Source organism: Bradyrhizobium sp. I71, from assembly GCF_022354745.1.
GTDB lineage: Bacteria > Pseudomonadota > Alphaproteobacteria > Rhizobiales > Xanthobacteraceae > Bradyrhizobium > Bradyrhizobium liaoningense.
The window spans coordinates 1,401,091-1,510,042 of sequence record NZ_CP059398.1 but is presented as its reverse complement, the minus strand read 5'-3'; the positions used below and the strand labels follow the sequence as shown (position 1 = coordinate 1,510,042).

General features: G+C 64.7%; 122 protein-coding genes and 1 pseudogene (2 of these 123 running past the window's edge). 81 read left to right on the top strand and 42 right to left on the bottom strand.

The window, feature by feature from the left end; all coding sequences use genetic code 11:
* The 4 genes from FJV43_RS07550 to FJV43_RS07535 all read left to right on the top strand — a co-directional run.
* Positions 1-639 carry the 3' portion of an ABC transporter substrate-binding protein gene (locus tag FJV43_RS07550; RefSeq protein ID WP_239625829.1) on the top strand. 411 nt of this gene lie to the left of the window's left edge, so 639 of the gene's 1,050 nt are visible here — the last part of the coding sequence; its start codon lies off the left edge, out of view; the stop codon is at positions 637-639.
* Positions 640-795: 156 nt separating this feature from the next.
* A complete protein-coding gene (locus tag FJV43_RS07545; RefSeq protein ID WP_239629349.1) occupies positions 796-1,608 on the top strand; it encodes an ABC transporter permease in 813 nt (270 codons plus the stop codon).
* On the top strand, positions 1,605-2,390 hold the full coding sequence (locus FJV43_RS07540) for an ABC transporter permease (RefSeq protein ID WP_239625827.1): 786 nt from the start codon (positions 1,605-1,607) through the stop codon (positions 2,388-2,390). The genes FJV43_RS07545 and FJV43_RS07540 overlap by 4 nt, the downstream gene beginning before the upstream one ends.
* Before the next feature lie 418 nt (positions 2,391-2,808).
* Positions 2,809-3,180, top strand: a complete 372-nt coding sequence (locus FJV43_RS07535; protein WP_239625825.1) for a hypothetical protein — start codon at positions 2,809-2,811, stop codon at positions 3,178-3,180.
* Between the two features lie 245 nt (positions 3,181-3,425).
* On the opposite strand, the gene FJV43_RS07530 is transcribed toward FJV43_RS07535, so the two are convergent.
* Together FJV43_RS07530 and FJV43_RS07525 are read right to left on the bottom strand one after the other, a co-directional pair.
* The gene (locus FJV43_RS07530) at positions 3,426-3,689 is read right to left on the bottom strand and encodes a (2Fe-2S)-binding protein (RefSeq protein ID WP_239625823.1); all 264 of its coding nucleotides are present in this window, start codon (positions 3,687-3,689) and stop codon (positions 3,426-3,428) included.
* Positions 3,686-4,522 carry a xanthine dehydrogenase gene (locus FJV43_RS07525; protein ID WP_239625821.1) on the bottom strand — a complete coding sequence of 279 codons (837 nt, stop codon included), beginning with the start codon at positions 4,520-4,522 and terminating at the stop codon, positions 3,686-3,688. Before FJV43_RS07525 ends, FJV43_RS07530 begins: the two co-directional genes overlap by 4 nt.
* Before the next feature lie 317 nt (positions 4,523-4,839).
* On the opposite strand from FJV43_RS07525, the gene FJV43_RS07520 reads away from it, so the two are divergent.
* Positions 4,840-5,679, top strand: a complete 840-nt coding sequence (locus FJV43_RS07520) for an SDR family oxidoreductase (protein WP_239625819.1) — start codon at positions 4,840-4,842, stop codon at positions 5,677-5,679.
* Here the strand turns inward: FJV43_RS07520 and FJV43_RS07515 are convergent, their stop codons facing one another.
* Complete coding sequence (locus FJV43_RS07515) at positions 5,680-5,841, bottom strand: hypothetical protein (RefSeq protein WP_239625817.1); 162 nt, start codon at positions 5,839-5,841, stop codon at positions 5,680-5,682.
* A 93-nt stretch (positions 5,842-5,934) separates the two neighbouring features.
* On the opposite strand from FJV43_RS07515, the gene nifA reads away from it, so the two are divergent.
* The 7 genes from nifA to FJV43_RS07480 all read left to right on the top strand — a co-directional run bounded on the left by nifA (position 5,935) and on the right by FJV43_RS07480 (position 13,289).
* Entirely contained in the window at positions 5,935-7,674 is a 1,740-nt protein-coding gene (gene nifA, locus FJV43_RS07510; RefSeq protein WP_239625816.1) for a nif-specific transcriptional activator NifA, read from the top strand.
* A gap of 147 nt (positions 7,675-7,821) precedes the next feature.
* Entirely contained in the window at positions 7,822-8,016 is a 195-nt protein-coding gene (locus tag FJV43_RS07505) for a 4Fe-4S dicluster domain-containing protein (RefSeq protein ID WP_194392691.1), read from the top strand.
* Positions 8,017-8,079: 63 nt separating this feature from the next.
* Entirely contained in the window at positions 8,080-9,576 is a 1,497-nt protein-coding gene (sufB, locus tag FJV43_RS07500) for a Fe-S cluster assembly protein SufB (protein WP_239625814.1), read from the top strand.
* A gap of 34 nt (positions 9,577-9,610) precedes the next feature.
* Positions 9,611-10,369 (top strand): Fe-S cluster assembly ATPase SufC, encoded by a 759-nt coding sequence (gene sufC / locus FJV43_RS07495; protein ID WP_131870817.1) that lies wholly within the window; start codon positions 9,611-9,613, stop codon positions 10,367-10,369.
* Positions 10,370-10,373: 4 nt separating this feature from the next.
* Positions 10,374-11,693 (top strand): Fe-S cluster assembly protein SufD, encoded by a 1,320-nt coding sequence (gene sufD / locus FJV43_RS07490; RefSeq protein ID WP_239625813.1) that lies wholly within the window; start codon positions 10,374-10,376, stop codon positions 11,691-11,693.
* A 4-nt stretch (positions 11,694-11,697) separates the two neighbouring features.
* Positions 11,698-12,939: a cysteine desulfurase gene (locus FJV43_RS07485; RefSeq protein WP_239625811.1), complete on the top strand. Its 1,242-nt coding sequence runs from the start codon at positions 11,698-11,700 to the stop codon at positions 12,937-12,939.
* Positions 12,936-13,289 carry a nitrogen fixation protein NifZ gene (locus FJV43_RS07480; protein WP_239625809.1) on the top strand — a complete coding sequence of 118 codons (354 nt, stop codon included), beginning with the start codon at positions 12,936-12,938 and terminating at the stop codon, positions 13,287-13,289. The genes FJV43_RS07485 and FJV43_RS07480 overlap by 4 nt, the downstream gene beginning before the upstream one ends.
* 13 nt (positions 13,290-13,302) lie before the next feature.
* Here the strand turns inward: FJV43_RS07480 and FJV43_RS07475 are convergent, their stop codons facing one another.
* The gene (locus FJV43_RS07475; RefSeq protein ID WP_239625807.1) at positions 13,303-13,755 is read right to left on the bottom strand and encodes a SufE family protein; all 453 of its coding nucleotides are present in this window, start codon (positions 13,753-13,755) and stop codon (positions 13,303-13,305) included.
* A gap of 354 nt (positions 13,756-14,109) precedes the next feature.
* On the opposite strand from FJV43_RS07475, the gene nifD reads away from it, so the two are divergent.
* The 9 genes from nifD to hspQ all read left to right on the top strand — a co-directional run bounded on the left by nifD (position 14,110) and on the right by hspQ (position 22,182).
* Positions 14,110-15,612, top strand: coding sequence for a nitrogenase molybdenum-iron protein alpha chain (gene nifD, locus FJV43_RS07470; protein WP_239625805.1), 1,503 nt, complete (start codon positions 14,110-14,112; stop codon positions 15,610-15,612).
* A gap of 82 nt (positions 15,613-15,694) precedes the next feature.
* Entirely contained in the window at positions 15,695-17,254 is a 1,560-nt protein-coding gene (nifK, locus tag FJV43_RS07465) for a nitrogenase molybdenum-iron protein subunit beta (RefSeq protein WP_239625803.1), read from the top strand.
* A gap of 116 nt (positions 17,255-17,370) precedes the next feature.
* A complete protein-coding gene (gene nifE / locus FJV43_RS07460; protein ID WP_239625801.1) occupies positions 17,371-19,038 on the top strand; it encodes a nitrogenase iron-molybdenum cofactor biosynthesis protein NifE in 1,668 nt (555 codons plus the stop codon).
* 10 nt (positions 19,039-19,048) lie between these two features.
* Positions 19,049-20,431 carry a nitrogenase iron-molybdenum cofactor biosynthesis protein NifN gene (gene nifN, locus FJV43_RS07455; RefSeq protein WP_239625799.1) on the top strand — a complete coding sequence of 461 codons (1,383 nt, stop codon included), beginning with the start codon at positions 19,049-19,051 and terminating at the stop codon, positions 20,429-20,431.
* Positions 20,432-20,453: 22 nt separating this feature from the next.
* Complete coding sequence (gene nifX / locus FJV43_RS07450) at positions 20,454-20,849, top strand: nitrogen fixation protein NifX (protein ID WP_239625797.1); 396 nt, start codon at positions 20,454-20,456, stop codon at positions 20,847-20,849.
* 11 nt (positions 20,850-20,860) lie between these two features.
* Positions 20,861-21,331, top strand: coding sequence for a NifX-associated nitrogen fixation protein (locus FJV43_RS07445; RefSeq protein WP_239625796.1), 471 nt, complete (start codon positions 20,861-20,863; stop codon positions 21,329-21,331).
* 9 nt (positions 21,332-21,340) lie between these two features.
* Entirely contained in the window at positions 21,341-21,541 is a 201-nt protein-coding gene (locus tag FJV43_RS07440; protein ID WP_239625794.1) for a CCE_0567 family metalloprotein, read from the top strand.
* 15 nt (positions 21,542-21,556) lie between these two features.
* Positions 21,557-21,844 carry a ferredoxin III, nif-specific gene (gene fdxB / locus FJV43_RS07435; protein ID WP_239625792.1) on the top strand — a complete coding sequence of 96 codons (288 nt, stop codon included), beginning with the start codon at positions 21,557-21,559 and terminating at the stop codon, positions 21,842-21,844.
* Positions 21,845-21,864: 20 nt separating this feature from the next.
* Positions 21,865-22,182: a heat shock protein HspQ gene (gene hspQ / locus FJV43_RS07430; protein ID WP_239625790.1), complete on the top strand. Its 318-nt coding sequence runs from the start codon at positions 21,865-21,867 to the stop codon at positions 22,180-22,182.
* A gap of 25 nt (positions 22,183-22,207) precedes the next feature.
* On the opposite strand, the gene FJV43_RS07425 is transcribed toward hspQ, so the two are convergent.
* Complete coding sequence (locus FJV43_RS07425; protein ID WP_239625788.1) at positions 22,208-22,525, bottom strand: hypothetical protein; 318 nt, start codon at positions 22,523-22,525, stop codon at positions 22,208-22,210.
* The gene (locus FJV43_RS07420; protein ID WP_239625787.1) at positions 22,522-22,968 is read right to left on the bottom strand and encodes a hypothetical protein; all 447 of its coding nucleotides are present in this window, start codon (positions 22,966-22,968) and stop codon (positions 22,522-22,524) included. Before FJV43_RS07420 ends, FJV43_RS07425 begins: the two co-directional genes overlap by 4 nt.
* Before the next feature lie 235 nt (positions 22,969-23,203).
* Here FJV43_RS07420 and FJV43_RS07415 point away from each other — a divergent pair, with 235 nt between their 5' ends.
* Positions 23,204-23,608 (top strand): Rieske 2Fe-2S domain-containing protein, encoded by a 405-nt coding sequence (locus FJV43_RS07415; RefSeq protein WP_239625785.1) that lies wholly within the window; start codon positions 23,204-23,206, stop codon positions 23,606-23,608.
* 10 nt (positions 23,609-23,618) lie between these two features.
* Here the strand turns inward: FJV43_RS07415 and FJV43_RS07410 are convergent, their stop codons facing one another.
* Positions 23,619-24,209 carry a hypothetical protein gene (locus tag FJV43_RS07410; protein ID WP_239625783.1) on the bottom strand — a complete coding sequence of 197 codons (591 nt, stop codon included), beginning with the start codon at positions 24,207-24,209 and terminating at the stop codon, positions 23,619-23,621.
* A 337-nt stretch (positions 24,210-24,546) separates the two neighbouring features.
* Between FJV43_RS07410 and FJV43_RS07405 the strand changes: the two genes are divergently transcribed.
* The 20 genes from FJV43_RS07405 to FJV43_RS07310 all read left to right on the top strand — a co-directional run bounded on the left by FJV43_RS07405 (position 24,547) and on the right by FJV43_RS07310 (position 35,300).
* Positions 24,547-24,867, top strand: a complete 321-nt coding sequence (locus tag FJV43_RS07405) for an iron-sulfur cluster assembly accessory protein (protein WP_239625781.1) — start codon at positions 24,547-24,549, stop codon at positions 24,865-24,867.
* Between the two features lie 39 nt (positions 24,868-24,906).
* Positions 24,907-25,200 carry a NifU family protein gene (locus FJV43_RS07400; RefSeq protein WP_239625779.1) on the top strand — a complete coding sequence of 98 codons (294 nt, stop codon included), beginning with the start codon at positions 24,907-24,909 and terminating at the stop codon, positions 25,198-25,200.
* A 13-nt stretch (positions 25,201-25,213) separates the two neighbouring features.
* Positions 25,214-26,410 (top strand): cysteine desulfurase NifS, encoded by a 1,197-nt coding sequence (gene nifS, locus FJV43_RS07395; RefSeq protein WP_239625778.1) that lies wholly within the window; start codon positions 25,214-25,216, stop codon positions 26,408-26,410.
* On the top strand, positions 26,407-26,628 hold the full coding sequence (nifT, locus tag FJV43_RS07390) for a putative nitrogen fixation protein NifT (protein ID WP_061026926.1): 222 nt from the start codon (positions 26,407-26,409) through the stop codon (positions 26,626-26,628). The genes nifS and nifT overlap by 4 nt, the downstream gene beginning before the upstream one ends.
* Positions 26,628-27,494, top strand: coding sequence for an SIR2 family protein (locus FJV43_RS07385; protein ID WP_239625776.1), 867 nt, complete (start codon positions 26,628-26,630; stop codon positions 27,492-27,494). Before nifT ends, FJV43_RS07385 begins: the two co-directional genes overlap by 1 nt.
* 289 nt (positions 27,495-27,783) lie before the next feature.
* A complete protein-coding gene (gene nifB, locus FJV43_RS07380) occupies positions 27,784-29,346 on the top strand; it encodes a nitrogenase cofactor biosynthesis protein NifB (RefSeq protein WP_239625774.1) in 1,563 nt (520 codons plus the stop codon).
* A 10-nt stretch (positions 29,347-29,356) separates the two neighbouring features.
* Positions 29,357-29,581 carry a 4Fe-4S binding protein gene (locus FJV43_RS07375; RefSeq protein WP_025037807.1) on the top strand — a complete coding sequence of 75 codons (225 nt, stop codon included), beginning with the start codon at positions 29,357-29,359 and terminating at the stop codon, positions 29,579-29,581.
* A gap of 14 nt (positions 29,582-29,595) precedes the next feature.
* The gene (locus tag FJV43_RS07370) at positions 29,596-29,904 is read left to right on the top strand and encodes an iron-sulfur cluster assembly accessory protein (protein ID WP_061026928.1); all 309 of its coding nucleotides are present in this window, start codon (positions 29,596-29,598) and stop codon (positions 29,902-29,904) included.
* An 11-nt stretch (positions 29,905-29,915) separates the two neighbouring features.
* Positions 29,916-30,446: a hypothetical protein gene (locus FJV43_RS07365; protein ID WP_239629348.1), complete on the top strand. Its 531-nt coding sequence runs from the start codon at positions 29,916-29,918 to the stop codon at positions 30,444-30,446.
* Positions 30,439-31,212, top strand: a complete 774-nt coding sequence (locus FJV43_RS07360; RefSeq protein WP_239625772.1) for a 4Fe4S-binding leucine-rich repeat protein — start codon at positions 30,439-30,441, stop codon at positions 31,210-31,212. The genes FJV43_RS07365 and FJV43_RS07360 overlap by 8 nt, the downstream gene beginning before the upstream one ends.
* Entirely contained in the window at positions 31,209-31,526 is a 318-nt protein-coding gene (locus tag FJV43_RS07355; RefSeq protein ID WP_131870840.1) for a nitrogen fixation protein NifZ, read from the top strand. The genes FJV43_RS07360 and FJV43_RS07355 overlap by 4 nt, the downstream gene beginning before the upstream one ends.
* Positions 31,526-31,765, top strand: a complete 240-nt coding sequence (locus tag FJV43_RS07350) for a nitrogen fixation protein NifZ (protein WP_061026964.1) — start codon at positions 31,526-31,528, stop codon at positions 31,763-31,765. Before FJV43_RS07355 ends, FJV43_RS07350 begins: the two co-directional genes overlap by 1 nt.
* 10 nt (positions 31,766-31,775) lie before the next feature.
* Positions 31,776-32,135, top strand: coding sequence for a hypothetical protein (locus FJV43_RS07345; RefSeq protein WP_239625770.1), 360 nt, complete (start codon positions 31,776-31,778; stop codon positions 32,133-32,135).
* A gap of 14 nt (positions 32,136-32,149) precedes the next feature.
* Positions 32,150-32,419, top strand: coding sequence for a hypothetical protein (locus tag FJV43_RS07340; protein ID WP_131870842.1), 270 nt, complete (start codon positions 32,150-32,152; stop codon positions 32,417-32,419).
* On the top strand, positions 32,416-33,624 hold the full coding sequence (locus tag FJV43_RS07335) for a DegT/DnrJ/EryC1/StrS family aminotransferase (protein ID WP_239625769.1): 1,209 nt from the start codon (positions 32,416-32,418) through the stop codon (positions 33,622-33,624). Before FJV43_RS07340 ends, FJV43_RS07335 begins: the two co-directional genes overlap by 4 nt.
* Before the next feature lie 33 nt (positions 33,625-33,657).
* Entirely contained in the window at positions 33,658-33,966 is a 309-nt protein-coding gene (locus FJV43_RS07330) for a 2Fe-2S iron-sulfur cluster-binding protein (protein ID WP_061026965.1), read from the top strand.
* A gap of 16 nt (positions 33,967-33,982) precedes the next feature.
* Positions 33,983-34,204, top strand: coding sequence for a hypothetical protein (locus FJV43_RS07325; protein ID WP_061026935.1), 222 nt, complete (start codon positions 33,983-33,985; stop codon positions 34,202-34,204).
* 18 nt (positions 34,205-34,222) lie between these two features.
* The gene (locus tag FJV43_RS07320; RefSeq protein ID WP_239625767.1) at positions 34,223-34,672 is read left to right on the top strand and encodes a Rieske 2Fe-2S domain-containing protein; all 450 of its coding nucleotides are present in this window, start codon (positions 34,223-34,225) and stop codon (positions 34,670-34,672) included.
* An 11-nt stretch (positions 34,673-34,683) separates the two neighbouring features.
* Entirely contained in the window at positions 34,684-34,851 is a 168-nt protein-coding gene (locus FJV43_RS07315) for a hypothetical protein (protein WP_239625765.1), read from the top strand.
* Between the two features lie 20 nt (positions 34,852-34,871).
* A complete protein-coding gene (locus tag FJV43_RS07310) occupies positions 34,872-35,300 on the top strand; it encodes a group II truncated hemoglobin (RefSeq protein ID WP_239625763.1) in 429 nt (142 codons plus the stop codon).
* Positions 35,301-35,312: 12 nt separating this feature from the next.
* Here the strand turns inward: FJV43_RS07310 and FJV43_RS07305 are convergent, their stop codons facing one another.
* The 4 genes from FJV43_RS07305 to FJV43_RS07290 are packed head-to-tail and all read right to left on the bottom strand — an operon-like array spanning position 35,313 to position 37,189.
* Positions 35,313-35,558 (bottom strand): hypothetical protein, encoded by a 246-nt coding sequence (locus FJV43_RS07305; protein WP_239625761.1) that lies wholly within the window; start codon positions 35,556-35,558, stop codon positions 35,313-35,315.
* Between the two features lie 14 nt (positions 35,559-35,572).
* Positions 35,573-36,340, bottom strand: a complete 768-nt coding sequence (locus FJV43_RS07300; protein WP_239625759.1) for a dienelactone hydrolase family protein — start codon at positions 36,338-36,340, stop codon at positions 35,573-35,575.
* A gap of 32 nt (positions 36,341-36,372) precedes the next feature.
* Positions 36,373-36,702 (bottom strand): iron-sulfur cluster assembly protein, encoded by a 330-nt coding sequence (locus tag FJV43_RS07295; protein ID WP_239625757.1) that lies wholly within the window; start codon positions 36,700-36,702, stop codon positions 36,373-36,375.
* A gap of 7 nt (positions 36,703-36,709) precedes the next feature.
* The gene (locus tag FJV43_RS07290; RefSeq protein ID WP_239629346.1) at positions 36,710-37,189 is read right to left on the bottom strand and encodes a hypothetical protein; all 480 of its coding nucleotides are present in this window, start codon (positions 37,187-37,189) and stop codon (positions 36,710-36,712) included.
* Between the two features lie 341 nt (positions 37,190-37,530).
* Between FJV43_RS07290 and FJV43_RS07285 the strand changes: the two genes are divergently transcribed.
* From FJV43_RS07285 to FJV43_RS07275, 3 genes are read left to right on the top strand one after another with little or no spacing between them, the layout of a single operon-like run.
* Positions 37,531-37,764 carry a BolA family transcriptional regulator gene (locus tag FJV43_RS07285; protein ID WP_061026939.1) on the top strand — a complete coding sequence of 78 codons (234 nt, stop codon included), beginning with the start codon at positions 37,531-37,533 and terminating at the stop codon, positions 37,762-37,764.
* 18 nt (positions 37,765-37,782) lie between these two features.
* Positions 37,783-38,118, top strand: coding sequence for a Grx4 family monothiol glutaredoxin (grxD, locus tag FJV43_RS07280; protein WP_239625755.1), 336 nt, complete (start codon positions 37,783-37,785; stop codon positions 38,116-38,118).
* Positions 38,115-38,468 (top strand): (2Fe-2S) ferredoxin domain-containing protein, encoded by a 354-nt coding sequence (locus FJV43_RS07275; protein WP_239625754.1) that lies wholly within the window; start codon positions 38,115-38,117, stop codon positions 38,466-38,468. Before grxD ends, FJV43_RS07275 begins: the two co-directional genes overlap by 4 nt.
* A 3-nt stretch (positions 38,469-38,471) precedes the next feature.
* Here the strand turns inward: FJV43_RS07275 and FJV43_RS07270 are convergent, their stop codons facing one another.
* Both FJV43_RS07270 and FJV43_RS07265 read right to left on the bottom strand, forming a co-directional pair.
* Positions 38,472-38,882 (bottom strand): ArsC/Spx/MgsR family protein, encoded by a 411-nt coding sequence (locus tag FJV43_RS07270; protein ID WP_239625752.1) that lies wholly within the window; start codon positions 38,880-38,882, stop codon positions 38,472-38,474.
* A gap of 10 nt (positions 38,883-38,892) precedes the next feature.
* On the bottom strand, positions 38,893-39,327 hold the full coding sequence (locus FJV43_RS07265; protein ID WP_239625750.1) for a response regulator: 435 nt from the start codon (positions 39,325-39,327) through the stop codon (positions 38,893-38,895).
* 392 nt (positions 39,328-39,719) lie between these two features.
* On the opposite strand from FJV43_RS07265, the gene nifH reads away from it, so the two are divergent.
* The 11 genes from nifH (at position 39,720) to FJV43_RS07210 (ending at position 48,333) form a co-directional block, all read left to right on the top strand.
* Positions 39,720-40,610 (top strand): nitrogenase iron protein, encoded by an 891-nt coding sequence (nifH, locus tag FJV43_RS07260; protein WP_061026969.1) that lies wholly within the window; start codon positions 39,720-39,722, stop codon positions 40,608-40,610.
* 86 nt (positions 40,611-40,696) lie between these two features.
* Positions 40,697-41,389 (top strand): nitrogen fixation protein NifQ, encoded by a 693-nt coding sequence (locus FJV43_RS07255; protein ID WP_239629345.1) that lies wholly within the window; start codon positions 40,697-40,699, stop codon positions 41,387-41,389.
* A 7-nt stretch (positions 41,390-41,396) separates the two neighbouring features.
* Positions 41,397-41,882 (top strand): Fur family transcriptional regulator Irr, encoded by a 486-nt coding sequence (gene irr, locus FJV43_RS07250; protein WP_239625749.1) that lies wholly within the window; start codon positions 41,397-41,399, stop codon positions 41,880-41,882.
* 141 nt (positions 41,883-42,023) lie between these two features.
* Positions 42,024-43,205: a homocitrate synthase gene (gene nifV / locus FJV43_RS07245; protein WP_239625747.1), complete on the top strand. Its 1,182-nt coding sequence runs from the start codon at positions 42,024-42,026 to the stop codon at positions 43,203-43,205.
* A 7-nt stretch (positions 43,206-43,212) separates the two neighbouring features.
* Positions 43,213-43,959: a serine O-acetyltransferase gene (cysE, locus tag FJV43_RS07240; RefSeq protein ID WP_239625746.1), complete on the top strand. Its 747-nt coding sequence runs from the start codon at positions 43,213-43,215 to the stop codon at positions 43,957-43,959.
* A 12-nt stretch (positions 43,960-43,971) separates the two neighbouring features.
* On the top strand, positions 43,972-44,301 hold the full coding sequence (nifW, locus tag FJV43_RS07235; protein WP_239625744.1) for a nitrogenase stabilizing/protective protein NifW: 330 nt from the start codon (positions 43,972-43,974) through the stop codon (positions 44,299-44,301).
* Positions 44,302-44,497: 196 nt separating this feature from the next.
* Positions 44,498-45,340: an electron transfer flavoprotein subunit beta/FixA family protein gene (locus tag FJV43_RS07230; RefSeq protein WP_239625742.1), complete on the top strand. Its 843-nt coding sequence runs from the start codon at positions 44,498-44,500 to the stop codon at positions 45,338-45,340.
* A 19-nt stretch (positions 45,341-45,359) separates the two neighbouring features.
* On the top strand, positions 45,360-46,466 hold the full coding sequence (locus tag FJV43_RS07225; protein WP_239625741.1) for an electron transfer flavoprotein subunit alpha/FixB family protein: 1,107 nt from the start codon (positions 45,360-45,362) through the stop codon (positions 46,464-46,466).
* Between the two features lie 14 nt (positions 46,467-46,480).
* On the top strand, positions 46,481-47,788 hold the full coding sequence (locus FJV43_RS07220) for an FAD-dependent oxidoreductase (protein WP_239625739.1): 1,308 nt from the start codon (positions 46,481-46,483) through the stop codon (positions 47,786-47,788).
* Positions 47,789-47,826: 38 nt separating this feature from the next.
* Positions 47,827-48,123 (top strand): ferredoxin family protein, encoded by a 297-nt coding sequence (locus FJV43_RS07215; RefSeq protein ID WP_239625737.1) that lies wholly within the window; start codon positions 47,827-47,829, stop codon positions 48,121-48,123.
* Between the two features lie 3 nt (positions 48,124-48,126).
* The gene (locus tag FJV43_RS07210; RefSeq protein WP_239625735.1) at positions 48,127-48,333 is read left to right on the top strand and encodes a TOBE domain-containing protein; all 207 of its coding nucleotides are present in this window, start codon (positions 48,127-48,129) and stop codon (positions 48,331-48,333) included.
* On the opposite strand, the gene FJV43_RS07205 is transcribed toward FJV43_RS07210, so the two are convergent.
* From FJV43_RS07205 to modA, 4 genes and pseudogenes are all read right to left on the bottom strand, one after another.
* Positions 48,307-48,915 (bottom strand): DUF2478 domain-containing protein, encoded by a 609-nt coding sequence (locus FJV43_RS07205; protein WP_239629343.1) that lies wholly within the window; start codon positions 48,913-48,915, stop codon positions 48,307-48,309. The genes FJV43_RS07210 and FJV43_RS07205 overlap by 27 nt on opposite strands.
* Positions 48,916-48,975: 60 nt before the next feature.
* Positions 48,976-49,674: pseudogene (gene modC, locus FJV43_RS07200) on the bottom strand (molybdenum ABC transporter ATP-binding protein); the annotation flags it as partial.
* Entirely contained in the window at positions 49,671-50,357 is a 687-nt protein-coding gene (modB, locus tag FJV43_RS07195; protein ID WP_239625733.1) for a molybdate ABC transporter permease subunit, read from the bottom strand. The gene modB and the pseudogene modC, both read right to left, overlap by 4 nt.
* Before the next feature lie 5 nt (positions 50,358-50,362).
* Positions 50,363-51,115, bottom strand: coding sequence for a molybdate ABC transporter substrate-binding protein (gene modA / locus FJV43_RS07190; protein ID WP_239625732.1), 753 nt, complete (start codon positions 51,113-51,115; stop codon positions 50,363-50,365).
* A 233-nt stretch (positions 51,116-51,348) separates the two neighbouring features.
* Here modA and modD point away from each other — a divergent pair, with 233 nt between their 5' ends.
* Positions 51,349-52,266 carry a ModD protein gene (modD, locus tag FJV43_RS07185; protein WP_239625730.1) on the top strand — a complete coding sequence of 306 codons (918 nt, stop codon included), beginning with the start codon at positions 51,349-51,351 and terminating at the stop codon, positions 52,264-52,266.
* Positions 52,267-52,296: 30 nt separating this feature from the next.
* On the opposite strand, the gene FJV43_RS07180 is transcribed toward modD, so the two are convergent.
* Positions 52,297-53,265, bottom strand: a complete 969-nt coding sequence (locus FJV43_RS07180; protein WP_239625728.1) for a DMT family transporter — start codon at positions 53,263-53,265, stop codon at positions 52,297-52,299.
* A gap of 448 nt (positions 53,266-53,713) precedes the next feature.
* Here FJV43_RS07180 and FJV43_RS07175 point away from each other — a divergent pair, with 448 nt between their 5' ends.
* Positions 53,714-54,571: an SDR family oxidoreductase gene (locus tag FJV43_RS07175; protein WP_239625726.1), complete on the top strand. Its 858-nt coding sequence runs from the start codon at positions 53,714-53,716 to the stop codon at positions 54,569-54,571.
* Positions 54,572-54,659: 88 nt separating this feature from the next.
* Here FJV43_RS07175 and FJV43_RS07170 read toward each other — a convergent pair whose 3' ends face one another.
* Entirely contained in the window at positions 54,660-55,175 is a 516-nt protein-coding gene (locus FJV43_RS07170) for a ferritin-like domain-containing protein (RefSeq protein WP_239625724.1), read from the bottom strand.
* An 86-nt stretch (positions 55,176-55,261) separates the two neighbouring features.
* Here FJV43_RS07170 and FJV43_RS07165 point away from each other — a divergent pair, with 86 nt between their 5' ends.
* The 3 genes from FJV43_RS07165 (at position 55,262) to FJV43_RS07155 (ending at position 58,409) form a co-directional block, all read left to right on the top strand.
* Complete coding sequence (locus tag FJV43_RS07165; protein WP_061883519.1) at positions 55,262-55,456, top strand: hypothetical protein; 195 nt, start codon at positions 55,262-55,264, stop codon at positions 55,454-55,456.
* Positions 55,457-55,504: 48 nt separating this feature from the next.
* Entirely contained in the window at positions 55,505-55,774 is a 270-nt protein-coding gene (locus FJV43_RS07160) for a hypothetical protein (protein WP_239625723.1), read from the top strand.
* Between the two features lie 313 nt (positions 55,775-56,087).
* A complete protein-coding gene (locus FJV43_RS07155; RefSeq protein ID WP_239625721.1) occupies positions 56,088-58,409 on the top strand; it encodes a molybdopterin guanine dinucleotide-containing S/N-oxide reductase in 2,322 nt (773 codons plus the stop codon).
* Positions 58,410-58,700: 291 nt separating this feature from the next.
* On the opposite strand, the gene FJV43_RS07150 is transcribed toward FJV43_RS07155, so the two are convergent.
* The 4 genes from FJV43_RS07150 to FJV43_RS07135 form a co-directional block, all read right to left on the bottom strand.
* Positions 58,701-59,678 carry an AraC family transcriptional regulator gene (locus FJV43_RS07150; RefSeq protein ID WP_239625719.1) on the bottom strand — a complete coding sequence of 326 codons (978 nt, stop codon included), beginning with the start codon at positions 59,676-59,678 and terminating at the stop codon, positions 58,701-58,703.
* Between the two features lie 339 nt (positions 59,679-60,017).
* A complete protein-coding gene (locus FJV43_RS07145) occupies positions 60,018-60,974 on the bottom strand; it encodes an alpha/beta hydrolase (RefSeq protein WP_239625717.1) in 957 nt (318 codons plus the stop codon).
* A 131-nt stretch (positions 60,975-61,105) separates the two neighbouring features.
* Positions 61,106-61,813, bottom strand: coding sequence for a hypothetical protein (locus FJV43_RS07140; RefSeq protein ID WP_239625716.1), 708 nt, complete (start codon positions 61,811-61,813; stop codon positions 61,106-61,108).
* 118 nt (positions 61,814-61,931) lie between these two features.
* Positions 61,932-64,775, bottom strand: coding sequence for a winged helix-turn-helix domain-containing protein (locus tag FJV43_RS07135; RefSeq protein ID WP_239625714.1), 2,844 nt, complete (start codon positions 64,773-64,775; stop codon positions 61,932-61,934).
* Between the two features lie 326 nt (positions 64,776-65,101).
* Here FJV43_RS07135 and FJV43_RS07130 point away from each other — a divergent pair, with 326 nt between their 5' ends.
* The 4 genes from FJV43_RS07130 to msrA all read left to right on the top strand — a co-directional run bounded on the left by FJV43_RS07130 (position 65,102) and on the right by msrA (position 67,822).
* A complete protein-coding gene (locus FJV43_RS07130; RefSeq protein WP_239625712.1) occupies positions 65,102-65,770 on the top strand; it encodes a sensor histidine kinase in 669 nt (222 codons plus the stop codon).
* 45 nt (positions 65,771-65,815) lie between these two features.
* Positions 65,816-66,505, top strand: a complete 690-nt coding sequence (locus FJV43_RS07125; RefSeq protein ID WP_239625710.1) for a VOC family protein — start codon at positions 65,816-65,818, stop codon at positions 66,503-66,505.
* Positions 66,506-66,721: 216 nt separating this feature from the next.
* Complete coding sequence (locus FJV43_RS07120) at positions 66,722-67,144, top strand: OsmC family protein (RefSeq protein ID WP_239625708.1); 423 nt, start codon at positions 66,722-66,724, stop codon at positions 67,142-67,144.
* A 162-nt stretch (positions 67,145-67,306) separates the two neighbouring features.
* Positions 67,307-67,822 carry a peptide-methionine (S)-S-oxide reductase MsrA gene (msrA, locus tag FJV43_RS07115; protein ID WP_239625706.1) on the top strand — a complete coding sequence of 172 codons (516 nt, stop codon included), beginning with the start codon at positions 67,307-67,309 and terminating at the stop codon, positions 67,820-67,822.
* A 118-nt stretch (positions 67,823-67,940) separates the two neighbouring features.
* Here msrA and FJV43_RS07110 read toward each other — a convergent pair whose 3' ends face one another.
* The 8 genes from FJV43_RS07110 to FJV43_RS07075 form a co-directional block, all read right to left on the bottom strand.
* Positions 67,941-70,784, bottom strand: a complete 2,844-nt coding sequence (locus FJV43_RS07110) for a winged helix-turn-helix domain-containing protein (protein WP_239625704.1) — start codon at positions 70,782-70,784, stop codon at positions 67,941-67,943.
* Positions 70,785-71,046: 262 nt separating this feature from the next.
* A complete protein-coding gene (locus tag FJV43_RS07105; RefSeq protein ID WP_239625702.1) occupies positions 71,047-72,207 on the bottom strand; it encodes an MFS transporter in 1,161 nt (386 codons plus the stop codon).
* Between the two features lie 1,152 nt (positions 72,208-73,359).
* Complete coding sequence (locus FJV43_RS07100) at positions 73,360-74,592, bottom strand: Zn-dependent hydrolase (RefSeq protein WP_239625700.1); 1,233 nt, start codon at positions 74,590-74,592, stop codon at positions 73,360-73,362.
* The gene (locus FJV43_RS07095) at positions 74,585-75,370 is read right to left on the bottom strand and encodes an ABC transporter ATP-binding protein (RefSeq protein WP_239625698.1); all 786 of its coding nucleotides are present in this window, start codon (positions 75,368-75,370) and stop codon (positions 74,585-74,587) included. The genes FJV43_RS07100 and FJV43_RS07095 overlap by 8 nt, the downstream gene beginning before the upstream one ends.
* Positions 75,367-76,140 (bottom strand): ABC transporter permease, encoded by a 774-nt coding sequence (locus tag FJV43_RS07090; protein ID WP_239625696.1) that lies wholly within the window; start codon positions 76,138-76,140, stop codon positions 75,367-75,369. Before FJV43_RS07090 ends, FJV43_RS07095 begins: the two co-directional genes overlap by 4 nt.
* 71 nt (positions 76,141-76,211) lie before the next feature.
* Positions 76,212-77,156, bottom strand: a complete 945-nt coding sequence (locus FJV43_RS07085; RefSeq protein ID WP_239625695.1) for an ABC transporter substrate-binding protein — start codon at positions 77,154-77,156, stop codon at positions 76,212-76,214.
* A gap of 105 nt (positions 77,157-77,261) precedes the next feature.
* The gene (hutC, locus tag FJV43_RS07080) at positions 77,262-77,990 is read right to left on the bottom strand and encodes a histidine utilization repressor (protein ID WP_239625693.1); all 729 of its coding nucleotides are present in this window, start codon (positions 77,988-77,990) and stop codon (positions 77,262-77,264) included.
* Positions 77,987-79,345 (bottom strand): formimidoylglutamate deiminase, encoded by a 1,359-nt coding sequence (locus FJV43_RS07075; RefSeq protein WP_239625691.1) that lies wholly within the window; start codon positions 79,343-79,345, stop codon positions 77,987-77,989. The genes hutC and FJV43_RS07075 overlap by 4 nt, the downstream gene beginning before the upstream one ends.
* An 82-nt stretch (positions 79,346-79,427) precedes the next feature.
* On the opposite strand from FJV43_RS07075, the gene hutI reads away from it, so the two are divergent.
* The 3 genes from hutI to hutU are packed head-to-tail and all read left to right on the top strand — an operon-like array spanning position 79,428 to position 83,876.
* Positions 79,428-80,642 (top strand): imidazolonepropionase, encoded by a 1,215-nt coding sequence (hutI, locus tag FJV43_RS07070; RefSeq protein WP_239625690.1) that lies wholly within the window; start codon positions 79,428-79,430, stop codon positions 80,640-80,642.
* Positions 80,639-82,198 (top strand): histidine ammonia-lyase, encoded by a 1,560-nt coding sequence (hutH, locus tag FJV43_RS07065; protein WP_239625688.1) that lies wholly within the window; start codon positions 80,639-80,641, stop codon positions 82,196-82,198. Before hutI ends, hutH begins: the two co-directional genes overlap by 4 nt.
* A 10-nt stretch (positions 82,199-82,208) precedes the next feature.
* On the top strand, positions 82,209-83,876 hold the full coding sequence (hutU, locus tag FJV43_RS07060) for a urocanate hydratase (protein ID WP_239625686.1): 1,668 nt from the start codon (positions 82,209-82,211) through the stop codon (positions 83,874-83,876).
* A 39-nt stretch (positions 83,877-83,915) separates the two neighbouring features.
* Here the strand turns inward: hutU and FJV43_RS07055 are convergent, their stop codons facing one another.
* On the bottom strand, positions 83,916-84,551 hold the full coding sequence (locus tag FJV43_RS07055) for a TetR/AcrR family transcriptional regulator (protein ID WP_239625684.1): 636 nt from the start codon (positions 84,549-84,551) through the stop codon (positions 83,916-83,918).
* 252 nt (positions 84,552-84,803) lie between these two features.
* On the opposite strand from FJV43_RS07055, the gene FJV43_RS07050 reads away from it, so the two are divergent.
* Genes FJV43_RS07050 through FJV43_RS07015 form a run of 8 tightly spaced genes read left to right on the top strand, consistent with a single transcriptional unit; the run spans position 84,804 to position 93,164 of the window.
* Positions 84,804-85,664 (top strand): xanthine dehydrogenase family protein subunit M, encoded by an 861-nt coding sequence (locus FJV43_RS07050; protein ID WP_239625682.1) that lies wholly within the window; start codon positions 84,804-84,806, stop codon positions 85,662-85,664.
* Positions 85,661-86,182: a (2Fe-2S)-binding protein gene (locus FJV43_RS07045; RefSeq protein ID WP_239625680.1), complete on the top strand. Its 522-nt coding sequence runs from the start codon at positions 85,661-85,663 to the stop codon at positions 86,180-86,182. The genes FJV43_RS07050 and FJV43_RS07045 overlap by 4 nt, the downstream gene beginning before the upstream one ends.
* Complete coding sequence (locus FJV43_RS07040; RefSeq protein ID WP_239625678.1) at positions 86,179-88,554, top strand: xanthine dehydrogenase family protein molybdopterin-binding subunit; 2,376 nt, start codon at positions 86,179-86,181, stop codon at positions 88,552-88,554. The genes FJV43_RS07045 and FJV43_RS07040 overlap by 4 nt, the downstream gene beginning before the upstream one ends.
* 23 nt (positions 88,555-88,577) lie before the next feature.
* Entirely contained in the window at positions 88,578-89,819 is a 1,242-nt protein-coding gene (locus FJV43_RS07035; protein WP_239625676.1) for an ABC transporter substrate-binding protein, read from the top strand.
* 10 nt (positions 89,820-89,829) lie between these two features.
* The gene (locus FJV43_RS07030; protein WP_239625674.1) at positions 89,830-90,705 is read left to right on the top strand and encodes a branched-chain amino acid ABC transporter permease; all 876 of its coding nucleotides are present in this window, start codon (positions 89,830-89,832) and stop codon (positions 90,703-90,705) included.
* A complete protein-coding gene (locus FJV43_RS07025; RefSeq protein ID WP_194392773.1) occupies positions 90,702-91,700 on the top strand; it encodes a branched-chain amino acid ABC transporter permease in 999 nt (332 codons plus the stop codon). Before FJV43_RS07030 ends, FJV43_RS07025 begins: the two co-directional genes overlap by 4 nt.
* Positions 91,697-92,452, top strand: coding sequence for an ABC transporter ATP-binding protein (locus tag FJV43_RS07020; RefSeq protein ID WP_131870898.1), 756 nt, complete (start codon positions 91,697-91,699; stop codon positions 92,450-92,452). The genes FJV43_RS07025 and FJV43_RS07020 overlap by 4 nt, the downstream gene beginning before the upstream one ends.
* Positions 92,445-93,164: an ABC transporter ATP-binding protein gene (locus FJV43_RS07015; protein WP_239625673.1), complete on the top strand. Its 720-nt coding sequence runs from the start codon at positions 92,445-92,447 to the stop codon at positions 93,162-93,164. The genes FJV43_RS07020 and FJV43_RS07015 overlap by 8 nt, the downstream gene beginning before the upstream one ends.
* Positions 93,165-93,166: 2 nt before the next feature.
* On the opposite strand, the gene FJV43_RS07010 is transcribed toward FJV43_RS07015, so the two are convergent.
* From FJV43_RS07010 to FJV43_RS06995, 4 genes are all read right to left on the bottom strand, one after another.
* Positions 93,167-95,176 carry an EAL domain-containing protein gene (locus FJV43_RS07010; protein WP_239625671.1) on the bottom strand — a complete coding sequence of 670 codons (2,010 nt, stop codon included), beginning with the start codon at positions 95,174-95,176 and terminating at the stop codon, positions 93,167-93,169.
* Positions 95,177-95,542: 366 nt separating this feature from the next.
* Positions 95,543-95,821 (bottom strand): Plug domain-containing protein, encoded by a 279-nt coding sequence (locus FJV43_RS07005; RefSeq protein WP_239625670.1) that lies wholly within the window; start codon positions 95,819-95,821, stop codon positions 95,543-95,545.
* A gap of 63 nt (positions 95,822-95,884) precedes the next feature.
* Positions 95,885-97,015, bottom strand: a complete 1,131-nt coding sequence (locus tag FJV43_RS07000; protein ID WP_239625669.1) for a hypothetical protein — start codon at positions 97,013-97,015, stop codon at positions 95,885-95,887.
* Positions 97,016-97,279: 264 nt separating this feature from the next.
* Positions 97,280-97,561: a hypothetical protein gene (locus tag FJV43_RS06995; protein ID WP_239625667.1), complete on the bottom strand. Its 282-nt coding sequence runs from the start codon at positions 97,559-97,561 to the stop codon at positions 97,280-97,282.
* Positions 97,562-97,728: 167 nt separating this feature from the next.
* Here FJV43_RS06995 and FJV43_RS06990 point away from each other — a divergent pair, with 167 nt between their 5' ends.
* A complete protein-coding gene (locus tag FJV43_RS06990; RefSeq protein WP_239625665.1) occupies positions 97,729-98,538 on the top strand; it encodes a substrate-binding domain-containing protein in 810 nt (269 codons plus the stop codon).
* Here FJV43_RS06990 and FJV43_RS06985 read toward each other — a convergent pair.
* The gene (locus tag FJV43_RS06985) at positions 98,512-99,210 is read right to left on the bottom strand and encodes an ABC transporter permease (protein ID WP_239625663.1); all 699 of its coding nucleotides are present in this window, start codon (positions 99,208-99,210) and stop codon (positions 98,512-98,514) included. The genes FJV43_RS06990 and FJV43_RS06985 overlap by 27 nt on opposite strands.
* Before the next feature lie 476 nt (positions 99,211-99,686).
* On the opposite strand from FJV43_RS06985, the gene FJV43_RS06980 reads away from it, so the two are divergent.
* From FJV43_RS06980 to FJV43_RS06965, 4 genes are all read left to right on the top strand, one after another.
* On the top strand, positions 99,687-100,538 hold the full coding sequence (locus FJV43_RS06980; protein ID WP_239625661.1) for a 3-hydroxybutyryl-CoA dehydrogenase: 852 nt from the start codon (positions 99,687-99,689) through the stop codon (positions 100,536-100,538).
* A gap of 136 nt (positions 100,539-100,674) precedes the next feature.
* The gene (locus tag FJV43_RS06975) at positions 100,675-101,139 is read left to right on the top strand and encodes a group III truncated hemoglobin (RefSeq protein WP_239625659.1); all 465 of its coding nucleotides are present in this window, start codon (positions 100,675-100,677) and stop codon (positions 101,137-101,139) included.
* Positions 101,140-101,377: 238 nt separating this feature from the next.
* Positions 101,378-102,031, top strand: coding sequence for a Rieske 2Fe-2S domain-containing protein (locus tag FJV43_RS06970; protein WP_239625657.1), 654 nt, complete (start codon positions 101,378-101,380; stop codon positions 102,029-102,031).
* 129 nt (positions 102,032-102,160) lie between these two features.
* Positions 102,161-103,885 (top strand): methanol/ethanol family PQQ-dependent dehydrogenase, encoded by a 1,725-nt coding sequence (locus FJV43_RS06965; RefSeq protein WP_239625655.1) that lies wholly within the window; start codon positions 102,161-102,163, stop codon positions 103,883-103,885.
* Positions 103,886-104,200: 315 nt separating this feature from the next.
* Here FJV43_RS06965 and FJV43_RS06960 read toward each other — a convergent pair whose 3' ends face one another.
* The 5 genes from FJV43_RS06960 to FJV43_RS06940 form a co-directional block, all read right to left on the bottom strand.
* Positions 104,201-104,461 (bottom strand): hypothetical protein, encoded by a 261-nt coding sequence (locus FJV43_RS06960; RefSeq protein WP_239625653.1) that lies wholly within the window; start codon positions 104,459-104,461, stop codon positions 104,201-104,203.
* A gap of 54 nt (positions 104,462-104,515) precedes the next feature.
* The gene (locus FJV43_RS06955) at positions 104,516-106,828 is read right to left on the bottom strand and encodes a molybdopterin cofactor-binding domain-containing protein (RefSeq protein ID WP_239625652.1); all 2,313 of its coding nucleotides are present in this window, start codon (positions 106,826-106,828) and stop codon (positions 104,516-104,518) included.
* Position 106,829: 1 nt separating this feature from the next.
* The gene (locus tag FJV43_RS06950) at positions 106,830-107,282 is read right to left on the bottom strand and encodes a (2Fe-2S)-binding protein (protein WP_028177985.1); all 453 of its coding nucleotides are present in this window, start codon (positions 107,280-107,282) and stop codon (positions 106,830-106,832) included.
* Positions 107,283-107,909: 627 nt separating this feature from the next.
* Entirely contained in the window at positions 107,910-108,473 is a 564-nt protein-coding gene (gfa, locus tag FJV43_RS06945) for an S-(hydroxymethyl)glutathione synthase (RefSeq protein WP_239625650.1), read from the bottom strand.
* A gap of 32 nt (positions 108,474-108,505) precedes the next feature.
* A protein-coding gene (locus FJV43_RS06940) for an S-(hydroxymethyl)glutathione dehydrogenase/class III alcohol dehydrogenase (protein ID WP_239625648.1) crosses the window boundary here: on the bottom strand, positions 108,506-108,952 show its 3' end. The gene runs 663 nt beyond the window's last position; only the last 447 of its 1,110 coding nucleotides appear in the window; its start codon lies off the right edge, out of view; its stop codon occupies positions 108,506-108,508.

Genomic DNA, 108,952 nt, shown 5'->3' with positions numbered 1-108,952 from the left:
CAGAAGGCCTTCCCGAAGGACGCGCCGAACAGCTGGGCCGATTTCTGGGACGTCAAGAAATTCCCCGGCCGCCGGGCACTGCGCAACCACCCGATCGCCACGCTCGAGGCGGCGCTGATGGCCGACGGCGTCCCGCCGGACAAGCTCTATCCGCTCGACGTCGACCGTGCCTTCAAGAAGCTCGAGGAGATCAAGCCGCACATCACGGTGTGGTGGACCTCGGGCGCGCAGTCGGCGCAGCTGCTCAACGACGGCGAGGTCGATATCGAGATGGCTTGGAACGGCCGCGTCAGCGCGCTCGCCAAGGAAGGTGCCAAGGTCGCCTTCACCTACAATCAGGGCATCTTGCAGAGCACCTCGCTCTGCATCCTCAAGGGCGCACCGAACCTCGACACGGCCGTGAAGTTCCTCAACGAGGCCGTCGACCCCGTGCACCAGGCCAATCTGCCGCTCCACATCGACTACGGCCCGGGCAATCCCAGGGCATTCGAGACCGGCGTGATCAAGCCGGAGCGCGCCGCACAATTGCCGAGCGAGCCGGCGAATGCAGCCAGGCAGGCGCTGATGTCCTACGCCTGGTGGTCCTCGCCGGCCGGCGAAGCGGCCGAGAAGCGCTGGGCGTCGTTCCTGCAGAAGTAGGACGAGCGGAGAGATGAGCCGGAGGAGCATCGGCATCGATTCTCCTCTCCCTCTCCCGCCTGTGGGAGAGGTGCAGCAACCGAGAGCAGCGAGGCAGCGTTGAAGAGATCAGTGTCCGATCCATCGGAGCAGCATCGGCGCCGCGAGAACGGGCTGATGTTGGCGCTGGTGTCGCCGGCGCTGCTCGTGATCCTGCTCCTGATCGTGCTGCCGGTCGGCTGGCTGGCCTGGCAATCGGTCTATCAGGACGGCTTAACGCTGGAACATTACCGCCGCGTCTTCACCGAGGCCATCTACTGGCGCAGCTTCGCGCTGACCTTCGAGATCAGCCTCGCGGTGACCGTCATCGCGCTGCTGCTCGGCTATCCCGTGGCGTATCTCGCCAACTCCGTGCCGAAGGGATGGAGCATCCTGATCCTGTCGCTGGTCGTGCTGCCGTTCTGGACCAGCGTGCTGGTCCGCTCCTATGCCTGGCTGGCACTGCTGCAGCGGTCCGGCGTGATCAACCAGTTTCTGCGCTATCTCGACGTCATCAGCGAACCGCTCGCGCTGGTCCACAACACGTTCGGCACGGTCGTCGCAACCGTGCACATTCTGCTGCCGTTCATGGTGCTGCCGCTCTACGCCACCATGCAGAAGATCCCCGGCGATCTGATGCAGGCCGGCGCCAGCCTCGGTGCCAGCCCGTCGCTGACCTTCGTGCGGGTCTTCCTGCCGCTGTCGCTGCCAGGTGTGCTTGCGGGCTGCACCATGGTGTTCGTGCTCTGCCTCGGCTTCTACATCACGCCGGAGCTGCTCGGCGGCGGCCGAACGGTGATGGTGTCGATGCTGGTCAGCCGAAATGTCGAGCTCTACAACCAGTTCGGCGCCGCAAGCGCCGTGGCCGTGGTGCTGCTTCTGGGCGTGCTCTTGATCTTCGTGGTCGTCAGCCGCTTCGTCGCGCTCGATCGCATCCTGGGGCAGAAATGACGCGCCTCTCGCCCGTACGGATCGCGCTCTATGTGGTCAGCGCCCTGGTGCTGGTCTATCTGATCCTGCCGGTCCTGATCATCGCGCCGATCTCGTTCTCCAGCGCGCGGTTCCTGACCTTCCCGCCACCCTCGTTCTCGCTGCGCTGGTATCAGCAATATTTCGCCAATCCCGCCTGGATGCAGGCGACGCGGGTGACGCTCACGCTCGCACTTCTGACGGTGCTGATTGCAACGCCGCTCGGCGTCGCCGCCGCCTATGCCATCAGCCAGTCGAAGCTGCGCATCATGCGCATCATCCATCTGGCGCTGCTGCTGCCGCTGGTGGTGCCGATCATCATCATCGCGGTCGGAATCTTCTTCGTATACGCCAGGGTCGGCCTCGTGGCGACCATGCCGGGCCTGGTGCTGGCGAACGTGATGCTGGGCCTGCCCTACGTCGTCATCTCGGTTCTGGCTGGCCTGCAGAGCTTCGATCCGGCGCAGGAGATGGTGGCGCGCAGCCTGGGCATGAACCGGCTGCGCAGCTTCTTCGCGGTGACCTTGCCGCAGATCAAGTCCAGCGTGATCACCGGCGGCATCTTCGCCTTCATTTCGGCGATGGACGAGACCATCGTCGCCTTGTTCATCTCGGGTGGCCAGTACCAGCCGCTGACCAAGCGGATGTTCACCGCGCTGCGCGACGAGATCGACCCGACCATTGCAGCGATCTCGACGCTGATGACGGCGGCGTCGTTCATGCTGGTGCTGCTGGCGAGCGCGCGGCAGCGGAGGAATTCCTGAGGCGCTCCGCGTTCGAGGGGCGCAGTTATTGATCGCGACGATGGGAAACAACATCCTGCTACTGAACGAGAATCGACCCACTCAATTGATGGAGCGCGCAGCGCCGCGATCTCTGAGCACACGCTGGCATTGATCTGGATCAACGCAAGCTCTTGACCGGCGTGGCTTCCTTGCGTTTACCGAACATGCCGGAGAACCTTTGCATGTACCAGATTGCGTCGCGCGTCTTTGCTCTTGCTGCCACTGGCTTCGCGACACAGGTCACGGCGACCGCCCAAACCGCACCGCCGCGGCACTTTCCGCTGCAAGAGACTGTCGTGTTGCGACAGGACCTATTCGATCGTACCGATCCGAACGATATGTTCGACTGGCCGAGCCCGCCCGCGCAGCCAGGGCGGCATTGGGAGCGGAGACAGACATGAATGCGGCCATATTTTCGCTTGCGCTGCTGGCGAGCTCGTCCTTGGTAGAGGTTTCGGATAAAGTTCCGGAGCTGAAAGTCGAAGCTTTGTGCAAGGCGACGTCCGAGACGGACAAGGCGATGGCATTGGCACTGCCGCAGAGCTTTTCCGACTGCATGCGCGACGAGACCTCGGCGCAGCAGCAGCTCGGCGAGATCTGGGCAGCGACGAAGCTCGCCGTCCGCGACGTATGCGAGGGCGAAGCGACAAGCGGCGGGAGCCAGAGCTACGTCGATCTCCTCACCTGCATCCAGATGACAGGCGTTGCACCTGCGACAACGGCGACGCCCGCGCTCAGAGGCGCGAGCAAGAACCGAAGCAAACAATAGGAAGCCATGCCTGGCACGCGTAGCCGGATTGGTTCTGTCCAGCCAATCGCTCTGGATCGATGCTTTCAACCTTGGTGGAGTTCACCACACGGCTTGGCGATTCAGCTCGACAACGCGACGATCTGGCAGTGCGACATTCCGCCGGCTCCGCCGCCTCCACGCCGGCGGCGAGGGCATAGAGTCATCGTCGTCGCATCCTCATCGCATCGCGCGTTAGTAGTCAGGCGCCTGTTGCGCGTACCTGATCACGGTGCCGGGCGGCTGCTCAGCGAACGCAGCCGGGCTTCCGCCAGACCAGGAGGGGGATCGCCGATCAGAGCGCTCCCGTGTACGCAGCGCGGCGGCTGTTCCTCAAGGATCCGCCGCACGGATTGGGAGCATCGTCCGCACCTGACGGTGCAGCCCAGGCAGTCATAGACCTGCGCGGCCGAAAAGAGCTCGTCGTCGGTCGAGCCGACCGCACCCCTGATGTCGTGATCGCTGATGATGTTGCAGGAGCAGACGATCATGCCGGATTCCGTTGCGTGATGCGATGTGTGGTGTGGAGCTTGATGGCGGCGGTTGTTGCATTGGCAATGGCGCGCCCGCGCTGATCCGTTCCGGTCCATTGGGCGTGCCGCCCGCGCGGATCGATCTCCAGCAGCTTGACGCCGGCCGGCACTTCGCTGCCGTCGCGGGCGATGCCGCGCAGGATTCCGTCGCGTGGCGCGAGCACGGGGACGCCGGAGAGATGGCCGAGCACGAGATCCCGGTAGACGCGGGTGCCGATCTCGACCGGCGTGTGCCAACGTCCTGCGAACGGCGAATAGACGAAGCGTTCCGCGCCGACATCACCCAGTGAACTCGCAACGCCATCGGCGGCGTCGGTCCAGCGTGCATCGGTGACAAGCCCGATCTTGCCGGGTCGGGTCTCCACCGCGATGTCGCAATTGGAGTTCGACGAGAAGCCGGGACCCAGACCGATGGCGAGCCGGGCGAGTCGCCTGAGGTCGGGCGTGATCCGGCGCTTCTGCAGACGCGCATCGATCAGAAGGTCAATGTGGCGGACCGGAAGCAGATCAAGCAGGCCGAGCCATGTGACCAGGATTTGTGCCGGCCGACGGAGCGCCTGATGGACCTGCACGCCGTCGTCGACGCGCTCGGCGATAATGTCCTCGAGCTGCACGGTGTCCGTGAAGAGCGCGTCATGAAAGGCCATCTTGCGCCGGATCACCGGCGGATCCGGATCGTGTGACATCACGACGCAATATCCGGCGCGCACGAGTTGGATGCCGATCGCGGATGCGATCTCATTGGTGCCGAGGATGACGGCAAAGAGTCGATGGTGGTTCGGCTGGGACATTTGAAACCACGTTTGCGGAGGAAGCACAGCAAGATGTGATCAGGTTTGGAACAAGGAGAGCAAGAGCCGGGCCATTTGGAATGATTGAAAAACAGCTCTCAACCGCTGGCCAGCACTCGGGAAGGAGGTTTGCGCCGTGACGGCGCCACTTGGTTCGAAAGCGCACGCGTGCATGTCGCAAATCCGGCAGCGTGTCGCGAAGCCGACATTCAGCCGCGAAAATCGCAGCGATCCAGCGGCGGAGCGTGGCCCAAATCCTGCAAAGTTGCTCCCGTTGTCATTGTCTGGCGTCCGTCCGGACGCCGTGAGGAGTTGACATGACGCTCGGTCTTTTGGATCGCGATGGTGCCCCTTCGGGTACATCGGCACCCGATGTCGCACTGTGTCCGTTTCACGGCGACAAGTCGCGGGCACAACATGGCGAGCGCAAAACGCTGGTTCTGACCGGCGCGTCCCGCGGCATCGGCCATGCGACGGGAAAGCTGTTTTCGGAGGCCGGCTGGCGGATCATCACCTGCTCCCGGCAACCGTTCGACGGTGAACGGTGCCCCTGGGATTCAGGGATGGACAACCATGTGCAGGTGGAACTGAGCGATCATCGCGCGCTGCCGCGGGCGGTCGCCGGGATCAAGGAGCGGCTCAACGGCGGGCCGCTGAATGCACTGATCAACAATGCCGGCATTTCGCCCAAGGCGGACGATGGCACACGGCTGAACTCGCTGACGACGCCGGTCGAGACCTGGATGAGCGTGTTCCACGTCAACCTGCTCGCGCCGGTCCTGTTTGCGCAGGGCCTCGTCGACGAGCTGAAGCTGGCTGCAGGCGCGATCGTCAATGTCACCTCGATCGTCGGCTCCCGGGTGCATCCGTTTGCCGGCACCGCCTATGCGACGTCGAAGGCTGCGCTTGCGTGCCTGACCCGCGAGATGGCGCACGACTATGCGCCGTTCGGAATTCGCGTGAACGCGATCGCTCCCGGCGAAATCAAGACCGATATCCTGTCGCCGGAGACCGAGGCCCAACTTGCGCCGATCATTCCGATGCATCGCGTCGGCACGCCGGACGAGGTCGCGAAGGTGATCTTCTTCCTCTGCTCGGAGGCGGCCAGCTACGTCACAGGTGCGGAAGTACCGATCAACGGAGGGCAGCACGTGTAATCAGGCGGCAGCGGCCCGCCACGGAAAAAGTTTCGCGGATTTGCGCTGGATCAATGCGGAGATCTCGATCTCGAGCGTGTCGCGCATCGCGATAGTAAATTCCGTGAAACGGATGACAAAGCGTGCAAGTACGACGGAATCTTTTTGCAGCAATGCCGACAAGTTGAGCGCGACTCTCGACACGACATGAATGAGAATAAGACAAATTCCAGAGAACGCGGCCGGGAGGATCTAACAGGCAACGGAGATTCCGTCATGCTGAATGCTGCTCCCTCGCTTGAACGACACCGGGCCGATCAGACGGCACCGATCGTACCGATCAGTGAGATCGCGCTGACCGGCATCTTCGAGATCTCAAAGATACTGACGGCACCGACGCGGCTTGAGACGACGCTTGCGAACGTCGTCAATCTCCTGCAATCCTTCCTCCAGATGCGCCATGGAGTGGTCGCGCTGCTCGCGGACGACGGCATCCCCGATCTCACGGTCGGGGCCGGATGGAGCGAAGGCAGTGACGAACGCTATCGCGGGCGGTTGCCGCAGAAGGCCGTTGATCAGATCGTCGCGACCGCGATGCCGCTGGTCGCAGAAAACATTGCCACCCATCCCGCCTTCAGCCCGGCGGACGTGAACACCCTCGGCGCCTCGGAGACGATCCGCGTATCGTTCATTGGCGTCCCGATCCGTAGCGATGCCAAGGTCGTGGGCACCCTGACGGTCGACAGGGTTTGGGACGAGCGATCGATGTACCGGCTCGATTCCGACGTGCGTCTGCTGACGATGGTCGCCAATCTCGTCGGCCAGACCGTGAAGCTGCATCGGATCGTCGCGCAGGATCGCGAACGGCTGATGCATGAGAGCTACCGCCTTCAGAAGGAACTATCCGAGCTCAAGCCTGCGCGCGATCGCCGCAAGGTTCACGTCGAAGGCATCATCGGCGACAGTCCGGCGCTGCGCGGGCTGCTGGAGAAGATCGCGGTCGTGGCCAAGTCGAACTCGACCGTCCTGCTGCGGGGTGAATCCGGCACTGGCAAGGAGCTGATCGCGAAGGCGATTCACGAGCTCTCGCCGCGGGCCAAACGTCCGTTCGTCAAGATCAACTGCGCGGCTCTGCCGGAATCGGTGCTGGAGTCCGAGCTATTCGGCCATGAGAAGGGCGCCTTCACCGGCGCGCTCAATTCACGGAAGGGCAGGTTCGAGCTGGCCGACAAGGGCACCCTGTTCCTGGACGAGATCGGCGAGATATCCGCCTCGTTCCAGGCCAAGCTCTTGCGCGTGCTCCAGGAGCAGGAGTTCGAGCGCGTCGGCGGCAACCAGACGCTCAAGGTCGATGTTCGCGTCATCGCCGCGACCAACCGCAACCTGGAGGAAGCCGTCGCGCGCAACGAATTTCGCGCCGACCTCTATTACCGGATCAGCGTGGTTCCGATGATGCTGCCGCCCCTGCGCGAGCGGCGCAGCGATATTCCGTTGCTGGCCAACGAATTCCTGAAGAACTTCAACACCGAGAATGGCCGCGCGCTGTCCTTCGATCGGCATGCGATCGAGGTTCTGATGAGCTGCGGCTTTCCGGGCAACGTGCGGGAGCTGGAGAATTGCGTGCAGCGTACGGCGACGCTGGCGCCAGGCCCGGAGATCGTCAGGAACGACTTCGCGTGCTGTCACAGCCAGTGCCTGTCGGCCATGTTGTGGAACGGTGCATCCGAGGGCGTGCCGCAGCGCTCGTTGCCCATCGTCCCGCTCTCGGTCCTTCCGGCCTCCGCTGCGCGCGAGAGGGGCGCCGGCCCCCCTCCGTCGGCCGTTGAGCCGCTGGCGCCAGCGGCGAGCGCTTCCAGCCTGTCGTCGACCGGGAGCGTGGCGGAGCGTGAGAGCGTCATCGCGGCCATGGAGAAGTCGGGTTGGGTCCAGGCCAAGGCCGCGCGCCTGCTCGGCCTGACGCCGCGGCAGATCGGCTACGCGCTGAAGAAGCACGGCATCGAGGTCAAGCGGCTCTGACGGCGACTGTCGCAGATGCGACATGCTGTCGGGGCCACGACAACCGGCTTCGCACAAGATTACGCTTGAATTTCAGACCCTTCAGGGTTGGCACGGCGCTTGAAAGAAGGTGTCCGACGGCATCGTCTGCTCAAGGAGTCGGAACACATGTCTTACAAGATTGTCGCCTCGCAATGCACGGTTTGCGGCGCATGTGAGTTCGAATGCCCGAACGCGGCGATCAGCCTCAAGCGCGACATGTATGTCATCGATCCCAAGAAGTGCACGGAGTGCGAAGGGAGTTTCGACACGCCGCAATGCGCGGCCGTCTGTCCGGTGCCCGACACCTGTATTCCGGCCTGAGGCACCTCCATGGCGCGGTCGAGGCTGGCGGACTGGAAATCTCATTCGCGGACGGAGCGGTAGATGGCGGCGGTTCAGGAAACCATCGAACAGGTTCGCGGCATCGACGTCGACCAGTATCGTTATGGGTTTGAGACCCTGATCGAGTCCGACAAGGCCCCCAAGGGTCTGTCGGAAGAAACCGTCAAGTTCATCTCCGAGAAGAAGAACGAGCCCGCCTGGATGCTGCACTGGCGGCTGGAAGCCTATCGGCGCTGGCTGACCATGACGGAGCCGACCTGGGCCCGCGTCGACTATCCCAGGATCGACTTCCAGGACCTTTATTATTACGCGGCGCCGAAGCCGAAGAAGACGATCTCCTCGCTCGACGAGATCGATCCGGAGATCCTGAAGACCTACGAGAAGCTCGGCATCCCCTTGCGGGAAGTCGCCATGCTCGAGGGCGTCGAGCCCAAGCCCGGCGAAGAGGATCCGGCTCGCCGCAAGATCGCGGTCGACGCGGTGTTCGATTCGGTCTCGGTCGCAACCACGTTCAAGGCCGAGCTGAAGAAGGCCGGCGTGATCTTCATGCCGATCTCGGAGGCGATCCGCGAGCACCCCGAGCTGGTGCAGAAGTATCTGGGCTCGGTGGTGCCGACCTCGGACAATTTCTACGCGACGCTGAACTCGGCGGTGTTCTCCGACGGCTCGTTCGTCTACGTGCCGCCGGGTGTGCGCTGCCCGATGGAGCTGTCGACCTATTTCCGCATCAACGAGCGCAACACCGGCCAGTTCGAGCGCACGCTGATCATCGCCGACAAGGGCGCCTACGTCTCCTATCTCGAAGGCTGCACCGCGCCGCAGCGCGACGAGAACCAGCTGCACGCCGCCGTGGTCGAGCTCGTCGCCCATGACGACGCCGAGATCAAATATTCGACGGTGCAGAACTGGTATCCGGGCAATTCGGAAGGCAAGGGCGGCATCTACAATTTCGTCACCAAGCGTGGCGACTGCCGCGGCAACAATTCCAAGATCTCCTGGACCCAGGTCGAGACCGGGTCTGCGATCACCTGGAAATATCCGAGCTGCATCCTTCGCGGCGACAATTCCCGCGGCGAGTTCTACTCGATCGCGATCTCGAACGGCTATCAGCAGGTCGATAGCGGCACCAAGATGATCCATCTCGGCAAGAACACGACGAGCCGGATCATCTCCAAGGGCATCGCCGCCGGCAGGTCGCAGAACACCTATCGCGGCCTCGTCACGGCGCACCGCAAGGCGCTAGGGGCGCGCAACTTCACGGCCTGCGATTCGCTCTTGATCGGCGACAAATGCGGCGCGCACACCGTGCCGTACATCGAGGCCAAGAACTCGTCGGCGACGTTCGAGCACGAGGCGACCACGTCGAAGATCTCCGAGGACGTGCTGTTCTACTGCATCCAGCGCGGGCTCAGCCAGGAGGAGGCGGTCGGCCTCGTCGTCAACGGCTTCGTCAAGGACGTGCTGCAGCAGCTGCCGATGGAGTTCGCCGTGGAAGCGCAGAAGCTGATCTCGATCTCGCTCGAAGGGAGCGTCGGATGACTGTCTTTGGACCTACCAGGCAAGGAGAAGTGTGATGACGGCGCTCCTCGATATCCGCGGGCTCAAGGCCGAGATCGACGGCCGCCAGATTCTCAACGGGCTCGACCTCGCCGTGAACAAGGGCGAGATCCACGCCATCATGGGTCCGAACGGCGCCGGCAAGTCGACGCTGTCCTATGTGCTGTCGGGCAAGCCGGGCTACGAGATCACCGGCGGCGAGGTGTTCTTCAACGGCGAGGATCTCCTTGCCATGGACCCGGACGAGCGGGCGGCAAAAGGGCTGTTCCTGGCCTTCCAATACCCGCTCGAAATTCCCGGTGTCGCAACACTGACGTTCCTGCGGACGGCGCTCAATGCCCAGCGCAAGAAGCGTGGCGAAGAGGAATTGTCCTCGCCCGACGTGCTGAAGCGGGTGCGCGAGCTCGCCAAGCAGCTCAGCATCGACCCTGAGATGCTGAAGCGGCCGCTCAATGTCGGTTTCTCCGGCGGCGAGAAGAAGCGTAACGAGACGCTTCAGATGGCGCTGCTGGAGCCCAAACTGTGCGTGCTGGACGAGACCGATTCCGGCCTCGACATCGACGCGCTGCGCATCGTCGCCGACGGCGTCAATCGCCTGCGTGCGGCCGATCGCGGCATGATCGTGATCACGCACTATCAGCGGTTGCTCGACTACATCGTGCCCGACGTCGTGCATGTTCTGGCCGCAGGCCGCATCGTCAAGACCGGCGGCAAGGATCTCGCGCTCGAACTGGAGGCGACGGGCTACGCGCAGTATCAGAGCGAGGCGGCGTGATCCCATGAATGCCGAGGTCCGTTCCGTCAAGACCGCTGCCGAGATCGGATTCGCCGATCTGTTCGCGGCCGTGCGCGAGAGTCTGCCCGGCGGGGACAAGATCGGGGCGGTCCGGCGCGATGCCTTCGACCGCTTCGCGGCGCAAGGCCTGCCGCATTCCCGCACCGAGGCCTGGAGGTATACTGATCTGCGGCGCCTGCTGCGTGATGCCAAGCCGCTGGCTCCGCGCTCCGATGCGGCAGCCAGGAGTGTCGCTCGCGAGGCGGGTGCGGTTTTCGCTGGCCTCGGCCTCCGGCGACTGCTGATCGTCGACGGCGCCTTCGCGCCCGAACTCTCCGATCTCGCCGGGCTCGAACCCGGCGTCGTCGTTCGCGCGACGGTCGAGGCGCTGGGAGCGGACGAAATGGTTCTGCCGCTCGATATGGCCGGAGGCGATCCGGTCGCCGCGCTCAACACCGCACTCGCCGCCGACGGTGTCGTGATCACGGTCGCCCCGGGTGTCGTCGTGGAGCGGCCGATCCATCTCGTCTTCGTGACCACGGGCGGTACGCCCGCCGCGACGTTCACGCGGTCGCGGCTGGAGCTCGGCAGCGGTGCGGTCCTCACGCTCGTCGAGACCCATGAGGGTCCGGACCAGTCAGACTACCAGATCAATGCGGCCTTGCAGGTGGATGTCGGAGACAGGGCCCGTCTGGACCACGTCAAGATCACCGGCGAAGGCGCAGCTGCGCTGCATATCTCGACGCTCGAGGCCTCGACCGGGGCGGGCGCGAGCTATCGCGATTTCGGCTTCACCATCGGTGGTGCCGTGGTGCGCAATCAGCTTTTTGTGAAGCTGGCGGGCGAGGGTGCCATCGCCGATGTGCATCAGGGAAGCCTTCTGGCCGGCCGCCAACATGCAGACACCACGCTCGTCGTCGACCATGTCGCCGCTGGTTCGCAGAGCCGGGAAGTCTTCAAGGCGGTCGTGGACGATGAGGCTCGGGCCGTGTTCCAGGGCAGGATCACGGTGCAGCCCGGCGCGCAGCAGACCGATGCCAGGATGATGGCGAGGGCGCTGCTCCTGTCTGACGAGGCCGTCGCCAATTGCAAGCCGGAGCTCGAGATTTTCGCCGACGACGTTCAATGCGGACACGGCACCACCACCGGCGCGCTGGACGATCAGTTGAAGTTCTATCTGATGGCGCGCGGTATTCCGGAAAAGGAAGCCGAGGCGCTGCTGATCCAGGCCTTCGTCGGCGAGGTGATCGACGCCGTCGCGCGCGACGATCTGCGTGAGGCATTGACGCAGGTGATGCTCAACTGGCTCGAGGAACGGGAATAGTTCCATGCATCCGGCGGTCGCCAACGGAAGTTACGACGTCAACCGCGTCCGCCAGGACTTTCCAATCCTGTCGACGCAGGTGCATGGCAAGAAGCTGGTCTATCTGGACAATGCGGCCTCGGCCCAGAAGCCGAATGCCGTGCTTGACCGGCTGACGCAGGCCTACACCAGCGAATACGCCAACGTGCACCGTGGCCTGCATTATCTCGCCAATGCCGCCACCGAAGCCTATGAAGGCGCGCGCGATAGGATTGCCCGTTTTCTCAATGCAGAGCGGCGCGAAGAGATTATCTTCACCCGGGGGGCCACGGAGGCGATCAACCTGGTGGCCCAGACGTTCGGTCGCGAAAGGATCGGCGAAGGCGACGAGATCGTACTCTCGATCATGGAGCACCACGCCAATATCGTGCCGTGGCACTTCCTCAGGGAACGGCAGGGTGCCGTGATCAGATGGGCGCCGGTCGACGACGAGGGCAATTTCCTGATCGACGAGTTCGAGAAGCTCTTGAACGCGAAGACCAAGCTGGTTGCAATCACCCAGATGTCGAACGTGCTGGGCAGTGTCGTTCCGGTCAAGGAGGTCGTGCGGCTGGCGCATGCCCGCGGGATTCCCGTCCTGGTCGACGGTTCGCAAGGCGCGGTCCACATGGATGTCGATGTGCGCGACATCGGCTGCGACTTCTACGTCATCACCGGGCACAAGCTGTACGGGCCGACCGGCATCGGCGCGCTCTACGGCAAGTACGAGCATCTGGCGGCCATGCCGCCCTTCAACGGCGGCGGCGAGATGATCCGCGAAGTCTCGTGCGATGGCGTCACCTATGGCGAGCCGCCGCATCGCTTCGAGGCCGGCACGCCGCCGATCGTGCAGGCCATCGGCCTCGGCGCCGCCATCGACTATGTCGAATCGATCGGCAAGGAGCGGATCCGCAGGCACGAGAGGAGCCTGCTGGCCTATGCCGAGGAACGTCTGCGTGGGATCAATTCGCTGCGCATCATCGGAACCGCCGCCGACAAGGGCGCGATCGTGTCGTTCGAGATGAAGAGCGCCCACGCTCACGACCTTGCGACCGTGATCGATCGCTCCGGTGTGGCGGTTCGCGCCGGAACCCATTGCGCGATGCCGCTGCTCGACCGCTTCGGCGTGACCGCCACCTGCCGCGCTTCGTTCGCGCTCTACAACACGTTGGAGGAGGTCGATGCGCTGGCCGCGGCCCTGACCAGGGCCCAGGAGCTGCTCTCATGAGCGAACGGATCGCCACCAGGCCGCGTCCCGTCAAGCCGCGGCCAGTTGCCCGCATCGTCTGCGATGCCTATCGTCGCCGAACGGTGCGGAACATGGAGCGGCGCTTCACCGGCGAGTACTCGGTCGGTGAACCGATCCGCGCCGCGGCACTGATCCGGAACGACGGCATGTATCCGCACAAGGATGTCGGCGAGCCGCTCGTGCACCCCGGCGATGCCGGCATTGTGCGCGAGAGCTGGCGCTTTCTCGGCGAGGTCTACTACACGGTCGAATTCACGGCCCGGTCGGTGTTCGTCATCATGGCGGACCACGAGATGATGCGGATGGGAACCGCGTTCGACGTCGCCTGACGTTCTCCAGGCGTCATACGGCTTCCGCGAGTGCGGCCGTCGCATCTGCACGCGTCCGCGCAACCATCGACCGGAATCCGTTCGAGCGCTGTGGAGTCAGGTGCTCGCCGAGCCCGAGCCGCTCGAACAAGGCGAGGGGATTCTCGCCTGAGATCTCCGCGGCCGGTCGTCCCGACAGAAGCGCGATCAGGATCGCGACCAGGCCGCGGACGATGTGAGCGTCGCTGTCGCCCGCAAAGGTGAGGAACGGCCGCCCGTCGCGGTGCTCGATCGTGGTCGCAAGCCAGACCTGGCTGACGCAGCCCTGCACCTTGTTGGCGTCGGTCCGCTGCTCCTCCGGAAAGGGCGTCAGCATGCGGCCCAGTTCGATGACGTAGCGGTAGCGGTCGTCCCACTCTTCGAGGAGCGAGAAGTTCTCGATGATGTCGCCGATCGGCGTTGGCCGAGAGTTCGTTTCAAGCTGCATGATCGCCTCGATGCATTGGTGAGACGCATCAAGCAAGCCCCATACCGCAGCGCGGATCGACGATTCCCTGCAGGAAAATGCATCGACGAATGCCATCTGGCGACGACACGCATTGTTTTGTTTCGAACAGCCCTTCGCGCACGCACATGTCGACATGATGCGATGTCGGGTTTGCAACAAACGCGAGCGTCGAAGCTATCTGTCTCCAATCGCTTCACTTTTTGTCTTCGGCATGCGCTGGCACACTCGTTGCAAAAGTCCTTGTGCAAGGCGACCTCGCGGAAGAGATCGCGAGAGCGGCGCGCCGGTTGAGGCGTCCGATCGTTCACACAGGGATAACCGAGGGATATTCGCATGAGCCTAGCAACCACAGAGAGCGTCGCCGAGATCAAGGCCCGCAACAAGCAACTGATCGACGAAGTCTTGAAGGTCTATCCGGAGAAGACTGCAAAGCGCCGCGCCAAGCACCTCAATGTGCACGAAGCCGGCAAGTCCGATTGCGGCGTCAAGTCGAACCTGAAGTCCATCCCCGGCGTGATGACCATTCGCGGCTGCGCTTATGCCGGCTCCAAGGGCGTTGTGTGGGGTCCGATCAAGGACATGATCCACATCAGCCACGGCCCGGTCGGCTGCGGGCAGTATTCCTGGGCGGCGCGGCGCAACTATTACATCGGAACGACCGGCATCGACACTTTCGTCACCATGCAGTTCACCTCCGACTTCCAGGAGAAGGACATCGTGTTCGGTGGTGACAAGAAGCTCGCCAAGATCATCGACGAGATCCAGGAGCTGTTTCCGCTCAACCACGGCATCACCATCCAGTCGGAATGCCCGATCGGCCTGATCGGCGACGATATCGAGGCCGTCTCGAAGGTGAAGTCCAAGGAGTATGACGGCAAGACCATCGTCCCGGTGCGCTGCGAAGGCTTCCGCGGCGTCTCGCAATCGCTCGGCCACCACATCGCCAACGACGCGGTGCGGGACTGGATCTTCGACAAGATCTCCCCGGACGCGAAGCCGGCCTTCGAGGCGACGCCCTATGACGTCGCGATCATCGGCGACTACAACATCGGCGGCGACGCCTGGTCCTCGCGCATCCTGCTCGAGGAGATGGGCCTGCGCGTGATCGCGCAATGGTCCGGCGACGGCAGCCTCGCCGAGCTGGAGGCGACGCCCAAGGCGAAGCTCAACGTCCTGCACTGCTACCGCTCGATGAACTACATCTCCCGCCACATGGAGGAGAAGTTCGGCATCCCCTGGTGCGAGTACAACTTCTTCGGTCCCTCCAAGATCGCGGAGTCGCTGCGCAAGATCGCGAGCTTCTTCGACGACAAGATCAAGGAGGGCGCCGAGCGCGTCATCGCAAAGTACCAGCCGCTGATGGACGCGGTGATCGCCAAGTATCGCCCGCGCCTGGAAGGCAAGACGGTGATGCTGTTCGTCGGCGGCCTGCGTCCCCGCCACGTGATCGGCGCCTATGAGGACCTCGGCATGGAGGTGGTCGGCACCGGTTACGAGTTCGGTCACAATGACGACTACCAGCGCACGGCCCAGCACTACGTCAAGGACGGCACGCTGATCTATGACGACGTCACCGGCTACGAGTTCGAGCGCTTCGTCGAGAAGATCCAGCCGGATCTGGTCGGCTCGGGCATCAAGGAGAAGTACGTCTTCCAGAAGATGGGCGTGCCGTTCCGACAGATGCACTCGTGGGATTATTCCGGTCCCTATCACGGCTATGACGGGTTCGCGATCTTCGCGCGCGACATGGACATGGCCATCAACTCTCCGATCTGGAAGAAGACCAAGGCACCCTGGAAGGATGCCCCGCGGCCGAGCCTGATGGCGGCGGAATGACAGAGGCTGACGTCCGGCTCTTCTTCATTCGGGGAAGAGCCGGAGACAGGCGATCGAACACGAATCCAACAAGGGTGCCACGATGACACAGAATGCCGAACACGTGCTCGATCACTTCGAGCTGTTCCGGGGACCGGAATACCAGCAGATGCTGGCCAACAAGAAGGCCCTGTTCGAGAATCCGCACGATCCCGCGGAGGTCGAGCGGATCCGGGAGTGGGCCAAGACGCCAGAATACCGCGAGAAGAACTTCGCCCGCGAAGCGCTGACCGTGAACCCGGCCAAGGCCTGCCAGCCGCTGGGTGCCGTGTTCGTCGCCGTCGGGTTCGAAGGCACGCTACCCTTCGTGCACGGCTCGCAGGGCTGCGTCGCCTATTACCGCAGCCATCTGTCTCGCCACTTCAAGGAGCCGAGCTCCTGCGTTTCCTCGTCGATGACGGAAGATGCGGCTGTGTTCGGCGGCCTGAACAACATGATCGACGGGCTCGCGAACACCTACAACATGTACAAGCCGAAGATGATCGCCGTCTCCACCACCTGCATGGCGGAGGTGATCGGCGACGACCTCAATGCCTTCATCAAGACGGCGAAGGAAAAGGGTTCCGTTCCCAACGAGTACGACGTTCCCTTCGCTCATACGCCGGCCTTCGTCGGCAGCCACGTGACCGGCTACGACAACGCGCTCAAGGGCATCCTGGAGCATTTTTGGGACGGCAAGGCCGGCACCGCGCCGAAGCTGGAGCGCAAGGAGAATGGCAAGATCAACTTCATCGGCGGTTTCGACGGCTACACCGTCGGCAACATCCGCGAGATCAAGCGCATCTTCGAACTGATGGGGATCGAATACACGATACTCGCTGATAACAGCGACGTGTTCGACACGCCGACCGACGGCGAGTTCCGCATGTATGACGGCGGTACCACGCTGGAGGACGCCGCGAACGCGATCCACGCCAAGGCGACTATCTCCATGCAGCAATACTGCACCGAGAAGACGCTCCCCTTCATCGAGGGACATGGTCACGAAGTCGCGGCCTTCAACCATCCCGTCGGCGTCAGTGCCACCGATGAGTTCCTGATGACGCTGTCGCGCATCACGGGCAAGCCGATTGCGAAGGCACTGGAGCAGGAGCGCGGCCGTCTCGTCGATGCCATGGCCGATTCGAGCGCTCATATCCACGGCAAGAAGTTCGCGATCTACGGCGATCCGGACCTCTGCTATGGGCTCGCGGCCTTCCTGCTCGAGCTCGGCGCCGAGCCCACCCATGTGCTCTCGACCAACGGCAACAAGGCTTGGGCGGAAAAGATGCAGGCGCTGTTCGCCAGCTCGCCGTTCGGCAAGAACTGTCATGCCTATCCGGGCAAGGATCTCTGGCACATGCGATCGCTGCTGTTCACCGAGCCGGTCGATTTCCTGATCGGCAACACCTACGGCAAGTATCTGGAGCGCGACACCGGCACGCCGCTGATCCGCATCGGCTTCCCGGTGTTCGATCGTCACCACCACCACCGCTATCCGGTGTGGGGCTATCAGGGCGGCATGAACGTTCTGGTCAAGATCCTCGACAAGATCTTCGACGAGATCGACAAGAACACCAACGTGCCTGCGAAGACCGACTACAGCTTCGACATCATCCGCTGACGTCTATGAGAGCTGCCGCCGCCCGACGGGGCGGCGGCAGACCACCAGTCTAGCCAGAGCGATCGAGACTGCGGGGCACAACGCTCGCGCAGCGGGTCAGGGAATAGGAGAGACGCATGAGCTCGCTGTCGGCCACCATCCAGGACGTCTTCAACGAGCCGGGCTGCGGCAAGAACGCCAACAAGACGGAGGCCGAGCGCAAGAAGGGCTGTACCAAGCAATTGCAGCCGGGAGGGGCCGCAGGCGGCTGCGCCTTCGACGGTGCCAAGATTGCGCTGCAGCCGTTCACCGACGTCGCTCATCTCGTCCACGGCCCGATCGCCTGCGAGGGCAATTCCTGGGACAATCGCGGCAGCGCCTCGTCTGGCTCCGATCTCTGGCGGCGCAGCTTTACCACCGACATGAACGAGACCGACATCGTGTTCGGCGGCGAGAAGCGGCTCTACAAGGCGATCAGGGAGATCATCGAGAAATACGACCCGCCAGCGATCTTCGTCTACCAGACCTGCGTGCCGGCCATGATCGGCGACGACATCAACGCGGTTTGCAAGGCTGCGGCCACGAAGTTCGGCAAGCCGGTCATCCCCGTCAATTCGCCCGGCTTCGTCGGCCCGAAGAACCTCGGCAACAAGCTGGCCGGCGAGGCGCTGCTCGAGCACGTGATCGGTACCGCTGAGCCCGACTATACCACGCCCTACGACATCAACATGATCGGCGAGTACAACCTGTCTGGCGAATTCTGGCAGGTCAAGCCGCTGCTGGACGAACTCGGCATTCGGATCCTCTCCTGCATCTCCGGTGACGGGAAATACCGCGAGCTGGCTTACTCGCATCGGGCCAGGGCCGCGATGATGGTGTGCTCCAAGGCGATGATCAACGTCGCCCGCAAGATGGAGGAACGCTACGGCATCCCCTACTTCGAGGGCTCCTTCTACGGCATCCAGGACTCCAGCGATTCGCTGCGCGAGATCGCCCGCCTGCTGATCGAGCGCGGCGCGCCGGCAGAGCTGATGGAGCGCACCGAAGCGGTGATCGCGCGGGAGGAAGCCAAGGCCTGGGCCGCGATCGAGCGCTTCAAGCCGCGCTTCAAGGACAAGAAGGTGCTGCTGATCACCGGCGGCGTGAAGTCCTGGTCCGTGGTCGCCGCGCTCCAGGAGGCGGGTCTCGAGATCGTCGGCACCTCCGTGAAGAAGTCCACCAAGGAGGACAAGGAGCGGATCAAGGAGCTGATGGGGCAGGACGCCCACATGATCGAGGACATGACGCCGCGCGAGATGTACAAGATGCTGAAGGACGCGCGCGCCGACATCATGCTCTCCGGCGGCAAGTCGCAGTTCGTTGCGCTGAAAGCGGCGATGCCCTGGCTCGACATCAACCAGGAGCGCTGTCACGCCTATATGGGCTACATCGGCATGGTCAAGCTGATGGAGGAGATCGAGAAGGCGCTCTACAACCCGATGTGGGCCCAGCTCCGCCGACCCGCGCCGTGGGACGATGCGGGCGTGAACTGGCAGGCCAAGGCGATCGCGCAGATGGATGCGCAGGCCGCCGAGATCGCCGCCGATCCGGCGCTTGCGGAGGCGACCCGCCGCGCCAGGAAGATCTGCCACTGCAAGACCGTCGACCTCGGCAGCATCGAGGATGCCATCGCTGCGCACGGCCTTTCCACCGTCGACGCGGTCAAGGAGCACACCAACGCCTCGGGCGGTTGCGGCGCCTGCAAGGGACGGATCGAGGACATCCTCGCCGCTCGGCCGACGCCGATCCTCCAGGCGGCGGAGTAGGGCGCAGCCGATGGCCATCGTCACCACCTCGAAGAAAGCCTGCTCGGTCAATCCGCTCAAGATGAGCCAGCCGATCGGCGGCTCGTTCGCCTTCATGGGGCTGCGCGGAGCGATGCCCCTGCTGCATGGCTCGCAGGGCTGCACCTCGTTCGGACTGACCCTGTTCGTGCGGCATTTCAAGGAAGCCGTGCCGATGCAGACCACCGCGATGAGCGAGGTCGCGACCGTGCTCGGCGGCTATGAGAACGTCGAGCAGGCGATCCTCAACATCTACAATCGCACCAAGCCGGAGATCATCGGCATCAATTCGACCGGCGTCACCGAGACCAAGGGCGACGACGTCGAGGGCTTCATCCGCCTGATCCGGCAAAAGCACCCGCAGCTCGAAAAGTTCCCGCTGGTCTATGTCTCGACGCCCGATTTCAAGGACGCTTTCCAGGACGGCTGGGAGAAGACCGTCGCGCGCATGGTCGAAGTGCTCGTCGACCCCGCTGAGGCGGGTGCCGTGCGCGACCCGGCGCGCGTGAACGTCCTGCCGGGCTGTCACCTCACGCCGGGAGATCTCGACGAGCTGCGCACGATCATCGAGGATTTCGGGCTCAAGCCGTCCTTCCTGCCGGACCTTGCCGGCTCGCTCGACGGGCACATCCCGGACGAGTTCACGCCGACCACGATCGGCGGCATCGGGGTCGACGAGATCGCGACCATGGGGCAGGCGGGATGGACCATCGCCATCGGCGCGCAGATGAAGCGCGCGGCGGAAGCGATGCAGCAGAGGGCGGGCGTGCCGTTCCGCCTGTTCGAGCGGCTCTGCGGCCTCGCCCCGAACGACGAATTCATCGCATTCCTCAGCGAGATCAGCGGCCGGCCGGTGCCGGCGAAGTACCGCCGGCAGCGCGGCCAGCTCGCGGACGCAATGCTGGATACGCATTTCCACATCGGCGGTCGCAAGCTCGCGATCGGCGCCGAGCCGGACCTGCTGTTCGATCTCTCCAGCATGCTGCACGAGATGGGTGCGGAGGTCGCGGTCGCCGTGACCACGACGGCATCGCCCGTGCTGGAGCGCGTCAGGACGCAGGAGGTCCTGATCGGCGATCTCGAAGACCTGGAAGAGCTTGCCAAGGCGCGCGACTGCGATCTCCTTATTACCCATTCCCACGGCCGCCAGGCGGCCTCGCGCCTGAGGATCCCGTTCTACCGCGCGGGCTTTCCGATGTTCGACCGTCTCGGTGCCGGGCACCAGCTGTCGGTCGGCTATCGCGGCACGCGCAGTCTGATCTTCGATCTTGCCAATCTCGTCATCGCCGATCGCGAGGCGAACCACCAGCCGACGCCTGATACCTGGCGGACCACGGACAGCGGCCTCGAGGTCGTCCCGCCGCAACTGCACTGACGTAACAAGAGGGACCAGATCGATGAAAGTCGCCTTTGCCACCCAGGACCTGAAGCGCGTCGACGCGCATTTCGGCTGGGCCAAGAATATCGCCATCTACGACGTCAATCCGGACGGCCATCATTTTGTCGAGGCCATCCAGTTCGACGGCGACCTCAAGGAGGACGGTAACGAGGACAAGCTGGCGCCGAAGATCGAGGCGATCAAGGATTGTACGATCCTCTACGTCGCCGCGATCGGCGGCTCGGGCGCGGCGCGGGTCGTCGCCAACAACATCCACCCCATGAAGGTGACGCAGCCCGAGGCGATCGACGATCTCTGCGTCAAACTCGAGGGCGTGTTGAAGGGCTCGCCGCCGCCGTGGCTGCGCAAGGTGCTCGCCAAGGGACAGGAACGCAGCTTTGATTTCGAGGACTGAAGGGAACCGCCATGACTGAAGCGGCTGAACTGATCCAACCCGACAATGCGGCCGAGGCGCCGTTCGTCAAGGAGCTCGTCAAGATCTGGCGGGCCCAGGACACCCATGGCGCTTGGGAGGGGAAGAAGGATCTCGACCTGCTCGAGCCCTATATCCTCGACAAGGAGAAGCGCCGTGCGCTGCCGATCGTCGGCGATCCCGACCCGGACACGATCTGGCGTATGGAGCTGTTCTTCAACGCTGTCGCGTTGTCGATCGAGAAAGCGACCGGCGTGATGATCTCGCCGATGCTGAAGATGCACCATGAAGGCTTCGGCCGCATGGTCCTGATCGGCGGCCGGCTCGTCGTCGTTAACAAGCAGCTGCGCGACGTGCATCGGTTCGGTTTCGACAATCTGGCCAAGCTTGCGGCTGAAGGTGACAAGCATGTCGCAGGCGCGGTCGAGATGATCCGCAAATTTCCCGATGTGGCGAATTACTGAGGCTTGAGCATGAGCGATCTCGAAACCCTGAAGGCCGAAATCAAGAAGCTCTCGGCCAAGGCGACGCAGGCCAAGATGGACCTCCACGATCTCTCGGAGGAGCTTCCGATCAACTGGACCTCGATCCTGAGCGTGGCCCAGAAGGCCCACGACGCTTTCGCCGACCTCGAGCGCAAGCGCGAGGACCTCAAGGCGCTGGAAAAGGCCTGAGGCGGGATTCCGATCATGTCCTACGCAACCCGCGACGGCCGCGACTGGAAGCCGGACTATCTGGTGTCGATCGATGCCCAGAAGTGCATCGGCTGTGGGCGCTGCTACAAGGTCTGCGGCCGCGAGGTCATGACGCTGAAAGGCATCAACGAGGACGGCGAGATGATCGACCTCGATGACGACGACGACGAGGTCGAGAAGAAGGTGATGGTGATGAACGACGACGGCGCCTGCATCGGCTGCGGCGCCTGCGCGCGAGTCTGTCCGACCAACTGCCAGACCCACGTCCCCGCGGCGGCTTGAACGCCGTGCCGGACCCAGCGATGAGCAAGACGAGGTTCGCCAGGTACAATATCGGCCAGGTGATCCGTCATCGTCTCTACGCAATGCGGGGCGTCATCTTCGATGTCGACACATCGCTCGCCGGCACGGATGGCGAACCGGAGCCCGACGGGGCGACGACGGGTCTGGTCTACCGGCTGTTCGCCGAGGACGATGAAATCCCCTACGTGGCCTGTATCGCGGAACGCGACCTCGAGCCCGATGATTCCGGCGAGCCGGTCAGCCATCCCGGGATCGGGGCCATGTTCGAGGTCGGCGAAGCCGGCGGCTATCGCCGGCGCCGGCACGCGTTGAACTGACGCGCGAGCGACGCCGCGATCCGCCTTACTCTATCCCCTGTTCGCGCGACTTCATCATCGCGGCGATGCGGAAACGCTCGTGGATGGCGACGGGATTGGCAAGCATGTCGGCTTCCGCCTGCCTGAACGCGGCGAGCACGATCTCGGCTTCCTCGCGCGTCAGGGGCACGCGGCCAGCCATGTGGGTCGCCTCCGGCGCGGCGGCACGGATCGCGCGGCGATAGGGGTGATCCTTCACCTCGATCAGCTCGTTCGCTTCGAGCTTGCCGCCGAGCGTGATCGCGAGTCCGACGACCTCGAGCTTGCGGCCGTCCTGCGTGATCTTGACCAGGATCGCCATCACGGCACCAGCGGCATGGCAAAGCCGGGGCGGGGATGGGCGTCATAATAGTCCGGGCGTTCCGGCCAGCCGCCTTCGGCGATGAACTTGAACGCGATGATCTTCACGGGCGCACCTTGCGAGCAGGAGACCTCGACGAACTTGATCTCGCGCGGGCCGGGGCCGGCGGAAAAGTCCGCCACGACGGTCCCGTCGGCCTTGCATGCTCGCGCAAAGCCCGGTGTGCCGACGCTGTTTGCCGGCACCGGATTGGCCGCGAGGTTCACGCCGGCGTCGCCGCTGAAAGCCGGGGTCGCGAACTTGAACGTGGCGAGGACGGCGCTGCGATCCACCGGCCGATCGGCGGTGATCGGGCGCGCGACCGAATAGACGGTCAGCGTGCCGCCATCGAGCAACGCCTTGATCTCGTCTTCCGAGCAGGCGGCGAATTCAGACGCGACGTTCATGTCATTCTCCATGCCAAGGGGGCCTGACTGAACAGCATCAATTTCCATGCCACCTCGCGTGGGCGTCCCGAGAGCGACGACGTCGCCAAAACCGGGAGAATCGGCTTGGAACTGGGCTCGCATGAGGAATCAGGGAGCGACAACGCTGTCGCGTGTCGGATTCCTGACCTGACGTCCCCCTGGCCTAGCGCGATTCTTGCACCAGTCGAACGATCCGACCGCGAACGAGGACAGCATGGACCAAAATACCGCCTATGCGATCTGCGCCTTCAACGACATCCCGAGCCAGCGGGCGATCGGCTTTCATCTCATGATCGTCGGCGAAGACGGGACGCCGCGGCCCTGGCCGATCGTGATCGTGCGCTGGGGCAAGCAAGTGTTCGGCTATCTCAATCGCTGCCCGCACAATGGGGTGAACCTGGACTGGGAGCGCCACCAATTCCTTGATGGGAACGGCACCAGGCTGATGTGCGGCAAGCACGGTGCGACCTTCGAACTCGGAACCGGCACTTGCGTGGATGGGCCCTGCAAGGGCGAGAGCCTGACGCCGATCGCGCTCGCCGTGCTCGACGGCGAGATCTGCGTGACCGGTGTGACGCTGGTGGAGGACGACGAGACGGCCTGCGAGGAAGAGGTCTGACGACGATGGGTCAGACCGGGCGGTTCTCGTTGCGGTTCTTCACCGGCTCCATCTTCGCAACGCCGTCCTCGAAGGAGATCTCGGTATAGGAGCCGTCGAGCTTCCTCGCGGCATCGAGCAGATAGTCGAGCTTGCCCGCGGTATCGAGCTTCTTGATGTCGTTCTTGTCCACGCCGGCGAGGTCCATCATCTCCTTCCACACCGTCGATTCGTCGCACGGCAGGATGCGGAATTCGATGTCCCCGATCCTGGTACGGTACTTGGCCAGCAGGTCGATGTTGTTGCAGAACATGAAGTAGCTGCCTTTCGGGCTCAACGCGCCGTCCAGCACCTTGGCGACGTCGGCGAGATAGGCGTAGGAATGCAGGTAACCGGCGAGCACCGGAATGGTCTCTTCGTCCTCCTGCGCCACGGTCAGCACCTGCTCGATCGAATAATCCGGCGGACGCTTCTCGTCGGCGACCTGGGCCTGGAATTTCAGCGCGATGTCGCCGCGAAAGCCGAAGCGGCCGGGCTTGGTCGTGTCGCCCTTCAGCACCGCGTTCAGGAGCCGGCCTTCCTTGTCCAGGCGGCCAAGGGCGGTGTTGTCGATCGACGTCATGAATGTCTCCTTGTCTCATCTGCCGCGCGGCCCCATGGCCGGCGCGAAGCTCTCGATCGCCCTTATGCAAGGAGTTTGCCGCCTGCCTGCGTATCCGCCGAAAGTTCGAATGCAGCGGGAATCCGGACGGCTCGGCGCGACCGCTGCACTTCGCCCGGTATGGCGTTGCCATTCCACGTGTCCAAGCGCCGCGAACGCCCCCTGTCGCAAACCCGACAAGCGTCGCAAAGGCAACAGCCGGGTGGTGGAACGAAAATGCAGCAATTTCAGACCTATGTGCTCTGGCACGAGACTTGCGATCCCTCATTGGAACAGACCCAGATAGCGAGGGCGAGCGATGATCAACCTGACGGACAGCGCGGTGAATGCGGTGAAGACCGCGATCTCCTCGGCGGCGCAGCCGGCGAGCGGCTTGCGTATCATGGTCGAAACCGGCGGCTGCGCCGGTTTCAAATACATGATGGGCCTCGCTGAAGAAGCCAAGCCCGACGACACCGTGATCGAGCACGGCGGCGTGAAGGTGTTCGTGGACAACCAGAGCCACGAGCATCTCAACGGCACCACGATCGACTTCGTCGTGGCGCTGGAGGGCTCCGGCTTCACCTTCGACAATCCAAATGCCAAGTCGAGCTGCTCTTGCGGCAAGTCGTTCAGCTGAGCGGCGCTCGTCGCCGATCCGCAAGAAGGAGAATGTGAAATGCTCGTCGAATCCGAACACCACAAGCAGTTGCCGGCCGCCGAACCCAATGAACGTGAACGCATCGTCCGCGCCGTGCTCGACGAGATCCGGCCCAATCTGAAGCGCGACGGCGGCGATTGCGAGCTGCTCGAGATCGATGGCAACAAGATCATGGTCAGGCTCACCGGGGCCTGCGTGTTCTGCAAGCTGGCGAGCGCGACCCTCGAGGGTATTCAGGCCCGGCTGATCGAACGGCTGGGCGAGTTCGTTCGCCTGATTCCCGTCGCCGGAGCGGCCAAAGCGCGCCATTGAGGAGAGGGGTTCCGTGCGGCCGATCTACCTCGACAACAACGCGACGACCCGCACGGATTCCTCAGTCGTCGCGGCGATGCTGCCGTTCTTCTCCGACCAGTTCGGCAACGCGTCTTCAATGCACGCCTTCGGTAGCGACGTTGCCGGGGCGGTGAAGGAGGCGCGGCGCAGCGTGCAGGCGCTGATCGGTGCCGCCTTCGACCACGAGATCGTCTTCACCTCGGGTGGCACCGAGTCGGACAATGCGGCGATCCTGTCAGCGCTCGCCACGCAGGAAGGACGGGACGAGATCGTCACCACCGCCGTGGAACATCCCGCCGTGCTGTCGCTGGTCGAAGAGCTGGGCAGCCGCGGCATCAAGAGCCATCTCATCCCCGTGGATACACGTGGCCGCCTGGACATCGAGGCCTTTCGGCGCGCGCTGGGACCACGCACCGCGATCGCATCCGTGATGTGGGCCAACAACGAGACCGGCACGGTCTTCCCGGTCGAGTTCCTCGCCAAGATGGCGCGTTCGGCCGGTGCGCTGTTTCATACCGATGCGGTGCAAGCGGTCGGACGACTTCCGATCGATCTCAAGACCAGCGAGATCGACATGCTCTCGCTCTCCGGCCACAAGCTGCACGGTCCCAAGGGCATCGGCGCGCTCTATGTGCGCAAGGGAACGAAATTCAAGCCGCTGCTTCTGGGTGGTCCTCAGGAACGCCGCCGCCGCGCCGGCACCGAAAACACTCCGGGGATCGTCGGTCTCGGCAAGGCAGCCGAGCTTGCAGCGGTGACATTCGAGCAGGAGCGGGCGCAGATCGCCGCGTTGCGCGACCGGATGGAGCAGGGGATCCTGCGGCTCGACCATTGCATGGTGCTGGGCGACGTCAAGAGCCGGCTGCCGAATACCTCGAACATCGCCTTCGAGCATGTCGAGGGCGAAGCCATCATCCATCATCTGAACCGTGCCGGCATTGCCGCCTCGCTGGGATCGGCCTGCGCCTCCGGATCTATGGAGCCCTCGCATGTGCTGCGTGCGATGAACGTGCCGGCCGCGTCGTTGCGCGGCGCGATCCGCTTTTCCTTGTCGCGCGAAACCACCGGCGACGAGATCGACCGCGTCCTGCACGCATTGCCGGACATCCTATCGAAACTGAGAGCATTGTCTCCGTCCTGGCAAGGGCGCGCGAGCGACACCTCTCGTCCTGCGGAGATGAGCCTATGAAAGTCATGATTCGCCGTTCGCCGGAGACCGGCCTGTCGATCTACGTGCCGAAGAAGGATCTCGAGGAGCCGATCGTGGAAGCCGAGCACGAGACGCTGTGGGGCGGCTGGATCCGGATCGCGAACGGTTGGGTGCTCGATCTGCCGCAGATGGCTGCCGATACCAACCTGCCGATCACGATCAACGCCAAGAAGCGTGGCGGTGAGGGAGACGAGTGATGAACGCGCCGGTCCCCCAGATCGAGTTCGCCAATCCGGCCGATGCCGAGGCGATTTTCCGCGAGGTTGTCGGGCGGCTTCGCAGTGGCAGCGTCATTCCCTATCTTGGAACTGGCGTGACCGAGCTGTCCGCGCCAAGCGTGCCGATGAACCCGGAAGGTCTCGCGGCATTTCTCGGTAGCAAGGTTGCGCTGCCGCGGCGGGCCAGGGGCAACGCCTGGGCCGCGGCGCAGCACATCGAGAGCACGCGGCATCGCGCCACCGTGACGGCCCTGATGTCGGAGGCCTTTGCGACGCCGGTCGCGCCGACATCATTGCATCGGTATCTCGCCACGCTGCCGCTCCCCCTGATCGTCGATAGCTGGTACGATGGCGCGATGCGCACGGCGCTGGCCGGTCGGGACGACTGGGGCGAGATCCAGGGCATCACCCGCGCCGGCATCGGCGAGGATCGCTGGTATCGGTTTTACGATGCCACCGGCCAGGAGGTCGACCGCGCCCGGGCCAAGGACTGGACCACGATCCTCTACAAGCCCCATGGCAGCGTCGCGCCGGCGAAGAACTTTCTGATCTCCGACGCCGACTATGTCGAGGTCTTGACCGAGATCGACATCCAGACGCCGATCCCGGACGAGGTGAAGGCGCGGCGCGCGGGCCGAAGCTTCCTGTTCCTCGGCTGTCGCTTCAACGATCAGCTCCTGCGCACCTATGCGCGACAGGTCTCGAAGCGTTCCGCGGACATCCACTATGCCGTCGTCGAGCCGGACATGCTGTCGAAGAACGAGCTGCGTTTCCTGGTGAGCCAGGGCCTGACGCCCCTGGGCATTCCGCTTGCACGCGCTGTCGAGATCGTGCTGGCGGGCTGACCCTCCCTCGAGTTGCTGATCTGGTGATCTCCGCGCGAGAAGTCTTCGCGCGGAGATCGCGCGTCCATCGACGCGTCTCGTCGACCATGTCGCGTCTGTCACCTTTCCAACATGCGTTGGCAACCCGACATTCTTTCGCACGAGCTCTAACTCCTTGAAGCAAGCCAAGAAAGTCGTCGGCGCGACGGTGGCATGCGGGTTGCTAATACCTTTCTAGAACCACTCTTAGGACGTTTCTCGAAATCCGGGTCCCGCAAAATCCGTTCGGCCTGCAAGGAGAACTGAGCACATGGACGTTTCAGCGCAACACGACGCGAGCAGCAATGGCAACGGTGCCGATGTCGGTGAGATCATGCAGGCCATCGCCGAGCACAAGGGCTGCGGCACCAGCGGCGGTAGCGGCAAGGCGAGCTGCGGATCGCAGGCCGGGCAGGGCGATCTGCCGACCGAGATCTGGGAGAAGGTAAAGAACCATCCATGCTACAGCGAAGAGGCGCATCATCACTACGCGCGAATGCATGTCGCGGTCGCGCCAGCCTGCAACATCCAGTGCAACTACTGCAATCGCAAGTACGATTGCGCCAATGAATCGCGCCCCGGCGTCGTCAGCGAGAAGCTGACGCCCGAGCAGGCCGCCAAGAAGGTGCTGGCCGTCGCCTCCACCATTCCGCAGATGACCGTGCTCGGCATTGCCGGCCCGGGCGATCCCCTCGCCAATCCGGAAAAGACCTTCAAGACCTTCGAGCTGATCTACAACACGGCGCCGGACATCAAGCTCTGCCTGTCGACCAACGGCCTGATGCTGCCCGATCATGTCGACACCATCGCGAAATACAATGTCGACCACGTCACCATCACCATCAACATGGTCGATCCCGAGATCGGCGCGAAGATCTATCCCTGGATCTTCTACAAGCACAAGCGCTACACCGGCTATGAAGCCGCCAAGATCTTGACAGACCGGCAGCTCCAGGGCCTCGAGATGCTCACCGAGCGCGGCATCCTCTGCAAGGTCAACTCGGTGATGATCCCCGGCATCAACGACCAGCACCTGGTCGAAGTCAACAAGGCCGTGAAGTCACGCGGCGCCTTCCTGCACAACATCATGCCGCTGATCTCCGCGCCGGAGCACGGCACCGTATTCGGCCTGAACGGCCAGCGCGGCCCGAGCGCGCAGGAGTTGAAGGCGCTGCAGGATTCCTGCGAGGGCGAGATGAACATGATGCGGCATTGCCGCCAGTGCCGGGCCGACGCCGTCGGTCTGCTCGGCGAGGACCGCAGCGCCGAGTTCACCACCGAGAAGATCATGGCGATGGAGGTCAAATACGACGCCGAGACCCGCAAGGCGTATCAGGAGAAGGTCGAGGAGGAGCGTGTCGCCAAGGTCGCGGCCAAGCAGGAGGAGCTTGCAGAGCTCGCCGGTGCATCCAGCGACATCAAGGTGCTGGCTGCGGTCGCGACCAAGGGCTCCGGCTTGATCAACGAGCATTTCGGCCACGCCAAGGAGTTCCAGGTCTACGAACTCTCGACGGCGGGCGCGAAATTCGTCGGCCATCGCCGCGTCGACCTCTACTGCCAGGGCGGTTATGGCGAGGAGGACAGCCTCGAGACCATCATCCGCGCCATCAACGATTGCCACGCGGTGTTCGTGGCCAAGATCGGCGGCTGCCCGAAAGGCGACCTGATCAAGGCCGGCATCGAGCCGGTCGATCAGTACGCCCACGAATATATCGAGAAGTCCGCGATCGCCTGGTTCAAGGCCTATCTCGACAAGGTCAACAGCGGCGAGATCGAGCACGTGGAGCGCGGCGATGCCGCCATCCGCCAGGGCGCGCTGATCTCGGCGGCTTGAGGAGGAATCGATGCCGTTCAAGATCATCGCCTCGCAGTGCACGAGCTGCTCGGCCTGCGAGCCGGAATGCCCGAATGTCGCGATCCGCGAAAAGGGCGGGACGTTCGTGATCGACCCGAAGAAGTGTACGGAGTGCCTGGGTCATTTCGACGAACCGCAATGTGTGGCGGTCTGCCCGGTCGACAATACCTGCGTCATCGATACGTCGCTGCCGCGCTACCAGGCGCCTGCTTGAGGGAGGAGAAGGAGATGAACTTCACGATTACACCGGCGGCGCAGAAGTTCATGCGCATGATGCTCCGCGTCGACGGCGGAGCGGGCAGCGGCTTCCGCCTCGCGGTCAGCCCCGGCGGCTGCTCCGGCCTTGCCGCCGACATCAGCGTGCGTACCGAACCGCAGGCCGGCGACGCGGTGGTCGAGCGTGACGGCGTCAAGCTGTTCCTCCCAGCCGAAAGCCGCCTGCTGCTCGACGGCGTCACCATCGATTTCGCGGATACGGCGACGCAGACCGGGCTCGTGTTCCACGATCCGAAGCAGGTCTCCTGCGGACATCACTGAAGGTGGCAATGATGCCCGACACGTTTGTCAGCCCGCAGGTCGAGATCAACGAGGCGCTCGTCACCGGCGCCTTGCTCGGGCGCGGGCTGCCGAGCGAGGCGGAACATCATTTGTGGGAAGCTGGCCTTTCCTATCACCTGGACGACATCGCGGAACGTCATCTGCGTGAAGCCGAGGCGCTCGCGCCCGACCACGCCGCTGTGCTGATCGGCCTCTATCGATTCTATTTCTACAAGGGCCGTCTCGCCGAGGCGCTCGCTGTCGCCCGTCGCTGCCTGCTCAAGGCGGCGCAGGAGAACAATCTTCCCGCCGATTGGCGCTCCGTGCGGGCTGGCGATGCCGAGTTCGGCCGCTACGAGAACATTCTGCCGCGCTTCTTTCTGTTCTCGCTGAAGGGCTACGCCTATCTGCAGATGCGCCTCGGCGAGACCGACGAGGGACGGCTCGCGGTCCAGAAGCTGCTGGAGCTCGATCCCACCGACAAGATCGGGGCCAAGGTGCTGCTGGGCGTGCTCGAGCGGATGGGGCACGACGATGAGTGACGACATCGACGAGGCCCTCGACTGGCAGGGCCAGCAGATCGATTGCACGGCCTGCGCCCATCTGGCGCTCAACCATGCCGGCGGCTGTCGGATCAAGCATGCCTGTGTCAACGATCGCTACGCGCGCCGCATCGATCGCTTCTTCAACTGGAATACGGGCCTCGCCGACGCCTATCTCGGCCATCCGCATTTCGAGGTTCGCGCGATCGCCGCAAAGTCCGCGAATCTGTTCCTGCTTCCGCCGTTGCTCGGCGACGTCGACGAGACGGTACGCTGGAACGCCGTTCGCCGCCTGCCCAGGCGCTACGCGCTGGAATTGCGCAAGGACCCGCACCGCGAGGTCCGGATGCGGGTCGCAACGCTGATCGATGGCGATGATCTGCTGCCGATGGCCTCCGACGATGACTATTACGTCCGTCTCGTCGTTGCGCGCAGGCTCGCGCCGCTGCTGCTCGGCCGGATGATCGGCGACGAGGAGGCGGAGGTTCGCCGCGTCGTGGCTCGGCGCATTCCGGACGAATGGCTGCTCGGCATGATCAACGACCGCGACGCCGCCGTGCGGCTCGACGTCGCGCAGCGCCTGTCGCCGGAGCCGCTGGCACTGATGCGCCGCGATCCGGATTGGCGCATCCGCTACGAGGTTGCGAGCCGTGCTGCGGCCGGCGAGATCATGGGGCTCGTCGAGGACCAGGACGGCCTGGTGCGCGAAATCGCGCGGTCGCGGGTCGCGGTACGGCTGGAACGAGGAACGGGAGCCTCCCTATGAGCAATATCGTCCGCGACAGCGACGTGGTCGAGCTGACGGCGCCTCCTTTCTTCAGCTTCGGCGAGAAGGTGCGCGCCAAGCGCACCATCCGCAACGACGGCACCTATGCCGGCAAGGAGATCGGCGACATCCTCGCGAAGAAGGGCGAGATCGGCTACGTGGTCTCGATCGGCACCTTCCTTCAGCAGTTCTACATCTATGGCGTCGAATTCCTCGAAAGCGGCAACCGCGTCGGGATGAAGCGCAAGGAGCTCGACCCCGTCACCCCGCGCGACGCGGTCGAGGACATTCCACTGCCGGAGACCGTGTCATGATGATCGAACCCAGATTGCCGAAATATCAATGGGGCCAGCGCGTGAAGGCGGCGGTGGACCTGCACAATGACGGCTCGTTTCCGGATGCGCCGGCCGAAGGTCTCCTCGTCCGCGTCGGCGGTACCGGGGAAATCGTCCAGGTCGGCAGGCATACCGACGCCAACCTGCCGATCTACCTCGTCGAGTTCGGCGAGCGGCTGGTGGTCGGCTGTCTCGAGGAAGAAATCAGTCCGCTCTAGGGATGTCACGATGAACGCCGCGGTGCTCAGACAGCCGGACATGCACTTGCCCCCGCATCCCAACGAGCTCGATGCCAGGCGGATCGAGCGCGCACTCGGATCGCGCAAGCGCTATCGCTATGTCTCGCCGGTGGTGAAGGGCGTGACCGGCGGGTATCTCGTGGAGAGTCCGTGCTGCTCGCGGAACATCGATGCCGAGGGCGGGGTCATCGACGTCGCGCTCCTGCATTACGACGCGGCGGGCGCGAGTTGGAAGCTGTTCCGGAAGGATCACGAAACCGGGTCCTGGAAGCTGCACGGCGTGCATCAGCGGCTCTTGTCGGCGACGGAGGTCCTGAACGCCGATCCCGAGCGCGTGTTCTGGCAATAGCGGGAGTTGGAAAGATGTCGCTGGCAGCAATCGAACTGGCTGAAATCGAGCAGGTGCTGGCATCCTCGGATGCGGCTCCACAGGCTTATGTCGAGTTGCGGCAAAGATTTCCCCATCTTGCCTGTATCCGTTGCGACGCCTCCGACGTGACGGAGACGCCATACCGCAGCTTTGGGGCGTTCGACCTGCATCTGCTCGACAGCGCCGATCATTGCGCCGCGATCACCGACGATCCGGCACGCGCGACCGGCATCGTGCTGGCGAAGCGGGCAGTCGTGTCATGACGGAGCCTGCTCTCGCCTATGACGGCGTTGCGGAGACGGACGAGCCCGCGGTCGCGGCTGGCCATGACTTCATTCCGCTCTCCGACCCCGACGTTACGCTGGCGGAGATCGCGGCGGTGGACGCCGTCCTGCGCTCGCCGCGGCTGTCCAGCGGTCCGCTCGCGGAAGAGTTCGAGGCCGCATTTGCGAGCTATGTCGGTCGTGCCTATGCGATCGCGGTGCCGAGCGGCACCATTGGCCTCATGCTCGCGCTGAAGGCGTACGGCATCGGCGCAGGCGACGAGGTCATCGCCTCGTCCTATTCCTTCCGCGAGACCGCGCATGCGATCAGCCTCGCCGGCGCACGGCCCGTGTTCGCCGACATCGACTATTGGTCGGGGACGCTGGCGCCGCAGAAGGTGGAAGAGCGCATCGCGCCCGCGACACGGGCCATTCTCGCAGCCAACACCAACGGCCATCCGGCGCCGTGGTCGGACCTGCGAGAAATCGCGGCGCGGCATGGCGCTCTCCTGCTGGAGGATTCTACCGAAGCGATCGGCTCGCGCTACAAGGGCAGGTTGGTCGGCAGCTTCGGTGACGTCGCCGTGTTCGATTTCGCACAGCCCTCGCTGCTGACCTGCGGCGAGGGTGGCATGATCGTCACCGACGACATCGATCTTGCCGTGACGTTGCGACGTCACCGCTCACATCGGCTGAACGAGCGATCCTCCGTTGTCGTGAGCTCGACGGCGGCCCATCAGGCCGGGATTAGCGATCTCGCGGCCGCACTTGGGCTGGCCCAGCTCAAGCGCATCGACGAGATCATCGAGCGTCGCCGGCTGGTCGAGCAGCTCTATGCGACGCATGTGCAATCGTTTGAAGGCATCAAGCCGCCCTATGTCGGTCCCGATGTGACCGAGGTGAACTGGTTCCTCTATCTCGTGCATCTTGGCACACGTTTCACCCGCTCCAGCCGGGATGCCATTGCCGAGGATCTCCGGGTCGAGCAGGTCGAGGCCGCGGCCTACAGCCATCCGCTGCATTTGCAGCGGCACTATTTCGATCTCGGCTACCGGCGCGGCGACCTGCTGGTGACCGAGAAGATCGCGGATCGCGCTCTCGCGCTGCCGTTCCATACCCATCTGACGGATAGCCAGATTGAATTCATCGTCGAGACCATGAAGGACGCCTCGATCAATGTAGGCGCAGGCGCGGCGATCTACTGAAGAGCCGATCACCAACGAAAGAGGATGACGACCATGACCACACTGACCGTTCTACCCGCAGGCAAGACCATCGAGGTTTCCGAGGGAACGACACTTCTGGCAGCGCTGCTCGGCGCCGAAATCGCGATCCCTCACAAATGCGAGGGGCAGGCGAAATGTGGTTCCTGCCACATCTTCGTGCAGGAGGGGCGCAAGGGGCTGTCGAAGATCGCGCGGCTCGAAAACGAGAAGCTCGACACCATTGTCGGCGTCGGGTCGAAGTCGCGCCTCGCCTGCCAGGCCACCGTGCTCGGCACGGAGGACGTCAAGATCGAGCTGCTCGGCTTCTCGTCGGGCATCTGAGCGCGGGAGCAGGACGATGGATACGCAGAAGCTCATTCTTCACACGCGCTTTGCGCCGAACGGCACCGTGGTCGAGATCAGCGAGCGGCCCGAGGGCCTCACGCCGCAGGCCTGGTTCAACTTTCTCAGCGACAAGGCCGGCGACGTCTATCAGACGCTTGCCGGCGGCCGGGGTGTGTTCCGGCTGACACGGGAAGAGCTGACGGCGCTGAGGCAGGCGGCCACGCCGGCGGCCTGACCAGTTGGAGGAGTGACGATGGGAGCGAGAGAGATCGACGTCTTCGTCATCTGCGCCAGCGACGAGATCGAACGCGGCGGCGCCAGGGCGTTCAGCCTGTCGCGTTTCGACGCGTCCGGCGAAAGCCGGCCGTTCCCGATCGTCGTGATCCGGACCCACGGCAACGAATATGTCGGCTACGTCAATGCCTGTCCGCATGACGGTGTCTGGCTCAACATCGGCAGTGGTGACTTCTTCACGCAGGACCGCGCGTTCCTGGAATGCGGTCGTCACGGCGCCACGTTCGAGATCGACAGCGGGCTCTGCATCGACGGCCCCTGCAACGGCAAGAGCCTCCAGCCCATCGCGCTTGCCGTGGTCGACGGCGAGGTCTGCTTGTGCGGCGAGCGGCTGGTCGAGGACGACCGTCCGTTCGGCGCCTTCGACGACCATGACGAGACCATGGACATCATGATCCACCCGGATTAGGAGGGCAGGGCGTGACCGTCGCGCAATTGCTCGATCGCCTCAAGGATCTCCCGCGGGACGCCGTGGTGCTGATAGACAGCGGCGACGGACTGTCGCGCGTCTCCACGCTGGAATTTGTCGCCGATCAAGGCCCGGGCGCGCCGGCGGAGGTTATCCTGTCGCCGAGCATGGACGAGTAGGTACAACAGAAGGCATCGGCATGAGCGATACGGTGGTCACTGTTTCAATGTTCGAGCGGATCGGCGGGCCGGTTGTCATCGACCGCCTGGTGGAAAGCTTCTATCGCCGGATGGACGCGCTCCCCGAAGCCGCCGGCATCCGCGCCATGCATGCGGACGACCTGACGTCGACCAAGCAGGTGCTGAAGCGATACCTCACCGAATGGACTGGCGGGCCAAAGCTCTATTCGCCGGAGAAGGGCCACCCGCGGCTGCGTCAGCGTCACATGGGTTTCCCGATCGGTAGCGCCGAGCGCGACGCCTGGCTGCTGTGCATGCGCGGCGCGCTGGGGGAGACGGTCGCCGACGAAGCGGCGCGGGCAGAGCTCGATGCCGCGCTCACCAAGCTCGCCGACTGGATGCGCAACCAGGCCGGCAATCCGCATGATGCGCGCGGCGGGCACGGCTGAGGGGACGCAGCGTCACTCCGACAGCGGCAGTCCAAAGAACTCCTCCTCGGCGCCGCCCCAGGCCTTGTGCAGGGCAAGGCCGCTCTGCCACTTGCCGATCTCGATATCATTTGCCAGGCGGTGTGTGATCTTGCCCTCCGGTTTCTCGGCCAGCAGGAAGGTCTTGCCGTTGCGGATGAAACGATTGAGGTCCTTGGTATCGGTCGGCCGCACGACGCAGCGCGGCGCATCGTCAATGAGAATCGTCGTCGGCATCATCGCGCTGGACTCCTTCAATCCATCGGCGGTCCGAGATCGTCGTTTTCCTTCTTCTTTTTCTTCTTCTCGGTCTTGGCCTGGGCGTAGGCGCCGGCATTCTTCAACAGGATCGGCTTCTGTCCCTCGACATATTGCGAGATCCAGAACATGGTCCGTTCCAGCGCCTTCGCCGCCGCGTCCTCGCGAAAACTGCCGCGCTCCTCGCAGCCGAAGCCTTGGGCTGCCTCCGGATAGGTGAAGGCGCTGACGTCGGGGCGCCAGGCGCGGAATTGGGTGATGGCCTCCAGCGGCAGCTCAGGATCGCTTTGGCAGAAGTGCAGGAGGGTCGGCACCCTGCGCTTTTCGCGATAGTCGGCGACCGTGTTGCTGCCATCATAGCCGATCACGCAGGCGATACCGTTGACCTTGTTCGCCGCGGAATAGGCGAGGTCGCCGCCCCAGCAATAGCCAACGAGCGCCACCTTGCCGGTGTCCTTCACGGCGTCGACCGTCGCCTGGATATCCGAGATCGCCTGCTCCTTGGCGATCTGCGCGCTGATCGCGGCTCCCTCGGCCTTGCCGTCCTGGTCGTGACCGAGGCTGACGCCCGGCTTCACCCGGTCGAACAGGGATGGCGCGATCGCTACGTAGCCCTTGGCGGCGAATGCATCGGCAATCTTCTGGATCTCGGGCGTGACACCGAAGACGTCCTGAAGGACGACCACGGCGCCCTTGGCCGCTTCGGTGGGGTCGGCACGATAGGCGGAGAAGCTCGCTCCGTCGCTGGCCGTCAGTTCGATCATTGTATCCTCCTGATTGGTCTCTGGTTGTTCCGCTAGAGCAGGCCGAGCTCGAGCTTGACGTCGTCGGTCATCCGCGATGAGTCCCAGGGTGGATCGAACACCAGCTGCACCGCGACTTTCTCGATGCCACCGATCTCGATGACAGCCTTCTCCACCCAGGACAGCATTTCGCCCGCGACCGGACAGCCCGGCGCGGTCAGCGTCATGTCGATCTCGACCAGGCCGTCGTGCTTCGGCTCGATCCGGTAGATCAGGCCGAGGTCATAGATGTTCACGGGGATTTCGGGATCGTGAACCGTCCGCAGCGCGGCGATGATGCCCGCGATCAGCGTCTCGTTGTCGGCAAGCTCTGTGGTCGTCATCGCCACCTCACTGAAGCCCCTCGGCGAGTGCCGCAACGACCGACCAGCCGACCGTTCCCGTCGGGTCGAGCCGGCGCAGCGCAGCCAGCAGTTCGTGGGCCTGCTGTCGTTCGTCCTTGCGAAGATGGATGAAGGCGAGCGCCTTCAACGTGTAGAGCGCGAAGCGGCCGGCGCCGTCCGGCAGCTCGGCCTGCGGCTGCCAGCGACGCCAATCGGGGCTCCAGCCGGCCTGGTGAGCGGCCTCCCGCAGCCCGCGCTCGGCGATGCTCAGGGCCTCGTCGAGCCGCCCACGATAGGTGTGGGTTTTGTAGAGGCAAAAATAGACTGCGAGCTCGGTCGGGGCCGCATCCAGGGCCTTGCGGAAGATCCGATCGGCCTCGATAGGGTCGTGCCGGTAGCTCACCACGCCCTGCTGGAGAAGCGAGTCGATCTCGGGCGCGAGCTCGCCGAAATTGATGCCGTCGGAGTCGACGAGCACGTTCGCCATCATTGGGATTGGCCGCCGATCGCCCAATCTGCTGGAGTCTGTGCGAGACAATTCGAGTTCCTCTTCTGGCGTATCGGAATACGGATGCAACCTTGCAAAGCAAAAGCCGGGCCGAATGACAAACGCCGCGAAAGCGCGTTCGTTTGGAGGCGCTGCGAGCCATCGTCGCAGTGTCCGGAGCGAAGCCGTCGGCGTTCGTCACGTCATCGACATGCATGCAGGCGGCGTTGTCGCAAGTCGGACATCGCGGCGGCGCCGGGCACGCAAGTCCCTCTGAACACACATGTTCCGAAACTGGTTTGGCGCTTGCATGGACCAGGCGCGGAGCAGGAGTGTGTAACATGGCAATGGCGGGACCGGAGATCGAGCAATTGATCAGAGAGGCGTTTCCGGACGCTCATGTGATCGTGACCGATCTCGCCGGCGACGGCGATCATTACGGCGCGCGCGTCGTCTCGCAGGCGTTTGCCGGCAAGAGTCGGATCCAGCAGCACCAGATGGTCTACGCCGCCTTGAAGGGACAGATGGGCGAGGCGCTGCATGCGCTCGCGCTCGAAACGGCGGTGCCGACGTGAATATGGAAGGATAGAAGCATGAGCGAACCGACCGAACAACGCATCAGGGACATCATTGCAGGCAGCGACGTCGTGCTGTTCATGAAGGGTGTTCCAGCTGCGCCGCAATGCGGCTTCTCAGGTGCCGTCGTGCAGATCCTGAACGGCCTCGGCGTGCCCTTCACCGGCGTCAACGTGCTCGCCGATCCCGACATCCGCGAGGGCATCAAATCGTTCTCGAACTGGCCGACCATTCCCCAGCTCTACGTCAAGGGCGAGTTTCTCGGCGGCTGCGACATCGTGCGCGAGATGTTCAAGCTGGGTGAGCTGGCCGCAGTGCTGAACGACAAGGGCGTTGCGGTGGCGGCGTCATGAGCGACGGAATGACCGAGGAGTTCGAGCTTCCGCAGCTCTATCGTCATCACGTCTTCGCCTGCCACACCCAGCGGCCTCCCAGCCATCCGCGCGGAAGCTGCGGAGCGTCCGGCGGCGGGCCGCTGTGGGAGCGGCTCGGCAAGGCCATTGAAGCGAAGGGGTTGACTGACGTCGGCTTCACCGCATCGGGCTGTCTCGGCTTCTGCGCCGCCGGTCCACTGATGGTCGTGTACCCCGGCGGCGTCTGGTATCGGCCGACAACGCCGGAGGACATCGACGAGATTGTCGAGCAGCACCTCGCGCAGGGCCGGCGCGTCGATCGCCTGGTGATGGTGCTGGCGCGGAGCTGAGCCTCACGGCTCCGCGCAATGCGGCATTGCCTCCGGCCGTGTGCAGCCCTCGAGGCCGCTTCGCTCGCCGCCGAGCAGGGATGGGACCGGTTCGCGATCGAAGCCGGCGCATCTGGCGCCGCCAACGTCGATCAGCGGACGCCGGATCAGCAGGGGATCGTCCAGCATCAAGGCGATTGCATCTGCTGCGTCGATCTCTGCCGGCTTCAATTCACCGGATTTGATCCGCGGCGCCGCCGGGTTGAACCAGGACGTGACGGGCGTCGCACCGAAGAAGGCGAGCAGACGCTCTGCCGTCCACGGCTCGGTGAGCAGGCTCTTCGCGATCACCTGATGACCCGCCGCCTCCAGCGCGCGGATCTGCCGAGCGTTGGTCCCGCAACCGGGCTTCTGATAGAACAGGATGGTCGCCACGCGGACGTTCCTATTTCATCATGCTGAGCTGGACCAGGGGCGCAGCACCGCCACGCCCGAGGATGGTGTCTACCTTCTTGCGGACGCCTTCCAAGGTCAGCGGTTTCACCACGGCGCCATGGGCACCGGCCTTCATCGCCTCGACCGCGGTGGTCTCGTCGGATTTGTCGGTGACGATGAGAATGCGCACGCCCGGAAACTTCGCGCCGAGCTCGCCGATCAGAGCAGGGCCGCGAGCCTTCAGGAAGGAGACGCCGAGCAGCACGACGTCGGGCTTCAGCCAGTCCACGCCCTTCTCATAGGCCTCCTCCAGAGTGGCGAGCTCATGCGTCTCGATCTCGTCGTGCAGCATGAACTGGAGCGCCGCGCGGGTGATCTCGTCCTCGTCGACCACGAACACGCGCCGCTGGTCGACTGCCTTGGCCGTCTCGACACCGATCTGCATCCGTCATTCTCCTCGAATTGTTTCACCTCGTGGATTAGCAATTTCCGTTCCGCGTGCACGCTGCGGAAATCGCGGTGCGTTTGCACCGCAATCGCCGCGAGTCTTGTCCGGTTTCTGACAGAGGCCCTACCTCTGTAGGGTTCGACACAGCTTCTGTCGGCTGCCTGGGTCGAAATATTTCGCGAGCGCGATCAGCGTCTTAGTGAGCGCGCCGCGAATGGCACGCCAGTTGCTATTTGGATGCAGCAACAACGAGTGAGGGCTGAGAACACGCCGACGCCGCTGGCGAGCGATGTTCTCCTTCCCGAACCCCGCGGGCCCACGCTTCTGAGAGAGAAGCAATCTCGCGCGAGTAGCGCGGAGTCATTGGCAATCGGTTGATGGAGAGCAACATGTCTTCACTGAGACAAATCGCGTTTTACGGCAAGGGTGGTATCGGCAAATCGACGACGTCGCAGAACACGCTCGCGGCGCTTGCCGAGATGGGTCACAAGATCCTGATCGTCGGCTGCGATCCCAAGGCGGACTCGACCCGCCTGATCCTGCATGCCAAGGCGCAGGACACCATTCTGAGCCTCGCGGCCAACGCCGGCAGTGTCGAGGACCTCGAGATCGAGGACGTCATGAAGGTCGGCTACAGGGACATTCGCTGCGTCGAGTCCGGCGGGCCGGAGCCGGGCGTCGGCTGCGCCGGCCGCGGCGTCATCACCTCGATCAACTTCCTGGAAGAGAACGGCGCCTATGAGGACATCGACTACGTGTCCTACGACGTGCTCGGCGACGTCGTCTGCGGCGGCTTCGCGATGCCGATCCGCGAGAACAAGGCGCAGGAGATCTACATCGTGATGTCCGGCGAGATGATGGCGATGTACGCCGCCAACAATATCTCCAAGGGCATTCTGAAATACGCCAATTCCGGTGGCGTTCGTCTCGGCGGCCTGGTCTGCAACGAGCGTCAGACCGACAAGGAGCTGGAGCTGGCGGAAGCCATGGCCAAGAAGCTCGGCACCCAGCTGATCTACTTCGTGCCGCGCGACAACATCGTCCAGCACGCGGAACTGCGCCGCATGACGGTGCTGGAATATGCGCCGGAATCTCAGCAGGCCGAGCACTATCGCAAGCTTGCGCACAAGATCCACAACAACGCGGGCAAGGGTATCATCCCGACCCCGATCACGATGGACGAGCTCGAGGACATGCTGATGGAGCACGGCATCATGAAGCCGGTCGACGAGACCGTCGTCGGCAAGACCGCTGCCGAGCTCGCGGCAATGTCGGCCTGACCATCGTGCCGGCCTTCCTGAACGGGGAGGCCGGCACGTTTCGGCATCACCGGCGGAGCCCCTCCGTGATTGAAGCGCAAGTGACGATCGCAACGACATCGCCGGCGGGTCCCATCGCCGATGGCACGCATGCCGGAATAGAAGTCTATCGCGTCTTGACCGGTAGCGATCCGGCCGAAGCCGACATTGGTGACGACGACGATTTCGATCGACACGTGCTCGCTTCGGTCCTGGCGGCAGCTGTCATGGACGGCGGTCCGATCGCGGAGCGGGTCGGCCTGCCCGAACGGGACCTCGATGCGCTCCTGGCGCAATGCTTCCCATCCGTGCCGGCCCGGGCGTTTGCCTGGACAGGCGAGGGTGACGCGAGCGTCGACGACGAGACCGCCATGGTGCGCGATCTCCTGCTCACTCAGCGTTCGACCGACGGCGAGGTCGGCCGTTGGCTCGCGGCGATGGTGGCGCGGCGCGCGATGGAGCCGAACCATCTCTGGGAAGATCTCGGATTGCGCGAGCGGCCGGAACTGTCGCGTCTCCTGACCCGTCATTTCGCGCCGCTGGCGACCCGCAATACCAGGAATATGCGCTGGAAGCGCTTCTTCTATCGCATGCTGTGCGAGGACGACGGCTTCGTGATGTGCACGACGCCGGTCTGCACGCAGTGCAACGATTTCGACCTCTGTTTTGGCGAGGAGAACGGCGAGAGCCGCATGGCCGAGCGCCGGCGGGACTATTTGCGGGGCGACAGCGATCGGGTCGATGCCGCCCGAACGGCGTGAGGTGATCATGGACGCGTATTCCGAAAGGTCCTTTGTCGACGTGGCGGACGAAGGGCCATCTGCGTGCCACGTGCTCCGGGACGGTGAATGCTCCACGTTCCAGCGGTTGCGCGACGCCGGCCTGCGGCCGACACGCCAGCGCCTGTTATTGGCAGATTTGCTGTTCGGCCAGGGACACCGTCACGTCACAGCGGAAATGCTCTTTGCCGAGTCGGCGGAGGCCAACATCCAGCTGTCGCTGGCGACCGTCTACAACACGCTGAACCAGTTCACCCAGGCCGGGCTGTTGCGCCGGATCGGGCCGGATGGCTCGCGGTCGTTCTTCGACACCAACACGTCGGTGCATCCGCATTTCTACCTTCACGGCGAGGATGTCCTGATCGACGTGCCCGAGACGCTCGTCCTTGCGCAGATGCCCGAGCCCTTGCCGGGCCACGAGATCTCGCGGCTCGACATCATCATCCATGTCCGCCGCAAGTCCGCCGACACCTGACAGGCCTGTCTGAGCCTGTCGCATTTGCGACAAAGCGGGCGGTGCCGAGAAGTCAAGTAATCTCAATTGCTTGGCGATTATTCCGACAATGGCACGCAGGTTGCTGAACTCCTGATCGGAATGAATGACTGGAGTGCGCGGATGGTGTTTTCCAACACGACGAAACGACTGGATGGCGGTCAGCTCCCACTCGTCGTCCTCAACGACACCACGCTGCGGGACGGCGAACAGGCGCCGGGCGTCGCGTTCACCACTGCGGAAAAAGTCTCGATTGCGCGCGCACTGGCCTCGGCCGGCGTCACCGAGATCGAAGCCGGCACGCCCGCCATGGGCCATGACGAGGTGAGCGCGATCCGGGCGATCGTCGAGGCCGACCTGCCTGCGACCGCGATCGGCTGGTGCCGGATGCGGACGTCTGACGTCGATGCCGCGATCGAGGCCGGCGTCTCCATGGTGAATGTGTCGATCCCTGCCTCCGACGTGCAGATCGCCGCCAAGCTCGGCGGCGGACGGCCGGCGGCGCTGGAGCAGGTGAGGCGGGTGGTCGGCTATGCCCGCGACAGGGACCTCGACGTCGCGGTCGGCGGCGAGGATTCCTCGCGTGCCGATGTCGATTTCCTGGTCGAACTGATCGCCACCGCAAAGGCCGCGGGCGCGCGGCGCTTTCGCATAGCGGATACCTTGAGCGTGCTCGATCCTGACGCGGCCTTTGCGTTGCTGGCAGCGCTTCGGTCGACCACCGATCTCGAGCTCGAATTCCACGGTCACGACGACCTGGGCTTGGCGACCGCCAACACGCTTGCTGCAATCAAGGCCGGCGCGACCCATGCCTCCGTCACCGTAATCGGTCTCGGCGAACGGGCGGGCAACGCGCCGCTGGAGGAGGTCGCCGTCGCGCTCAGGCAGCTCTATGGCCGCGAGACCGGCGTGGTGCTGTCCGAGCTGGAGCATGTTGCAGCCGTAGTCGCGGCCGCGGCCGCGCGCGCCATCCCTCTGAACAAGGCGATCGTCGGCGAGCACGTCTTCACCCACGAGTCCGGCATTCACGTCGACGGCCTGTTGAAGGATCAGCGTACCTATCAGGCGCTGGATCCACGGCTGCTCGGCCGTTCCAACCGCATCGTGATCGGCAAGCATTCAGGGCTCGCGGCGATCACCGCGCTGCTGGCCGAGCTCCAGCTGTCCGTCAGCCCGGAGGAAGCAAAGTCCGTTCTCGCCCGCGTCCGCCAGCATGCCGTCGAGCACAAGGGCGCCGTTGCGCGCGAGACGGTGACGGCGATCTGGCGCGAGGTGCGCGAGCGCTCGCTCCTGAATTGCGCGTGAGGGTGCCATGGCCTGTGCCGTCGATATTCCGCTCGCCGAACCGTCCGCTCCCGGACCGGTCAAGCTCTCCCTGCTGAAGTTGATCCGCGAGGACGTCGGCTGCGTGCGCCAGCGCGATCCCGCCGCGCGCAGCCAGATCGAGACGCTCCTGACCTACCCCGGCGTCCATGCCGTCATCTGGTATCGGATCGCGAACCGGCTGTGGACCGGCGGCTGGCGCTTTCCGGCGCGGCTGTTGTCCTGGTTCGGGCGCTTCGCCAGCAATGTCGACATCCATCCTGGCGCGCGCATCGGCCGGCGTTTCTTCATCGATCACGGCGCCTGCGTCGTCATCGGCGAGACCGCCGAGATCGGCGACGACGTCACGCTCTATCATGGCGTCACCCTCGGCGGCACGTCGTGGTTTCCCGGCAAGCGCCATCCGACGCTGGAAGATCGGGTCGTGGTCGGAGCCGGCGCCAAGATCCTCGGGCCGATCACGGTCGGCGCCGGCTCGCGCGTCGGAGCCAATTCGGTGGTGATCGACAGCACGCCACCCGACGTCACCGTGGTCGGCATTCCCGCGCGCGTCGTGCGTCCGCAACTTGGTCATCGCCGCGTCGTCGGGCGGATCGATCTCGACCATCATTTGATGCCGGATCCCGTCGGCGACGCCATCGCCGTGTTGCTCGACCGCGTCGAGTTCCTGGAGGCGCGGCTGAGCCACATGCAGAGGCGTGCCAGGGATGCGGCGCACCCGCGCCACAGAGCCTGATGGAGACCGACAATGGCTGATGGAATCCTCGCGCGACTCAACGAGGCCTCGGCGGCCGAGGAGTTCTTCACGCTGCTTGGCGTCGACTACGATCCGAAAGTCGTCAACGTGGCGCGGCTGCACATCCTCAGGCGCATGGGCCAATATCTTGCCGGGGAGGATCTTGCCGGCGTGGCGGACGAGACCGTGGCGGAGCGGTGCAAGATCGTGCTGGAGCGGGCCTATGCGGACTTCGTCGCGTCCTCGCCGATCGACCAGCGCGTGTTCAAGGTCCTGAAGGATGCCGTCGCGCCGCAGCCGAAGCAGGCGCCGACATTGGTGCAGATCGGCTCGCTGAAGTGAGCCCGTGCTCTGTCGCATTTGCGACGCGTGTCGCAGCAGCGTTGTCGGCCCTACAGCCCGAAGCGGATGCAACCGATACCGTCACTGTTCTAAGTCGCTGTGTCCGCATCTGAATTTCGTCGTTCGCGCAGTTGGTACGACACTTGCTGTTCCTGCTCTGAACGAGGTTTTCCGAAGACGAGTCCTGGAGAAGCGCATGCACATCGTCGTCTGCATCAAGCAGGTCCCCGACTCCGCACAGATTCGCGTGCATCCCGTGACCAACACCATCATGCGTCAGGGCGTGCCGACCATCATCAACCCCTACGACCTCTTCGCGCTGGAAGCGGCACTCGAGCTGCGCGATCAGTTCGGCGGCGAGGTCACGGTGCTGACCATGGGTCCGCCGTCGGCCGAGGATTCCCTGCGCAAGGCGCTGACCTTCGGCGCCGATCGCGCGGTGCTGCTGACGGACCGCTTCTTTGCCGGTGCAGATACACTGGCCACGACCTATGCGCTCGCAACCGCGATCCGCAAGATCTCGACCGAGTTCGGCGCGCCCGATCTCGTCTTCACCGGCAAGCAGACCATCGATGGCGATACCGCGCAGGTCGGCCCCGGCATCGCCAAACGGCTTGGCCTGTTGCAGCTCACCTATGTCGCGAGGATCAGCGCGCTGGACCTGCAGGCCCGCACCATCGACGCGGAACGGCGCTCCGAGGGCGGCGTGCAGATCCTGCGCACCAGGCTGCCGTGCCTCGTCACCATGCTGGAGGCGACCAACCAGATCCGCCGCGGTGCGATGGCCGACGCCCTGCGTGCGGCGCGCGCGCCGATCGTGAAATGGAGCGCGCAGGACGCTGGTGTCGAGGACATCTCGAAATGCGGCCTGCGCGGCTCGCCCACTATCGTCAAGCGGGTGTTTGCGCCCGCGGCGCGCAGCGAGAAGGCGGCGCTGATCGAGGCCGGCGAGCAGCAGGCGGAGGCGCTGATCGACGCCATCTTCAAGCGCCAGCCGACGCTGGAGACCGAGCTCGCCGCGCTGGCGCGCGGCTATTGAGGCGAGGGGAACGAGCAACATGAGCACCGCACCGAAAGCCGCCGCACCCGCTGCGGGCCGCGCCGCGACCAAGAAGGAGCTGCCCGAGCACTTCAAGGCCTACAAGCACGTCTGGGTCTTCATCGAGCAGGAGCGTGGCCAGGTTCACCCCGTCTCCTGGGAATTGATGGGCGCCGGTCGCAAGCTCGCCGACAAGCTCAAGGTCGATCTCGCCGCGGTCGTGATCGGACCCGAAGGTGAGGCGACGCAGAGCGCCGCCGCGGAGTCGTTTTGCTACGGCGCCGATCTCGTCTACATGGTCGCCGACGATCTGCTCGCCGACTATCGCAACGAGTCCTACACCAAGGCGCTGACCGACGTCGTCAATACCTACAAGCCCGAGATCCTGCTGCTTGGCGCCACCACGCTCGGCCGCGACCTCGCAGGTTCGGTGGCGACGACGCTGCTTACAGGGCTGACGGCGGACTGCACCGAGCTCGACGTCGATGCCGACGGCTCGCTCGCCGCGACCCGGCCGACCTTCGGCGGCTCGCTGCTCTGCACGATCTACACGCTCAACTACCGGCCGCAGATGGCGACGGTACGTCCGCGCGTGATGCCGATGCCGGATCGCGTCGTGCGTCCGCTCGGCCGCATCGTCAGCCACCCGCTCGGCCTCGTCGAGGACGACATCGTGACGAAGGTGCTATCGTTCCTGCCCGATCGCGATTCCGCGAAATCCAATCTCGCCTATGCCGACGTCGTCGTCGCCGGCGGCCTGGGGCTGGGGTCACCGGAGAATTTTCAGCTGGTGCGCCAGCTCGCCACGGTGCTGGGGGCCGAATATGGCTGCTCGCGGCCGCTGGTGCAGAAAGGCTGGGTCACATCCGACCGCCAGATCGGCCAGACCGGCAAGACGATCCGGCCGAAACTCTATATCGCCGCCGGCATTTCCGGCGCGATCCAGCATCGCGTCGGCGTCGAAGGCGCCGACCTGATCGTCGCCATCAACACCGAGAGGAACGCGCCGATCTTCGATTTCGCGCATATGGGCATCGTCACCGACGCCATCAAGTTGCTTCCGGCCTTGACCGCGGCGTTCCGGGCCCGGCTGTCGCCGCATTCGCGCGACCGGATCGCCAGCTGAGACAGGAGCACGCCATGATCGAGGAGAAGTTCGATGCGATCGTCGTCGGGGCCGGCATGGCCGGCAATGCGGCGGCGCTCACGCTGGCCCAGCGCGGCCTCAAGGTGCTCCAGCTCGAGCGCGGCGAGTATTCCGGCTCGAAGAACGTGCAGGGCGCGATCCTCTATGCCGACATGCTGGAGAAGCTGATCCCCGATTTCCGCGAGGACGCGCCGCTGGAGCGACATCTGGTCGAGCAGCGCTTCTGGATGATGGACGACCGCTCGCACACCGGCCTGCACTACCGCTCCGACGACTTCAACGAGGAGAGGCCGAACCGCTACACCATCATTCGCGCGCAGTTCGACAGATGGTTCTCGCAGAAGGTCCGCGAGGCCGGCGCCATCGTGCTGTGCGAGACGACGGTGACTGAGCTCGCGCAGGACGCCTATGGCAAGGTGATCGGCGTTCGCACCGACCGCGCGGATGGCGAGATCCATGCCGACGTCGTCGTGCTGGCGGAGGGCGTCAATGGCCTGCTCGGCACCCGCGCCGGCCTGCGCGAACGGCCCAAGCCCGACAAGGTCGCGCTCGCCGTCAAGGAGATGCATTTCCTGCCGCGCGAGACCATCGAGGCCCGCTTCAATCTCAGGGGCGACGAAGGCATGGTGATCGAGGCCGCCGGCACCATCTCCCGCGGCATGACCGGCATGGGCTTCATCTACGCCAACAAGGAGTGCATCTCGCTCGGCATCGGCTGCCTCGTCGCCGATTTCCAGCGCACCGGCGAAACGCCCTATGGCTTGCTCGATTGCTTCAAGCGGCATCCGTCGGTCGCCCCGCTGATCGAAGGCTCCGAGGTGAAGGAATATGCCGCGCACCTCATTCCTGAAGGCGGCTTCAAAGCGATCCCGCAGCTCTATGGCGAGGGCTGGGTCGTCGTCGGCGACGCCGCCCAGCTCAACAATGCCATCCACCGCGAAGGATCGAACCTCGCGATGACCTCGGGCCGGATCGCGGCGGAGGCGATCTTCCAGGTCAAGTCGCGCAAGGATCCGATGACGGCGGAGAACCTGTCGCTTTACAAGACCATGCTGGATCAGTCCTTCGTCATCAAGGACCTGAAGAAGTACAAGGACATGCCTGCGCTGATGCACACCCAGTCGCAGAACTTCTTCCTGACCTATCCGGAACTCGTCTCGAAGGCGATGCAGAACTTCCTGCGCGTCGACGGTACGCCGAAGGGCGAGAAGGAAAAGACGACGTTTAAATCGTTCATCAAGGCGCGGTCGTGGAGCGGGTTGTTTGGCGACGCCTTCCGCCTCGCGCGCGCCTGGCGGTGACCTCAAGGAAACGCAAAACTGGCGATGGAGACTAGGCCATGTCGATCGAAGCATCCGTGCGTGTCGAGGACAAGCTGTTCTACAACCGTTATCTGGTCGACGCCGGCCGGGCCCACATCAAGGTGCGCCCGCACACCACGCCGTCGCCGGAACTCCTGACGATGCTGAAGGCCTGCCCGGCGCGCTGCTACGAGCTCAATGACAAGGGCCAGGTCGAGATCACAGTCGACGGCTGCATCGAATGCGGGACATGCCGTGTGATCTGCGAGGAGAGCGGCGACATCGAGTGGAGCTATCCGCGCGGTGGTTACGGCGTTCTGTTCAAGTTCGGCTGACCCATGAAGCTCAGTGCACGCAACATTCTTCCAGGAAAGATCATCTCCGTCACCAAGGGCACGACGACGGCCCATGTGAAGATCGAGCTCGCGCCGGGCCTGGTGGTGTTTTCCGCAATCACCAACGAGGCCGTGGACGATCTCGCGCTGAAGGTCGGGGATACCGTCTCCGCCGTGATCAAGTCATCCGACGTGATGATCGGCAAGTAGCGCCGCAGGCGCATCGGCGGGTCGGCGCGCTGCGCGGGCCCGCTTTATCCGCGACGACAGGTCCTGCCACCAGCCCTCGATCGCTCCTCGCTCGCACAACAGGCTGGTGCCGATCCCGCCGGTAAAGTCATTCCAGGCGTCCAGGCATTTTTCCGGCACCGCCGTGAGCACGGGGATGCCTGCGGCGATGGCGCAGGCCAGCTCGTCGCGCAGACCGTCGCCGGCAGCTTCCTGCTTGGAGAATTTGTTGATGACGACGAGATCGACATCGGCCGCGATCGCGCGGGTGACGGCGACCGCCGCTTCGGCAAGGCCCGCAGCGTCGAGCTTGCATGCCATGGCGCCCGAGCCGAGCGGCTGGCAGATCGAGATCTCCGCGCCGGTCATGAGGTCGACCGCCTGCATGCCGATCTGGCAGTCCGCGCCATCCTTGACGTTGCGCTGGACCACGCCGCCGATCCGCTCGCCTGACCGGACGAGATCCTGAGCAAAGTCGGCGAGCAGGCCGTCGACGTCGTCCTGCGGACGGTAGAGGATCGCGGCGACGCGGTTCGGGTCGATATCGTGAAAGTCGATCGGCATGGACATCATCCTCATCGGGTTTCCTACGCTCTTCCGTTGTCGCGAGCAATCTCCAAGCCGATCGCGGCTCCCGGCCAGCGGTATCGGGTGGAGGCTCTGTAGCGGGCCGGAGCCGACGACGCGGCCTTGCTCCATCAGCACCAGGTGATCGGCAAAGCGCTCGATCTCCGCCATGTCGTGGCTGATATAGAGGACCGGCAGCGACAGCGTCTCGTGCAGCCGCTCGAGGAACGGGAAGATCTCGTCCTTGGTGGTGCGGTCGAGCGCGGACAGCGGCTCGTCCATCAGAAGGAGTTTGGGCTGTGACAGCAGGGCACGGCCGATCGCGACGCGCTGCCGCTCGCCGCCGGAGAGGCGGTAGGGCGAGCGGTCGAGCAGTGCGGCAAGGCCGAGCAGCTCCACGACCTCGCTGAATGCGATCTGCGCGCGCGCCGCCTTCGGAGCACCGAACAGCAGATTGCGTCGCACCGAAAGATGCGGAAACAGGCTGGCTTCCTGGAAGACGTAGCCGATCGGTCGCCGGTGCACGGGCCGAAACGACGACCCGTCCTGCCAGACTTCACCATCCACCGCGCAAAAGCCGTCGGCCATACGCTGCAAGCCGGCGATACAGCGCGCGACACTGGTCTTGCCGCAACCCGAAGGGCCGAAGATCGCAGTGACGCCGGTGGCGGGCAGGCTGAGCTCGGCGTCGAGCGTGAAACTGCCGAGCCTGCCGCGGAAGGCCGCGTTGATGCGAGCGGGTTCGGCCGTTCTCACGCCGCAGCCCTCGCGGCGCGCTTGTCGACGAGCGTCATGGTGAGGATCACGGCGAAGGCGAAGGCCACCATGCCGCCGGCGAGCATGCTCGCCTCGCGCCAACGCGAGGTCTCGACATAGTCGAAGAGCGCGACCGACAACACCTTGGTGCGGCCGGGAATGTTGCCGCCGATCATCAGCACGAGGCCGAACTCGCCGACGGTGTGCGCGAAGCCGAGCACCGCACCGGTCAGGAAACCAGGCCGCGCCAGCGGCACCGCGACGGTCCAGAAGGTCCGAAGGGGCGAAGCGCGCAAGGTGGCGGCCACTTCGAGCGGACGCTCGCCCATCGCGGCGAAGGCGTTCCGGATCGGCTGCACCACGAACGGCATCGAATACACCACCGAGCCGATGATCAGGCCTTCGAAAGTGAAGGCAAGCGTGCGCGCGCCCCAGACGCGCGCGAGCCAACCGCCCGGCCCATCCGGGCCGAGCAGCACCAGCAGGTAAAAGCCGAGCACGGTCGGCGGCAGCACCAGCGGCAGCGCAACCACGCTCGCGATGATTTCGGTCCACCAGCCTTTGGCGCGCGCCAGCCACCAGGCGAGCGGCGTGGCCAGCACCAGCAGGATCGCGGTCGAGATCGCGGCCAGTTCGACCGTCAGCAGAACCGACTGGCGAATCTCCGCCGACCAGATCTCCATGCGCGTCAGCTCTGCCCGTCCAGCACGTAGCCATATCTCTCGATGACGGCGCGCGCCTCGGATCCCCTGAGGAAGGTGATGAACGCGCCGGCGGCCTCGTTGCCGGCGCCGGCCTTCAGCAGGACCGCGTCCTGGCGGATCGGATTATAGAGCGCCTGCGGCACCACCCAGCGCGAACCGGCCTCGCTGCCGGTCAGTTGCGACAGCGCCACGAAGCCGACCTCGGCATTCCCCGTCTCGACGAACTGATAGGCCTGGGTGATGGTCGCGCCCTCCACCAGTTTCGGCTTCAGGGCGTCGTAGAGGTTCAGCGACTTCATGGTCTCCACGGCAGCAAGACCGTAGGGCGCGGCGGCCGGATTGCAGATCGAGAGCTTTGCAAAGGAGGCGGCCTTCAGCGTCTCCTCGCCCGTCACGACGCCCGGCGACTTGCTCCACAGCACGAGCTTGCCGATCGCGTAGGTGAAGCGGCTGCCCGCGACCGCGAGGCCGTCCTCGACGAGCTGCTTCGGCCGTGAATCGTCGGCTGACAGGAACACCTGGAACGGCGCCCCTTGCGTGATCTGGGTATAAAATTGCCCGCTCGCGCCGAAGCTCAGCACCGCCTCGTGCCCGGTTTTCTGCTTGAACAGGGCGGCGATCTCCTTGGCAGCATCGGTGAAGTTGGCGGCCACGGCGACGTTGGTCTGCGCGGCCTGCGCCGATGCGCATGCGAGCAGCAATCCCGCGACGATGGTGATCGAGCGAAGCAGCTTCATGATGAACTCCAGCGGCCGGCAATTGCTTCAGCGCAGCCCGATTGCTGCAAGGCGCCGGCCAGAAGCATCCCAGCAATCGGCGTGCCGGATATGCGGTCGCAGTCTGGTGTGCGCCTTGCAGGAATGGCGTCAAAAGAGGGGGCTTCCGCCTCTCGCAGCGGCGGGACCGATGATCCGTGTCGGATTCCCGACAAGGCCGTCGGCAAGCCGACACCAATGAAGGGAAGCACGACATGGCAACCGCTGCATCGCGCGCCGAACTCGAACGCCTGCTGGAGGACGATGTCCCCTATGGCGATCTCACCACCGAGGCGCTCGGGACCGGCGGGGCCATCGGCGTGATGCAGTTCGCCGCGCGCGCGCCGATGGTGCTGGCGCTCGCCGAGGATGCCGCCGCGATCATCGCGCTCGCCGGCTGCGAGGTGGAGCTGTTCGCCGCATCCGGCGCGGTGCTGGAGCAGGGCGCCCCGATCCTTCAGGCGCGCGGTCCGGCCGCGGGCCTGCTGCGGAGCTGGAAGGTGGCGCAAACCCTGATTGAGATCTGGTCGGGCGTGGCCAGCGAGACTCGCGCCATCGTCGATGCGGCGAGGGCGGTCGCACCTCATATCCCGGTCGCCTGCACCCGTAAGAACGTGCCGGGCACCAAGCGCTTTGCGGTCGCGGCCATCAAGGCGGGCGGCGCCGTGATGCACCGGCTCGGCCTGTCCGAGACGGTGCTGGTGTTTCCAGAACACCGCGTCTTTCTCGGCGACCTGCCGCTGTTTCAAGCCGTCGAGCGATTGCGCCGGGCGGCGCCGGAGAAGAAGCTCGTGATCGAGGTGAAGACCGCCGATGCCGCACTAGCCGCGGCGGTCGCCGGTTTCGACGTGATTCAAGCCGAGAAGTTCTCGCCAGCCGAGATAGCTGCATTGGTCAAGCGCATGGCATCTATGGCCTATACACGAAATCGTCCGCTCGTCGCCGCCGCCGGTGGCGTCAATGCGGCAAATGCCGCGGCCTATGCGGAAGCTGGCGCCGATGTCCTGGTCACGTCCTCGCCCTATCTGGCGAAGCCGAGAGACGTGCAGGTGGAGATTGCGTCAGCCGACGACGGCACACGCAGTGCGCGGCTTAATCTCAGGAAGGATGCAGCCGTTCCGGCATCGACATAGCAGGAGCCGCCTCTCTCCACGTCGCCACCGCTATTTGGACAGGCTCCTGGTTTCGGGTTGGCCTCCTCCGAGGAGCAGAACGAGCCCGGCAGTGACAATCGCGATGCCGATCCACTCGATGGTTGTTGGAATCTCCGAAAGTATCGGAATCGCCAACAGCGTCGCACTTGCCGGTACCGCCGCAGCCAGACCGGCCGAGGGCGTCGGCCCGAGAATCCTCGCGGAAATGGAGAACAGGATGACCGCCAGGAAACCGGGGCCCAAGCCCTGGAAGGCAGCCTGAAGCAGTACCGTCGACCACGGCGCATCGTGGATGGTGGAGGGAAGAAAGAGAAACCAGACCGGCAGGAAAAGCAGCGCGTTCGGCACACTGACCAGGACCAGCGCCTGACGCGCCTCGACCTGCCAGTGCTTCACGCCCATAAAGTAGATCGAGAGCACAGCTGACGCCGCGAGGAAGAACGCAATGGCCGATGCCACGCTATTGCCGCCGGCGCGCATGCCCGGAACGCCAATGAGCACGGCGCCGACGAGCAGGACGAGAACTGCAATGAGTTGCCGCCAGGACGGCAGGCGCCGTGCGAAAAACAAACCCAGCAGAATGGTGAAGATCGGTAACGAGCCGTTGGCGAATGCTCCCCCGTATGCTGCCGACGAACCCTTCAACCCGAAGTACATCAAGATATTGTAAAGCGCGCCGGGGCCAAAAATCGACATCGACAGGATTGCGTGCAGCGGCAGGTGGCGCGGCCACCAGGCCTTGGCGAACGGAAGAACCAGGGCACCGGCGACCATGAACCGAAGCGCCGTCAAATCGAAGGGTGTCAGGCCGGATTGCATGCCGGCCCTCGAGAAGACGAGAAAGCCAGACCAGATGCAGAATACACCGGCTGCGCTCAGGAGTCCGAGAATCCGCTCGTTCGATTGGGCTGCTGGAGTCAAGCCGGTGTCCGATTGCTTGAGATACCTTAACGCACTTAAAGCACCTGTGAGTTTCAAAATGCTCTCCGCAACATGGTCATTAAAAGATGACGCTATGGCGATCGGCCCTCGGGAGACTTTCTAAAGCATGATCCGGAAGAGTGCGCAGCGGTTCTCCGAAAAGATCATGTTTGAACAACAACCTAAAGCGCCATGATGATTCATCCTGATCTCACCGCGCTTCGCGACGTCTTGGATGGTCGCGACGACGTCGATGGCGGCAACCGCCGCCTCGCTGCGGCCTATCCGGCTGTGCCTTTCTCGAACGGGTTCCTGTGGGCGGAGCCCGGCCACATGTATCGTCGTGCCCGATCGGCGGATGCGCAAATAGGAACCTCGGCAGCGCCGTAACGGCGCGCGAATTCAGGCGGCGGCGCTAGCCTCGCGGCGCGATGGCGTGGCTCGGACAATACCAGGAACACTTCCGGCGCCGCCCCGTTAGCGCAGCAAACGCCGGGAGTTGTCCATGACCGACTATCCAAAGCCGCCTTATCCCTCGCAGCAGCAGCCGATGCCCGGTTCGACGCGGGCGATGCAGCCGCGACCGGATCATGGCGAGGAGACTTACAAGGGCGCCGGACGCCTTGCCGGAAAGAAGGCCATCATCACGGGCGGCGACAGCGGCATCGGGCGCGCGGTCGCGCTCGCCTACGCACGCGAAGGCGCGGATATCGTCGTCTCCTATTTGAACGAGGACGAGGATGCGGCCGAGGTCAAGGCGCTGGTGGAACGGGAGGGACGCAAGGTCGTCCTGATCCCCGGCGATATCAGCGATCCCGATCACTGCCGCGCCATCGTGCGTCGCACCGTCGAAGAGCTCGGCGGAATCGACATCCTCGTCAACAACGCGGCGCATCAGGCCACGTTCAAGGATATCGCGGATATCAGCGACGAAGAGTGGCAGCGGACGTTCGAGACCAACATCCACGCCATGTTCTATCTGACCAAGGCTGCGGTCCCCCGCATGCGGCCGGGAGCCGCGATCATCAACACGGCCTCGGTGAACTCCGACATGCCGAACCCGAGCCTGCTGGCTTACGCCACGACCAAGGGGGCCATCCAGAATTTCACGGGTGGGCTCGCGCAGATGCTGGCCGAGAAAGGCATTCGGGTCAACGCCGTCGCCCCGGGGCCGATCTGGACGCCGCTGATCCCATCGACCATGCCGGAGGACTCCGTCAAGAACTTTGGCAAGCAGGTGCCGATGCAGCGCGCCGGCCAGCCGGCCGAGCTCGCAACGGCCTATGTCATGCTGGCCGATCCGCTCTCGAGCTATACCTCGGGGGCGACGCTGGCCGTCACCGGCGGGAAGCCGTTCATCTGATCGAATATGCCCGCGGGCGCCGAGGGGGTCGCAAGGACCGAGGCGGCGCCGCGAGCGGGGCCGCCTCGTCCCGGTCAGCCGACATCAATCACGCGGCGCTGGAGGCCTTGGCGTTGACGCCTTTGCGCAGCGCCACCGTGTTCAGCTTGGTGTTGGCGGCCTTCTCTTCGTTCAAATTGGTCGTGAGGAAGCGCACGATGTCGTCGTGGCCGAGCTCTTCGGCCCACGCGATCAGCGTGCCGTAGCGGCACATTTCGTAGTGCTCCACGGCCTGTGCGTTCGCGACGATCGCGGCGTCGAGCACGGACTTGTCCTCGATCTCCCCGGCGGTCTCGTCGGCTTCCTTGATGAGGCCGTCGATGGCCGGACAATGAGTGCCGCTCGGCTCCTTGCCGAGTTTCGCGAACACCTTGTCGAGGCGCTCGACCTGCTTGTTGGTCTCTTCCAGGTGGGCTTTCAGCCCGGCGACGAGGTCCCTGTTGGTCGCCTTGTCGATCATCTTCGGCAGCGCCTTCAGGATCTGCTGTTCCGCGTAATAGATGTCCTGCAGCCCGTGCAGCAGCAGGTCTTCCATCGATTTGATGTCCTTGGTGAAGAATCCCATAAAGACGTCTCCTTTTCACAATGATGGCAGTGGAACGCCGTGCGGCCGTGGCTGTTCCATTCCCGTGGGTAGACCGGGAGAGCCGAATGAACGACGGACAGGATCATCTTGCAGGCCTGCTCGGACGCGCGGCGATGGACGTGTGGGGCGACATGCCTCGCGACATCCAGGAAGCGCTGTTCGAGACCGCCATGAAGGGACGCCCGACGGAGCGTGAGGAGCTCGCGCGGTTGCTGCACGAGCGGCACCCGCGCACGCTTCATCCGGCCCGGCCAGGCTGAAGCGGCGGGTCGGGTCGGGAACGATCGCGCCAGCTCCTGATTGGTGAAATGGGTGGCGCGCAGCCGAACGGCTTGATGCAAGCCGCGGGAGGCGCATCGCTCAAACACCTGGACCAGATTTGCGAGCCGATCGACGTGACTGAGATGAATATCGGAAAATGGTACGACCCGATTTCGGAGCGGTGGATCGCGCCGCGCGAAACACGCACCATCGCAGCGAATGATCGGTCGAGCACGAAGCAGGCGCCGGAGGCTCACAAGCGAGAAGAGGCGCAGCGGATCTGGAATCTGCTGGTCGATTGCTGCGCACGCGGTTGATGCCTGCCTCGCCAGCATGACGGATTCGCTCCCTGCGGGCTCCGGTGCCCGGCGGATGCCGCGGCAGACGAATCGCCCCCGCAACGAATTCTCCCTGCCGACGCAGCGACACGAATCGGCAGTTCGGGCAAATCCCTGGGCCCTCGACCGGTGCGGGTCACTGCTGACATCGCATGCGCCTTGGCGACGCCCCTGGCTTGGCATTGCGCGGGGCAGGCCAGCGTTTCCGTCAACGCTGATCTCGAAGACGTCCTGAGCAGATCGGTATATTACCACCCCGATTGCAGGCCGGTACCGGAACAAGGATCAGACGATGGACGATACGATTGGCTTTCCCGACCCCGGTCTCGACCTGTCGGACGGCTTCAAGCCGCATACCTCGCATTGGGGCGTCTTCTCCGCGCGTCAGGGCGCGGCCGGGCTGGAGGTCAGGGCCTATGTGGGCGATCCCGATCCGAACGGCATCATCGACAATTTTCCCGGCGCGCTCCGCCACCAGGCGCGCATTGCCCAGCCGGCGATCCGCCGCGGCTGGCTGGAGCGCGGGCCGGGCCCTGACGATCGCCGCGGCCGCGACGAGTTCGTCTCCGTCAGCTGGGAGAAGGCGCTTGATCTCCTGGGGGACGAACTCGCACGCATCCGCGACACGCGCGGGCCGGGCGCCGTGTTCGGCGGCTCCTATGGCTGGTCGAGCGCCGGCCGCTTCCATCACGCCCAGAGCCAGGTGCATCGCTTCCTCAACATCGCGATGGGCGGCTATGTGCGCTCGGTCAATTCCTATTCATCGGGTGCGTCCTCGGTGCTGCTGCCGCAGATCCTGGCCGGCTACGAGGACATCACCAAGCGCAACGTCACCTGGGAGCAGATCGCGGATCATACCGAGGTCGTGCTGGCATTCGGCGGCATGGCGTTGAAGAACTCCATGGTGGCCGGCGGCTCGATCAGCAAGCATGTCGAGCGCAACGCGATGGCGGCTGCGCGGCGGCGCGGCTGCGAGTTCATCCTGGTCGGCCCGCTCCGCGATGATCTGCCGGTCGAGGCCGGCGCCGAATGGATCACCTGCGTGCCCGGCACCGACACTGCGCTGATGCTGGGCATCGTCCACACGCTCGTCGCGGAAAACCTTCACGATCAGGCCTTCCTCGATCGCTACACCGAGGGTTGGCCGGTCTTCCTGCGCTATCTCACCGGCGAGAGCGACGGCCAAGCCAAGCACGCCGAATGGGCCGCCGCCATCTGCGGCGTCGAGGCGGATACGATCCGCAGGCTGGCGCGGCGTCTTGCCCGCAAGCGCGCGCTCATCACCGTCTCCCATTCGCTGCAGCGCGCCGAGCATGGCGAGCAGCCGGTGTGGATGGGCATGGTGCTGGCGGCGGCGCTCGGGCAGATCGGCCTTCCCGGCGGCGGCTACGCCTATTCGCTGGGTGCGATCGGCTATTACGGCCGCCGCGTCAACGACGTGCCGGGGCCGACGCTGGGCCAGGGCCGTAACGGTGTTGCCGATTTCATCCCGGTGGCGCGCATCGCCGACATGCTGCTCAATCCCGGCAGCACCTATCGCTACAACGGCGAGACGCGCACCTATCCGGACATTCGTCTGGTTTACTGGGCGGGCGGCAATCCCTTCCATCACCACCAGGACATCAACCGCTTGCGCAAGGCATTCGCGCAAGTGGACACATTCGTCGTGCACGAGCTCGCATGGACCGCCACAGCCCGTCACGCCGACATCGTGCTGCCCTCGACGATGACGCTGGAGCGCGAGGACATCGGCTATTCCAGCAACGATCCCCTGATGGTCGCGATGCACCGGATCGCCGAGCCGTTCGGGCTCGCGCGCGACGACTACGAGATCTTTGCCGATCTCGCCGACCGTCTCGGAGCGCGCGAACCCTTTACCGAAGGACGCACGTCGCGGCAGTGGCTGAGACATCTCTACGAGCCGACTCGCGCATCGCTGGCCAAGCGCGGCCTCGAAGCTCCTGATTTCGACGAGTTCTGGGCGCGCGGCAGCCTGGTCGTGCCCCAGCAGCCCGATGACGGTGGCCGGCTGCGCCGCTTCCGCGACGATCCGGTCAATCACGCCCTGCCGACGCCGAGCGGGCGGATCGAGATCTTCTCGGCCAAGATCGCAGGTCATGGCGATGCGGATTGTCCCGGCCATCCGGTCTGGCTCGACAAGACCGATACGCCCAAGCCCGGGGCGCCGTGCTTCCTCGTCGCCAACCAGCCGGCGACGCGCCTGCACAGCCAGCTCGATTTCGGCGGACATTCGCTTGCCGCAAAGCATCGCGGCCGCGAAGTCGCGCGCATGAACCCGGTTGATGCGGACGCGCGTGGCATCAGGGACGGCGACATCATTCGCCTGTTCAACGAGCGCGGCGCATGCCTTGCTGCCGTCCACGTCACCGACGGCATCGCGCCCGGCGTGGTCCAGCTTCCGACCGGCGCCTGGTACGATCCGATGGATCCCGAAGACGAGGCGCCGCTCTGCGTCCACGGCAATCCGAACGTGCTCACCCGCGACATCGGCACCTCCGCCCTGGCGCAAGGTTGCACCGGCCAGTTGACGACCGTCGAGGTGGAGAAATTCACCGGCAATCTGCCGCCGATCCGAGCGTTCGATCCGGTGTAGCGGTGGCTCAAGGCTGGATTCCCCCGTTTTCGCGGGGATGACGATGCGGGGCAGACTGCGCGCTCGATCCTCGATTGCGTGCCCCGGACGTCGCGCAGCGTCTCTTCAACTCTGCGCTGCAAAGCATCTCACTGCGCGCAACCGTATAGACTTGTGGGTTCGCGCCGCGAGCTCTCGTGTTGCAGCTTGTCCGGGAGACCAGGACCTGCAGCGGTGAGATCAACGCGGGAGCATCAAACGACAAAAAGGGGCATACGCCTGAATCCCTGCGGTCTGCCGTCTGCCGATCAGCTATGCAGCGGCGCTGGCGATCCAATCCCGGTCCGGAGACGCGTGCCGCCTCGGCCGCGCTTCGACCTCGAGCTGTCCGTCCACGTTGGCAAGGCGCCAGCGCGCCGGAGATTGACCGCTGATGCGCTTGAAGACGGTCGAAAAATGCGCCTGCGTGCTGAAGCCCACGGAAAGGGCGATCTCCGCCAATGGCCGCTCGGTGGTCGCGAGCAGCGTCTTGGCATGCTCGACCCGCTGCGTTAGCAGATATTCGCGGGGACGATAACCGGTCGCGGCACGGAATTGCGCCGCAAAGTGCATCCTTGATAGGCCGGCGACATTGGCGAGCTCGGACAGGCTGATGCAGCGGTCGAAATGATCGGCGATGTGCTGCTCGACCCGCCGCAACCGCCATTTCGGCAAGGCATTGACCTTGACGCGCGGCAGCTCCATCCGGGTGAGATGCATCGCCAGGGTCTGGCCGATGCAGTGCGTAAATTGCCGATCCGCGGCATCGCCATGTTCGACCAGCGCCCTGGCGAGCTCGGCAGCAAGCGGATCGCGCAACAGCACGAGGTCGTTGAGCCCGTCCGCGTATGCTGGAAGATGGTCCGTGGAGATGTGGACGTGCAGGAAGGCGCACGGCGACTGGAATTGTGCGCCGAGCGGCTTCGACGGGGCGGCGACGTAGAGCGACCCCGCCGGCATGGCGCCTTCGAAGACGATCCGGCCGCCGCGTGTCAGCTTCGCACGCGTGGCCTTCAGGGCAATGCCGACGAAATAGCGATCGTCCGGCGTCGTCGCTTCGTGCGACGAGGTGCTCCGCGGGTCATCCCATCGCGAGATCGTAATGTCCTCGATCATGCCCCCCGGAGTGCGATCGATCTGACGCCACTGGCTCTCCCGGGCGATTGCCTGTGTGGGGCGAAGACTCTCATGATCCCGCGGGGCGGCCGGACAATCAGTCCAGTCATGCGCCATGTGCAAGTTGCTCGACATCGTTCGTCCTCTCCTGGTTTTGCCGTTGCTTGCAACGGCCGGCAGGCGCGCAAACCAATGCTTTCCATGCTGAGAGGATAAACGTGAGCTGGCCAGGACGCCCGTTAGGGGTGATTAGGAACTGTTAGATTCTGTGGGGGTGCATCAGGTTTGACAGCTCGTCGCAGAGGGTCTGGTTAGGACCAATTTGTCACGCATTTGCGCAGACCGGAGGGCCTGATGAGAGCGACGAGAGCATCGCGTGGACCGACGCGCCGGTGTGAGACCGGTGCAATGTCTTCACTGGACCCCGAAGCCTCTGCGTCGAGGAGATCAGCTGGCGGGTCTATAATCCCAGGCCTAGCCCTTGTCCTTGTCCAGGCGCGCAAGGAAGTCGCGAGCGAGCGCGGCGATTTCGTCGGTGGCTTCATCCAGCGCGAAGTGGCCTGCCTCCAGGATGTGAACCTCGGCATCCGGCACATCGTCGCGATAGGCTGTGGCGCCGGCGACGGTGAAAGACGGATCGTATTTGCCCCAGACCACCAGCGTCGGCGGCCGCATCTTGCGCAACCAGTCCTGCCATTTGGGATAGGAGGCGACGTTGGTCCGGTAATCCAGGAACAGCGTGGCCTGGATCTCGGCCTGGCCGGGACGCGTCAGGAACGCGTATTCGTCGCCCCAGGTGTCGGGGTCGTAGCGTTCGGGGCGCGGGCTTGAGCCGAGATGTCGCTGACGCGTCGCCGCCAGCGAGGTGAAATTGGCCTTGAGCGCCTCGAGCTCGTGTGCCGGGTCGGCCCAGTACCTGCGACGTGCTTCCCAGAGCGGGCTCAAGCCCTGCTCGTGCGACACCGCATTCTGGATGATGATTCCGCGGACACGTTCGGAATGCGCCAGCGCCATGCGGAAGCCGACAGGACCGCCGTAGTCCTGCATGAACAGAACATATTTGCCGAGACCGAGCTTCGTCGTGAGCTCTCCGATCAGCCCGGCGATGTTGTCGAACGTATAGGTGAAAGCGGACGGCGGCGGCGCGCTGCTGTTGCCGAAGCCGGGATAGTCAGGTGCGATCACGTGATATCTGTCGGCGAGCAGCGGCAGCAGAGGTTCCCACATCCGCGACGAGGAGGGGAAGCCATGCAGGAGCAGCACGGTCGGTGCGTCGGCGGGGCCGGCCTCGCGGTAGAAGATATCGAGGCCCTGGATATTGACGGTGTGATAGCTGATCGAACGCCGGCTCGATCGCAGGTCTTGTGCCGAGGCGTGCGCAGTCGCGCAGGCCAGGGCTGCCGAGAGTGCAAGGGTAGCTGGAACCTTCATGTCATTGCTCCGATGGCACACGTCGTTGGTTGCTCGCGCGTGCAATCTGCACCCGATGCCGTCTGTTGGCTCGTTATGTATTGTTAGGCGGTGAGAGGCAGAGTGGTGGCCGCTCCCACGGTTGCTCGCCTCTACTCGAAGACGGCGTCGAAGATCTCGACGTCCATCAGCACGGGCCTTGCGATGACCGTTCCGTCAGGCTGCAGCGTCTGCACGCGTCGAAGTGTCGGCACGACGATGCCGCAGAAGCTGTCATGAGCCCAGGAGAAATGTGCAACCTTGCTTCCGAAGAGATCGTGGTCCGTCCGCCGTTGCAGGGCGCTCTCGTCGAAATAGAAGATCTGTTCAGGCGCGAGCGTGATGAGGTGCGGGGGAAATTGTGCCCGGAGCCGCCGCCACGTCTCGGCGCCCTCGCACCAGGGCGGCAGCTCCTCCACGATGACATCGGGATGGGCGAGCAGGAACGGGCTGGTCAGATAGTTCCAGATCGCGACGCCGCAGAAGAAGACCAGATGCATTTCGTCCGCAAGCGCAGGCGAGCCGGCCTCGGTCAACGCGACGCTCGGGTTGTGCCAGGTCCGCAGAACTTCACCATCCAGGCTCTCGATCGTAATCGCGTCGGGTTGAAAGGAGCCGGAGTGCTCGCCTCCGGTGATGCCGGTGAACCGGAGCGATTGCGCGCGGGTCGAGCCTTCCGCGGTCACGTCCTTGAATTCCTGGGCATGCCCGGCGCTGGAGAACAGCGATCCGCCGACGGAAAGGTGGAGCGTAAACCGGTTCAAGCTGTTCCAGTGGGTCAAGCCGCCGCTGGCATCCATTACGTCGTCAAGAAGCGCCATGTCCCGCCATATCCACCATGAAGTGTCGCCACCATGGCGGGGCGCAGGCGGCTTGGCGTGTTAGAAGTTGTTAGGAGTTGCGAGCAGGCAGTTTGGCGGTATGCCGTTGAAGATGCTGTCAATTCAGCGTGCCCAGCAACTCCCTTGCGGCGACCAGATCGCGGGTCTGGAGCCCCTCTTGGTAGCGTCCGACGAGCGGGGCGAGCAAGTCGCGTGCCTCGCCTGCCTTTCCGGCCTGGCGCCAGATGCGGCCGAGGCTGATCGCGCCGCGGAGCTCCCAGCCGACTGCGCATTGGCGCTGCGACAGATCGAGCGATTTGCGCAAGCAACTCTCGGCCTCCACCGCGCTGCCCGACCGGGCGAGGATGTCGCCCTTGATCCTGAGCATCTCCGGCATGTCGAAGGACTCCCCATGATCGGGAATCTGGGCGATCGCCTCGTTGATCGTCCGCAAGGCTTCGTCGGGCTGATTCTGGGACGCGAGACCCTCCGCGAGCGCCGTCGCAAACACGGTCGTCATGATCCGGTGCCGGGCCGCGTGCAACGTGGCCTGACTGCGGCGAAGGTGCTCGATGCCTGCGGCAACGTCGCCGCGACGCAGCAGCAACTCGCCCCTCTGGCCGATGCCGACCGCGTGATAAGGCCCGAGGAAGTGCCGCGCCGAATGGTCGATCAGCCGCTCGATCAGGATTTCGGCGTTGTCCCAGTCGCCGACCCAGAGGAACACGTAAATCGTCCAGATCAGGGAGATGCCGAGGGTCAGCGGCTGTTCGAGCAGCTCGGCCTCGCGAACCGTGTATCTGGCGGCCTCGATCGCACGCTCGGGCCGGCCGGTGAGCCAGAGTCCGCGCGCCAGCGCCACCAGCGCGACGATGCGGTCGTCGTAGCCGAGATGGCCGATGTTCAGCCGTTGCGAGCCGGGATTGTGCACCATCGCGCTCTCGCAGAACCGAACCGCCTTGTCCTGGCTGCCGATCAGATGATGCGCCACGCCCAGCATCCATTCGACGTTCAGCGTGGCCGTGGGATCGTTCAGCTTTCGCGCGACGCTCTCGCCCTGTTCGCCGATTCCGAGCGCGCCGTGAAAATCTCCGACCCTGGTCAGGTAGATGTGCAATCCGCGCAGCAGCCAGAGCTGCCAGTGCAGGTCCTCGAGTTCCCGGGCAAGCTGGAGACTGCGCGTGAAGGCCGACCGGACCCCTTCGGTATTGCCCTGCGTGAACATTACGGAGACGCCGAGCGCGGCCTGCAAGGTCATCTCCTTCCGGATGTCCGCGGCGCGCGCATCCGGCGACGCCAGCGCCTGCCGGGTCCAGCGGTAGCATTCCGTCAGCAAGGTCAGTTCGAGGAAGAACTGCGCGGCCGAGGCCGCCAGATCCACGCCGATCGTCCGATCGCCGCTCTCCGAAAAGCTGAAGGACAGCGCGGCCCTGACATTCGGCAAATGGTCGGCATAGGGAAGGAAGCCGCCCGCGCTCTGCATGCTCGTGGATTTGAGGGAAATGTCGTGCAGCAAGTCGCGGATATATTCGGCGTGGGCGCGCGCGACGCGGTCCGCTTCCCCGTTCTCGACGAGCTTGTCCGCGACGAAGGCGCGGGTGGTGTCGAGCAGGCGATAGCGCAGCCGCCGCTCCGCGGGCGAGGTCGCGATCAGGGATTTGGACAGCAGGTTCGAAATCGCCTCGACGGCTTCGGGCTCGCTGATCCCCTGGCAGGACGCGACGGCAAGCGCGGCCTCCGGCGTGAACGGCCCGACGAACACCGACAATCCGCGCAGCGTCGCGCTTTCGGCCGGCGGCAGCAGGTCGTAGCTCCAGGCCAGCGCCGCGCTCAAGGTTTGATGCCGCGGAATTGCGGTACGCCGCCCCCGCCACAGCAGCGAGAAGCGGCTGTCCAGCAGCGAGGCGGTCCCGGCAATGCCGTAGGCGTTCACACGTCCGGCCGCGAGCTCGATCGCGAGCGCAATGCCGTCCAATCGCCGGCAGATCTCGGCGACCAGCGGCGCATCCTCATCGCGGAGTTCGAATTCGCTCAAGCTCTCGGCAATGCGTTCCACGAAGAGCTGACTTGCGGGATAGGCAAGGATGTCGGCGATGCCGAGGCCGTCGCGCTCCGGCGGGCAATCCAGCGGAAACAACCGATGGATGCGTTCACCGTCGGCGCGAAAGGATTCCCGGCTGGTGGCCAGGATATGCAGCTGCGGCGCCTCGCGGATGAGGCGCTCGGCCAAAGGGGCGAGTTCGTCGAGGATGTGCTCGCAACTGTCGAACACCAGCAGGATCCGCCGGTTGCGCAGGACCGCCAGCAGGCCCGGTATCGGGTCCTCGGAACTGACGGTCAGGCCCAGCGCGGCCGCGATGGTTCCGGGGACGAGCCGGGTATCGGTCAGCGCGCCGAAGTCGACGAAGCACGCCTGGCCGTCGAAGGCCGCGAGCTCGCCCTGCGCGACGGCGAGTGCGACCGACGTCTTGCCGATCCCGCCGGGGCCGACGATCGTGACGAAGCGATGCTGGGCAAGCTCGGCGGAGATTCTCTCGACCGCATCGTCCCGGCCGATCATCTTCGCGAGCGGCGAGGGCAGCGAGGAGGGCGAAGCGGCGGGCGGGCTCGTCCGGCCCTCCGATGCTGCGGGCCGGAGCAGCGGAGCCGTGAAACAATAGCCGCGTCCCGGGACGTTGACGACGTAGCGGGAGGCCTCGCCTGCATCGCCCAAAGCCTTGCGCAGCGTCGTGATGTGGAAGCGCAGGCTGCCTTCGTCCACGTTCACGTCGGCCCAGATGCGCTTGATCAGCTCTCGCTTGTCAATGACCTCTCCGGCGCGCTCGGCGAGAAAAATGAGGATGTCGAGCGCACGGCCGCCGAGGGGAAGCGGGGCGCCGTCCTTTTCCAGTAGCCGCGATTTCACGAACAGGCGGAATGGCCCGAAGGCTATGACCGAATCCTGCTCGCTAGTGTCCGGCACGGGCCAACAATTCCAGTCAATGAGCTGAAGTGTGCAATTTGATTACCAGATAGAGCCGTCCAGTAAACCGGCCGAAAGTGGCGAAATCGCGTGGCCTACCGCCGATCGCGCTGGGACGTGTGCTGCAAATTTTGCTTAAACGCGAGCGGCTTACGACGCGGCTGCGACAATTCGTCAGCGCGCCTGACCTTCGAGGCACGTGTGTCCGCCGCGAGATTGCGGGCCCCGCCGATCATAACAGAATCTTGCAACGTCTAACGGGCAAAACGCGCGCGACGCATCCACTATAGCCTTCGAGTGAGATCCGTTTCAACGGGGAGGCTATGATGTCCGGCATCGGCGCTGGGTCGAACGACCACGTGGTTCGACCTCAACTCGTCGCCAGTCTCGATGATCAGTCGCGTGACTGGGAGCTCGTGCTGCGGGAGTCCCACCATCGCATGAAGAACACGCTGACGCTGCTCGGTGCGTCAGTCCGCCGCGACTTCACGCGCGCGAGCAAGAGGGATGTGGCGCTGGCGGTGGACCGCCTCGAGCGGCGCATCGTCGCCTTCGGCCGGCTCTATCAGCTCCTGTCCGACAACGACGATCCATCCGCCATCGCCGTGGAGCCGTTCTTCGAAAAGCTGTGCGGAGCCCTCTCCGAAGCGGTGCTGGAGCCGGCAGGCATTCGCTGCGAAGCCGCGATCGAGAGCGGCAGACTGCCGGCTGCTCAATGTCATCGGCTCGCGCTGATGCTCACCGAACTGGTCACGAACGCGGCAAAGCACGCTTTCCCGGACCGAAGCGGTGCGTTGATCCGGATCGAATTGGCGAGCGGCGACGGCGCCTGGCTCTGCACGGTGGCCGACAATGGCATCGGTGCGACCGGTCCGCTTCAGGGCACCGGCAGCCGGATACTCGAAGGGCTCGCGCGCAGCATCCACGCGCGGTTGCATGGCGAGGCGGGGCAGGGCGGCACGCGGGTGACGATCATGATGCCGACTGTCGCATGAAGCCCTTCCATGCATGCAACCGCGTCTCACATCAGGGAGTTCGACATGACCACCATCGAAATCGATCGCGACACCGGAACCGGGCCCTCGACATCGCGCAGCGTTGACCTGAAGCTCGAGGTCGTCGTGATCCCCGTGTCCGACGTCGACCGTGCCAAGGCGTTCTACGCCCGCCTCGGCTGGCGACTGGACGCCGATTTTTCGTCAGGCGAGGACTGGCGCGTGATCCAGTTCACGCCGCCGGGCTCGGCCTGCTCGGTGATCTTCGGCAGGAACGTGACGGCCGCAGCGCCCGGTTCGGCGCGAGGCCTGTATCTGATCGTCTCCGATCTGGAGGCCGCCCGGCAGGACCTGCTCGACCGCGGCGTCGAGGTCAGCGAGCCATTCCACGGTGCCGGCGACGTTCATGCCGGGCCCGACGAGCCGTATCTCTTCGGCAGCGTACGGGTCGGCGGTGCCGACCCGAAGCGCGGCAGCTACAGTTCGTTCGCATCGTTCAGCGACCCCGACGGCAATGGCTGGCTGTTTCAGGAGGTCACGACGCGACTGCCCGGGCGCATCGCGGGCAGCGCCACGACATTCGCATCGACGGCCGATCTGGCGGCGGCGCTACGCCGTGCGGCGATCGCGCATGGCGAGCACGAGAGGCGGACCGGCGGACACGACGAGAACTGGGCGGACTGGTACGCCGACTATGTCGTCCGCGAGCAGGCCGGCCAGCCGCTGCCGTCGTGAATTGCAAATCGGACCTGCCCGCGCCAAAGTCTGAACGGAACGGACCGACGTGTCGTTCTCGAACCCGATCGACTGCACCGATCGAACGAGGAGATCTCGGGACCAAGGAACCGCTTCGGCGCTCGATCGGTTGGAATGGCGGACGGGCGGTCACGCCGATGTCGCCTTTCGCCGCTACCGAGCGGCCGATGCTGAAATCAAACAAGGAGAACTGAAATGATCCGCAAGGCAACGGCAGTCTGGAAGGGCACCGGTCGCGATGGGACCGGTCATCTCTCGAGCGAATCCGGCGTGCTCGCGCAGACGCCCTATTCGTTCAAGACCCGCTTCGAGAACGAGAAGGGGACCAATCCCGAGGAGTTGATCGCGGCGGCCCATGCAGGCTGTTTTACGATGGCCCTGGCCTTTGGCCTTCAGATGGCAGGTTTCACGCCGGACGAGCTGTCGACGGAAGCCGCGGTGACACTCGAGCCCGAAGGCAAGGGCTTCAAGATCAGTAAGTCCGCGCTGACCTTGCGTGCAAAAGTGCCGAACCTCGACGAGGCCGGCTTTGCGAAGTTCGCCGGCGAGGCCGAGAAGAACTGCCCGGTGTCGAAGGTGCTCAACGCCACGATCACGCTCGACGCCAAGCTGGGCTAGAGGCAAGCGTTTGCTTTGGGTCCATCCGGCTCCAGGAGCCGGGTGGACACCGCGTGCAATGCATGGCTTTTGCCCGGCGGCCGAAAGCATATATATCGGACGAAAGCATATATATGATGTGCAGATGCAGAGCGGACAGAGCGATCAATTGGGAGCGGACAGATGACGACAGAACGCGCAGTTTTGGCCGGGGGCTGCTTTTGGGGCATGCAGGATCTCATCCGCAAGCAGCCGGGCGTGATCTCCACCCGCGTCGGCTACACGGGTGGGCACGTGAAGAACGCCACCTACCGCAATCACGAAGGTCATGCCGAAGCGATCGAGATCATTTTCGATCCCGCCAGGACCAGCTTCCGCACGATGCTGGAGTTCTTTTTTCAGATCCACGATCCCACCACGCTCAATCGCCAAGGCAATGATCTGGGCACCAGCTATCGCTCCGCGATCTTCTACACGAGCGACGCGCAGAAGCGGATCGCCGAAGACACCATTGCCGACGTCGAGGCGTCCGGCCTGTGGCCCGGCAAGGTGGTGACCGAGGTCGCGCCCGCTCGCGAGTTCTGGGAGGCCGAGCCGGAGCATCAGGATTATCTCGAACGTTATCCTGACGGCTACACCTGCCACTTCATCCGGCCTGACTGGAGGCTGCCGCGGCGTGCGGCTGCGGTGGGAGGTTGACGCATGATCCGGAAAAGTGCGCAGCGGTTTTCCGAAAAGATCATGCTCAAACAATAACCTGAAGCGCGATGACGATTCGTCCTCATCTCATCGCGCTTTAGCGCGCATCAGTGCGCGGTCAGTTCCGGAGTCGCACCATCAGTTCGCGTGCGGTGCGCATGTCGGCGATCTCGGCGCCCTCCGTGAACGATCCGGAGACATTCTTCAGAACGGCCAGAGCGTCCGCACTCCGGCCGGCCCCCATTCTGAGCCGCGCGAGGCTGATCGCGCAGCGCAGCTCCCAGAAGCGCGCGCCCTGCTGGACGGCAATCTCCATGGCCTCGCGAAAGCGTGTCTCGGCGTCCGCTGAATGCCGCGCGCTCCTGAGCATCAACTCTCCCTTGATGCGCATCAACTCAGGCAGATACCAGAGCTCCTGCCGGTCGTTGCAACGGGTCAGGACGTCCTCGATGACGTCGAGGCCGCGATCGACCTGATCGGCTTCGCCAAAGCACGCAGCAAGCTCGCCAAGCAGGGGAAGAAAGCGCGGCAGGAAGCGTGCATCGCCGGCGCGGTTGAGTTCTTCGCGCAGCAGCGGCAGGCCGATCGCGACGTCGCCGCGCCTAGCGACGACTGCCGCATTGAAGGCTCTTGCCCACAGGCCCCACAGCCGGATCGCGTGCCGATCGGTGTGCTCGAGCAGCTCGCTGCCGTGGCGTTCCGCGGCGTCGAGATCGCCGGCCCAGAAGGCGATCGGGCAGGCGGCCTGGCCCAGCACGCTGCAGAAGGTCAGGGCGTGGCCGTTGGCTCGGCCTTCCTCGATGTTTCTTGCCGCCAGCGCCTGCGCCTGGTCGGCGAGACCCTGCAGCCACAGGATGCGGGCCCGGAAATACTGCGTCGAGATCCTGAGATCGAGCGGGAAGATCTTGGGCTTCTCCGCCAGAAAGTGCAGCGATGCATTGACCCGGTCGATACGCTGCCGCGCCTCGTTCTGGTCGCCGAGATAGTGCAGCGCGACAGCCATCAGCCGGTCGCCCAGCATGACGTCGGTCTTGTCGGGAGAGTTCGCCGCCGCGCTCGCAAAACGATCGGCGTACGCACGGGCCTTGCCGAACTGTCCGTTGTTGAACTGGTCGATGCACAGGCCCCAGAGCGCACGCAGCCGGAAATCCTTGTCGTCGAGCCTGTCCGCCAGCTCGAGACTCGTCTCCAGGATCGGGCGCGCCTCGCGCGCGCGACCCTCGCCATACATTAGAGACCAGCCGAGTGCCGACAGCAGCTGCATGCGGATGCGGTCGTTGTCCCTGCCGTCTCCGAGCGTCGCCAATGCCGTTCTGCTGCGTTCTCGGCATTCGGCGAACAGCGAAAGCCGCACCCAGAGGGTGATCGCGGCCGCCGTCAGCGCGATGCCGAGCCTTGCGTCGCCATCAGGCGAGAAAGCCCAATCCAGCGCGGCGCGCACGTTGTCCAGCTCCCCCGCATAGATGCTCAGCCATTCGGGCAGCGGTGTCGATGTATCGGCCTCCGCGTGCTCGAAGAAATCGCGAAAATGCTCGGCGTGGCGCCGCGCGAACGTCCGCGCTTCTCCGAGCTCGTTCAGCTTCCCGAGCGCGTAGGTGCGCGTGGTGTCGAGCAGGCGATAGCGCAGCGTCCGCGAACCGAATGGCGAGATCAGCGATTTGGTGACCAGGCTGTCGATCGCCTCCAACGTCTCCGAGGTGCTGAGGCCGTCGCCGGATGCGACCGCGGCGGCCGCCTCCGGCGCGAATGGCCCGGCGAACACCGACAGTCGCCGCAAGGTGGCGCTTTCCGCCGGAGGCAGGAGGTCGTAGCTCCAGTCGAGGGCCGCGGCGAGCGTCTGGTGGCGCGGCACGGCCGTGCGCCGCCCCCGCCATTGCAGCGAAAAGCGGCTGTCGAGCAGGGAGGCCGTTCCGGCGATGCCGTACGCGTTGACACGGCCCGCCGCGAGCTCGATCGCCAGCGCAATGCCGTCGAGGCGCCGGCAGATGCTCGCCACCAGCGGCGCTTCTTCAGCGCTGAGCTGGAACGGACCCGAGCTCTGCGCGATGCGCTCGACGAAGAGCTGGGCCGCGGGATAGGCGAGGACCTCGGCGACCTCGAGACCCCCACGCTCCGGCGGACAATCCAGCGGGAACAGACGAAAGATCCGCTCGCCTTCGCTCCGGAACGACTCGCGGCTGGTTGCGAGAACGCGAAGCTGCGGCGCTTCGCGAACGATACGCTCCGCGAGCGGAGCCAGCGTATCCAGCACATGCTCGCAACTGTCGAAGATCAGCAGGGTGGGGCCGGTCTTCAGGAATGTCAGGAGGGCCGGCGTCGGGTCCTCCGAGCTCACGGTCAGTCCGAGGACCGAGGCGACGCTGGTCGTGACATGGCTGGCGTCCCGCAGCGGACCGAAGTCGACGAAGAAGACGCGTCCGCCGAAATCTGCCGAGCGGCGATGCCCGACCGTGACGGCGACGGCGGTCTTGCCGATGCCGCCCGGGCCCACCACCGTCATGAAGCGATGCAGGGTCAATCCGTTCGAAATCTTCTCGATGACCTCCTCTCGCCCGATCATCTTTGCAAGCTGAGCAGGCAGGGAGCGAGGAGGGGAGATCTCGGCTGCGACTGAGGAGACCGGCGGAGCTGCTTGAACGAACGGCGCGACAAAGCAATAGCCGCGGCCGGGCACGTTGAGGACATAACGCGTCGACTTGCCGGTATCGCCGAGCGCCTTGCGCAGTGCTGCGACATGGAATCGCAGACTGCCCTCGTCGACATTCACGTCGGCCCAGATGCGCTTGACCAGTTCCCTCTTGTCGATGACTTCACCGGGGCGCTCGGCAAGCAAGATCAGAATATCGAGCGCGCGGCCGCCGATGTGAAGCGGCGCCCCCTCCTTCTCCAGAAGCCGCGACTTTGGAAACAGCCGAAATGGCCCAAAGGAAATGTGCGAGTCGTGATTACTATGAGCCTGCACGTGCCATTGCCCCCTCCACGGGAGTCAAAAGGTATTCGGTTGTGATCTAGCAGAACGACGCGTCCAGTAAACTGGCCGAAAGCCGCATGGCAGACAGACCGGCGCAGATGGCTTGGGCTTGCTTCGGCCTGCCAAAAGTGCCTGCGAAAGAAGGGTTTAGGCTGGCATGCCAGGATGATGGTCATGGACGCGCACGTGCATGGGACCATTGCGGCCGGTGGCAATCCCGCCTCTCCCGTTGATAAATTCGACGCAAGGCCGCTCACGCATCGACGCGCGACATCTTGCGCTGCTCCGCCGTGACGATCCGCGCCGACAGCGTGACGAGGCCCATCAATCCGGCCAGCAGCCAGAACGCCATAGGCAATCCGCCAAGACGTGCGACGAAGCCGACGCCGGCGGGGCCGATCAGGACCCCTGCGTATCCCGCAGTCGTGATCGCCGCGACCGCAAGCCCGGTAGGCATCACCGTTTGCCGCGCGGCCCGCCGGAACAGCACCGGCACGAGGTTTGACGCACCGAGCCCGATCAGCAGGAATCCGCCGAGGGCGACCGCCGCGACAGGCGCCGTCAGCAGGACCACAAAGCCCGCGATCGCGATGACGCTGCCCCAGAGCAAGGTCGTGCGGTCCCCGATGCGCGCAACGACCGCGTCGCCGCCGAGCCGGCCTATCGTCATCGCGATCGAGAACACGATGTAGCCGGCTCCGCCTTGCGCCTCGGTGACGAGCCCCGCGCCGATGACGAGGAGCGCGCCCCAATCGAGCATTGCACCTTCGACGAGGAAGGTGATGGCGCCGAGCAGCGCAAGCAGCAGCACCGATCCGTGCGGCAGCACGAACAGCGGGCCCTCCTGCACCTGCACTGAGCGAAGCAGGCGCGGCCAGGTCACAAACATCGCGAGCAGCATCAGGACGGAGCAGATCAATGTGCAGGCCAGCGCGCCGAGTTGCAACGAGAGCAGCACTGTCATCAGCGCGGATCCGGCGAAGCCGCCGATGCTGAACAAGGCGTGGAAGCCGGACATCAGCGGGCGTCCCGCGGCGCGCTCCACCTCCACGGCGTGGATGTTCATGGCGACGTCGATCGAGCCGAGCGCGGCGCCGAACGCAAAGAGCGCCAGCGCCAGAGACATGGACGAGCTTGCGATCGCGAGCAGCGGCAGGACCAGCGCGAGCATGAACCCGCTTGCGACGATGATCGGTCTGCTGCCGTAGCGCGCGCTGAGAACGCCGGTCAGCAGCATCGCGACGACCGAGCCGATGCCGAGGCTGAGCAGGAGCAGCCCGAGGACCCCGTCGTCGACGCCGAGCCGCGCCTTCGCGAACGGCACCAGCGGCGCCCAGCACGCGATGCCGAAGCCTGCGACGAAGAAGGCAAGTCTGGTCGCAAGGCGGGTCGCCGGCCGGTCGGCTGAAGACATGAGAACTCCCGGGGAAGCAGAGGTGGGACGGAGCACAAACCCGAGAAATGCCGCGGCTTTATGGCCGAGGCGTGCTCGGTTCGTCGTGACCGACGCGTGGTGGGCATGCTCTTGTAGCCCGGGTGAGCGAAGCGACACCCGGGAAGTCACGCGCAGAGAGATCCCAGATGTCGCTTCGCTCGTCCGGGCAACGGGACCGGGCTGTGTCGTCGTCTGTCAATCCGGCGCCGTGAAAATATTCCACTTTACCGAAATTCGGATTTGTCGTATGTGTCGCCCATCCCGGCTCATTCTTGAGGGGCGATCGTGTGGTCGTCATTGTCGCGAGCCGGGCTTGCGGTGGACGCGGCAGCGTCGTGCACGAGAGGTGAAGGGCCGGGCGGATTGCTCTCCGTGAGCCCGAAGCTGCGTGTGGACGAGCGGCGCTGCTAGGCTTCGTCGTGCCAGCATTTCGGCGGCAAAGTGCACAACGCCGTCGAACCCTGTGGCGCCAACGAACCGCGCGTACGGCAAAACCGTGTGGTCCTGGCCGTCGTTGCTACGGTCAAGCTCTTGCGGAGGCGGCAGTCGCGTCAACCGGCGCGGCGCCGGTGGATTTCGCGAGAGTGAGGGAGGCCAGAACGAACTCGGCTCCCGGGAGAGCACGGCATAAGCCGTCCGACCATCGCGCAGGGAAGGCCGTGTGTTGGGCTTCACCTGTATGCTGCTGTGCGGTTCTCTGCGTGTGCTCTATGCGCAGCAGACCGCGGGTGCGAGCCGGCACCCGGCCTTCCCTGCGCCCTCTTGGCTCAAGAGGGTGGAACGACGAAGCAAAGCTCGGGCGAATTCAGCCGCGAGAACGCGACGGCATGTCCGCAGCCACATCCACCGTCATTGCGAGGAGCGTAGCGACGAAGCAATCCAGAATCCCTCCGCGGAAAGACTCTGGATTGCTTCGCTTCGCTCGCAATGACGAAGAGGAGGAGAGAGCCTGCGCGAGACTCCACTCTCGTGCCCCGGACGCAGCGCAGCGTCCCTTCGACGGTGCGCTGCAGAGCCGGGGCCCATATCGTTGTTGTCGCCGCGTGGCTCTGGGTCCCGGCTCTGCGCCGCAACGCTGTCGCGTTGCAGCTTGTCCGGGACACAAGCGCTTGCGCGGGTCTCGACCGTCCATCAACTCTGGAGGATCCGCCGGCAAGCGTCGACGAAGACCTGAGCGCCGGTGACGATATCGGCGTCGGCGGTGTTCTCGGTCCAGTGATGGCTGATGCCGCCGATCGACGGCACGAACAGCATGCCCGCAGGCATGACGGTCGCGAGCATCTGCGCGTCATGCCCGGCGCCGCTGGGCATGCGGAGGGACCGGCCGCCGGCCAGGGTCTTGCTCGCGGCCTCGATTGCGTCCTGGAAGCCGGAATTCATCATGGCGGGCGCACCAGTGCGCAACTTCTCGACGGTGACGGTGCAGGGACCGTTCGAACTGGCCTCCTCCGCCATGATCCGCAGCAATTGCTCCAGCCGCGCGATCACGGCCGGATCATCGTCGCGGATCTGGAACAGCATCTCTGCGCCACCCGGAATGATGCTCGGCGCGCCCGGATCGAGCGTGATGCGCCCGGTGGTCCAGACCGTGCGAGGGCCGCAGGCAGACGGAAAGCGTTCGTCGATCCCCACACAAAATTTTGCCAGCGCGAGTCCAGCATCCTTCCGCACTGGCATGCGCGTGGTGCCGGCGTGGTTCTGCTCGCCGGTAAAATTGATCTGGTACTGCCAGATGCCGACGATGGAGGTCACGACGCCGATCGCGAGGCGGCCGCTTTCGAGCGTGTCGCCCTGCTCGATATGCGCCTCCAGATAGCCAACGTGCCGCCCCGGCTCGACGGTGATGCGCGGGCGTCCGGCGAGACCCATGTCGGCAAGCGCATCGCGCATGGTGCGGCCGCTGGTACGGTCGCGCGCGGCGTCGATGTCGGCCTCTGTCACCTGTCCGACATAGGAGCGCGAGCCGAGGAAATGGCCGAAATGTCCCTCCTCGTCGCACCAGGCGGCGACTTCGACCGCGCCTTTGAACGAGGGATCGGTATTGAGCACGCGTGCGGCTTCGAGCGCGTAGACAACGCCGAGCGGACCATCGAGCCAGCCGGCATAGTTCTGGCTCTCCAGATGCGAGCCCGCCAGCAGCTTCGGCCCGGGCTTCGCGCTGGTGCCGAACACGTTGCCGATACCGTCAATCGTCGCAGAGAGGTTGGCCTCGGGCAGCTTCTGAACGAGCCACTCCAGCGAAAGCTTGTGCGGCTCGGAGAAGGTCGGCTTGTGCACGCCGGTCTTGTAGGCGCCCACGGCGCGCAGCGCATGGAGGTCGGCGAGGACGCGATTTCCGTCGGCGCGGGGCTGGGTGTCAGGCATGTTCGGCAACTTTCAGCGCCTCGGTGCGGATCTCCTCGACCAGCCGCTCCTTGAGCTGGACGAATTCAGGCGTGGTCTTGATCTTGTAGGAGCGTGGATGCGGCAGGTCCACATTGATCTCGGCCTTGATGCGGCCGGGACGCGCGCTCATGACGATGACGCGGCTGCCGAGGAAGATCGCTTCCTCGATGTCGTGGGTCACGAACAGCACCGTCTTCTGGTCGCGCTCCCAGATCCCCAGCAGCATTTCCTGCATCAGGGCGCGGGTCTGGTTGTCCAGTGCGCCGAAGGGCTCGTCGAGCAAGAGGATCTTCGGATCATTGGCGAGCGCCCGTGCGATCGCCGTGCGCTGTTGCATGCCGCCGGAGAGCTGCTTCGGCCAATGGTTCTCGAAGCCCGACAATCCGACCTGACGGATGAAGGCATCGGCGATCTTGTTCCGCTCGTCCTGCGCCACGCCGCGCTCGCGCAGGCCAAAGGCAATGTTCTCGCGCACCGTGAGCCACGGGAACAGCGTGTAGGACTGGAACACCATGCCGCGATCGGCGCCCGGGCCGGTCACCTCGCGTCCGTCGAGCGTGACGCGTCCGCTGGTCGGGCGATCGAGGCCGGCGACGATGCGCAGCAGCGTGGACTTGCCGCAGCCGGAGGGACCGAGGATGGTGACGAAGTCGTTGTTGCCGATGACGAGGTCGGTCGGTTCCAGCGCCCTGGTCGGTGCGTTGCCGTGGCGCGCGGGGAAGGTGCGCGAGACCTGCTCGATCTTGAGAATCGTCATGCGAGCTTCCAGGGAAACAGCCAGGCGTTGAACGCCTTGAACAGGAAGTCCGAGATCAGGCCGATCAATCCGATCACGATGATGCCGAAGATGATCTGGCCGGTGTTGAGCAGCGCCTGGCTGTCGGTGATCATGTGACCGATGCCGGAGGACGATCCGATCAGCTCGGCGACGATGACGTAGGTCCAGGCCCAGCCAAGCACCAGCCGCAGGATCTCGGCGATCTCGGGCGCGGAGGAAGGCAGCAGGACCCGGCGGATGATGCCGCGGTCGCCGGCGCCCAGCGTATAGGCGGCTTCGACCAGATCGCGCCGCGTGGCGCCGACGGTCACCGCGACCATCAGGATGACCTGGAATACCGAGCCGATGAAGATCACGAGCAGCTTCTGCAGCTCGCCGATGCCCGCCCACAGGATCAGGAGCGGAATGAAGGCGGAGGCAGGAAGATAGCGTGCGAAGGAGACGAACGGCTCGAGGAACGCCTCGACCGGCTTGTAGGCTCCCATCAGCACGCCGAGCGGCACCGCGATGACCGCCGCGAGGGCGAAGCCGCCGACGACGCGCCAGATCGTCATGCCGATGTCGAACAGGAAGCCATGCTTGGTAAGCAGCTCAACGCCCTCCTGCACCATGGTCAGCGGATTGGCGAGGAACGTCTTCGACACATGGCCGCCGAACGTCGCCCAGGACCAGAAGGCGACGAACAGCACGAAGAACGCGAGGCCGTAGGCCACGCGCTGCCTTGATGTAACAGGGTCCAGGGGACGCATCAAACTGTCTATCCGAATAGTCGATCACGAGCCGGCTCCGCCTCGTGGCGGAACCGGCGGCTTGCAGAAGCTTACTTGATGAAGCTCGCGTCGTAGAGGTCCTCGACCTTCGGCGCGGCCTTGATGATGCCGATCTCGAGCAGGAGGTCGGCGGCCTCCTTGTTGAAGGTCAGGAAGTCGCCGGCGAAGAATTTCTGGTTCGCAGCCTTGTCCTGCCAGCGCAGATATTTCGCCGAATTGCCGAACTGCTCGCCGGTCTGCTTCACGTCCGCGCCCATGATCTCGTAGGACTTGGCCTGGTCCTTGGCGATCATCTCGAGCGCCTCGAAATAGCTGTCGGCGAGCGCCTTGGCGGCCTTGGGATTTTCCGTCAGGAACTTCGGCGTGCAGCCGAAAGTGTCCATGACCATCGGGTAGTCGAGCGTGGTGGCGATGATCTTGCCCTTGTCGGGCGCGGCCCGTACGGTCGACAGGTACGGCTCATAGGTCATCGCGGCATCGTTCTGGCCGGAGACGAAAGCCTGCGCGGCCGCGGCCGGCTCGAGGTTCACGACGGTGACATCCTTCACCGAAAGCCCGTTCTTCTTGAGCATCCAGGCCAGCGCGAAATAGGGCGAGGTACCGGGCGCGGAGGCGGCGACGGTCTTGCCCTTCAGGTCCTTGATCGCGGCGACGTCGTTGCGCACGGCCATGCCGTCGGCACCATAGCTCTTGTCGAGCTGGAAGATCTGCTTGGTCGCTACACCATTGGCGTTCCAGGAGATCCAGGTCTCGACCGTGGTCGCCGCGCACTGGATGTCGCCGGAGGCGATCGCGAGATGGCGGTCCTTCTGCGGGATCTTCTTGATGGTGACGTCGAGGCCGTTCTTCTTGAAGATGCCCGCCTCCCTCGCCAGTGTCAGCGGTGCGAAGCCGGTCCATCCGGAGATGCCGACGCCGACCTTGACGTCGTCGGCGAGCGCGGGAGTGGCGGCCGCGAGAGCAATGATTGTCGCAAATACCTTTGAACTACGCATGATTGTCGTCCTCTTGCCGATCGATGGATTGACGTCCTGTTGATCACTGTCGGCCCATCTGGACCGTTGCCCGAAGCGTTGCACGATTTGTGCCGACATATCCTCTCAGCCTCCCTTGAATCGAGCGACAAGGCGGTGAGAGTCACCGGGATAGAGCAGGCGCACCGCGGTGATGGTGCGCGCGCTGCGCCAGGTGTAGCGGTCGATCACGAGGCAGGGCGCGCCGACGGCGATGTCGAGCGCCTCCGCGGTGCGATCGTCCGCAACGATGGCGCTGATCGTGTGCTCGGCTTCGGTCCATGGGACATGGTGAAGCAGCCACGAGCCGGGAGGCTCGCGCGAGAAGTCCGCGGTCGCGGCATCCGGCACGGACGACAGGTCGATCAGCCTGTCCTCGGCGGCGAAGGGCACGTTGTCGGCGCTGTGGCGGCAGGTGATCGCGACCACCTTGCCCGCCTTTTTGACGCCGAGGCGATCGCGGTCGGCAGCGGTCGCCGCGCGCAGCTTGCGGCCGATCAGCTCGTAGCCGTAAGCGCGGCCGAGGGCGGTGATCTCGGCGCGAATGTCGGCGATCTTGAGCACCGCCGACTGATGCTGCGGCCGGCGCACGAACGAGCCGGCACGGCGCCGCCGCTCGATCAGATCGGCTTGCGCCAGCTCCGACAGCGCCTTGTTCACGGTCATGCGCGAGCAGCCGTAGCGAGCGACCAGTTCATGCTCGAACGGAATGCGATGACCGGGCGGCCACTCGCCGGTCAGGATGCGCTTCTCGATGTCGGCACGGATGCGCTTGTAGAGCGTCGGCTTGTCGGCTGTGTCAGTGGCAAGGCTCATGCGACGAGCCTCCGCACCGACGCATTGAAGCGCTCGCGCGCTGACTGACGCAGCCTGTGCCGGCCGCCTTCGACCACCTTGGCGCCGCCGGCCCAAACGCAATCGATCGCACCGCTGCCGGCCGCAAAGATCCAGCCGTCGATAGCCGCATCCCTCTGACGTCCGGCCAGCGATGGATGCGCAGTGTCGAGGGTGACGATGTCAGCGCGCGCACCGGGCGTGAGGCCGACTGTCGCCAGCGCCAGCGCCCGTGCTCCGCCCGCGAGCGCATGATCGAACAGCGTGCGTCCCGTCGAACGGCCAACGCCACTGGAGAGCACGTTGCGCTGGCGATGCTTCAGGCGCTGGCCGTATTCGAGCTGACGGAGCTCGTCCGCGACGCCGATCAGCACGTTGGAATCGGTGCCCACGCCGAACGCACCGCCGGCGGCAAGAAATTCGCGCGCGGGGAAGATGCCATCGCCGAGGCTCGCTTCGGTGACGGGACAGAGGCCGGCGACCGCACCGGTCCTTGCAATTGCGCTGACCTCTTCGTCTGTCGTGTGCGTTGCGTGAATGAGGCACCAGCGTCGATCGACTGGCGCGTGCTCCAGCAGCCATTGCACCGGGCGCTGTCCCGACCAGGCGAGGCAGTCCTCGACTTCCTTCACCTGCTCGGCCGTATGAATGTGCACCGGCCCGCCGTCGGCCAGCGGAACGATCGCCGTGAGCTCGTTCGGCGTCACCGCGCGCAGGCTGTGCGGCGCGATGCCGATGTTGGCGCCAGGCAATGCGCTGATCGCCTTGCGCGAAGCACCCATCAATGCGGCGAACTGATCGACCGAGCAGATGAAGCGACGCTGGCCGGCATGCGGCGCTGCTCCTCCAAACGAGCCATGCGCATAGAAACTCGGCAGCAGCGTGAGGGCGATGCCTGATGCTTCGGCAGCCAGCGCAATGCGCGAGGCCATTTCGGCAGGATCCGCATAGGGCGAGCCGTCGCGATCATGATGCAGGTAATGAAATTCGCCAACGCGGGTGAAGCCCTGCTCGAGCATCTCGACATAGAGCAGCGTCGCAACAGCCGCGACGTCGTCCGGCGTCATGGCCAGCGCAAAGCGATACATCGTCTCGCGCCAGGTCCAGAAGGTGTCGGTGCTGTCTCCGCGCAGCTCCGCAAGTCCCGCCATGCCGCGCTGGAACGCGTGGCTGTGCAGGCTCGCCAATCCAGGCAGTGCGATTGCGTGGCGTTCATCGCCGGCCACGGGCGCGACATTCGGCGTCACCTCGGCGATCGCGCCGGCGGTGATCACCACCTGCACGTCATTGGCCCAGCCCGAGGGCAGGAGCGCGGAGGCGAAATGCAGTCGTGTCATGTTTCCATGCCGGCTGGACAGAACTCCCGCACGATTATATGTCTAGACATATAAGTCAAGCATCCCACGAAGGGGCCGTTGCATGGCAGAGCGCTTCGACCGGATCTGGCACAATGCCCGGCTCGCCACGCTACGGGCCGACCGTCCCGACCTCGGCGAGATCGAACTGGGCGTGATCGCCGCGCGCGGCGGCCGTATCGTCTATGCCGGCGCGCAGGCCGATTTTCCGGCGGACGCCGATGCCGCCGAACGGGTCGACTGCGAAGGGCGCTGGATCACGCCCGGCCTCGTCGACTGCCACACCCATCTCGTCTATGGCGGCAACCGCGCGCATGAGTTCGAGCTGCGCCTGAAGGGCGCGAGTTATGAAGAGATTGCGCGCGCCGGCGGCGGCATCGTGTCGACGGTGGCCGCGACGCGCAAGGCGAGCGAGGCCGATCTCGTCGCAAGTGCGCTGCCGCGGCTCGATGCGTTGATCGGCGAGGGCGCAACCACGATCGAGATCAAGTCGGGCTACGGCCTCGACACTGCGACCGAGATGCGGCAGCTCGCAGCCGCACGCAGCCTCGGACGCCGGCGACCGGTTGCGGTCCGCACATCCTTTCTCGGCGCACATGCGCTGCCGGTGGAAGCTGATGGCGACAAGGACCGTTACATCGATCTCGTCTGTCAGGAGATGTTGCCGGCGGTTGCAAAGGCGGGCCTCGCCGATGCCGTCGACGCCTTCATGGAAGGCATTGCGTTCTCGGCTGCGCAAACCGCACGGGTGTTCGAGACGGCGAGGGAGCTCGGCCTGCCGGTCAAGCTGCATGCCGATCAGCTCTCGAACCTCGGCGGTGCTGCGCTTGCCGCGAAATTCTCGGCGCTGTCGGCCGATCATTTGGAGCACACCGACGAGGCCGGCGCCGCCGCAATGGCGAAGGCCGGGACGGTAGCGGTGCTGCTGCCCGGCGCCTTCTACTTCATTCGCGAGACTCAAAAGCCGCCGATCGAGGCGTTCCGCACGCATGGGGTTGCCATGGCGCTCGCGACCGACTGCAATCCCGGCAGCTCGCCACTGACCTCGCTTCTGCTCACGATGAATATGGGCGCGACACTATTCCGGATGAATGTGGCCGAATGCATCGCGGGCGTCACCCGTGAGGGTGCTCGTGCGCTCGGCATCCTCAGCGAAGCCGGCACGCTGGAGACCGGCAAATGGTGCGATCTCGCGATCTGGAACATCGAGCGGCCCGCCGAGCTGGTCTACCGCATCGGCTTCAATCCGCTGCACCGCCGGGTGTGGAGGGGACAATGACGAACGAGGGCGCAGCGATCGTCGTCAAGCCGGGAACGGTCAGTCTCGATGACCTCGCGTGCGTGCTCAATGGTGCGCCCGTCGTGCTCGATCCCTCGTTCTGGCCGCGCATCGAAGCGGCGGCGGAGATCGTCGCAAGAGCTGCGCGCGCGGATGTCCCCGTCTACGGCATCAACACCGGCTTCGGGAAGCTGGCGTCGAAGCGCATTCCGCCCGATCAGACCGCGCTGCTCCAGCGCAACCTGATCGTTTCACATTGCTGCGGCGTCGGCGCGGCGACGCCAGAGCCGATCGTCCGCCTGATGATGGCGCTGAAGATCGTCTCGCTCGGCCGTGGCGCCTCCGGCGTGCGCCGCGAGTTGATCGAGCAGCTGCAGGCCATGCTGGCGCGGGGTGTCACTCCGCTGGTGCCACAGCAGGGCTCCGTGGGCGCCTCCGGCGATCTCGCGCCGCTCGCGCATATGACCGCGGTGATGATCGGCGAGGGGCAGGCGATCGTTGACGGGAAAACCGTGTCCGGCGCTGAAGCACTGGCGGCTGCCGGCCTTGCGCCGCTGACGCTCGGCCCCAAGGAGGGGTTGGCGCTGATCAACGGCACGCAATTTTCGACCGCCTACGCCGTATCGGGCGTGCTGCGTGCATTCCGCTTGGCGCGGGCCGCCCTCGTCACCGGCGCATTGTCGGTGGACGCGGCGATGGCCTCGACCGCGCCGTTCCGGCCCGAGATCCAGGCGTTGCGCGGCCATGCCGGGCAGATCGCCGCGGCGGCGACGCTGACGGCGCTGCTCGATGGCAGCGACATCCGCCTCTCGCATCTCGAAGGCGACGAGCGTGTGCAGGATCCCTATTGCCTGCGCTGCCAGCCACAGGTCGCGGGCGCCGCGCTCGACCTGATCACGCAGGCCGCGCGCACGCTGATCGTCGAGGCCAATGCCGTCACCGACAATCCGCTGGTGCTGGTCGATACCGGGGAGATCGTCTCCGGCGGCAATTTCCATGCCGAGCCGGTCGCCTTTGCTGCCGACGCTATCGCGCTGTCTCTGTCGGAGATCGGCGCGATCAGCGAGCGGCGCATTGCGACATTGGTCGATCCCGCGCTGAATTTCGGCCTGCCGCCGTTCCTCACGCCCGATCCCGGCATCAATTCCGGCTTCATGATCGCCGAGGTCACGGCCGCCGCGCTCTATGCCGAGAACAAGCAGCGCGCGCTCGCCTGCTCGATCGATTCGACGCCGACCAGTGCCAACCAGGAAGATCACGTCTCGATGGCGGCGCACGCCGCGCGGCGGCTGTCCGACATGGCCGACAATCTCGCCGCCATTCTCGGCATCGAGCTCCTCGTCGCCGCGCAAGGCATCACGCTGCGCGCGCCGCATGCGACCAGCAGGCCGCTTGCTGCCGTCATCGCCGCATTGCGCGAGCAGGTGCCGGCACTCGGTGCCGACCGCTATATGGCGGGCGATCTCGCCAAGGCGGCTGCGTTGATCGAGGCCGACATGCTGACGGGCGTCGCGACGGCCGCGCTTTCATCCGATCCATTTCCGAGACTTAGCTGAAGAGGTCCGCATGAACCGCCGACTGGACAATGACCGCACCATCCGCGCGCCTCGCGGCAGCGACATCAGCGCCAGGAGCTGGTTGACGGAAGCGCCCTTGCGCATGCTGATGAACAATCTCGATCCCGATGTCGCGGAACGCCCGAGCGAGCTCGTCGTCTATGGCGGCATCGGCCGCGCCGCGCGTGACTGGGAGAGCTTCGACCGGATCGTTGCGGCCCTGCGCAAACTCGAAGCCGACCAGACGCTGCTGGTTCAGTCCGGCAAGCCGGTCGGCGTGTTCCGGACCCACGCCGACGCCCCACGGGTGCTGATCGCGAACTCCAACATCGTGCCGCATTGGGCAACGCTCGACCATTTCAACGAGCTCGATCGCAAGGGCCTGATGATGTACGGCCAGATGACGGCGGGCTCCTGGATCTATATCGGCAGCCAGGGCATCGTGCAGGGCACCTACGAGACCTTTGTCGAGGTCGGTCGGCGCCATTATGGCGGCAGCCTGGCCGGCAAATGGATCCTCACCGCCGGTCTCGGCGGCATGGGCGGCGCGCAGCCGCTGGCCGCGACCATGGCCGGCGCTTCGATGCTCGCGATCGAATGCCAGCCCAGCCGCATCGAGATGCGCCTGCGCACCGGCTATCTCGATCGCCAGGCCGCAACGCTCGACGAGGCGCTCGCGATCTTGGCAGAGGCCGCGAAGACGAAGAAGGCGGTCTCGGTCGGCCTGCTCGGCAATGCCGCTGAAATCTTCCCGGAGCTGGTTCGCCGTGGTGTCAAGCCTGACGTCGTCACCGACCAGACCAGCGCGCACGATCCGATCAACGGATACTTGCCGAAAGGCTGGACGCTGGCCGATTGGGAGGCGAAACGCGGTTCCGATCCAAAGGCAGTCGAGCGCGCGTCGAAGACCTCGATGGTCGACCATGTCCAGGCCATGCTGGATTTCCACGCGCAGGGCATTCCGACGCTCGACTACGGCAACAACATCCGCCAGATGGCGCAGGACATGGGCCTGAAGAATGCCTTCGATTTCCCCGGCTTCGTCCCTGCCTATATCCGCCCCTTGTTCTGCCGCGGCATCGGACCGTTCCGCTGGGCTGCGCTCTCGGGCGATCCCGAGGACATCTTCAAGACCGATGCCAAGGTCAAAGAGCTGATGCCCGACGACAGGCATCTGCACAATTGGCTCGACATGGCTAAGGAACGCATCAAGTTCCAGGGTCTGCCGGCGCGGATCTGCTGGGTCGGACTCGGTGATCGCCATCGCCTCGGCCTCGCCTTCAACGAGATGGTGGCGCGGGGCGAACTGAAAGCCCCCATCGTGATCGGCCGCGATCATCTCGACAGCGGTTCGGTCGCCAGCCCTAACCGCGAGACCGAGGCGATGAAGGACGGCTCGGACGCTGTGTCCGACTGGCCCTTGCTCAATGCGCTGCTCAATTGCGCCAGCGGCGCGACCTGGGTGTCGCTGCATCATGGTGGGGGCGTCGGCATCGGCTATTCCCAGCACGCCGGCATGGTGATCGTGGCCGACGGCACGCCGGAAGCTGCCAGGCGCATCGAGCGCGTGCTCTGGAACGACCCGGCCAGCGGCGTCATGCGCCACGCCGACGCGGGCTACGAGATCGCGATCGACTGCGCCCGTGACAAGGGGCTCGATCTGCCGAGCTTGGCATAATGGCTGCAGCTCTACCTCTCCCCTCTGGCAGGGGTGAAGTCAAACGCCGAGCCGGGGCGTATTGCTTACCAGTCTTGGCATCGTCGTCTTCGCGCCGTCCATGAAAGTCTGGACGGCGTCGCGGACGATGGCGCCGAGATCGGGCGGGATCGGCGTCGCGTAAATGAACTTGCGGATCGCGAGATAGAAGATGCGGCCGTGCAGGCCCCAGAACAGCTCGGTTTCGCGTTCACTCAATGCGTGAGCTTTTGCGTCGGGCAGCTTCAGCTCATGACGCAGCTCGGCGGCTGCCGGCTCGATGATCTCGCGGCGGACGATGTCGAGATAGCGGCTGGTGATGCCGAACGACTTCATGCCGGAGAACACGAAGATCCTCACCCAATTGTACTCGAACACGCGTTCGACATAGTCGAGATAGAAGCGGGTGAGCCGCGCCTCCAGCGGCAAGGCCCGGTCGCGGATCATCGGTCCCCAATCGGGCGACCAGCGGCTGAGATAGACTTCCTGGTAGACCCGCTCGATCAGCGCCTCCTTGCTGGGGAAGTGGCGGTAGATCGCCGAATGCGTGATGCCCATGCGCTTGGCGAGCTCGCGGGTCTGGCCCTCGAAGCCACGCTCCGCAAAGAACCGGATAGCCTCGTCCACGATCGCGCGCTCCCGATCCGCCGCGCGCATGTTGCGGCGCTTTGGCGCGGACTTGCCTGTCTCGGTCCGCTTTCGGACCAGTCGCTTCGCCGTTTTCTGCGCTTTCCGGGCCATTTCGTCGCTGAATCGTGCGTCTCGGTGCCTTCATAGCCCAAGGCGCATTTGTGACCAAATGGTCATTTCTTGTTGACCGCCCCTCGGCGGCGTGTCAGGATTTTGAGACCAGATGGTTACAAATCTGGCATCCCGGCTGATGAGCCGATGGATTTTCGAGGAAACGCAGTGAAGGCGAGGGCTTTCAGCTATTTTCGTGCTGCGACGATCGACCAGGCGCTGGACGCTCATGCGCGCGCCGGGGACGATGCGCGTTTCATCGCCGGCGGCCAGAGCCTCGTGCCGGCGCTGTCGCTGCGGCTCCAGGCGCCGCGGCTCTTGATCGACATTACGCACATTGCCGAGCTGCGCGGCATCGGGCGCGAGGGCGCCTATTTGCGCATCGGCGCACTGACGCGCCACTGCGAGATGCTGAGCGAGCCGCTGATCGCGGAGTTTGCGCCGCTGCTGCATGCCGCGGCACCCTTCGTCGCCCATCCCGCGATCCGCAACCGCGGCACGTTCGGCGGCAGCGTCGCGCTGGCCGACCCGGCCTCCGAATTCCCCGCGATGACCTTGGCGCTGGATGCCGAGATCGAGATCGCAGGTGCCTCGGGCAGGCGGCGCGTGAAGGCCGATGAGTTCTTCATCGACCTGTTCGAGACGGCATTGCAGCCCGGCGAGCTGATCACGGCCATCTACGTTCCGCTGTTCAAGGCCGATCAGCGCTTTGCGTTCGACGAACTGGCGCGGCGGCGCGGGGATTATGCGCTGGTCGGTTGCGGCATGCTCGCGACTTTCACGAGTGATCGGATCGACGACATCCGCATCTCATTCTTCTCCGTCGGCAATAGGCCGACGCGGGCGAAAGCCGCTGAGGCGGCTCTGATCGGCTTCGGCCTCGATGCGGAACATATCGCTGCCGCACAGGCGGCGCTCGAGGGTGATCTCGCGCCGCCCGAGAACGACGAGGTGCCGCCTGCGATGCGCCTGCACCTCGCCCGCGTGTTGCTTGGCCGCCTGCTTGGACGTCTCGGTGAGGGCGTATGAGAGGCTTCGACGAAACCCTGCTGGACGAGGCCGACGAGACTGTGCGGGTCCGCTTCGTCGTCAACGGCCGCAAGGTCGCCTGCGAGGTTGCTCCGCGCGAGACGCTGGTTGATTGCCTGCGCGACAAGCTCGAGCTGACGGGCACGCATGCCGGTTGCGAGATGGGCGCCTGCGGCGCCTGCCTGGTCCAGATCGACGGCCGCGCCGTGCACTCCTGCCTGATGTTCGCGGTGCAGGCCGACGGTGCCAGGATCGATACGATCGAGGGTCTCACCGAGAGCGGGGCGATCGCCGACCTCCAGGCCGAATTCCATCGCCGCAACGCGCTGCAATGCGGCTTCTGCACGCCGGGCATGCTGGTCAACGCCTACGAGCTGCTCTCGCAGGTGGCACAACCGAGCCGCGAGCAGATCCGCGACGCGCTGTCGGGCAATTATTGCCGCTGCACCGGCTATGAAGCCATCGTCGACGCCATCGACGCCGTCGCCAAAGCACGCAGCGCCGGAGGCGCGAGATGACTGCGCCGCTGACCTCGCTCGACCGCCCGAACTCCTACATCGGCCGCTCCCTGCCGCGGCCGAATGCCAAGCGCCTGCTCGCCGGGCGTGGGCGCTATGTCAGCGACCTCCGTCTGCCGCGCATGCTCCATGCTGCGTTCCTGCGCAGTCCGCATGCCCACGCCAAGATCGTCTCGATCAGGACCGACGAAGCGCGCGCGCTGGAAGGCGTGCATCTCGTCGCGACAGGGACGGACCTCGCAAAGATCTGCACGCCCTGGACCGGCACGCTCGATCATTTCAAGGGCATGACCTCCGCGCCGCAATTGCCGCTGCCGCTGGATCGCGTGGTCTGGGCCGGACAGGCAGTGGTCGCTGTCGTCGCTGAGAACCGTGCGGCCGCCGAGGATGCGCTGGAGTTGATCGAGGTCGACTACGAGGATATTCCCATCATCGTCGACATCGACGGCGCGCGTGAGGCCGGCAGCCCGCTGGTGAATCCCGGCAGCGTGAGCAATGTGTGCTTCCGCAGCCAGCTCGACAGCGGGGCCGTTGATGACGCCTTCGCGCATGCAGCCCATGTGGTGGAGGAGGAATTTTCCTTCGGCCGCCATACCGCGGTGACGCTGGAGCCTCGCGCCATCGTTGCCGACTACGATCCCGCCGCCGGGATGCTCACCGTGCATCATGGCACCCAGACTCCCTACCAGTTCCAGGACCTCTATTCGCGCCACTATGGCATCCCGGAAGCCCGTGTTCGCGTGATCGCGACCGACATCGGCGGCTCCTTCGGTATGAAGCTGCATGTCTATCACGAGGACATGGCGGTGGTCGGCCTCTCGATCCTGCTCGGCCGTCCCGTGAAGTACGTCGCCGACCGCATTGAATCGTTCGTCTCCGACATCCATGCCCGCGACCACCGCGTGCGGGCCCGCATGGCGCTGGACGCCAAGGGCGAGATTCTCGCAATGGACGTGCTGGATCTGACCGCGATCGGCGCATTCTCGACCTATCCACGCACCAGCGTGGTCGAGGGCAACCAGGTGATCCGCCTGATCGGCGCGCCCTACCGCTTCAGGAACTACCGCGCCACGCTGGAGGTGATCTTCCAGAACAAGGTGCAGACCAGCCAATATCGTGCCGTCGGCCATCCCATCGCCTGCGCCGTCACCGAGCGAATGGTCGACATGGCGGCGGCGAAGCTCGGCCTCGATCCTTTCGCCATCCGCGCGCAGAACGTGATCGCCGATGACGCCTATCCGCAGACCTCGCCGACCGGCTACCGCTTCGAGGCGCTGTCGCATCAGGCGTGCCTCGAGCGCCTGCACGAGATGATGGGCTATGACGGCTTGCGTGCCGAGCAGGCGGAGTTGCGCAAGCGCGGCATCTACCGCGGCATCGGCATTGCCACCTTTGTCGAGATCACCAACCCCAGCCCGGCATTCTATGGCGTCGGCGGCGCACGCATCTCCTCGCAGGACGGGGCGATCGTCAGCCTGACGCCGTCGGGCGAGGTGCGCTGCCTGATCTCGGTGACCGAGCAGGGGCAGGGCACCGAGGCGATCATCAGCCAGATCGTGGCCGATCAGCTCGGCCTTGCGCAGGAGCACGTCAAGGTCATCACCGGCGATACCGAGGTGACGCCGCATGGCGGCGCCACCTGGGCCTGCCGCGGCGCCGGCATCGGCGGCGAGACCGCGCTCCAGGCCACGCGCGCGCTCAAGCGCAACATTCTGGAGATCGCCGCGCTCATCCTTCAGGAGCAGCCGTCGGCCCTCGACATCGTCGATGGCGACGTCGTGGACGCAGGCACGCGGAACCAGCGCATGCCGATCTCGGAGATCGCGCGCATTGCCTATTTCCGCTCCGATACGTTGCCGCCGGGCACGCAGGCGCAGCTCACCGTCAGCCATCATTTCGCCCCGCAAGGCTATCCCTTCGCCTTCACCAACGGCATTCAGGGCTGCTCGCTGGAGGTCGATGTCGACACCGGTTTCATCAAGCTCCTGAAGCATTTCATCGTCGAGGATTGCGGCCGGGTCATCAACCCGATGCTGGTGGACGAGCAGCTTCGCGGCGGCATCGTGCAGGGGCTGGGTGCGGCGCTGTTCGAGGAGTGTCGCTACAGCGAGACCGGACAGCTCGTGAACGGCTCGCTCGCCGACTACCTCGTCCCGATGCCGATGGAGATGCCTGACATCGTCATCGCCCATGTCGAGACGCCGACCGCCGACACCGAGCTCGGTGCCAAGGGGGTTGGGGAGGCCGGCACCGCAGCGGCGTCCGCCTGCGTGCTCAACGCGGTCAATGATGCACTCGCGCCGTTCGGCGCCGCCGTCAATTCGATTCCGATCACGCCTGCAAGAGTCCTGAAAGCCCTGAAGCGTTTCTAGAAAAAAGACAGTTGGAGGAAATCATGCCCAAATCCGGTTCGACCCCGAAGATAACCCGCCGCACCGCGCTCGCCGGCCTCTCGGCCAGCGCGGCCCTGCTCGCCATGCCGCGGCTCGGCCGCGCCGCCGACGAGACGATCCGCATCGGCTTCCCGACGCCGCTGACCGGGCCGTTCGCCGCTGAAGCGCGCGATCAGGTCAAATGCGCCGAGCTCGCGGTGAAGCTCGTCAATGACAAGGGTGGCATCGCCGGCCGCAAGGTCGAGCTGCTGGTCCGCGACGACAAGCTCAACGCCGGCGAGGCCGCGACCCGCACGCTCGAGCTGATCGAGAAGGACAAAGTCCATGCCGTGGTCGGCGCGCTCTCCAGCGCGGTGCAGCTGGCCGTCAACGAGGTCACCCGCGCTCGCGGCGTGATCTACGTCTCGATCAGCCAGTCCGACACCATCAATGAGGCCAAGGATTTCAGCAAATACACCTTCCACGAGGCGCTGAACCCGCACATGACGACGGCCGCCGTGGCACGGCAGACCCTGAAGAAGGGCATGAAGGTCGCCCATCTCGTCGCTGATTATGCCTACGGTCACGAGATGCTGCGCGGCTTCAAGCGCGCGCAGGCCGCGATCGGTGCGGACAGTGTCGGCGAGATCCTGCATCCGTTCGGCGCCGCCGACTATTCCACCTTCATGCCGCGCCTGATGTCGATGCGACCCGACGTGCTCTGCATCTCGAATTTCGGTCGCGACCAGGCCAATGCGATCAAGCAGGCCGTGGACTTCGGCGTCAAGCAGCAGATGAAGATCGTCGTTCCGGTCATCCTGCACAATCAGCGCCTCGCCGTCGGCCCCGACGTGTTCGAGGGCGTGGTCGGCGGCGCCAATTACTATTGGGGGCTGGAGACGCAGAGCAAGTCGGCCGCCAGCTTCAACACGGCGTTCAAGGCCGCCAATGGCGGCGCGATTCCGACCGACTATGGCGCCTACGGGTATTCCGGCGTCGGGTCGTTGCTGGCCGCCATGCAGACCGCCGGCGGCACCGATACGGACAAGGTCGTCGATGCCCTGGAGAAGCTGCAATACGATCTGACCAAGGGCCCGCAGCACTACCGCAAATGCGACCATCAGTCGGTTCAGTCGGTGCTGGTGCTGGAGTCCAAGAAGAAGTCGGCCATGGCCAACGAGAACGATCTGTTCGCGATCCTGGCCAACGACGCGGGGGCCGACGACATGCTGCGCAGCTGCAGCGAGCTCGGCCACGCGACCTAAAGCCCTTACGATGGACCTGTCGCTGATCATCATGCAGCTTCTCTCCGGGATCGCCCTTGGGGCGGTCCTGGTGATCACTGCGCTTGGGCTGACGATCGTGTTCGGCATGCTCGGGGTGGTGAATTTCGCCCACGGTGCGCTGTTCATGATCGGAGCCTATGCGGGGCTTTATCTGGCATCACTCACCGGAAGTTTCTGGTGGGGGCTGCTGCTCGCACCCATCTTGATCGGCGTCTTCGGCATGCTGATCGAGTTCGTTCTGATCCGGAGACTGTATGGACGCTCGATCGACGATCCGCTGCTGCTGACCTTCGGCCTCAGCTACATCCTGGTCGAGGGGGTGCGCATCGTGTTCGGCAGCGACGGCATTCCTTTTCCGACGCCGCCGCAGCTGGTCGGCGTGCTCGATCTCGGCATCGGCTTCTTCCCGCGCTACCGCCTGTTCGTCATCGTGCTGGTGGCGATGGTGCTGCTGGTGCTCTGGCTGACGCTGGAGAAGACCCGCGTCGGCCTGATCGTGCGCGCCGGCGCGCGCGATCCGACCATCATGCAGGTGCTCGGTGTCGATATTGGGCGGGTCTGGCTCGCGATCTTCGGGCTCGGCGTCGGGCTTGCCGCGCTCGGCGGCGTGCTCGCCGGCCCCATGCGCAGCGTCAATCCGGAGATGGGCTCGCTGGTTCTGGCGGAAGCTTTCGTGGTGACCGTGATCGGCGGGCTCGGCTCAATCGTTGGCGCAGTCGTTGCTGGTCTCATGGTCGGCGTATCCATCAGCATGGTGGCGCTGTTCGCGCCGGAGATGGCGACTATCGTCATGTTCGCACTGATGGCGGTGGTGTTGCTGATCCGCCCGCAAGGCCTGTTCGGTGTGAGAGGGAGGACGGCGTGACGCTACCTTCGAGCGGCGAAGCGGTCGCCAAACCTGCCTCCAGCGGGCTCGGCTGGCTCCTCGACCAGCGTGTGCTCCTCTCGATTGCCGTGCTTGCCTTGCTGCCCTGGTTGCTGCCGTCGAAGGCGCTGGCCGTCAACGTCCTGATCTACGGCGTCGTGGTGATGGGCTACAATCTGCTGTTTGGCTACACCGGGCTGCTGTCGTTCGGCCAGGCTGCGTTCTTCGGTGCAGGCGCCTATTTCACCGGCATCGCGATCGGACGCTACGGCATACCCTGGTTCGCCGCCGTACCGATCGCCGTACTTCTCAGCACCTGCCTGGCCGCCGCAATCGGCATCGTCTCGACGCGCACCCGCGGCATCTACTTCTCCATGGTGACGCTCGCCTTGGCGCAACTCGTCTACTACGTCGCGCTCCAGGCGGCCTCCTTCACCGGCGGCGAGAACGGGCTGCGCGGCTTCACGGTCGACCGCATCAGTCTGTTCGGCCTCCAGGTCAACTTCCTCGATCCCGTCAACAAGTATTACGTGCTGATGGCCTTCGCGGCGTTGGCGATGTGGTTCCAGTCGCGCATCCTGAACTCACCGTTCGGGGCCGTCATCGAGGCGATCCGCGAGAACGAGCAGCGGGCACGGGCCTGCGGCTATGACGTCGAACGCAGCAAGCTGGTCGTGTTCATGCTGTCGGGGGCGATCTCATCGCTCGGCGGCTGCATGCTGGCACTGCATCTGTCCATCGTGCCGCTGGACATCCTGCACTACCAGACCTCGGGCATGATCGTGATGATGGTGCTGCTCGGCGGCGCCCGGAGCTTCTTCGGGCCCTTCGTTGGTGCTGCCAGCTTCCTGATCCTGGAGGACGTGATCTCGCTCTGGACGCCGCATTGGCAAATTTTCGTCGGTGCGATCTTCGTGCTGTTCGTGCTGTTCCTGCCCAAGGGCATCTGGGGTACGCTGCTCGATGCCCTCGGCGTCGGAAAGGCGCGGCGATGAGCGGCGAGCTGCTTCGCGCCGAAGGCATCGGCAAACGCTTTGGCGGCTTCGTCGCGCTCGAAGACATCACCGTTTCGTTCGCGGCCGGCCAGCTCACCTCGATCATCGGGCCGAACGGCGCCGGCAAGAGCACCTTCTTCAACATCCTCTCGGGTGCGCTGACGCCGACCTCGGGCAAGCTGCACTTCAGGGGACGTGAGCTGAACGGGCTGCCGCAGCACCGCTTCGTGCATCAGGGCATCTCGCGCTCCTACCAGATCACGAACATCTTTCCCGATCTGTCCGTGCACGAGAACGTGCGCGTGGCCGCCCAGGCGCTGATCGTGAGCTACGACATCTGGCGCAACCGCGCCCGGCTCGCTGAACTGGGTGCGCGCGCAGACGCCGCGCTCGACGCAGTCGGGCTGCTGGCCAGGCGGAACGAATTGGCGAAATTCCTGTCGCATGGCCAGCAGCGCGCACTGGAGATCGCGATCGCACTGGTTTCCGAGCCGGAATTGCTGCTGCTGGACGAACCGACTGCCGGCATGGGGCCGGAAGAAACCAAGGACATGGTCGCTCTGCTCGAGCGCCTCGCCGAGAAGCGCACCGTGCTCCTGGTGGAGCACAAGATGAAGATGGTGCTGGGGCTCAGTAAGCGCGTGGTCGTGCTGCATCACGGCCGCCTGCTGGCGGACGGCGCGCCCGACGAGATCAGGAGCAATCCGGAGGTCCGCCGGGTCTATCTCGGACAGAGTGAAGGCTATGGCTGAGACCGCGCTGCTCGAAATCAACGATCTCCATGCCTGGTATGGCGCAAGCCATATCCTCCACGGCATCTCCCTGCACGTGAACCGGGGTGAGGTCGTCGCCCTCGTCGGCCGCAACGGTGCCGGCAAGACGACGACCTTGCGGGCGATGATGGGCCTCATGCCGAAGGCGGCTGGCCGCGTGCGCTTCGCAGGCAGGGAGCTGTTGCCGCTCCGCGCGCATCAGCGCTTCCATCTCGGCCTCGCTTACGTGCCCGAGGAGCGCCGCATCGTCCCCGGCCTGTCCGTGCGCGAGAATTTGCGGCTCGGTCTGGTCGCGGCCGGCGGCGATATCGAGGAGCGCACGGCGATCGACGAGATCGCCGAAACCTTCCCGCGCCTGAAGGAACGTCTCGATCAGGAGGGCGTGACGCTCTCGGGCGGAGAACAGCAGATGCTGGCCATTGCGCGCGCGCTGATCGCAAAGCCAAAAATGATCCTGCTCGACGAGCCCTCGGAGGGCATCATGCCGGTCCTCGTCGAGGAGATGGGCGTGCTGTTCCGCCGCCTGCGCGACGAGGGCAAGACGCTGCTGCTGGTGGAGCAGAACGTCGAATGGGCGCTGCGGCTGGCGGACCGCGCCGTCATTATTGATCAAGGCGAGGTCGTGCATCAAAGCAGCGCGGCGGCGCTGCTCGCGGACAAGGATATCCAGGAGCGCTATTGCGCGGTGTGACTTTAGGCCACGACCTTCGCCCCGGTGCCTTCGAGGCGCTGGCTTTCCTTCGCCAGATAGTCGCCGATCGCATCGGCCGGCATGGGCTTCGCGAAATAGTAACCCTGGATGTAGTCACAGCCGAGCCGGCGCAGGCTGTCGAGCTGGGCGCGGGTCTCGACGCCCTCGACGACGCAGGCGATCTCCATGTCGTCGCACAGGCCCGTGAGCGACTTGATGATCTTGTGGCTGACGGGATTTTTGTTGATGTCGGCGACGAAGCTGCGGTCGACCTTGATCTTGTCGAGCGGCAGCCGGTGGACGTGGCTCAGCGACGAATAGCCGGTGCCGAAATCGTCAAGCGAAATCCCGCAGCCCATCGCCTTCAGCGTCGCGATCGACTGCTGCGCGCGCACGAAGTCGAAGGTCACGGCGGTCTCGGTGATCTCGAAGTCGATCCGATGCGGCGGCAACCCACTCTTCTCGATGATGGAGATCAGCGGCAAAATGCCCTCCGCCGCGCAGACATCGTGGGCGGAGAGGTTGAACGACAGGCGGACGTGATCGGGCCATGTCCTGGCGATGGCGAGCGCGCGCACCAGCAGCGCCTGCGTCAGCGGCCGGATCACACCGATACGCTCGGCGGCCGGAATGAAATCGGCCGGGGAAACCATGCCGAGCCGAGTGCTGCGCCAGCGCGCGAGGACCTCGAACCCGGCGGTGTACTCGCTCATGGCGTCGACGATCGGCTGGAACACCAGATCCATCTCGGTGCTGAAATCGGCCGTGCGCAGCAGGTTCTCGATGACCCCGCGACTGCGGATCTCGGCCTCGAGCTCGCTCGAGAAGATCACGGTGCGGCCGCGCAGATTGCGCTTGGCGTGATAGAGCGAGTAGTCGGCGCACTCGTATAGCGCTTCCGACGTGGTCGCGGAGTCCGGAAACGATGCGAATCCGATCGAGCACGACAGCCCGGTGTGGGCGGTATCGAGCTGGTAAGGCAGCTTGACCTGGCCGCCGATGCGTTCGCCCAGTCGCATCAGATCCGCGTCGTCGGGGTCGCCGCACACGACGAGGCCGAACTCGTCGCCGCCGAGCCGGGCGAACTCCACGCGCTGCGGGCCAAAGCCCTCGCAGACCTCGCGGATGCGCCGGCCCGCCTCGATCAGGACGCGGTCGCCGACCGAGTGGCCGTAATTGTCGTTGATCGGCTTGAAGCCGTCGAGATCGATGATGCCGACCGCGACGCGAACGTTCCTGCGCTCGGCATCTGCGAAGGCACTCGACAATTCGGCGAAGAAGCGGCGGCGGTTCGGCAGCTCGGTGAGGGTATCGAGATTGGCAAGTCGAAAGTTCTCGTCCGAGAGCGCCTGCGTCGCCGCCTGTTGCGCCAGCAGCGATTTGCGGCTGGCGACGAGATCGGCGAAGTCGCGGTAGTAGATGAACAGCACCGTCACCATCGCGCCGGAAACCAGGAGGTTGTTGACGGCGATCGCCTTCAGCGTCGGCTCGCCTGTGGCGAAGAAGAACAGCACATAGGGCACGTCGACGATCAGCGTCACGATCAGCGCTGCTGAACGCAGATGCATCAGCGAGAAGATGCAGCCGATCACGGTGACCGCCATGTAGAAGGCGACCTGGCTCTTGGCGAAGGGATCGCCGTAGGGATAGAGCGCGAAGGACCAGGCGGTGAATCCGGCACCGATCGGCAGGGTCAGCCAGTTGGTGGTGCGCAGATTGCGCAGGATGTCGGCGTCACTGCGCACGATGTGACGCTGGCGCAGCCACCAAAAGGTCCGTAAGCCCGCGAGCACGGTCAGCACGCTCGGCACGATCATCGTCAGCCAGTCCGGCGCCACGTTCACATAGGTGTAGGCGACCGCGATCGTGTTGCTGATCAGGATGAAGTAGAGCAGCGGGATCTGCTTGGAGAACGCGTCGAACTGCGCACGCGTCAGGTCCGGGTTATCGGCCGGTACGCGAAACAGCCGCGTTGCGGCGGCAAGATGAGACTTCAAATCGGCAACAGGCATTGAAATACGAGCCCCGAATCCCTCAAAACGCGGGCGATCTTGCATGGCGCGGGTAAAGGGCGCGTTAGATCGGGGCGCGCGGAAGGCGGCACAGGTTGCGCGCTACCTCAAGGTCTTGTCGGCCGTATCGACTGGTGAGGTCCCGTTAAGGATAATCCGCCGCTGGATGCGTGCGTCTCGGGCGCAATTCGCCGCATCACTGCAGCTACGACCTGCTAACCATGGTGGCATCTGGTGTGCTCGCGCCACCTCTCCCCGTCCGGCAGCGGCTTGTCACGCTTCCCAGGCCACGAGCAGCGCGGTCTGCCTCCCATAGTTTTCTTGTGGTTCGGATCGGGTGATTGCCGTGGCTCGACCGGTCACGCGTCAGCGCCCGATCGTCACCCCGGCGGTGGAGCGCATCGCGCCTCTCAGGCTGGTCGCGTTCATGTCGTCGAGGACCTGCCGCGTCAGCACGGTAGTCTGGCCGGGCGTGTCGAGGATCGTCTCTCCGCGCGAGGAAGAGAGCCGATCGGCCTTGTAGGGCGCGGCTGGATCAGTGGCGGGAACGGCCGTGGCTGCGGGACGCGGCCGTTTGCCCGCGGCGAGCGCGGGCTGCGAGATGGCGAAAGCGATCACGACCAGAAGCAGCGACCTTGCGCGCATGTGCGATCTCCCATGTCGGGATTTCAGGCTAGCACATCGGGAGCATGGTCGCAGAAGAAAGGATCAGGCGAGAGCGGCCTGGCGCTCCCGCGCCGGTTCGCGGACCCGCTCGATATTCCGTGGCTCGGCGAGTCGAGTGAAGCTGCGATGGTTCGCCTGCGCGGGCGCCTCGACAATGACGCCCTCACAGATGATCTGTCCGCCGAGCATCTTGAATTCCAGCTTGTCGTAGCGCGGCATTGTCTCGCCGGGTGCCGGCGGCAGTAGCCCGACGCTTCCCTGGATGTTCAGCGCGGCCTCGCCGGTGCCGTGAAGCCGCGGATTCCACATACGGATTCCGGTCTCCGCCCAGCGCTGCCGGATCAGCGCGGCGCGATCGGCGGGTTCCGCGGCTCTCGCGCGAGCTTTCGGTGCGCTGCGGATCTCCGGAGCGGGAGATTCGAGCGGCGGAGCCGGTTCGATCTCGATGGCGACGCTGGCTGACTCGCTGGCCGCCGTCGCAACAGCTGAGACGAGCGGGACATCGTTTGCAGGGGCCGGCGCGACCTCGACGGCGAGCTCCGGGTCGCTGTCGGCTCCGGCTTCAGGAACGTCGGGCGCGACGCTATTGGCATCGCCGAGGAGGACCGGGATTGCTTCGATGGCGACCGTTTCGACCTCGGCGGAAACGTTGGGCGAGGGGGCAGCCTCGACAACGGCATCAGGGACGTCAGTCGAGGCGGTCGCGACGTCTGGTGATGAAATCACAACCTCTTCTGCGACGACGGAAACGATTTCGGCGGGAGATGCATCGCCAATGATGGCGAGATCAGCGTCCGCAACTGGCTCGTTCTCCGCGTCGGTCGGTGAAGCCAGCACCTCCTCGGCGACTGGCGGCGTCTCGGGCGCCTCGATTTCCGTCACTCTCTCCGGAGATGAGTCGTCGCTGGTACAGATATCGTCGGACGGATTCTCCGCGACGACAGACACAGCCGCATCGTTCTCCGCGACCGGAGCCTGGGTGGCGGGGTCAGCGTCGCCGCGCACCGGGGCGGTGCTGATCTCGGCGATTGGAGCTTGAGCAGTGGCCGCGACGTCTTCGATGATGGCGGGCGAAGCGTCCATGGCGATCGGCGCGACGTCAATGCTGCCGCCGTGCGGCAAGGGCCGAAGTCGGGTAAACGCCCAGTTCACCGCGGGGATGCGGCGCAGCAACGATATCAGTCTCGAAAGCACTGGGAGTTGTCCAAGAGGTACTCGGCGTGAGGCAATCGCTGATTCGCCAGCAATGAGAAAACCTGCCCCGGCCGTCACACTCGTGTCAATGTAGGGTGGACCAATTGCAGAACATCCACGCATCCACTGCGCGAGGTGAATTTCCCCCCACTTTGCGAATGCGGTTCGCGATTCCTCCAATCGACGCGCTGCTTGGAGTGGAAGAGGGACAGCCGTCCCCTTTCCGGATATTCGATCCTTAGTTCACTTGCCGGAGCCGGCGGAGCCTGCGCTGCCCCCGGCCTGGCTACCCATATTGTTGGTGTTGCTACCGCCGGCAGACGGCGATTGCGCGCCCTTGCTGTCGCTGGCCTCGTTCTGCATGTTCGATGTACGTCCCGTCGTCATTCCCTTGGTCGCCGGGCCTCGCGACGAGGGGCCGACGTCGCCCTGACCGGACGCACCGGGGACGGGTTGTGTCTGCGCGAAGGCGCCACCTGTCGCGAGTGCCATGATGCATGCGGATGCCAGGATGATCTTCTTCATCGGATTCTCCTTGACTATACATCCCCGGACAACCCGCCTGCGTCGACGACGTTCCTGCCGACGCGTGTAGCCCCTCGCGTCAATTTTCGTTGCGGCCCTCCCAAGGGGTTCCCGTCGTCGTCGCCAGCGGCTATTCAGAACCGTCATTGTCTGGTCGGAGACGACGCATGAGGAAGCTTGCCACGATCGGAGCGGCCCTGCTCTGGTCCACCATCGCACTCGCACAGGATCGCACCATCACGGTGGCCTCGACCACTTCGACGGAGCAGTCGGGGCTGTTCGGTCATCTGCTGCCGCTGTTCTCGAAGGCGGAAGGCATCAGCGTGAAGGTCGTAGCCGTCGGCACAGGTCAGGCGCTGGATATCGGCCGGCGCGGGGATGCCGACGTGGTGTTCGTCCATGACAGGCCCGCCGAGGACAAGTTCATGTCCGAAGGGCAGGGCGTAAAACGGTTCGACGTCATGTACAACGACTTCGTCATCATCGGGCCCAGAAGCGATCCGGCGCGGATATCAGGCAGCAAGGATGTGGTCGAGGCGCTGCGCAAGATCGCGACGGCCAAGGCGACTTTCATCTCGCGCGGCGACAAGTCCGGCACGCATGCGGCCGAGTTGAGGCTATGGAAAGAGGCGGGCGTTGACCTCGGCGCCGGCAAGGACAATTGGTACCGGGAAATCGGTCAGGGCATGGGCCCGGCGCTGAACATGGCCTCGTCGTCGAACGGCTATCTCCTGTCGGACCGCGGCACCTGGCTATCGTTCAAGAACCGTGGCGAGCTCGCCATCCTGACCGAGGGTGACAAGCGGCTGTTCAACCAGTACGGCGTCATGCTGGTGAATCCTGAAAAGCATCCGAGCGTGAAGGCGAAGGACGGGCAGGCCTTCGTCGACTGGCTGGTTTCGCCGAAGGGGCAGGAAGCGATTGCCGGGTACAAGGTCGGCGGCGAGCAGCTATTTTTCCCCAACGCGTCCCACTAGCACGAAGGCGACGGTCGACACCGCCACGCTGAGTGCCAGCAGGATCAGTCCGAGTCCGAGCGCCAGCGGCAGGTCGCCTTTGCTGGTTTCCAGTGCGATCGCCGTCGTCATCGTGCGGGTGAAGCCGCGGATGTTGCCGCCGACAATGATGATGGCGCCGACTTCCGCAATGGCGCGCCCGAACGCCGCGAGAAAGGCCGTCAGCAGCGAGGTTCGCCCGAGCGCGAACAGCAGGCCGATGCTGCGCAGTGTCGATAGCCCGTCGATCCGCGCCAGATCGCCATACTCCGCCCAGAGCAGGCTCGCCGGCCGGTGCACCAGCGCCACCACGATCGGCGTCGCCAGCAGCGTCTGCGCGATCACCATCGCCGCCGGGGTGAACAGCAAGCCCGCCGCCCCGAGCGGACCGGACCGCGACAGCAGGAGATAGAGGGCGAGCCCGACCACGACCGGCGGCAGGCCGAGCAGCGCATTGGTCACGACGATGATAACCTGACGTCCCCGGAAACGGGTGATCGCAAGCAGGGCTCCCAACGGTGCGCCGATCAGGAGCGCGACGATGCTGGCGGACAGGCTGACCCGCACCGACAATGCGACGATGCCCAGCAGCTCGGCGTCGGCTTCGCCGATCAGCGTGAAGGCGGCACCGACGGATCGTGCGAAATCGTTCATCCGGCCTGACGCTGTTGCGCCGGCTCGATGCCGGTGATCCTGGTCACGTCCATCGCGAAATCCTTCGTCCTCGGCAGCCTGCCCCTGACAGCTTCGGCCCGCCTTGGCGGCAGGCCGGGTCCTCCACGAGCATCCTCGGATGGCAACTGCGCCGGTTGTGGCCGCTACGGTCCGCACAATCAAGAGGTTGCAATTCAGGGGGCACAGGATGCGCGCTTGTCCCCTCTGAATCGGCCGCCCGATGCCCGGCCTTCATTGGGCTCTCTGGGGCCGCGGGGCACAAGATCCGGCAGATTCCGGTAGGAAGAGCCCAAATCCTGGCGCGGCGCGGCGGTGGACGGCTTTATTCCGCCGGTGGATGCACTAGGAAGGACAGGATCAGGTCGCACCCGCCAGGTGGTGGTGCTAGACCCTGATGCAGGACAATGGGGCCGGGCCGATCCTGGCGCGCCCGCAAAGATGAAGGATGTGACGCAATGATCCAAACCGTTGGCATCATCGGGGCTGGGACCATGGGGAACGGCATCGCGCAGGTCTGCGCCGCGGCCGGACTCTCGGTCGTGATGGTCGATATTTCCGATGCGGCGGTGAACCGCGGCCTCTCGACCGTGGGCGGCAGTCTCGAGCGCCTGGTCAAGAAGGACAAGATGTCGGCGGCCGACCGCGAGGCGACACTCAAGCGCATCACCGGCACCACCGACCGGTCGAAGCTGTCGGATTGCGATCTGGTCATCGAGGCCGCGACCGAAAACGAGGAGCTCAAAGTCAAGATCCTGAAGGACCTCTGCGCCAAGCTGTCGCCGCGCACGCTGGTCGCGACCAACACGTCGTCGATCTCGATCACCAAGCTCGCTGCGGCGACCGATCGTCCCGACCGGTTCATCGGCATGCACTTCTTCAACCCGGTGCCGGTGATGGCGCTGCTGGAACTCATCCGCGGCTTGCAGACCTCGGACGACACCCATGCCAAGGCGCTCGATTTCGCCAAGCGCGTCGGCAAGGTGGCGATCACGGCGAAGAACAGCCCGGGCTTCGCCGTCAACCGCATCCTGTGCCCGATGATCAACGAGGCGATCTTCGCGCTCCAGGAGGGGATCGCAACCGCGGAAGAGATCGACGCCGGCATGAAGCTCGGCTGCAACCATCCGATCGGGCCGCTGGCGCTCGCCGATCTCGTCGGGCTCGACACCATGCTTTCGGTGATGGAGGTCTTTTACAATGGCTTCAACGATCCTAAATACCGGCCAGCGCCGCTGCTGAAGGAAATGGTCGATGCCGGCCATCTCGGCCGCAAGACCGGGCAGGGCTTCTACACCTATAGCGCCTGATGAAGGCATCGGCGGCGGGCACTCAACGTCCGCCGCCGGATCCCGCAATTTGCGCTGCGACAAAGACGCCGTGCGCAATTGACCCGACAATGTCGAACGGGCGGCCTGCGGGAACAATGGAACGGACACAGAGGATATGTCGGATCGACTGAAGGCCGAGCGCGAAGCTGCGGCTGCACGGCGGAGCCTGTTGACGCAGGATGCGATCGAACGCACCGGGATCACCGAAGAGATGATCGGGGAGCTCGTCACCCGCTTCTACGGACGCGTGCGCGAGGACGCGCTGCTTGGTCCGGTCTTCGCCATCGTGCGGAATTGGGACGAGCACCTCGCCAAGCTCCGGGACTTCTGGTCCTCGGTGGTGTTGATGAGCGGCCGCTATCATGGCTCGCCGATGCGGGCGCATCTGCCGCTGAACCTGGTGGGAGATCATTTCGACCGCTGGCTCGATCTGTTCGAACAGACCGCGCGCGAGGTCTGCCCGCCGGCGGCGGCTGCGTTGTTCATCGACAAGGCGCGTCGCATCGCCGACAGTTTCGAGATGGCTTCGGCAACTGTCGCAGGTCGCATCGCATCGCCGCGTCACGTGCTGAGGTCCTGAATACAAGATGCCTGCCTGAGAAACGCGCATCTCTCGATGTCGCGCTGCACCAATTCCAACATCATCGGTCTGATCTGCAAAATCATCATGCGGTTCGCGTGATGCGATGTAGAATTTAAAAAAACGCGTTTGAACGCGTTCAGTATCATTCAATCATCGCGAGCAAAGCCATATTGATGCACTGCGGCGCCAATTCTTTGCCTTGTTTTCGGCAGAGTTCCAGCGCCTGCTAGCGGGCATGTCGAGCGCACCGTTCAACGTCAATTCATCACCATCCGAGAGCGTAGCGGAAGCTGAAGCCGACGCGGGCACCGAGCAAACGCGACGGACGCTGCTGCTCGGCGCGCTTGCGACCACCGCGTGCCTCGGCTGCTCTCCGCCGGCGCGTGCAGGCGAGGATCCGCCCGGCGCCGACGAGCGGCCGCAGAAGGGCGATCTGCTCGTCTTCTCCGAAGGCGAGCAGGAGGGGAAGATCATCACCACGGACGATCTGAAGGCCGGCGGGCCACCGCTCCATGCCTGGCCGAAGGATCCCAACACATCGGTGGTGCGCAGCGCCTCGCGGCTCAACGAGATCCTGATTATCAAGCTCGATCCCGCCGAGCTCGACGAAAAGACCCGCGCGCGTGCTGTCGACGGCATCGTCGCCTATTCGGCGATCTGCTCGCATGCGGGCTGTCCTGTCACCGCGTGGGTGAAGAGCGATGTCGGCGACAAGGAGGTGTTCAAGTGCATGTGCCACAACTCCGAATTCGATCCGCGCGCCGGCGCACAAGTCGTGTTCGGACCGGCGCCGCGACGGCTCGCCACGCTGCCGCTGGCGCTGGCTGACGGTTCGCTCAGCGTCGCCGGCAATTTCATGGGAAAGGTAGGTGGCGCGCAGCCAGGATGATGGACGGTTGCGGGCCATGCCCGCGCCACGAGAGGCCGCTTCCGCCGATGGGCGGACGACGGGACGAACGACAAGAATTCACAACAAGAATTCAAACGGATGAAAAGGGGAACGTCCATGAAAACTTCCATGGCAAGGAAGCAATGGTTACTGTCCGGCTTCGTCGCCTTCACCTGCCTCGCCTCGACCGCCGCCGTATCCGGCCCGATCGAGAATTACTCTCCGGTCACCGCGCAGCGGCTGGAGAATCCGGAGCCAAACAATTGGATGCTCTATCGGCGCACCTATGACGGGCAGGGCTACAGTCCGCTCGACCAGATCAACACCTCGAACGTGAAGAGCCTCACGCCGGTCTGGACCTTTGCCACCGGCGTGGTCGAAGGCCACCAGGCGCCGCCGATCGTCAACAATGGCGCGATGTTCGTGACGACTCCAATGGGGCAGGTGATCGCGCTGAACGCGAAGACCGGCGACGAATACTGGCGCTACAAGCGGCAGCTCCCTGACGATCTGTTCCAGCTGCATCCGACCAACCGGGGCGTCGGCCTGTGGGAGGACAAGCTCTACCTCGCCACCACGGACGACCACGTGGTCGCGCTCGATGCCAAGACCGGCAAGGTGGTGTGGGATACCAAGGTGCAGGACTACAAGAAGGGCCAGTACCTGACGCTGATGCCGTTGATCGTGGACGGAAAGGTCATCGTCGGCGGGTCCGGCGGCGAGTTCGGCGTACGCGGCTATATCGTGGCTTATGATGCCAAGGACGGCAAGGAGCTGTGGCGGACCTACACCATCCCCGGCGAAGGCGAGCCCGGTCACGACACCTGGCAGGGCGACGACTGGAAGAACGGCGGTGGGTCGGCCTGGATGACCGGAAACTACGACAAGGAGACCAAGACGATCTATTGGGGCGTCGGCAACGCGGCGCCATGGCCCGGTGAGACCCATCCCGGCGACAACCTCTACACTGCATCGGTGCTCGCGCTCGATCCCGACACCGGCAAGATCAAGGCCTATCACCAGTACCACCAGAACGATTCCTGGGATTGGGATGAGGTCGAGGCCCCGATGCTGATCGATCTGCAACGCAACGGTCGCACCATCAAGAGCCTGGTCCATCCGGGACGCGATGCGATCTTCTGGGTGCTCGAGCGGACGCCGACCAAGATCAACTATGTCGCCGGTTGGCCGTTCGTCTATACGGACGTCTGGAAGGGCATCGACGAGACCGGCAAGCCGATCGTGGATCCCGCGCACAAGCCGGTGATCGGCAAGCGCGTCGAGTTCTGCCCGTCGCTGTGGGGCGGCAAGGATTGGCCGTCGGCCGCCTATAGCCAGAGGACCGGCCTCGTCTACGTGCCTGCCAACGAGAATTTCTGCGGCGGATTCACCGGCGAGAAGGTCCCGCTCAAGCCGGGCGAGCTATGGCTCGGCACCAAGCCGGAAGACATCGGCCTGAAGACGAGGCCGGGCGCGGATCATTTCGGCGAGCTCCAGGCCTGGGATCCCGCCACGGGCAAGAAGGTCTGGCAGCACAACTTCCCGAAGTCGCAGCTGTTCGGCTCCGTCACGGCGACGGCGGGCGATCTCGTCTTCGTCGGCGGGACCAACGACCGTAACTTCCGGGCCTTCCACGCCAAGACCGGCGAACTTCTGTGGGAACAGAAGACCAATTCCGGCATCGTCGGCATGCCGGTGTCCTATGAGATCGACGGCACGCAGTACATCGCGATCCAGTCGGGCTGGGGCGTGGACGCACAGCGCATCCAGGATGCGCTCGTGACCAACAATATCGGCATCGAAGCCAATGTGCCCCAAGGCGGGGTCATCTGGGTCTTCGCGCTGAAGAAATAGCTCCGCGGGCGGATCGAAAGTAGCGGAGCAGCAAGGGGGGTGGTGAATGCGGCGGACGGCAACGTCCGCCGCATTTTTATCGTGATGGACAGCATCGCGCGCGCCTTTTTTCCTTCTCCCCTTGTGGGAGAAGGTGGCGCGAAGCGCCGGATGAGGGGTTTTCTCGACGCGCAAGACCGTTTGCGAGGTTAGAGACCCCTCACCCAAGAGAGGCTGTGACGAATAGCGTCGCTGCCCTCTCCCACAAGGGGAGAGGGCACATCAACTGGCACCGCCGACAGTGGTCGCCACGATGGTGTGCACGCAAGGCCCTCGCTACTTCCCCTGGCGCTCGACCTTGTCCTTTTCCTTCCGGTTCATTTCCTGAACCTTCGGATCGGGATTGTGCTGCCCGGTGGTCTGGGTGGTGGAGGCGGGCGGGGCATTGGTGTTGGGAAGCGACGTTTGGTCCGGCGTGCTGGGGCGCGTCGCCGTTGTCGGCGGAGTCGTGCTGCCCTGCGCGAACGCACCGGTGGTGGTCAAAAGAAAGGCGCCCGACAGCAACGAGACTGCGAGCGCCCTTGAGATGTTGGTCATCGATCTGCTCCTGTCAGATCGATGCAAACGGCGCGAGGCCGCTTGTGTTCCGTCTCACGCCTCCAATTGCTTGCCGATCGGAAGCGAGCGGATGCGTTTTCCCGTCGCCGCGAAGATCGCGTTGATCAGGGCCGGCGCGAACGGGGGAACACCGGGCTCGCCGACGCCGCTCGGCGGCGTGCCGGGCCCCGGCGGCACGATGTAGACGTTGGTCAGCACAGGAGATTCGTCGATCCTGACGACCTGGAAGTCGTCAAAATTCTTCTGCTGCACCTTGCCGTCCTTGAAGGTGATCTCGCCGTATTTGGCGAGGCTCAGGCCCATGATCGCCGCGCCCTCGATCTGCGAGGCGATGCGCTCGGGGTTGACGTAGGTGCCGCAATCGATCGCGGTGTCGACCCGCGGCACCGTCAGCTTACCCTTGTCGTCGATGGCGACCTCGACGATGGTCGCGATGTAGCTGACGAAGCTGCGGTGCACGGCGATGCCGAGACCGTGGCCCTTCGGCATCTTGCGCCCCCACTCGCCCTTCTCGGCGACCAGCTCGACCACCTTGCGCAGGCGCGCGGTGTCGATCGGGTAGCTGTCATAGGGCTCGCCATAGTTCCAGAGGTCCTTCACGTTCGGCTTGACGATGCGAGGCGAGCCGATCAGCTCGAGCAGCATGTCTTTCTGGTCGCGTCCGGTCGCCTGCGCAATCTCGCCGACCATCGATTGCACCGCGAAGGCCCGCGGGATGTTCGAGACCGAGCGGAACCAGCCGATGCGGGTGTGCGCGGCTGCTTCCGGATTCTCGCAGGAGATGTTGGCGATCTCGAACGGCATGTCGACGAGGCCCATGCCGATCTCGAACGGGGCCTGATGCACCGTGCCGGCGGCAAAGGTCGAGGCGATGCTGGGAGCCACGCTGCGGTGGCGCCAGGCGATCACCTTGCCGCTCTTGTCGAGACCGGCCTCGATCCGCTCGACCGAGACGGTGTGCACGAAGCCGTTGTGGAGGTCGTCTTCGCGTGTCCACTGCACCTTCACCGGTGCACCGAGTTCTTTGGACAGCAGGGCGGCCTCGAGCGCAAAGTCGCATTTCGACTTGCGACCGAAACCACCGCCGAGCAGCGTCACGTTGACGGTGACGTTGCCTTCGGGGATCTCCAGCGTCTTGGCGACGTCCTCGCGGGTGCCGCCGGGACTCTGCACCGGCGCCCAGATCTCCGCCTTGTCGCCCTTGACGTTGGCAACCGCGACCGGCGGCTCCATGGCGACATGGGCGAGATGCGGGATGTAGTATTCGCCGACGATCACCTTGTCGGCCCCCTTAAGGGCGGCGTCCGCATCGCCCTCCTTGCGCAGGACGAGGCCGGGCTTGCGCGAGGCCTCCTCGAGCTCCTTGCGATAGGCGACGGAGTCGTATTTGCCGTTCGGACCGTCGTCCCACACCAGCTTCAACGCGTCGCGGCCCTTGATCGCCGCGCCGGTGTTGCGCGCGATCACGGCGACGCCGCCGAGCGGCTGGAACTTCGAGGGCCACGGCCAGCCGCGCACCTGCATCACCTTCTCGACGCCGGGAATCTTGAGAGCCGCATCCGGATCGAACGAGACCAGCTTGCCGCCCGTGACGGGCGGGCGCGCGATCACGGCATACTTCATGCCGGGCAAGCGGACGTCCGCGCCGTAAAGCGCCTTGCCGGTGGTGATGTCGTGAAGATCGACAATGCCGACCTGACCCTTGCCGAGATAGCGGAAGTCCTTGGGATCCTTCAGCTTGAGACCTTCGATACTCGGCACCGATTCCTTGGCTGCGTCCGCGGCGAGCTCGCCGAAACCCAGCTTGCGGCCGCTGGCGCTGTGGACGACCTCGTGGTTAACCGCCTTGACCTCGGTCGCGGGCACGCCCCAGCGCTTCGCCGCAGCCTGCTCCAGCATGGTGCGGGCGGAAGCGCCGATCTGGCGCATCGGTATCAGATAGTGCCGCGTGCTGCGCGAGCCGTCGGTGTCCTGGTTGCCGAACTTGACCTCGTCGCCATGGGCCTGCTGCACCTTGACCCTGGACCAGTCGGCTTCCATCTCCTCGGCCACGATCAGCGGCAGGCTGGTGCGCACGCCGGTGCCCATTTCCGAGCGGTGCCCGATGATGGTGACGATGCCATCCGGGGCGACCGAAACGAACACGCGCGGATCGACCACGACACCGTGCGGCATCTGGCCGGCGCCGGTCTCATAGGCCAACGCCTGGCGCGACATCACGGGGGCGGCGAGGACGAAGCCGCCGGTGACGCCGAGCCCCTTCAGGATGCTGCGGCGCGAGACCTTCTCGACCCTGATATGCTTCTCGAAGCCGCGAAGCTTGCGGGGATTGTCGATGAAGTTCATGTCACACTCCCGTCGATGCGAGATGGACGGCGTTCTCGATGCGTTGGTAGCAGCCGCAGCGGCAGATGTTGCCCGACATCGCCTCGCGGATCTGGTCATGCGAGGGTTTCGGGTTGTCCATCAGGAGGGCTGCAGCCTGCATGATCTGGCCGGCCTGGCAGAAGCCGCATTGGGGTACGTTGACCTGACGCCAGGCCTTCTGCACCGGGTGATCGCCGTTGGGATGCAATCCCTCGATCGTGGTGACCTCGCGTCCGGCGACGTCGTTCACCGACGTGATGCAGGCCCGCACGGCCTCCTTGTCGACGATGACGGTGCAGGCGCCGCACAGGGCTTGCCCGCAGCCGTATTTGGTGCCGGTCAGTCCGGCCTCGTCACGCAGGAACCAGAGTAGCGGGAGGTCCGGGTCGCCGTCCCAGCTCTGTTCCTGGCCGTTGATCTTCACCTTGATCATGATCATCCCTCGCTCTTCATAAGCATGCCAAATGTAAAGTTCGCCGACGCCGGTGGCGACGGTTCACGCGTCGTCTCGCCGCATTCCGCCGTCGTCCCGCGCGGGCAAATCCCGAAAGGGGGCAGGAACGCCAATGGCGATGTCTGGATGTGCTCGATACCTCCCCCGTATTGTTCTTGATTGATTGTATTCGCGCGGCATCGTGACGGTGCGATCGTAACAGAGATCGCTCCGGCTCGGCGTTCACAGCCGAGTGTTCTCACCGGGAAAAGATTGCATCGATGGTTTGTCAAAAGCAGGGCGTGGTCATCGCGTTGCGCGCCTCTGCAACGGGCCCAAGCAAAAAAGCTTCGTCCGCCAGGAACTGCGCGGACGAAGCAGGATGCCTCAGTCGAGGGAGGGAGAAACGCAGGCTTCGCGAGCTTCAAGCAGGAAGCGGGCGGCCTGCGCCGTCATTCAGTGACCAGGACTGAGGAACTAAGGGCCCTCACATATGTCTGGTGCAGAAGCGACAGCATCACCGCGCTGGTCCCGGGACGACGACCGGTCCGGCTCGCTGGCAGCGGCAGGCGCCAGCGAGCGGATGGGGACCGGCGAAGGTTCGGCGGGCCCGATCAGGCGGCCTTCTCAGGCGGCTTTGGCTTTCGCCACATGGGTCGCGATCGCGTCCATCAGTGCCGGCGACAGGCAGTCATAGGGCTCGAGCCCGATCTCCTTCAGCCGCGACCGGATGCCTGCCATCTGCTCGGGCTTCACGCCCGATTCGATCACCGAGGAGACGAAGGCGGCGAATTGCGGCGCCTGCGAGCCCTGCTCCTGGAACAATTCGGGATGGATGAAGTCGAGGCCGTAGAACGGGTGGTTCTTGTTCTCGATGCGGCCGTACATGTGCGTGCCGCAGGCCTTGCAGGCGTAGCGCTGGATCACCGCCGAGGGGTCGACGATCTGGAGCTTGTCGCCGTTCTCGAGCACGGTGACGTTCTGGCGCGGCACCACGGCGACGACGGAGAAGTTCGCGCCCTGCGGCTTCCAGCACTTGGTGCAGCCGCAGGCGTGGTTGTGGGCGACGTCGCCCTTGATGCCGACCTTGACCGGATGGTCCGTGCATTTGCAGACCAGCGTGCCGCCGGCGAAGTTGCCGCTGCCTTGCTTGATGCCGTTGTCGATCGAGGGATGGAGTGCAACAGTCATGGGTCGATCCTCCTTGGTGTGATGTCTGCGAGCTAGAACACGACGACTGAACGGATGGATTTGCCCTCGTGCATGAGATCGAAGCCTTTGTTGATCTCTTCGAGCTTGAGCACGTGGGTGATCATCGGATCGATCTGGATCTTTCCGTTCATGTACCAGTCGACGATCTTCGGCACGTCGGTGCGGCCGCGCGCGCCGCCGAACGCGGTGCCGCGCCAGTTGCGTCCGGTGACGAGCTGGAACGGGCGGGTGGCGATCTCCTTGCCGGATTCGGCAACGCCGATGATGATCGAGGTGCCCCAGCCGCGATGGCAGGCTTCCAGCGCCTGGCGCATCACCGTGGTGTTGCCGGTGCAGTCGAACGTGTAGTCGGCGCCGCCATCGGTGAGGCCGACGAGGTGCTGGACGATGTCGCCGGTGACCTTCTTGGGGTTGACGAATTCGGTCATGCCGAACCTGCGGCCCCACTCCTCCTTGGC

Excerpts from the sequence above, each read along its gene's own strand:
- FJV43_RS07325 (WP_061026935.1), top strand. The coding sequence starts at position 33,983 with ATGGATACGCAGAAGCTCATTCTTCACACGCGCTTTGCGCCGAACGGC.
- FJV43_RS07090 (WP_239625696.1), bottom strand. The coding sequence starts at position 76,140 with ATGCGTCCCCTGGACCCTGTTACATCAAGGCAGCGCGTGGCCTACGGC.
- nifW (WP_239625744.1), top strand. The coding sequence starts at position 43,972 with ATGGCTGATGGAATCCTCGCGCGACTCAACGAGGCCTCGGCGGCCGAG.
- FJV43_RS07335 (WP_239625769.1), top strand. The coding sequence starts at position 32,416 with ATGACGGAGCCTGCTCTCGCCTATGACGGCGTTGCGGAGACGGACGAG.
- FJV43_RS07300 (WP_239625759.1), bottom strand. The coding sequence starts at position 36,340 with ATGATCGAACTGACGGCCAGCGACGGAGCGAGCTTCTCCGCCTATCGT.
- FJV43_RS06995 (WP_239625667.1), bottom strand. The coding sequence starts at position 97,561 with ATGAAGAAGATCATCCTGGCATCCGCATGCATCATGGCACTCGCGACA.
- FJV43_RS07365 (WP_239629348.1), top strand. The coding sequence starts at position 29,916 with ATGCCCGACACGTTTGTCAGCCCGCAGGTCGAGATCAACGAGGCGCTC.
- FJV43_RS07370 (WP_061026928.1), top strand. The coding sequence starts at position 29,596 with ATGAACTTCACGATTACACCGGCGGCGCAGAAGTTCATGCGCATGATG.
- grxD (WP_239625755.1), top strand. The coding sequence starts at position 37,783 with ATGAGCGAACCGACCGAACAACGCATCAGGGACATCATTGCAGGCAGC.
- sufC (WP_131870817.1), top strand. The coding sequence starts at position 9,611 with ATGACGGCGCTCCTCGATATCCGCGGGCTCAAGGCCGAGATCGACGGC.
- FJV43_RS07125 (WP_239625710.1), top strand. The coding sequence starts at position 65,816 with ATGACCACCATCGAAATCGATCGCGACACCGGAACCGGGCCCTCGACA.
- FJV43_RS07215 (WP_239625737.1), top strand. The coding sequence starts at position 47,827 with ATGTCGATCGAAGCATCCGTGCGTGTCGAGGACAAGCTGTTCTACAAC.
- FJV43_RS07005 (WP_239625670.1), bottom strand. The coding sequence starts at position 95,821 with ATGCGCGCAAGGTCGCTGCTTCTGGTCGTGATCGCTTTCGCCATCTCG.
- FJV43_RS07140 (WP_239625716.1), bottom strand. The coding sequence starts at position 61,813 with ATGGCGCTTCTTGACGACGTAATGGATGCCAGCGGCGGCTTGACCCAC.
- FJV43_RS07320 (WP_239625767.1), top strand. The coding sequence starts at position 34,223 with ATGGGAGCGAGAGAGATCGACGTCTTCGTCATCTGCGCCAGCGACGAG.
- FJV43_RS07035 (WP_239625676.1), top strand. The coding sequence starts at position 88,578 with ATGCCCAAATCCGGTTCGACCCCGAAGATAACCCGCCGCACCGCGCTC.
- FJV43_RS07040 (WP_239625678.1), top strand. The coding sequence starts at position 86,179 with ATGACTGCGCCGCTGACCTCGCTCGACCGCCCGAACTCCTACATCGGC.
- FJV43_RS07310 (WP_239625763.1), top strand. The coding sequence starts at position 34,872 with ATGAGCGATACGGTGGTCACTGTTTCAATGTTCGAGCGGATCGGCGGG.
- FJV43_RS07220 (WP_239625739.1), top strand. The coding sequence starts at position 46,481 with ATGATCGAGGAGAAGTTCGATGCGATCGTCGTCGGGGCCGGCATGGCC.
- nifK (WP_239625803.1), top strand. The coding sequence starts at position 15,695 with ATGACACAGAATGCCGAACACGTGCTCGATCACTTCGAGCTGTTCCGG.
- FJV43_RS06970 (WP_239625657.1), top strand. The coding sequence starts at position 101,378 with ATGTCGAGCGCACCGTTCAACGTCAATTCATCACCATCCGAGAGCGTA.
- nifA (WP_239625816.1), top strand. The coding sequence starts at position 5,935 with ATGCTGAATGCTGCTCCCTCGCTTGAACGACACCGGGCCGATCAGACG.
- FJV43_RS07155 (WP_239625721.1), top strand. The coding sequence starts at position 56,088 with ATGGACGATACGATTGGCTTTCCCGACCCCGGTCTCGACCTGTCGGAC.
- FJV43_RS07485 (WP_239625811.1), top strand. The coding sequence starts at position 11,698 with ATGCATCCGGCGGTCGCCAACGGAAGTTACGACGTCAACCGCGTCCGC.
- sufB (WP_239625814.1), top strand. The coding sequence starts at position 8,080 with ATGGCGGCGGTTCAGGAAACCATCGAACAGGTTCGCGGCATCGACGTC.
- nifT (WP_061026926.1), top strand. The coding sequence starts at position 26,407 with ATGAAAGTCATGATTCGCCGTTCGCCGGAGACCGGCCTGTCGATCTAC.
- FJV43_RS07475 (WP_239625807.1), bottom strand. The coding sequence starts at position 13,755 with ATGCAGCTTGAAACGAACTCTCGGCCAACGCCGATCGGCGACATCATC.
- FJV43_RS07015 (WP_239625673.1), top strand. The coding sequence starts at position 92,445 with ATGGCTGAGACCGCGCTGCTCGAAATCAACGATCTCCATGCCTGGTAT.
- FJV43_RS07165 (WP_061883519.1), top strand. The coding sequence starts at position 55,262 with ATGAACGACGGACAGGATCATCTTGCAGGCCTGCTCGGACGCGCGGCG.
- cysE (WP_239625746.1), top strand. The coding sequence starts at position 43,213 with ATGGCCTGTGCCGTCGATATTCCGCTCGCCGAACCGTCCGCTCCCGGA.
- FJV43_RS07085 (WP_239625695.1), bottom strand. The coding sequence starts at position 77,156 with ATGCGTAGTTCAAAGGTATTTGCGACAATCATTGCTCTCGCGGCCGCC.
- FJV43_RS07075 (WP_239625691.1), bottom strand. The coding sequence starts at position 79,345 with ATGACACGACTGCATTTCGCCTCCGCGCTCCTGCCCTCGGGCTGGGCC.
- FJV43_RS07160 (WP_239625723.1), top strand. The coding sequence starts at position 55,505 with ATGGGTGGCGCGCAGCCGAACGGCTTGATGCAAGCCGCGGGAGGCGCA.
- FJV43_RS07170 (WP_239625724.1), bottom strand. The coding sequence starts at position 55,175 with ATGGGATTCTTCACCAAGGACATCAAATCGATGGAAGACCTGCTGCTG.
- FJV43_RS07285 (WP_061026939.1), top strand. The coding sequence starts at position 37,531 with ATGGCAATGGCGGGACCGGAGATCGAGCAATTGATCAGAGAGGCGTTT.
- FJV43_RS07375 (WP_025037807.1), top strand. The coding sequence starts at position 29,357 with ATGCCGTTCAAGATCATCGCCTCGCAGTGCACGAGCTGCTCGGCCTGC.
- FJV43_RS07290 (WP_239629346.1), bottom strand. The coding sequence starts at position 37,189 with ATGGCGAACGTGCTCGTCGACTCCGACGGCATCAATTTCGGCGAGCTC.
- FJV43_RS06980 (WP_239625661.1), top strand. The coding sequence starts at position 99,687 with ATGATCCAAACCGTTGGCATCATCGGGGCTGGGACCATGGGGAACGGC.
- FJV43_RS07175 (WP_239625726.1), top strand. The coding sequence starts at position 53,714 with ATGACCGACTATCCAAAGCCGCCTTATCCCTCGCAGCAGCAGCCGATG.
- FJV43_RS06955 (WP_239625652.1), bottom strand. The coding sequence starts at position 106,828 with ATGAACTTCATCGACAATCCCCGCAAGCTTCGCGGCTTCGAGAAGCAT.
- FJV43_RS07340 (WP_131870842.1), top strand. The coding sequence starts at position 32,150 with ATGTCGCTGGCAGCAATCGAACTGGCTGAAATCGAGCAGGTGCTGGCA.
- FJV43_RS07045 (WP_239625680.1), top strand. The coding sequence starts at position 85,661 with ATGAGAGGCTTCGACGAAACCCTGCTGGACGAGGCCGACGAGACTGTG.
- fdxB (WP_239625792.1), top strand. The coding sequence starts at position 21,557 with ATGTCCTACGCAACCCGCGACGGCCGCGACTGGAAGCCGGACTATCTG.
- msrA (WP_239625706.1), top strand. The coding sequence starts at position 67,307 with ATGACGACAGAACGCGCAGTTTTGGCCGGGGGCTGCTTTTGGGGCATG.
- FJV43_RS07355 (WP_131870840.1), top strand. The coding sequence starts at position 31,209 with ATGAGCAATATCGTCCGCGACAGCGACGTGGTCGAGCTGACGGCGCCT.
- FJV43_RS07415 (WP_239625785.1), top strand. The coding sequence starts at position 23,204 with ATGGACCAAAATACCGCCTATGCGATCTGCGCCTTCAACGACATCCCG.
- modB (WP_239625733.1), bottom strand. The coding sequence starts at position 50,357 with ATGGAGATCTGGTCGGCGGAGATTCGCCAGTCGGTTCTGCTGACGGTC.
- FJV43_RS07265 (WP_239625750.1), bottom strand. The coding sequence starts at position 39,327 with ATGCAGATCGGTGTCGAGACGGCCAAGGCAGTCGACCAGCGGCGCGTG.
- FJV43_RS06950 (WP_028177985.1), bottom strand. The coding sequence starts at position 107,282 with ATGATCAAGGTGAAGATCAACGGCCAGGAACAGAGCTGGGACGGCGAC.
- hutH (WP_239625688.1), top strand. The coding sequence starts at position 80,639 with ATGACGAACGAGGGCGCAGCGATCGTCGTCAAGCCGGGAACGGTCAGT.
- FJV43_RS07105 (WP_239625702.1), bottom strand. The coding sequence starts at position 72,207 with ATGTCTTCAGCCGACCGGCCGGCGACCCGCCTTGCGACCAGACTTGCC.
- FJV43_RS07385 (WP_239625776.1), top strand. The coding sequence starts at position 26,628 with ATGAACGCGCCGGTCCCCCAGATCGAGTTCGCCAATCCGGCCGATGCC.
- nifD (WP_239625805.1), top strand. The coding sequence starts at position 14,110 with ATGAGCCTAGCAACCACAGAGAGCGTCGCCGAGATCAAGGCCCGCAAC.
- nifX (WP_239625797.1), top strand. The coding sequence starts at position 20,454 with ATGAAAGTCGCCTTTGCCACCCAGGACCTGAAGCGCGTCGACGCGCAT.
- FJV43_RS07345 (WP_239625770.1), top strand. The coding sequence starts at position 31,776 with ATGAACGCCGCGGTGCTCAGACAGCCGGACATGCACTTGCCCCCGCAT.
- FJV43_RS06985 (WP_239625663.1), bottom strand. The coding sequence starts at position 99,210 with ATGAACGATTTCGCACGATCCGTCGGTGCCGCCTTCACGCTGATCGGC.
- FJV43_RS07020 (WP_131870898.1), top strand. The coding sequence starts at position 91,697 with ATGAGCGGCGAGCTGCTTCGCGCCGAAGGCATCGGCAAACGCTTTGGC.
- FJV43_RS07130 (WP_239625712.1), top strand. The coding sequence starts at position 65,102 with ATGTCCGGCATCGGCGCTGGGTCGAACGACCACGTGGTTCGACCTCAA.
- hutC (WP_239625693.1), bottom strand. The coding sequence starts at position 77,990 with ATGAGCCTTGCCACTGACACAGCCGACAAGCCGACGCTCTACAAGCGC.
- FJV43_RS07525 (WP_239625821.1), bottom strand. The coding sequence starts at position 4,522 with ATGTCCCAGCCGAACCACCATCGACTCTTTGCCGTCATCCTCGGCACC.
- FJV43_RS07150 (WP_239625719.1), bottom strand. The coding sequence starts at position 59,678 with ATGTCGAGCAACTTGCACATGGCGCATGACTGGACTGATTGTCCGGCC.
- FJV43_RS07055 (WP_239625684.1), bottom strand. The coding sequence starts at position 84,551 with ATGCGCGCGGCGGATCGGGAGCGCGCGATCGTGGACGAGGCTATCCGG.
- FJV43_RS07305 (WP_239625761.1), bottom strand. The coding sequence starts at position 35,558 with ATGATGCCGACGACGATTCTCATTGACGATGCGCCGCGCTGCGTCGTG.
- FJV43_RS07545 (WP_239629349.1), top strand. The coding sequence starts at position 796 with ATGTTGGCGCTGGTGTCGCCGGCGCTGCTCGTGATCCTGCTCCTGATC.
- modD (WP_239625730.1), top strand. The coding sequence starts at position 51,349 with ATGGCAACCGCTGCATCGCGCGCCGAACTCGAACGCCTGCTGGAGGAC.
- hspQ (WP_239625790.1), top strand. The coding sequence starts at position 21,865 with ATGAGCAAGACGAGGTTCGCCAGGTACAATATCGGCCAGGTGATCCGT.
- irr (WP_239625749.1), top strand. The coding sequence starts at position 41,397 with ATGGACGCGTATTCCGAAAGGTCCTTTGTCGACGTGGCGGACGAAGGG.
- FJV43_RS07010 (WP_239625671.1), bottom strand. The coding sequence starts at position 95,176 with ATGCCTGTTGCCGATTTGAAGTCTCATCTTGCCGCCGCAACGCGGCTG.
- nifV (WP_239625747.1), top strand. The coding sequence starts at position 42,024 with ATGGTGTTTTCCAACACGACGAAACGACTGGATGGCGGTCAGCTCCCA.
- FJV43_RS07445 (WP_239625796.1), top strand. The coding sequence starts at position 20,861 with ATGACTGAAGCGGCTGAACTGATCCAACCCGACAATGCGGCCGAGGCG.
- FJV43_RS07225 (WP_239625741.1), top strand. The coding sequence starts at position 45,360 with ATGAGCACCGCACCGAAAGCCGCCGCACCCGCTGCGGGCCGCGCCGCG.
- sufD (WP_239625813.1), top strand. The coding sequence starts at position 10,374 with ATGAATGCCGAGGTCCGTTCCGTCAAGACCGCTGCCGAGATCGGATTC.
- FJV43_RS07360 (WP_239625772.1), top strand. The coding sequence starts at position 30,439 with ATGAGTGACGACATCGACGAGGCCCTCGACTGGCAGGGCCAGCAGATC.
- FJV43_RS07405 (WP_239625781.1), top strand. The coding sequence starts at position 24,547 with ATGATCAACCTGACGGACAGCGCGGTGAATGCGGTGAAGACCGCGATC.
- hutU (WP_239625686.1), top strand. The coding sequence starts at position 82,209 with ATGAACCGCCGACTGGACAATGACCGCACCATCCGCGCGCCTCGCGGC.
- FJV43_RS07350 (WP_061026964.1), top strand. The coding sequence starts at position 31,526 with ATGATCGAACCCAGATTGCCGAAATATCAATGGGGCCAGCGCGTGAAG.
- FJV43_RS07095 (WP_239625698.1), bottom strand. The coding sequence starts at position 75,370 with ATGACGATTCTCAAGATCGAGCAGGTCTCGCGCACCTTCCCCGCGCGC.
- nifE (WP_239625801.1), top strand. The coding sequence starts at position 17,371 with ATGAGCTCGCTGTCGGCCACCATCCAGGACGTCTTCAACGAGCCGGGC.
- nifH (WP_061026969.1), top strand. The coding sequence starts at position 39,720 with ATGTCTTCACTGAGACAAATCGCGTTTTACGGCAAGGGTGGTATCGGC.
- FJV43_RS07480 (WP_239625809.1), top strand. The coding sequence starts at position 12,936 with ATGAGCGAACGGATCGCCACCAGGCCGCGTCCCGTCAAGCCGCGGCCA.
- FJV43_RS07145 (WP_239625717.1), bottom strand. The coding sequence starts at position 60,974 with ATGAAGGTTCCAGCTACCCTTGCACTCTCGGCAGCCCTGGCCTGCGCG.
- FJV43_RS07100 (WP_239625700.1), bottom strand. The coding sequence starts at position 74,592 with ATGCCTGACACCCAGCCCCGCGCCGACGGAAATCGCGTCCTCGCCGAC.
- FJV43_RS07230 (WP_239625742.1), top strand. The coding sequence starts at position 44,498 with ATGCACATCGTCGTCTGCATCAAGCAGGTCCCCGACTCCGCACAGATT.
- FJV43_RS07440 (WP_239625794.1), top strand. The coding sequence starts at position 21,341 with ATGAGCGATCTCGAAACCCTGAAGGCCGAAATCAAGAAGCTCTCGGCC.
- FJV43_RS06960 (WP_239625653.1), bottom strand. The coding sequence starts at position 104,461 with ATGACCAACATCTCAAGGGCGCTCGCAGTCTCGTTGCTGTCGGGCGCC.
- FJV43_RS07530 (WP_239625823.1), bottom strand. The coding sequence starts at position 3,689 with ATGATCGTCTGCTCCTGCAACATCATCAGCGATCACGACATCAGGGGT.
- FJV43_RS07210 (WP_239625735.1), top strand. The coding sequence starts at position 48,127 with ATGAAGCTCAGTGCACGCAACATTCTTCCAGGAAAGATCATCTCCGTC.
- FJV43_RS07275 (WP_239625754.1), top strand. The coding sequence starts at position 38,115 with ATGAGCGACGGAATGACCGAGGAGTTCGAGCTTCCGCAGCTCTATCGT.
- FJV43_RS07540 (WP_239625827.1), top strand. The coding sequence starts at position 1,605 with ATGACGCGCCTCTCGCCCGTACGGATCGCGCTCTATGTGGTCAGCGCC.
- FJV43_RS07295 (WP_239625757.1), bottom strand. The coding sequence starts at position 36,702 with ATGACGACCACAGAGCTTGCCGACAACGAGACGCTGATCGCGGGCATC.
- gfa (WP_239625650.1), bottom strand. The coding sequence starts at position 108,473 with ATGACTGTTGCACTCCATCCCTCGATCGACAACGGCATCAAGCAAGGC.
- FJV43_RS07505 (WP_194392691.1), top strand. The coding sequence starts at position 7,822 with ATGTCTTACAAGATTGTCGCCTCGCAATGCACGGTTTGCGGCGCATGT.
- FJV43_RS06990 (WP_239625665.1), top strand. The coding sequence starts at position 97,729 with ATGAGGAAGCTTGCCACGATCGGAGCGGCCCTGCTCTGGTCCACCATC.
- FJV43_RS07120 (WP_239625708.1), top strand. The coding sequence starts at position 66,722 with ATGATCCGCAAGGCAACGGCAGTCTGGAAGGGCACCGGTCGCGATGGG.
- nifB (WP_239625774.1), top strand. The coding sequence starts at position 27,784 with ATGGACGTTTCAGCGCAACACGACGCGAGCAGCAATGGCAACGGTGCC.
- modA (WP_239625732.1), bottom strand. The coding sequence starts at position 51,115 with ATGAAGCTGCTTCGCTCGATCACCATCGTCGCGGGATTGCTGCTCGCA.
- FJV43_RS06965 (WP_239625655.1), top strand. The coding sequence starts at position 102,161 with ATGGCAAGGAAGCAATGGTTACTGTCCGGCTTCGTCGCCTTCACCTGC.
- FJV43_RS07205 (WP_239629343.1), bottom strand. The coding sequence starts at position 48,915 with ATGCCGATCGACTTTCACGATATCGACCCGAACCGCGTCGCCGCGATC.
- FJV43_RS07420 (WP_239625787.1), bottom strand. The coding sequence starts at position 22,968 with ATGAACGTCGCGTCTGAATTCGCCGCCTGCTCGGAAGACGAGATCAAG.
- FJV43_RS07400 (WP_239625779.1), top strand. The coding sequence starts at position 24,907 with ATGCTCGTCGAATCCGAACACCACAAGCAGTTGCCGGCCGCCGAACCC.
- hutI (WP_239625690.1), top strand. The coding sequence starts at position 79,428 with ATGGCAGAGCGCTTCGACCGGATCTGGCACAATGCCCGGCTCGCCACG.
- nifN (WP_239625799.1), top strand. The coding sequence starts at position 19,049 with ATGGCCATCGTCACCACCTCGAAGAAAGCCTGCTCGGTCAATCCGCTC.
- FJV43_RS06975 (WP_239625659.1), top strand. The coding sequence starts at position 100,675 with ATGTCGGATCGACTGAAGGCCGAGCGCGAAGCTGCGGCTGCACGGCGG.
- FJV43_RS07030 (WP_239625674.1), top strand. The coding sequence starts at position 89,830 with ATGGACCTGTCGCTGATCATCATGCAGCTTCTCTCCGGGATCGCCCTT.
- FJV43_RS07410 (WP_239625783.1), bottom strand. The coding sequence starts at position 24,209 with ATGACGTCGATCGACAACACCGCCCTTGGCCGCCTGGACAAGGAAGGC.
- FJV43_RS07535 (WP_239625825.1), top strand. The coding sequence starts at position 2,809 with ATGAATGCGGCCATATTTTCGCTTGCGCTGCTGGCGAGCTCGTCCTTG.
- FJV43_RS07330 (WP_061026965.1), top strand. The coding sequence starts at position 33,658 with ATGACCACACTGACCGTTCTACCCGCAGGCAAGACCATCGAGGTTTCC.
- FJV43_RS07520 (WP_239625819.1), top strand. The coding sequence starts at position 4,840 with ATGACGCTCGGTCTTTTGGATCGCGATGGTGCCCCTTCGGGTACATCG.